At 39.5% G+C, this 115,343-nt stretch carries 101 protein-coding genes and 3 tRNA genes (2 of these 104 only partly in view); 48 read left to right on the plus strand and 56 right to left on the minus strand.

All coding sequences use genetic code 11. The annotated features are described in order from the left end of the window. The 3 genes in view from CH361_RS07185 to CH361_RS07195 are tightly spaced (at most 4 nt apart) and all read left to right on the plus strand, a layout consistent with a single transcriptional unit that may run on beyond the window. Positions 1 to 220, plus strand: the 3' portion of a protein-coding gene (locus tag CH361_RS07185; protein WP_100790160.1) for a chemotaxis protein CheW. The gene continues 257 nt to the left of window position 1, outside the view; the window shows 220 of its 477 coding nt (coding positions 258–477); its start codon lies beyond the left edge, outside the window; it ends in the stop codon at positions 218 to 220. Continuing rightward, complete coding sequence (locus CH361_RS07190) at positions 220 to 708, plus strand: chemotaxis protein CheD (protein WP_100790161.1); 489 nt, start codon at positions 220 to 222, stop codon at positions 706 to 708. Before CH361_RS07185 ends, CH361_RS07190 begins: the two co-directional genes overlap by 1 nt. A 4-nt stretch (positions 709 to 712) precedes the next feature. Then, the gene (locus CH361_RS07195) at positions 713 to 1,765 is read left to right on the plus strand and encodes a protein-glutamate methylesterase/protein-glutamine glutaminase (RefSeq protein WP_100790162.1); all 1,053 of its coding nucleotides are present in this window, start codon (positions 713 to 715) and stop codon (positions 1,763 to 1,765) included. Here CH361_RS07195 and CH361_RS07200 read toward each other — a convergent pair whose 3' ends face one another. The 5 genes from CH361_RS07200 to CH361_RS07220 are packed head-to-tail and all read right to left on the minus strand — an operon-like array spanning position 1,766 to position 9,620. Next, complete coding sequence (locus CH361_RS07200) at positions 1,766 to 4,519, minus strand: ATP-binding protein (protein ID WP_100790163.1); 2,754 nt, start codon at positions 4,517 to 4,519, stop codon at positions 1,766 to 1,768. A gap of 5 nt (positions 4,520 to 4,524) precedes the next feature. After that, positions 4,525 to 6,171: an acyl-CoA carboxylase subunit beta gene (locus CH361_RS07205; RefSeq protein WP_100790164.1), complete on the minus strand. Its 1,647-nt coding sequence runs from the start codon at positions 6,169 to 6,171 to the stop codon at positions 4,525 to 4,527. Between the two features lie 47 nt (positions 6,172 to 6,218). Beyond that, the gene (locus CH361_RS07210) at positions 6,219 to 6,560 is read right to left on the minus strand and encodes an STAS domain-containing protein (RefSeq protein ID WP_100790165.1); all 342 of its coding nucleotides are present in this window, start codon (positions 6,558 to 6,560) and stop codon (positions 6,219 to 6,221) included. Continuing rightward, positions 6,557 to 9,304: a SpoIIE family protein phosphatase gene (locus CH361_RS07215; protein WP_100790166.1), complete on the minus strand. Its 2,748-nt coding sequence runs from the start codon at positions 9,302 to 9,304 to the stop codon at positions 6,557 to 6,559. Before CH361_RS07215 ends, CH361_RS07210 begins: the two co-directional genes overlap by 4 nt. A gap of 4 nt (positions 9,305 to 9,308) precedes the next feature. Further along, positions 9,309 to 9,620: a hypothetical protein gene (locus tag CH361_RS07220; RefSeq protein ID WP_004788640.1), complete on the minus strand. Its 312-nt coding sequence runs from the start codon at positions 9,618 to 9,620 to the stop codon at positions 9,309 to 9,311. Positions 9,621 to 9,695: 75 nt separating this feature from the next. On the opposite strand from CH361_RS07220, the gene CH361_RS07225 reads away from it, so the two are divergent. The 3 genes from CH361_RS07225 (at position 9,696) to CH361_RS07235 (ending at position 13,706) form a co-directional block, all read left to right on the plus strand. Further along, positions 9,696 to 9,768, plus strand: a tRNA-Ala gene (locus CH361_RS07225). Positions 9,769 to 9,882: 114 nt separating this feature from the next. After that, positions 9,883 to 10,422, plus strand: a complete 540-nt coding sequence (gene def / locus CH361_RS07230) for a peptide deformylase (RefSeq protein WP_100790167.1) — start codon at positions 9,883 to 9,885, stop codon at positions 10,420 to 10,422. A 29-nt stretch (positions 10,423 to 10,451) separates the two neighbouring features. Further along, positions 10,452 to 13,706 (plus strand): efflux RND transporter permease subunit, encoded by a 3,255-nt coding sequence (locus tag CH361_RS07235; protein ID WP_100790168.1) that lies wholly within the window; start codon positions 10,452 to 10,454, stop codon positions 13,704 to 13,706. A gap of 3 nt (positions 13,707 to 13,709) precedes the next feature. Here CH361_RS07235 and CH361_RS07240 read toward each other — a convergent pair whose 3' ends face one another. After that, positions 13,710 to 14,900, minus strand: coding sequence for a polysaccharide deacetylase family protein (locus CH361_RS07240; RefSeq protein WP_100790169.1), 1,191 nt, complete (start codon positions 14,898 to 14,900; stop codon positions 13,710 to 13,712). 70 nt (positions 14,901 to 14,970) lie between these two features. Next, entirely contained in the window at positions 14,971 to 16,197 is a 1,227-nt protein-coding gene (tyrS, locus tag CH361_RS07245) for a tyrosine--tRNA ligase (RefSeq protein WP_100790170.1), read from the minus strand. A 97-nt stretch (positions 16,198 to 16,294) separates the two neighbouring features. Between tyrS and CH361_RS07250 the strand changes: the two genes are divergently transcribed. Then, positions 16,295 to 17,902, plus strand: coding sequence for a glycerol-3-phosphate dehydrogenase/oxidase (locus CH361_RS07250; protein ID WP_100790171.1), 1,608 nt, complete (start codon positions 16,295 to 16,297; stop codon positions 17,900 to 17,902). A gap of 318 nt (positions 17,903 to 18,220) precedes the next feature. Here the strand turns inward: CH361_RS07250 and CH361_RS07255 are convergent, their stop codons facing one another. From CH361_RS07255 to CH361_RS07285, 7 genes are all read right to left on the minus strand, one after another. After that, a complete protein-coding gene (locus tag CH361_RS07255; RefSeq protein ID WP_100790172.1) occupies positions 18,221 to 18,892 on the minus strand; it encodes a hypothetical protein in 672 nt (223 codons plus the stop codon). A 71-nt stretch (positions 18,893 to 18,963) separates the two neighbouring features. Continuing rightward, complete coding sequence (locus tag CH361_RS07260) at positions 18,964 to 19,866, minus strand: hypothetical protein (RefSeq protein WP_244279679.1); 903 nt, start codon at positions 19,864 to 19,866, stop codon at positions 18,964 to 18,966. 252 nt (positions 19,867 to 20,118) lie between these two features. Continuing rightward, a complete protein-coding gene (rpoD, locus tag CH361_RS07265) occupies positions 20,119 to 21,891 on the minus strand; it encodes an RNA polymerase sigma factor RpoD (RefSeq protein WP_012388553.1) in 1,773 nt (590 codons plus the stop codon). 16 nt (positions 21,892 to 21,907) lie between these two features. Beyond that, complete coding sequence (dnaG, locus tag CH361_RS07270; protein WP_100790173.1) at positions 21,908 to 23,719, minus strand: DNA primase; 1,812 nt, start codon at positions 23,717 to 23,719, stop codon at positions 21,908 to 21,910. A gap of 12 nt (positions 23,720 to 23,731) precedes the next feature. After that, a complete protein-coding gene (locus CH361_RS07275; RefSeq protein WP_100790174.1) occupies positions 23,732 to 24,187 on the minus strand; it encodes a GatB/YqeY domain-containing protein in 456 nt (151 codons plus the stop codon). Positions 24,188 to 24,206: 19 nt separating this feature from the next. Next, positions 24,207 to 24,425 (minus strand): 30S ribosomal protein S21, encoded by a 219-nt coding sequence (gene rpsU, locus CH361_RS07280; RefSeq protein WP_002973784.1) that lies wholly within the window; start codon positions 24,423 to 24,425, stop codon positions 24,207 to 24,209. Between the two features lie 87 nt (positions 24,426 to 24,512). Further along, on the minus strand, positions 24,513 to 25,337 hold the full coding sequence (locus CH361_RS07285; protein ID WP_100790175.1) for a hypothetical protein: 825 nt from the start codon (positions 25,335 to 25,337) through the stop codon (positions 24,513 to 24,515). A 105-nt stretch (positions 25,338 to 25,442) separates the two neighbouring features. On the opposite strand from CH361_RS07285, the gene fbp reads away from it, so the two are divergent. Both fbp and CH361_RS07295 read left to right on the plus strand, forming a co-directional pair. Continuing rightward, positions 25,443 to 26,477 (plus strand): class 1 fructose-bisphosphatase, encoded by a 1,035-nt coding sequence (gene fbp, locus CH361_RS07290; protein WP_100790176.1) that lies wholly within the window; start codon positions 25,443 to 25,445, stop codon positions 26,475 to 26,477. 53 nt (positions 26,478 to 26,530) lie between these two features. Then, positions 26,531 to 26,815, plus strand: a complete 285-nt coding sequence (locus CH361_RS07295; RefSeq protein WP_244279681.1) for a hypothetical protein — start codon at positions 26,531 to 26,533, stop codon at positions 26,813 to 26,815. Positions 26,816 to 26,968: 153 nt separating this feature from the next. Here the strand turns inward: CH361_RS07295 and CH361_RS07300 are convergent, their stop codons facing one another. Next, the gene (locus CH361_RS07300; RefSeq protein ID WP_100790177.1) at positions 26,969 to 28,252 is read right to left on the minus strand and encodes a hypothetical protein; all 1,284 of its coding nucleotides are present in this window, start codon (positions 28,250 to 28,252) and stop codon (positions 26,969 to 26,971) included. Between the two features lie 106 nt (positions 28,253 to 28,358). Here CH361_RS07300 and pdhA point away from each other — a divergent pair, with 106 nt between their 5' ends. Genes pdhA through CH361_RS07315 form a run of 3 tightly spaced genes read left to right on the plus strand, consistent with a single transcriptional unit; the run spans position 28,359 to position 31,668 of the window. After that, entirely contained in the window at positions 28,359 to 29,345 is a 987-nt protein-coding gene (pdhA, locus tag CH361_RS07305) for a pyruvate dehydrogenase (acetyl-transferring) E1 component subunit alpha (protein ID WP_100790178.1), read from the plus strand. Then, positions 29,346 to 30,320, plus strand: coding sequence for a pyruvate dehydrogenase complex E1 component subunit beta (locus CH361_RS07310; RefSeq protein WP_100790179.1), 975 nt, complete (start codon positions 29,346 to 29,348; stop codon positions 30,318 to 30,320). Positions 30,321 to 30,330: 10 nt separating this feature from the next. Further along, positions 30,331 to 31,668, plus strand: coding sequence for a pyruvate dehydrogenase complex dihydrolipoamide acetyltransferase (locus CH361_RS07315; protein WP_100790180.1), 1,338 nt, complete (start codon positions 30,331 to 30,333; stop codon positions 31,666 to 31,668). Between the two features lie 23 nt (positions 31,669 to 31,691). Here the strand turns inward: CH361_RS07315 and CH361_RS07320 are convergent, their stop codons facing one another. Further along, positions 31,692 to 31,901: a hypothetical protein gene (locus CH361_RS07320; RefSeq protein ID WP_002973897.1), complete on the minus strand. Its 210-nt coding sequence runs from the start codon at positions 31,899 to 31,901 to the stop codon at positions 31,692 to 31,694. 130 nt (positions 31,902 to 32,031) lie between these two features. Here CH361_RS07320 and fliG point away from each other — a divergent pair, with 130 nt between their 5' ends. Then, entirely contained in the window at positions 32,032 to 33,051 is a 1,020-nt protein-coding gene (fliG, locus tag CH361_RS07325; RefSeq protein WP_100790181.1) for a flagellar motor switch protein FliG, read from the plus strand. 14 nt (positions 33,052 to 33,065) lie between these two features. Here the strand turns inward: fliG and CH361_RS07330 are convergent. Further along, positions 33,066 to 33,142: transfer RNA gene (locus CH361_RS07330), tRNA-Asp, on the minus strand. 103 nt (positions 33,143 to 33,245) lie between these two features. Between CH361_RS07330 and CH361_RS07335 the strand changes: the two genes are divergently transcribed. Beyond that, positions 33,246 to 33,920: a CDP-alcohol phosphatidyltransferase family protein gene (locus tag CH361_RS07335; protein WP_100790504.1), complete on the plus strand. Its 675-nt coding sequence runs from the start codon at positions 33,246 to 33,248 to the stop codon at positions 33,918 to 33,920. Positions 33,921 to 33,955: 35 nt separating this feature from the next. Here the strand turns inward: CH361_RS07335 and CH361_RS07340 are convergent, their stop codons facing one another. After that, the gene (locus CH361_RS07340) at positions 33,956 to 34,609 is read right to left on the minus strand and encodes a TetR/AcrR family transcriptional regulator (protein WP_100790182.1); all 654 of its coding nucleotides are present in this window, start codon (positions 34,607 to 34,609) and stop codon (positions 33,956 to 33,958) included. A 135-nt stretch (positions 34,610 to 34,744) separates the two neighbouring features. Between CH361_RS07340 and CH361_RS07345 the strand changes: the two genes are divergently transcribed. After that, positions 34,745 to 36,175: a flavin-containing monooxygenase gene (locus tag CH361_RS07345; RefSeq protein WP_100790183.1), complete on the plus strand. Its 1,431-nt coding sequence runs from the start codon at positions 34,745 to 34,747 to the stop codon at positions 36,173 to 36,175. After that, positions 36,172 to 36,990, plus strand: coding sequence for an SDR family NAD(P)-dependent oxidoreductase (locus tag CH361_RS07350; protein ID WP_244279691.1), 819 nt, complete (start codon positions 36,172 to 36,174; stop codon positions 36,988 to 36,990). Before CH361_RS07345 ends, CH361_RS07350 begins: the two co-directional genes overlap by 4 nt. A 99-nt stretch (positions 36,991 to 37,089) precedes the next feature. On the opposite strand, the gene CH361_RS07355 is transcribed toward CH361_RS07350, so the two are convergent. From CH361_RS07355 to CH361_RS07365, 3 genes are all read right to left on the minus strand, one after another. Further along, positions 37,090 to 37,380: a hypothetical protein gene (locus tag CH361_RS07355; RefSeq protein WP_100790184.1), complete on the minus strand. Its 291-nt coding sequence runs from the start codon at positions 37,378 to 37,380 to the stop codon at positions 37,090 to 37,092. A gap of 212 nt (positions 37,381 to 37,592) precedes the next feature. Next, the gene (locus CH361_RS07360) at positions 37,593 to 39,467 is read right to left on the minus strand and encodes a SpoIIE family protein phosphatase (protein ID WP_100790185.1); all 1,875 of its coding nucleotides are present in this window, start codon (positions 39,465 to 39,467) and stop codon (positions 37,593 to 37,595) included. Between the two features lie 202 nt (positions 39,468 to 39,669). Continuing rightward, the gene (locus CH361_RS07365) at positions 39,670 to 40,362 is read right to left on the minus strand and encodes a TetR/AcrR family transcriptional regulator (RefSeq protein WP_425268673.1); all 693 of its coding nucleotides are present in this window, start codon (positions 40,360 to 40,362) and stop codon (positions 39,670 to 39,672) included. Positions 40,363 to 40,485: 123 nt separating this feature from the next. On the opposite strand from CH361_RS07365, the gene CH361_RS07370 reads away from it, so the two are divergent. Both CH361_RS07370 and CH361_RS07375 read left to right on the plus strand, forming a co-directional pair. Continuing rightward, the gene (locus tag CH361_RS07370; RefSeq protein ID WP_208861406.1) at positions 40,486 to 41,130 is read left to right on the plus strand and encodes a class II aldolase/adducin family protein; all 645 of its coding nucleotides are present in this window, start codon (positions 40,486 to 40,488) and stop codon (positions 41,128 to 41,130) included. A 66-nt stretch (positions 41,131 to 41,196) separates the two neighbouring features. Beyond that, positions 41,197 to 41,928 carry an aldose epimerase gene (locus CH361_RS07375; RefSeq protein WP_100790187.1) on the plus strand — a complete coding sequence of 244 codons (732 nt, stop codon included), beginning with the start codon at positions 41,197 to 41,199 and terminating at the stop codon, positions 41,926 to 41,928. Between the two features lie 23 nt (positions 41,929 to 41,951). On the opposite strand, the gene CH361_RS07380 is transcribed toward CH361_RS07375, so the two are convergent. The 4 genes from CH361_RS07380 to CH361_RS07395 form a co-directional block, all read right to left on the minus strand. Continuing rightward, positions 41,952 to 42,440 carry a GyrI-like domain-containing protein gene (locus tag CH361_RS07380; RefSeq protein ID WP_100790188.1) on the minus strand — a complete coding sequence of 163 codons (489 nt, stop codon included), beginning with the start codon at positions 42,438 to 42,440 and terminating at the stop codon, positions 41,952 to 41,954. Between the two features lie 122 nt (positions 42,441 to 42,562). Next, positions 42,563 to 43,423 (minus strand): AraC family transcriptional regulator, encoded by an 861-nt coding sequence (locus tag CH361_RS07385; RefSeq protein ID WP_100790189.1) that lies wholly within the window; start codon positions 43,421 to 43,423, stop codon positions 42,563 to 42,565. A gap of 40 nt (positions 43,424 to 43,463) precedes the next feature. Further along, positions 43,464 to 44,456, minus strand: coding sequence for an HD domain-containing phosphohydrolase (locus tag CH361_RS07390; protein WP_100790190.1), 993 nt, complete (start codon positions 44,454 to 44,456; stop codon positions 43,464 to 43,466). Beyond that, positions 44,446 to 47,799 carry a PAS domain S-box protein gene (locus CH361_RS07395; protein WP_100790191.1) on the minus strand — a complete coding sequence of 1,118 codons (3,354 nt, stop codon included), beginning with the start codon at positions 47,797 to 47,799 and terminating at the stop codon, positions 44,446 to 44,448. The genes CH361_RS07390 and CH361_RS07395 overlap by 11 nt, the downstream gene beginning before the upstream one ends. A 396-nt stretch (positions 47,800 to 48,195) precedes the next feature. Here CH361_RS07395 and CH361_RS07400 point away from each other — a divergent pair, with 396 nt between their 5' ends. From CH361_RS07400 to CH361_RS07410, 3 genes are all read left to right on the plus strand, one after another. Next, the gene (locus tag CH361_RS07400; protein ID WP_100790192.1) at positions 48,196 to 49,035 is read left to right on the plus strand and encodes an SDR family NAD(P)-dependent oxidoreductase; all 840 of its coding nucleotides are present in this window, start codon (positions 48,196 to 48,198) and stop codon (positions 49,033 to 49,035) included. A 169-nt stretch (positions 49,036 to 49,204) separates the two neighbouring features. After that, a complete protein-coding gene (locus CH361_RS07405) occupies positions 49,205 to 49,957 on the plus strand; it encodes an SDR family NAD(P)-dependent oxidoreductase (RefSeq protein WP_100790193.1) in 753 nt (250 codons plus the stop codon). A gap of 201 nt (positions 49,958 to 50,158) precedes the next feature. After that, complete coding sequence (locus CH361_RS07410; protein WP_100790194.1) at positions 50,159 to 51,094, plus strand: NAD-dependent epimerase/dehydratase family protein; 936 nt, start codon at positions 50,159 to 50,161, stop codon at positions 51,092 to 51,094. Positions 51,095 to 51,150: 56 nt separating this feature from the next. Here the strand turns inward: CH361_RS07410 and CH361_RS07415 are convergent, their stop codons facing one another. Next, positions 51,151 to 52,131: an aldo/keto reductase gene (locus CH361_RS07415; protein ID WP_100790195.1), complete on the minus strand. Its 981-nt coding sequence runs from the start codon at positions 52,129 to 52,131 to the stop codon at positions 51,151 to 51,153. Positions 52,132 to 52,539: 408 nt separating this feature from the next. Beyond that, a complete protein-coding gene (locus tag CH361_RS07420) occupies positions 52,540 to 53,400 on the minus strand; it encodes a flagellar hook-basal body protein (protein ID WP_100790507.1) in 861 nt (286 codons plus the stop codon). Positions 53,401 to 53,513: 113 nt separating this feature from the next. Here CH361_RS07420 and CH361_RS07425 point away from each other — a divergent pair, with 113 nt between their 5' ends. Genes CH361_RS07425 through CH361_RS07445 form a run of 5 tightly spaced genes read left to right on the plus strand, consistent with a single transcriptional unit; the run spans position 53,514 to position 58,932 of the window. After that, positions 53,514 to 53,882 (plus strand): RNA recognition motif domain-containing protein, encoded by a 369-nt coding sequence (locus CH361_RS07425; RefSeq protein ID WP_100790196.1) that lies wholly within the window; start codon positions 53,514 to 53,516, stop codon positions 53,880 to 53,882. After that, entirely contained in the window at positions 53,883 to 55,085 is a 1,203-nt protein-coding gene (locus CH361_RS07430) for an ATP-grasp domain-containing protein (protein ID WP_100790197.1), read from the plus strand. Further along, complete coding sequence (locus tag CH361_RS07435; protein ID WP_100790198.1) at positions 55,082 to 55,690, plus strand: class I SAM-dependent methyltransferase; 609 nt, start codon at positions 55,082 to 55,084, stop codon at positions 55,688 to 55,690. Before CH361_RS07430 ends, CH361_RS07435 begins: the two co-directional genes overlap by 4 nt. After that, positions 55,690 to 56,580 carry a class I SAM-dependent methyltransferase gene (locus tag CH361_RS07440; RefSeq protein WP_100790199.1) on the plus strand — a complete coding sequence of 297 codons (891 nt, stop codon included), beginning with the start codon at positions 55,690 to 55,692 and terminating at the stop codon, positions 56,578 to 56,580. Before CH361_RS07435 ends, CH361_RS07440 begins: the two co-directional genes overlap by 1 nt. Then, positions 56,581 to 58,932 (plus strand): YhjD/YihY/BrkB family envelope integrity protein, encoded by a 2,352-nt coding sequence (locus CH361_RS07445; protein ID WP_100790200.1) that lies wholly within the window; start codon positions 56,581 to 56,583, stop codon positions 58,930 to 58,932. Here CH361_RS07445 and CH361_RS07450 read toward each other — a convergent pair. The 14 genes from CH361_RS07450 to rimP all read right to left on the minus strand — a co-directional run bounded on the left by CH361_RS07450 (position 58,929) and on the right by rimP (position 73,539). Next, a complete protein-coding gene (locus CH361_RS07450; RefSeq protein WP_100790201.1) occupies positions 58,929 to 59,411 on the minus strand; it encodes a rod-binding protein in 483 nt (160 codons plus the stop codon). The genes CH361_RS07445 and CH361_RS07450 overlap by 4 nt on opposite strands. 35 nt (positions 59,412 to 59,446) lie before the next feature. Next, a complete protein-coding gene (locus CH361_RS07455; RefSeq protein ID WP_100790202.1) occupies positions 59,447 to 60,592 on the minus strand; it encodes a flagellar basal body P-ring protein FlgI in 1,146 nt (381 codons plus the stop codon). Between the two features lie 6 nt (positions 60,593 to 60,598). Then, a complete protein-coding gene (locus tag CH361_RS07460; protein ID WP_100790203.1) occupies positions 60,599 to 61,375 on the minus strand; it encodes a flagellar basal body L-ring protein FlgH in 777 nt (258 codons plus the stop codon). 6 nt (positions 61,376 to 61,381) lie between these two features. Beyond that, a complete protein-coding gene (gene flgA, locus CH361_RS07465; RefSeq protein ID WP_100790204.1) occupies positions 61,382 to 62,323 on the minus strand; it encodes a flagellar basal body P-ring formation chaperone FlgA in 942 nt (313 codons plus the stop codon). After that, entirely contained in the window at positions 62,323 to 63,120 is a 798-nt protein-coding gene (gene flgG, locus CH361_RS07470) for a flagellar basal-body rod protein FlgG (RefSeq protein ID WP_100790205.1), read from the minus strand. The genes flgA and flgG overlap by 1 nt, the downstream gene beginning before the upstream one ends. A gap of 72 nt (positions 63,121 to 63,192) precedes the next feature. Next, the gene (gene dut / locus CH361_RS07475; protein WP_100790206.1) at positions 63,193 to 63,636 is read right to left on the minus strand and encodes a dUTP diphosphatase; all 444 of its coding nucleotides are present in this window, start codon (positions 63,634 to 63,636) and stop codon (positions 63,193 to 63,195) included. A 4-nt stretch (positions 63,637 to 63,640) separates the two neighbouring features. After that, entirely contained in the window at positions 63,641 to 64,921 is a 1,281-nt protein-coding gene (locus CH361_RS07480) for a M16 family metallopeptidase (protein WP_100790207.1), read from the minus strand. A gap of 36 nt (positions 64,922 to 64,957) precedes the next feature. Further along, entirely contained in the window at positions 64,958 to 67,048 is a 2,091-nt protein-coding gene (gene pnp, locus CH361_RS07485; RefSeq protein WP_100790208.1) for a polyribonucleotide nucleotidyltransferase, read from the minus strand. Between the two features lie 5 nt (positions 67,049 to 67,053). Continuing rightward, positions 67,054 to 67,320, minus strand: coding sequence for a 30S ribosomal protein S15 (rpsO, locus tag CH361_RS07490; protein ID WP_004788297.1), 267 nt, complete (start codon positions 67,318 to 67,320; stop codon positions 67,054 to 67,056). A 26-nt stretch (positions 67,321 to 67,346) separates the two neighbouring features. Further along, on the minus strand, positions 67,347 to 68,276 hold the full coding sequence (gene truB, locus CH361_RS07495) for a tRNA pseudouridine(55) synthase TruB (RefSeq protein ID WP_100790209.1): 930 nt from the start codon (positions 68,274 to 68,276) through the stop codon (positions 67,347 to 67,349). A 161-nt stretch (positions 68,277 to 68,437) separates the two neighbouring features. Then, entirely contained in the window at positions 68,438 to 68,884 is a 447-nt protein-coding gene (gene rbfA, locus CH361_RS07500) for a 30S ribosome-binding factor RbfA (RefSeq protein WP_100790210.1), read from the minus strand. A gap of 10 nt (positions 68,885 to 68,894) precedes the next feature. Continuing rightward, the gene (infB, locus tag CH361_RS07505; RefSeq protein ID WP_100790211.1) at positions 68,895 to 71,630 is read right to left on the minus strand and encodes a translation initiation factor IF-2; all 2,736 of its coding nucleotides are present in this window, start codon (positions 71,628 to 71,630) and stop codon (positions 68,895 to 68,897) included. Positions 71,631 to 71,645: 15 nt separating this feature from the next. After that, complete coding sequence (gene nusA / locus CH361_RS07510) at positions 71,646 to 73,046, minus strand: transcription termination factor NusA (RefSeq protein WP_100790212.1); 1,401 nt, start codon at positions 73,044 to 73,046, stop codon at positions 71,646 to 71,648. Positions 73,047 to 73,050: 4 nt separating this feature from the next. Next, complete coding sequence (rimP, locus tag CH361_RS07515; RefSeq protein WP_100790213.1) at positions 73,051 to 73,539, minus strand: ribosome maturation factor RimP; 489 nt, start codon at positions 73,537 to 73,539, stop codon at positions 73,051 to 73,053. A 132-nt stretch (positions 73,540 to 73,671) separates the two neighbouring features. On the opposite strand from rimP, the gene CH361_RS07520 reads away from it, so the two are divergent. Genes CH361_RS07520 through CH361_RS07530 form a run of 3 tightly spaced genes read left to right on the plus strand, consistent with a single transcriptional unit; the run spans position 73,672 to position 76,884 of the window. Beyond that, positions 73,672 to 74,778: an LIC_12708 family protein gene (locus CH361_RS07520; protein ID WP_100790214.1), complete on the plus strand. Its 1,107-nt coding sequence runs from the start codon at positions 73,672 to 73,674 to the stop codon at positions 74,776 to 74,778. Then, complete coding sequence (locus CH361_RS07525; protein WP_100790215.1) at positions 74,779 to 76,272, plus strand: NAD(P)H-hydrate epimerase; 1,494 nt, start codon at positions 74,779 to 74,781, stop codon at positions 76,270 to 76,272. Next, positions 76,273 to 76,884: a hypothetical protein gene (locus CH361_RS07530; RefSeq protein WP_100790216.1), complete on the plus strand. Its 612-nt coding sequence runs from the start codon at positions 76,273 to 76,275 to the stop codon at positions 76,882 to 76,884. A 67-nt stretch (positions 76,885 to 76,951) separates the two neighbouring features. On the opposite strand, the gene CH361_RS07535 is transcribed toward CH361_RS07530, so the two are convergent. From CH361_RS07535 to CH361_RS07545, 3 genes are read right to left on the minus strand one after another with little or no spacing between them, the layout of a single operon-like run. Next, positions 76,952 to 77,386, minus strand: a complete 435-nt coding sequence (locus CH361_RS07535; RefSeq protein WP_100790217.1) for a hypothetical protein — start codon at positions 77,384 to 77,386, stop codon at positions 76,952 to 76,954. Positions 77,387 to 77,405: 19 nt separating this feature from the next. Then, the gene (locus tag CH361_RS07540) at positions 77,406 to 77,825 is read right to left on the minus strand and encodes a DUF1398 domain-containing protein (RefSeq protein ID WP_100790218.1); all 420 of its coding nucleotides are present in this window, start codon (positions 77,823 to 77,825) and stop codon (positions 77,406 to 77,408) included. 11 nt (positions 77,826 to 77,836) lie between these two features. After that, a complete protein-coding gene (locus CH361_RS07545; RefSeq protein ID WP_100790219.1) occupies positions 77,837 to 78,307 on the minus strand; it encodes a MarR family winged helix-turn-helix transcriptional regulator in 471 nt (156 codons plus the stop codon). A 139-nt stretch (positions 78,308 to 78,446) separates the two neighbouring features. On the opposite strand from CH361_RS07545, the gene CH361_RS07550 reads away from it, so the two are divergent. Beyond that, entirely contained in the window at positions 78,447 to 78,881 is a 435-nt protein-coding gene (locus CH361_RS07550; protein WP_100790220.1) for a hypothetical protein, read from the plus strand. Between the two features lie 615 nt (positions 78,882 to 79,496). Here the strand turns inward: CH361_RS07550 and CH361_RS07560 are convergent. Next, positions 79,497 to 79,571, minus strand: a tRNA-Arg gene (locus tag CH361_RS07560). Between the two features lie 18 nt (positions 79,572 to 79,589). Then, positions 79,590 to 80,432 carry a hypothetical protein gene (locus tag CH361_RS07565; protein WP_100790222.1) on the minus strand — a complete coding sequence of 281 codons (843 nt, stop codon included), beginning with the start codon at positions 80,430 to 80,432 and terminating at the stop codon, positions 79,590 to 79,592. Between the two features lie 32 nt (positions 80,433 to 80,464). On the opposite strand from CH361_RS07565, the gene CH361_RS07570 reads away from it, so the two are divergent. The 3 genes from CH361_RS07570 to CH361_RS07580 all read left to right on the plus strand — a co-directional run bounded on the left by CH361_RS07570 (position 80,465) and on the right by CH361_RS07580 (position 82,377). Next, positions 80,465 to 80,821: an HIT family protein gene (locus tag CH361_RS07570; protein ID WP_100790223.1), complete on the plus strand. Its 357-nt coding sequence runs from the start codon at positions 80,465 to 80,467 to the stop codon at positions 80,819 to 80,821. Between the two features lie 63 nt (positions 80,822 to 80,884). After that, positions 80,885 to 81,640 carry a polyphosphate kinase gene (locus CH361_RS07575; protein WP_100790224.1) on the plus strand — a complete coding sequence of 252 codons (756 nt, stop codon included), beginning with the start codon at positions 80,885 to 80,887 and terminating at the stop codon, positions 81,638 to 81,640. Next, positions 81,637 to 82,377 (plus strand): UDP-galactose-lipid carrier transferase, encoded by a 741-nt coding sequence (locus CH361_RS07580; RefSeq protein WP_100790225.1) that lies wholly within the window; start codon positions 81,637 to 81,639, stop codon positions 82,375 to 82,377. Before CH361_RS07575 ends, CH361_RS07580 begins: the two co-directional genes overlap by 4 nt. A gap of 249 nt (positions 82,378 to 82,626) precedes the next feature. Here CH361_RS07580 and CH361_RS07585 read toward each other — a convergent pair whose 3' ends face one another. Beyond that, positions 82,627 to 82,881 (minus strand): hypothetical protein, encoded by a 255-nt coding sequence (locus CH361_RS07585; protein WP_100790226.1) that lies wholly within the window; start codon positions 82,879 to 82,881, stop codon positions 82,627 to 82,629. 188 nt (positions 82,882 to 83,069) lie between these two features. Continuing rightward, positions 83,070 to 90,350, minus strand: coding sequence for an RHS repeat-associated core domain-containing protein (locus tag CH361_RS07590; RefSeq protein ID WP_165782232.1), 7,281 nt, complete (start codon positions 90,348 to 90,350; stop codon positions 83,070 to 83,072). An 85-nt stretch (positions 90,351 to 90,435) separates the two neighbouring features. On the opposite strand from CH361_RS07590, the gene CH361_RS07595 reads away from it, so the two are divergent. The 5 genes from CH361_RS07595 (at position 90,436) to CH361_RS07615 (ending at position 95,632) form a co-directional block, all read left to right on the plus strand. After that, the gene (locus CH361_RS07595; protein ID WP_100790228.1) at positions 90,436 to 91,338 is read left to right on the plus strand and encodes an LA_3334 family protein; all 903 of its coding nucleotides are present in this window, start codon (positions 90,436 to 90,438) and stop codon (positions 91,336 to 91,338) included. After that, positions 91,338 to 92,711, plus strand: a complete 1,374-nt coding sequence (locus CH361_RS07600; RefSeq protein ID WP_100790229.1) for a Kelch repeat-containing protein — start codon at positions 91,338 to 91,340, stop codon at positions 92,709 to 92,711. Before CH361_RS07595 ends, CH361_RS07600 begins: the two co-directional genes overlap by 1 nt. A gap of 2 nt (positions 92,712 to 92,713) precedes the next feature. Beyond that, the gene (locus CH361_RS07605; protein WP_100790230.1) at positions 92,714 to 93,283 is read left to right on the plus strand and encodes a hypothetical protein; all 570 of its coding nucleotides are present in this window, start codon (positions 92,714 to 92,716) and stop codon (positions 93,281 to 93,283) included. A gap of 409 nt (positions 93,284 to 93,692) precedes the next feature. Next, complete coding sequence (locus CH361_RS07610; RefSeq protein ID WP_100790231.1) at positions 93,693 to 94,682, plus strand: PAS domain S-box protein; 990 nt, start codon at positions 93,693 to 93,695, stop codon at positions 94,680 to 94,682. A gap of 134 nt (positions 94,683 to 94,816) precedes the next feature. Then, positions 94,817 to 95,632 carry a PhzF family phenazine biosynthesis protein gene (locus CH361_RS07615; protein ID WP_100790232.1) on the plus strand — a complete coding sequence of 272 codons (816 nt, stop codon included), beginning with the start codon at positions 94,817 to 94,819 and terminating at the stop codon, positions 95,630 to 95,632. Between the two features lie 151 nt (positions 95,633 to 95,783). Here CH361_RS07615 and CH361_RS07620 read toward each other — a convergent pair whose 3' ends face one another. Together CH361_RS07620 and CH361_RS07625 are read right to left on the minus strand one after the other, a co-directional pair. After that, positions 95,784 to 97,955, minus strand: a complete 2,172-nt coding sequence (locus tag CH361_RS07620) for a CHASE2 domain-containing protein (RefSeq protein ID WP_100790233.1) — start codon at positions 97,953 to 97,955, stop codon at positions 95,784 to 95,786. Then, positions 97,952 to 99,178 carry a M48 family metalloprotease gene (locus tag CH361_RS07625; protein ID WP_100790234.1) on the minus strand — a complete coding sequence of 409 codons (1,227 nt, stop codon included), beginning with the start codon at positions 99,176 to 99,178 and terminating at the stop codon, positions 97,952 to 97,954. The genes CH361_RS07620 and CH361_RS07625 overlap by 4 nt, the downstream gene beginning before the upstream one ends. A gap of 99 nt (positions 99,179 to 99,277) precedes the next feature. Between CH361_RS07625 and CH361_RS07630 the strand changes: the two genes are divergently transcribed. Together CH361_RS07630 and CH361_RS07635 are read left to right on the plus strand one after the other, a co-directional pair. After that, entirely contained in the window at positions 99,278 to 100,828 is a 1,551-nt protein-coding gene (locus tag CH361_RS07630) for a hypothetical protein (protein WP_100790235.1), read from the plus strand. A gap of 15 nt (positions 100,829 to 100,843) precedes the next feature. Beyond that, on the plus strand, positions 100,844 to 102,292 hold the full coding sequence (locus CH361_RS07635; protein ID WP_100790236.1) for an OmpP1/FadL family transporter: 1,449 nt from the start codon (positions 100,844 to 100,846) through the stop codon (positions 102,290 to 102,292). 68 nt (positions 102,293 to 102,360) lie between these two features. On the opposite strand, the gene CH361_RS07640 is transcribed toward CH361_RS07635, so the two are convergent. Genes CH361_RS07640 through CH361_RS07650 form a run of 3 tightly spaced genes read right to left on the minus strand, consistent with a single transcriptional unit; the run spans position 102,361 to position 106,407 of the window. Beyond that, positions 102,361 to 103,260, minus strand: coding sequence for a patatin-like phospholipase family protein (locus CH361_RS07640; RefSeq protein WP_100790237.1), 900 nt, complete (start codon positions 103,258 to 103,260; stop codon positions 102,361 to 102,363). Next, positions 103,261 to 104,520, minus strand: a complete 1,260-nt coding sequence (locus CH361_RS07645) for a C40 family peptidase (protein ID WP_244279696.1) — start codon at positions 104,518 to 104,520, stop codon at positions 103,261 to 103,263. Positions 104,521 to 104,532: 12 nt separating this feature from the next. Next, positions 104,533 to 106,407, minus strand: coding sequence for a patatin-like phospholipase family protein (locus CH361_RS07650; RefSeq protein WP_244279698.1), 1,875 nt, complete (start codon positions 106,405 to 106,407; stop codon positions 104,533 to 104,535). Positions 106,408 to 106,574: 167 nt separating this feature from the next. Between CH361_RS07650 and ruvA the strand changes: the two genes are divergently transcribed. After that, a complete protein-coding gene (gene ruvA, locus CH361_RS07655) occupies positions 106,575 to 107,174 on the plus strand; it encodes a Holliday junction branch migration protein RuvA (protein WP_100790239.1) in 600 nt (199 codons plus the stop codon). A gap of 1 nt (position 107,175) precedes the next feature. Here the strand turns inward: ruvA and CH361_RS07660 are convergent, their stop codons facing one another. Together CH361_RS07660 and CH361_RS07665 are read right to left on the minus strand one after the other, a co-directional pair. Beyond that, complete coding sequence (locus CH361_RS07660; protein WP_100790240.1) at positions 107,176 to 107,778, minus strand: hypothetical protein; 603 nt, start codon at positions 107,776 to 107,778, stop codon at positions 107,176 to 107,178. After that, complete coding sequence (locus CH361_RS07665; RefSeq protein WP_100790241.1) at positions 107,778 to 109,322, minus strand: tetratricopeptide repeat protein; 1,545 nt, start codon at positions 109,320 to 109,322, stop codon at positions 107,778 to 107,780. Before CH361_RS07665 ends, CH361_RS07660 begins: the two co-directional genes overlap by 1 nt. A 68-nt stretch (positions 109,323 to 109,390) precedes the next feature. Here CH361_RS07665 and CH361_RS07670 point away from each other — a divergent pair, with 68 nt between their 5' ends. The 6 genes from CH361_RS07670 (at position 109,391) to CH361_RS07695 (ending at position 113,362) form a co-directional block, all read left to right on the plus strand. Further along, entirely contained in the window at positions 109,391 to 109,924 is a 534-nt protein-coding gene (locus tag CH361_RS07670; protein WP_100790242.1) for an ABC transporter permease, read from the plus strand. Next, entirely contained in the window at positions 109,924 to 110,595 is a 672-nt protein-coding gene (locus CH361_RS07675) for an ABC transporter ATP-binding protein (RefSeq protein ID WP_100790243.1), read from the plus strand. The genes CH361_RS07670 and CH361_RS07675 overlap by 1 nt, the downstream gene beginning before the upstream one ends. Then, positions 110,592 to 111,494 carry an ROK family protein gene (locus CH361_RS07680; protein ID WP_425268675.1) on the plus strand — a complete coding sequence of 301 codons (903 nt, stop codon included), beginning with the start codon at positions 110,592 to 110,594 and terminating at the stop codon, positions 111,492 to 111,494. The genes CH361_RS07675 and CH361_RS07680 overlap by 4 nt, the downstream gene beginning before the upstream one ends. Position 111,495: 1 nt before the next feature. Further along, entirely contained in the window at positions 111,496 to 111,840 is a 345-nt protein-coding gene (locus CH361_RS07685) for a histidine triad nucleotide-binding protein (RefSeq protein ID WP_100790244.1), read from the plus strand. 10 nt (positions 111,841 to 111,850) lie between these two features. Next, positions 111,851 to 112,807 (plus strand): lysylphosphatidylglycerol synthase transmembrane domain-containing protein, encoded by a 957-nt coding sequence (locus tag CH361_RS07690; protein WP_100790245.1) that lies wholly within the window; start codon positions 111,851 to 111,853, stop codon positions 112,805 to 112,807. An 87-nt stretch (positions 112,808 to 112,894) separates the two neighbouring features. Further along, entirely contained in the window at positions 112,895 to 113,362 is a 468-nt protein-coding gene (locus CH361_RS07695; protein WP_100790246.1) for a VOC family protein, read from the plus strand. A 93-nt stretch (positions 113,363 to 113,455) separates the two neighbouring features. Here the strand turns inward: CH361_RS07695 and CH361_RS07700 are convergent, their stop codons facing one another. Then, a complete protein-coding gene (locus tag CH361_RS07700; RefSeq protein ID WP_100790247.1) occupies positions 113,456 to 113,941 on the minus strand; it encodes a type III secretion system chaperone family protein in 486 nt (161 codons plus the stop codon). Positions 113,942 to 114,309: 368 nt separating this feature from the next. Here CH361_RS07700 and CH361_RS07705 point away from each other — a divergent pair, with 368 nt between their 5' ends. Further along, a protein-coding gene (locus CH361_RS07705; RefSeq protein ID WP_165782233.1) for a S41 family peptidase crosses the window boundary here: on the plus strand, positions 114,310 to 115,343 show its 5' portion. The gene runs 274 nt beyond the window's last position; the window shows 1,034 of its 1,308 coding nt (coding positions 1–1,034); it begins with the start codon at positions 114,310 to 114,312; its stop codon lies beyond the right edge, outside the window.

Below are 115,343 nucleotides of genomic sequence, written 5' to 3' on the forward strand. Positions count from 1 at the left end.
CATTGATGTAGGTCTTTTAGTTGATGCGGTGAATGAAGTGGTGGATATCACTCCTGAATCCATTGAAGAGCCACCGAGTTTTGGATCCAAAATTCGCTTAGATTTCATCCAAGGGCTTGGGAAACTAGAAAATAAATTTGTCATCATCTTAAAAGTGAACCAAATTTTAGAACTTTCTGAGTTACAAGCCATCCAAGAAACTTCGTCCAATCTTATGTAATGGAATCACCCAGAGAAGTTATAGACCGGTATTTAAACCCAGGCGAAATTTTTTTCGGCGGTTCAACGTTTCGAGTTCGCACGCTCCTTGGATCTTGTGTTTCAATCATTCTTTGGCACCCAACGAGACAAATTGGTGGTATGTGTCATTATCTTTTACCAACACCGGCTGAGCTCCATTCTGCAAATACACATAAATATGGAGTCGACGCTTTTACATTTTTTTTATCTGAAATCAAAAAACACCGATCTAGTCCGAAAGAATTTTATGCAAAAATTTTCGGAGGTTCCAATATGTTCTTACACGAAGAAAGAGAAATATTAAAAGATAAATCGAGTTCGCAAGTTGGAACCAGAAATGCTGATTTTGCAAAAAAGATTCTAGAGGAAAACCAAATCAAAATTATCTCAGAGGATGTTGGTGGTTCCTTATCTAGAAAGGTTTACTTTTCTGTCTGGGACGGGGAAGTTTGGGTAGAAAAAAAATAATATTATGAAAAAAATAAAAGTTTTTGTCATCGATGATTCTGCTGTCGTAAGACAGGTATTAGCCGAAATCTTCAAAGAAGATCAGAGTTTTGAATTTTTAGGAAGTGCCTCCGACCCAATCTTTGCATTAGATAAAATGAATAATGATTGGCCCGATGTGATTGTTCTAGATATCGAGATGCCAAGAATGGATGGATTGTCTTTTTTAAAAAAAATCATGTCAGAAAGACCTACCCCGGTTGTGATTTGTTCTACTTTGACAACAGAAGGTTCTGATACCGCCATGCTTGCCATGAGCCTCGGTGCCATTGATATCATCACAAAACCCAAACTAGGTTTAAAAGATTTTTTACACGAATCTACGATCGAACTTACCGATGCCGTTGTGGCAGCCGCCGCCGTATCCTTAAAAGCGTTGCCTACCCTTGCAGATAGAAAAGAATTTTCGATTAAAACAGAAAAGAAACAAGATATCTCTCAATTACAAGCAACAGAAAAAATTGTGGCAATTGGTACCTCTACCGGAGGAACCATTGCCTTAGAAGAAGTGCTTACAAAACTTCCCAAAGACAAAACTCCGGGGATCGTAATCGTCCAACATATGCCAGAAAAGTTTACCGAAACTTTTGCCAAACGGTTGGATTCCATTTGTGATATCAGCGTCAGAGAAGCTAAGGATGGGGACCGCGTGGTGCGAGGTCTTGCACTCATTGCCCCAGGAAACCGTCACATGACAGTTCGAAGGTCAGGAGCTCAGTATTTTGTTGAAGTGATGGATGGACCTCTTGTGAATCGCCACAAACCTTCTGTAGATGTCTTATTTCGATCCGTCGCAAGACAGGCTGGTAAAAATTCCAAAGGAATCATCATGACAGGGATGGGAGACGATGGAGCTGCAGGACTTCATGAAATGAAAGAAGCCGGAGCAGAAACCTACGCACAGAATGAAGAATCTTCTGTTGTGTTTGGGATGCCAAAAGAAGCAATCAAGAGAGGAGGTGTAGACCACATCCTCCCTTTAAGTGAAATCTATAAAACGATCGTGGGTTACGGTTAGTTAACCGAGACCCAATTCTTTCGTTACTTTTACTTTTCTAGATCGAATTTCTTCTGGAGATTCTTCCTTTAGAATTTCATCTGGTTTGATTTTGAAAATGGGTTGTGCTTTTGTCACAATCTTTCCATCCGAATCCACCATTAAATTTTTAACAATGGTTCCACTCACTGGAGCTAGAATTTTGTTAAACATCTTCATAACTTCAATGATGAATAGTGGTTGTCCAGCGTGGAAATGATCTCCTTCATTGATGAGTAAAGGAAGGTTTGGAGCTTCTTTTGAGTAGAACATTCCACCCATAGGAGCCACAATCTCATCCCCAGACATTTTTGGTGGAGGGTTCAAAGTTTTGATAAACGCATCTCTTGTGTCTTTGTTTTTGAACTCATCAGGAACAATCCCATCCAAGTCAGCATTCACATCCAAACCAAAGAAGTTGGATTTGATTCCGATTTTAGGAAGTAATAGTAATGTTTCAAGACCAGCTTGGAATCCATTATGACTTGCCACAGACGCATTCCAAAGTTCATCAGAAAGTGACTTCGAAGGATTTTTGCCCTTAGTTAGTGCTTCTGACAACTCTTTCCAAGAATTAAGACCTGTGCGTGCAGACAATTCTGCATAGAATGCTTTTGCTTCGGTAAGAAGGATGGAATCGTGATCCCAAATCTTTTCAGAGCTTGCTTTCCCATCTGTTGTCTCTAAGTTCAAATAGTAATACAATGAATCTAAAAATTGAATTGGGTTCTCTGCGAAAGTTACATTATTGCCAGAACGAGTCCAAAGTTTTCCTTCAAAGTATCCCAAAAATCCACCAAGAAGGTGCGGGTTTGCTAACAAACGTTCCAAAGGACGAATGACAAGAGTCATCTTTTTGTTTAAAACTTTTTTAAGATCTGCATCCGCAGCCTTTGTTTTCTCAGACCAAAGATACTCTAAATCCAAATCATTGATGATGGATTGTAAAGCGCCAATCCCAGCCAAATAGGAAATCATAAATGCTGTAGATGGTTTAAACATCGCATCCTTACCCAAAATCCACTGGATGAGTCCATAGTGAACGAGTAAGTTAGTTTCGAGATTTTGTCCTCTAAGTTCTGTTTTGCGAAGAACGTTTCCTAAAATCTCTAAGTTTTCCGTCCTGCTATTTCCATAAGAAACAATGAGGGCTACGTTAGAATCATAAGCTCCGGCCAAGTTGTAGTGAACGAAAGCCCCAGTATCAGGGTTACGTGTACAAATCCCTTGGTCATCCCGAATTTCTTCAGGTAAAGCATTCGACCAGTTTTGGATGATTCCACCAGCATGCGGTTGGAGCGCACGGTTCGTCGCATTGATTCGAACTTCCGCACCTGATACGTTTCGAACAATCCTCTCCGGTTTCGGAACTCTTGGCCCATGGATGGAAAGAACTGCCATTGCTTCCACAAGAGAATCAATGTAAAAGATATCATTTGGATCGTTCGGATTAGTGAACTTCATTTTGTAGACCATTTCGGTCACACGGTGTTCCACCTGAATCCTTGTGTTTACTTCCATAAAGAAGAAACTATTTCCTTCTACGATACATTCAAAAGTAGAAACGGAATTCAAACGAATGGCTTTTCCAAATACTTCTGCTTGGTTTTCCATATCCTTTAAAGTTTGTACATCTTTATCAAGGATAGCAGCTTTTTTAGAATTGGAAGAACGAACGAGATCAGCTTCTTTTTGGAGTAATTCCACAGTTTGCGAAATCTCTAAAAGTTTTTGTTCATGCATCTGCAAAGAACAATCACGACCTCCCAGTGACAAAGACCACTCCCCATTACCGATTAACTGAATTTCATTATGGCGAGTGTTTTCAATATTAAGTTCAATTAGAAAGTTCCGGTTGGAACCAACAGCTGTGACTTTGGACTCTGCAAGGATTTCCATAACGGCTGCGTCAATTTCAGACTTCTCACCGATAACACGTTGCCCTTTTCCACCACCACCACCGATGTATTTGAATCGGATTCGTTTGCCTGGATATTTTTTCCAAATATCTTCACAAAGAATTTCTGACTCTTTTTGTAAGTCCGGGATGGATGTGATATCGATTGTTTTTTCGTAAGAAAGTTGGAGTAAATCCTCTGCATTGTCTTCGAGAGACCGAGCATCGTTGTAAGAAAAAGTTAAACTATTTTCTTTTGCAACTTTAAGAAGTCCATCTTTGGAATTTCCTGTTTTCCGAAGTAAAGCAAGAGCTGTGATATTATCAACCCCTGGAGTAACGGATACATTTAGACTTCTTGCGAGTTTTTTTGCTTCGTCTTTGGCTCCGGCCCCTTTCGCAACATGAGAACTAGGTCCCATAAAAGTGATTCCAGCTTTTTCAATGGCTTCGATGAATTCTGCATCTTCTGCCATAAATCCGTAACCTGCAAAGATATGAGTGTATCCATTGTCTTTGGCAATTCCAATGATTTGGCGAATGCGTTGTTCTTTCTCTTCTTTACCAGCTCCCATATAATCAGGAACTCGGTGGATGTTTTCTGGGAATCGGAAGTTACGAAGCTCAGGTGCCAGGGCTTTCGGATAAACGATAGAATCTTTTTCCGAAAGTAAAATTCCGTATTCTTTCACGCCAATGGAATCAAAAACATCCATGGTTTCTTTACGAACTGGACCACGGCAAACGATTAAACATTTAATGGATTCCACACTGAAAGAACGAATCCATGCGGATTCGGACTCTTGGAACTGAATGCGTTTTAAATTCTTATCTAACATGGAAATTATTCAAACTCCCTTTGAGGACCGGACATTTCCGCCGGTTTGTATTTGGACATAAGGAAACTCAAGTTTTTAGATAATACATTTCTTGTGTATCCCGGTAAAATGATGGAGGAAACGGATCCAAGGGAAAGAGCCTCTTTTGGATTCATAAGTTCCTTTTCATAACGTTGGCCAATTTCGAAAAGTTTGGCATCACGAATGGAAGCGGCTTCCTTATCACTCATTCCTTTTTTCAGATTCGCCAAAAATTCTTTTTGGACTCCTGTGATTTCATCTTTGTAAACATACTCTTTTCCTGCAGGACCCATTACCGCAATCCTTGCAGTCGGAAGTGCAAACACCATGGATGCTCCCGTAAAATAAGAGTTAAAAGTTGCATAAGCACCACCAAACGCATTACGAATGATGAGTGTGAGTCTTGGAGTTCTAAGGTCAATGATGGAATCGAGAAGTTTTCTACCTTCGAGAACGATACCATTATGTTCTTGGTCACGTCCTGGTAAAAATCCTGTTGTATCTTCCACAAAAACCATAGGGATATTGTATAGGTTACAGAATCTAACAAAACGAGTTCCCTTACGAGAAGCTCCGATATCAATCTGGCCCGAAGAAACAGCAGAGTTATTGGCAAGAAAACCAACCACATGGCCCCCAATACGACCAAAAGCAGTTACAATGTTTCTTGCTCTTTGTGGTTGTAATTCAAAGAACTCACCATGGTCACAGATTTGTTGTAAATAAAGAGTGATATCAAATGGAGTGTTCATTCCTGTTGGGGAATTGAAGGTTTTTCTAAAAAGGATATCTTCTTCGTAAATAAATCTGTCCACAGGGTCTGAGGTAGGATAAAAGGGCGCAAAACTATGGTTATTGTCTGGAAGGTAAGATAATAAACGAATCGCAGTTCGAAGTGATCCTAACTCATCGCCTGTGACAAGATCCACTACACCGGATTGTCCGTGAACCTTTGGTCCACCCAAATCCTCTGCAGAGATGTCTTCACCAAGAACGGACTTTACAACACCAGGTCCTGTCAGACCAAAGAAGGTTCCATCACACTGGATCATAAAAGATCCTTGGCGCGGAAGGTAAGCTCCCCCACCCGCATTGAAACCAAACATGAGCATCACAGAAGGAACCACACCGCTGATCTTTCGAAGTGCGGTAAAGGCTTCCGAATATCCGTCTAGTCCACCCACTCCCGCAGGAACATAAGCACCCGCAGAGTCATTCATACCGATGAGTGGAATTCCATGAGTTCCCGCCATCTGGATGAGACGAGCGAGTTTACTTCCGTTTGTGGCATCCATGGAACCAGCACGAAGGGTAAAGTCATGTCCGTAGACCGCAACATCGCGACCTTTGATATTTAAAATTCCAGTAACAATCGAGGCACCGTCTAAATTGGGTCCCCAGTTTTGGTAAGTGATATTAGGTTCTTCATCAGTAAGGACTTTGATTCTCTCCCAAACCGTCATACGGTTTTTGGAATGTTGGACGCGGATTCGATCTTCTCCGCCTCCTAGGAATGGTTTCTCGATGAGTTCCTTTCCGAGTTTGAGAGCATCATCATAAATTCCGGCTTGAGTTTCCGGAGCCTTGGTTTCTTTGAACGGGTTGTTTAGGGAATACTGCTTGGTTTCCATAAGTTTTTTTCCAATGTTTTGTTTAGGATCACTTAGAAAAGTGATTTTTACTGTAGGGCAGAGTCTAAATCAGGATAAATTGTAAATAGCTGCTGCATTCCAATGATATCGAATACTTTCTCTACTGCAGGTTGTAATCCGCAGATAGAAATGCTTATTTTTTGCTCTTGGCAAAGGCGAAGTGTTGTGACGAGCAACCGAAGTCCTGCAGAAGAGATAAAGGGAACATCACTCAAATTGAAAATGACCGGTTTCCCAGCGGCACCAACAAGGGCCATCAAATCCTTTTCAATTTTATGTGTATTGTGAACATCCAAATTGCCTTGGACATATACAACCATCTTGTTTCCAACTGCTTCCGAATGGATTCCAATTTTGTCTTCGTTCATACGATTGTTTTCTCCAAATAGGTTATGTTCTGTTTCCCGTTGAAGTCATAGGACACTTTGTCCATGAGAGTCTCCATTAGATAAACGCCAAATCCACCCTTCCGTTCCCCTTTTACATTGGCTTCCACGGAAGGTTTAGGAACTTTTTTTCTGTCAAAGGGTTTCCCCTCGTCAATGAGAACAACCTTGAGATTGTCTCCTATGAGTTCTAACCGACATTCAAAACTTGGATGGTCTAGTTCTGTGTCTTTGTAACTATGCATGACGATATTGGTCGCTGCTTCATCCAAAGATATCAAAATATCATCAAAGGCAAAAGGTTTTGTGATTTTGCCTTCTAAATGTTCTGAAATAAAATCGCGGAGACGGGGAATCTCATCCGGTAAAGCCGGGAAAATCCGAGTAGCTTCAAAACTAGTCACTTCAGCAAATTTAAGAATCATTACAGTAAAGTCATCGTATTGTTCATCGGAACGAGAAAACTTACGGATATCATCATAAACATCTTCCACGATTTTTTGTGAGGATTCGTCTCTCCTTTGAATGATAAATTCAATGAACCGGTCGAGGCCATACTCTTCCTCTTCTGGATTTTTTTCCTCAATGGCTCCATCGGTATAAAAGACCAAAATGTCACCTGGTTCAATTTGGATCTCGCCCCCCTGGTAGTTAGTATGAGGAACCACTCCGAGAGGAGCCCCCTTTCCTTTGAGGAGTTCAAAACTTCCATCTTTACGAATCCAAATTTGATCATTATGACCTGCGGATGCAAATTTTAAAGTTCTGGTCCGCCTTTGGTAATTTAAAAGGAATAATGTCACAAACATCCCTGACTGCGAATCCTCATAAATCAATTGGTTGGCCCGAAAGAGAAGTTCTGATGGGGATAGGTCTGTGGTTCGAGAAAGGGTTCGAATGATCGAACTCGACATGGCCATAAATATGGCGGCGGGCAAACTTTTCCCCGAAACATCAGCCACTAAAAAGGAAAACTGGTCTTCCCCAAACGAATGGAAATCATAAAAGTCACCTGACACCTCTTTGGCGGCAACTGACATCACTCCTAAATCAAAAAGAGGAGATTGTAATAAGGAATTAGGAAGAATATTATTTTGGATTTTTCGAGTAATTTCAATTTCTTTTTCAATCGACTTCTTTGTGATGATCTCTTGGTTGAGTCGAAGGTTTTCATAAGCCTTTGCTAGTGGCGAAGACAGAGTTTTTAACATACGAAGGTCTGTTTCATTAAAGGAGTGGGCAGATTGTTTTCCACTCACATAAAGCGCAGCTCTTAAGTTTCCACCCCGAGGGGCGATGGGAAGGATAAGGAAATTTTTCTTTAATGTATAAAACTCTAATTCTAAAAACGATTCTTCTAATTGCGGCGATACTACGGCCATCCTCGGATTCCCCGACTCCATAAGACTTAGGAAAAGTCGACTCTCCGGCATAGGGAAAAAGGATTCACGAACAATACCTAGTTGCCTTGCATAAACCTGAATGCGGTTTTTATTTTTTTCCTCAATGATGACCATACCTGCGTCTTCGCATGACAATTCTTTGGTGAGAATACTCAAAGTTTTTGACATGAGACCCAATTCATCATGGGACTCGAGGACGGCTTGACCCAAATCAAAGATAGATTCCAAAGTACTTAGTTTTTGTTTTAATTCTAAGTTGGTTACATTTAGATTGTCGAGTAACCTAGTTTTCTGAATGGCAACTGCACAGGCACTAGCGAAGGACAAAAAAGTATCTATATCGTCTTGGCTAAAATTATTTCGATCGATGGTATTAATGGCTTCAATAACACCGATAACCTCATCTCCAACAATCAGTGGACTTGCGAGAATATTTCGAGTGATGAAATTGGAAGCCTTGTCTACGTCTCGAAAAACGCGGTTATCGTTTTGCGCGTCATTGATGATCATCGGTTGTTTGGTAACCGCCACCGTTCCCGCAATCCCTTGCCCCACGGGAACCTTGATTTTGGATACTTCTTCCCTTTTTTCCCCCGTTACCGTGTGAAAAACCAAGTATTCCTTTTTATCATCTAACAAAAGTAAGGAACTTGCCTCTGTTCGGAAAACAGATTTTGCCGATTCCATTACCATCACGAGAACTTGTTCCAAATCAACACTGGTATTGATAAGAACTGCAACTCGGATAATTTCTTCCAAAAAATACTGAAGTCTATTATTGTTATTATGGATATTGGCGTTGTCGATTAGTAGAAGAATCGAAGTGGTTAAAGAATTAAAAAATTCAGGCCCCGCTTCAGAAAGGACGGTGTCCTTAAAAAGAGCATTTAAATTAGCACTAAAGTAGTTGATTAAATCCAAATCTTGTTCAGAAAAATTCTGAAAGTGTTTGATCCCTTCTAAAACCAGAACCCCGAGGGCCATGTCCCCCATTTCATCTCCCACATAACAGGCAATATAAGACTCTCCAATGGGGCCGTCTGCGTCTTTTAGATGGGTTCCTTTTTTAACAAGAATACTTTTACGAGTTTTGAAAACATGTTTGGCGATGGAACCAGCACTGGATTTATCACCAATCAAACCGAAACGACTGAGGTTCCCCCTTTCGTTTCGAAAATAGAAAGAAGCTGATTTTGCAGAAACAAGTCGTTTTGCCTGGCCCAGGATAAAATGGTACAAGTCATCCAGTTCAGAAGACGAAGAAAGGTAAAATCCACCTTCTTCATTTTTTCGGATGATCGGCGGAAGCGGGCTCGGTTTCAATGGTTTAATCTTTGTTAAATTTTAGTGATTCTTCTCTTAATTTACGATTTGCATCTTCCAGTGATTTAATTTTGTCAAATGCGGACATTAGTTCATCGCGACTGAGGTTTGAGACCATTGAACTTGCTTGGACAGTTTCTTTAGCTTCTCTTAGTTCCATTCTAGAGTAATCAATGATTTGTTCATACATACGAATGATTTCGTCTGCATTTGCTAATTCTTGTTCGTTTAGTCTAAGAACCTTTTCATAGCCTTTGATGATATCTGATTGGATTTTCAGTTTTTTAGTCAGTTCTTCTACCGTATCTTGTCCCATAACGTCTCTGGTTCCTTAGCCATTTTGGGATTCTGTTGACAAGCAAACGCGGTCACCCACCTTGGATTAGCACAAGGGGACGTAGCTCAGTTGGGAGAGCGTTTGAATGGCATTCAAAAGGTCGGGGGTTCGATTCCCCTCGTCTCCAAAATCCCTCCCGAGATTTCAGCGTTCTAACCCTCCCCTGTCAAATTCTTTTTCGTTGGAACAGGAGATCACTTGATCAATCAGTGACCTTTTCCAATCTATTCCATATTAGATTATGGCTGTTAGAAAAATCCTGAAGATTGGCAATCCCTTACTCCGTCAAACGAGCGAAGACGTAACCGAATCCGAAATCCAAACCAAGGATTTCAAAAAACTGATTCGCGATATGTTTGAAACCATGCGTCATGCAGAAGGTGTGGGTCTTGCCGCACCCCAAATTGGTGTGATGAAAAAATTGGTCGTCGTGGGTCAAGACGATGACAACGGTAGGTATCCAGGAACTCCTGAAGTTCCGAACCAAATCATCCTAAACCCAGAAATCACTCCTCTTTCTCCTCCAGGAGAAGGGTTTTGGGAAGGTTGCCTTTCTGTTCCAGGGATGCGTGGTTTTGTAGAAAGACCCGATAAAATTCGAATGAAATGGAGAGATGAAAATTTCCAGGAACACGAAGAAATCATCGAAGGTTATCGTGCAATTGTTTTACAACATGAATGCGATCATTTATTCGGAGTACTCTACGTCGACCGACTCAAAAGTACAAAGTTATTCGGATATAATGAAGACATTGATACCGCAGGTAAGTTGTTAGATTAAATAGTTTTTTCTCTCCCTTTAGGAGTTATATGGGCACATCCATTGTTGAGTATTTTCTTTCGAAGAGTTTATTCGTAAACCTTCTTACATTCCTCATCCTCCTAGTGGGTGGGTTCACAGCGGCGACAATGAACCGAGAAGCTTTCCCCAATATCAATTTTGATATTGTCACGGTCACCTCAGTCTATCCAGGTGCGGCCCCTGCGGATGTAGAGAAGTTAGTTACCAAACCGTTAGAAGATGCAATCAAAGAAGTGGATGGAATTAAAGAATTTCGATCTGCTTCCCTGGAAAATCGTTCGGGAATTGTGATCACCATTGACCCTAATACCAAAAACACACAAAAAGTCGTCGATGATCTAAAGTCAGCCATTGACCGAATCCAAGACTTACCAGAAGATGTAGAAGACCCGATTGTGACAGAGATCACAACTGCAAGGCAACCGGTTATAGAAATCCACTTATCTTCTACGATTACAAACGACAAACCCCGACTTAGTGCAAAAGAGTTAAGAGACCAAGCAAAGATCTTAGAGGAAAAGTTAAAGGACTTACCGTCCGTCGCAAGAATCACCAAACGTGGTTGGCGAGAACGAGAAATGAAAGTGGATTTAGATCCTGATAAATTGAAGGCTCTTTCTTTATCTTCCACTCAAGTCATCAATGCACTTAGACTTCGAAATATCAATTTCCCCGGCGGTAATATCAATGAACGTACAAGAGAAATTATTGTACGTACCGTAGGAGAATTTGATAGTGCAGAAGAAATTGAAAATGTTTTTGTTCGTTCCAATGATGCCGGACGTTCCGTACGAATAAGAGATGTAGCTCGGGTTACGGAAGGATTTGAAGACTCCGATTATTTAGACAAATCCAATGGAGACATTGCCATAGCTCTCACCGTCATCAAAAGAGAAAAAGCAGATGCGATTGCTGTGGTGGATGAATCCAAATTGGTTGTGGAAGAATTTATCAAAACCACTGGTGGATCAGTCAAACATGCCTTTGTCAACGATCTCTCCAAATACATCCGTAGACGACTCGGGGTTTTGACTTCCAATGCAGTTTCGGGACTCATTCTAGTAACAGCTTCCTTATTTGTGTTTCTCGGTTGGAGAATGGCTCTGATGACAGCCCTAGGGATTCCCATCTCCATCGCAATGACCTTCGTTGCCATGAATTATATGGGTCTCACTTTGAATTTAATTTCAATGATGGGACTCATCATTGTTGTTGGAATTCTCGTGGATGATGCCATCATCATTTGTGAAAACGTCTATCGCCACTTGGAACTAGGAGAAGAACCCTTTGAAGCAGCCATGCGAGGAACAAGCGAAGTACTAGCGCCGGTCACAGCGACAGTCACCACAACCATTGCAGCTTTTGGACCCATGCTTTTTATGACGGGGATCTTTGGAAAGTTTATCCACTCCATCCCTCTCGTTGTCATTCTCTCTTTATGTAGCTCCTTATTTGAAGCCTTCTTTATGCTACCTTCTCACTTGTACGATGTGAGTAAAACCACCGATATGAAGGGCGAAGTCAAAGAAGAATCACATTGGTTTGTTAAGTTTAAAGAAAATACATACTTACCTCTTCTTGCTTTTGCTTTAAAAAATCGATGGAAGATGGTCGGTCTTCTGATGGGGCTTTTTGTCTTTTCGATTGCCATCCAAGTGAAATTTGGAAAATTCAAACTTTTTCCGGGTGCCATTGAAACCTTTCAAATTAGAGTCACTGCAGAAACAGGCCTAAAATTAGAAGAAACTGATCGGTTCATTCGTGCGATTGAAGATGCCGTGGGGAAACTCCCGGATGGAGAAGTAGAAAATTATATTTCACGAGTGGGAATCATCCAAAAAGATCCCAACGACCCATTCACAAAACGTGGAAAAAATTATGCACAAGTGATGGTGTATTTAACCCCTGATGACAACAGAGAAAGGTCCACTGAAAAGATCATCGAAGTAGTCCGCCAAAACACCAAATTCATGTTAAATGAAAGAGCCTTACTCCAACTAGAAGAAAAACTGGCAAAAGAAAATATAAACCAAGAGCAAGGAACGAGTCTTCCAAACTCTGATCTTCCTGCAGAATTCCTTCCCTTAAAAGGAAAACTTGTTAATTTGGAATTTGAGAAACTCGCAGGTGGTCCTCCTGTAGGAAAACCTGTTGCCATCGAAATCAAAGGGGATGATTTTGCCACCTTACTTAAGATTGGTGCTGAGTTCAAAACAGCTCTCGCTAAAATCAATGGAGTCACAGATATCGGGGACGATTTTAATGAAGGAAAAGATGAGATCAGAGTTTCTGTAGATGGATCCCTTGCCTCTTTTGCAGGAGTCAGTGTTCAATCTGTTTCTCTTGCGATTAACACTGCCTTACAAGGAACCGTATCTACTAAGATCAAACGTGCTGATGAAGAGGTTGATGTGCGGGTTCGTTTTCCCGAAGAATATAGAGCTTCCCTCGCCCACTTAAACAAAGTATATGTAAATAATCTTACGGGAAATTTAATTCCAGTTTCTCGACTTACCAGTTATGATCGAAATCCTGGACGTGCTTCAATCAATCACTTGGACGGGAAACGCCTCTTAACAGTGACATCAAATATTGATGAAACCGTTTCCACCTCCAGACAAGTAAATTTAGAAGCGAAAAAACTCACAGAAGGAATCATCAATAAATATCCAGGATATTCGGTTCGGTTTTCCGGCGAGAACAAAGACACGGAAGAATCGATGGCATCTTTAGGGAGAGCATTTCTTGTGGGACTACTCATCATCTACATGATCCTTGCTTCTCTATTTCGTTCTCTTGCACAACCACTCATCGTGATGAGTGCGATTCCTTTTGCTGTGATTGGAGTGATTTTTGCTTTTTTACTCCATGGCCAACCATTTTCCTTCTTAGCATTCCTCGGGATCATTGGACTTGCGGGAGTAGTTGTCAACGACTCCATTGTTCTTGTGGATTGTGCCAACCAACTTCGTCTGGAGGACCCAAGTAAGTCCACTTTTGATTTACTTGTCGAGGCAGGAAGTATTCGCCTAAGAGCCGTAATACTAACGACAGTCACAACGGTTCTCGGGCTTTTACCAACGGCTTATGGAATTGGCGGAAAGGATCCTTTCCTTGTACCAATGGCATTGGCATTTGGATGGGGGCTCGCTTTTGCGACATTTATCACCCTAATTATGGTACCAGTATTCTATTTAAATCTTTACACATTTAAAGATTGGATTATGGCAAAATTTCAGTCGAGAAAGAAACGATATGTTTAAGGACTAATCCTTTTTATCATTTAAAACTTCTGACAAGGTGACAAATTTATATCCTTTTTCTTTCATACGCTCAATGAAAGTGGGAAGGATATAAATTAATTTATCAAACTTTCTTGGTCCACCCAAATGCATTAGAATGATGGCACCGTTCATTCCGTTCGAATCAGCTTTTTCCCAGTTTTCCAAGAAAGTTAATGTTTCCTCTCCCGTTTTGTAGTGAGGATTTCGAACCACTTCCTTTTTCCCTTTGGACGTTTTTTTATAAAGGAATTGTTTACTGATATAGTCCGGCAAATCAAGAGAACCTTTTGAATTATTTGACCACATGATATGGTCCGTATAACCAAGACTTGCATGAGCATCTAAAATCAATTGGCTGAGAGCACCATAAGGCAAACGGTAGTATTTCTTTAACTCTTGCTTGGTGAGTGAATGATAAATATCCTCTACTCTTTTTAACTCTTCTGCCATTCGAGGTAAGTCAAGAACTGATTTAGAAAGGTATTCAAGAACCGTTCTTTTTTTTAAGGAGGTTTCTGTCACCGATCGTTGGTAATTAAAATGAGACCAGGTATGGTTTCCAAATTCCACTGATCCGGTTTTGGCCATTTTTTTAATATAATCTAAATTATTACGAATGAAAAAAGATCCATTGATATCAGAAGGTCTTTCATTCGAAAGAAAGAGTGTCACTTTGATTTTATGTTCTTTGATATAATTGTACAGAACAGGAAGTTCTTCTCCTGTTGCTAAATCAAAGGTAAGAGCAATTTCTTTTTGAGATTCGTTTCCCCTCAGGATATTACGACCTTTGGTATTCTGACTTACCTCTTTTAGAAATTGGATATTTTCTTCGACTTGTTTGGCAAGTTCTGTATCAGGTTCTGCATCACCGGCAAGAGCATTTTCTTCCCTTAACTGCTCTTGGTACATAAGCGAAAAAAGTGATTGTTCGAGTTCTCTTAAGTTCTTTTCTTTTTCTTTGACTTCGGTCTCAAGTTTGCTCACACTAAAACTTAGATAAAGTAAATACCCACAAAGAACAAGGACGGTGACCCCAACGAAAGTTAAGGCAGAAACAAACGCAAACTTTCTTAACTTTTTTGCAAATAATCTGTCTTTCTCGATGTCCTGGGAAAGTTCATGAACGATATCTTGAATTTCCTTTTCTTCGTTTGTCGGATCGAGGGACATGAGGGTATGGCTTTTCCTTACTACCTAATATCGGATATGGATCAGTCGTTCTAAAAGCCTAACCATCTCTTTAAGTCTTTATCTTTAAAAATTTTCCCTTCTTCCCTTGGCGGATCAGGTATTCCTTTCCCTTTTCCAAAGCAAGGGAAGGATCAGTGATTTTTTCCTCATCTAGATACAAACCACCGGCCTGAACAAGCCTACGCCCTTCGGAAACACTCGGGATGAATTTCAACTGGGAGAGAACATAAACAAGAAGCGGAGGTTTTTCTGCAAAATAAGAAGAGTCGAGAGTTTCTGTTGGAATCTCATCTGGAAGTGCTCTGTTTTTGGTATTGTGAATGGCAGTCCACTCTTCCACGGCTTTTCTATTTTCTTCTGACGGATGAAGCTGGTCCATGATTAGGAGAGCCAGTTCCGTTTTGACTTCCTTAGGATGGAGAGATTTGGAACGAATCCCCTCCTTCCTTTTTTCCATTTCCGAAAGCGGAAGGTCAGTCAAAAGTTCAAAATAATTCCACATGAGATCATCCGAAATCGACATGACTTTGCCGTACATATCAATTGGCTTTTCAGTCACTCCCACATAGTTTCCGAGGGACTTGGACATTTTTTTAACACCATCAAGACCAACAAGTAGTGGCAAAGTAATGACAGACTGAGGTTTTTGTCCGTATTCTCTTTGTAAGTCACGACCAACTAACATATTAAATTTTTGGTCGGTTCCTCCAAGTTCTACATCGGCTTTCATCGCAACAGAATCATACCCTTGGACAAGCGGGTATAAAAATTCAATCATGGAAATGGGAGTTCCAGCTTTATGACGTTTGGTGAAGTCATCTCTTTCTAACATTCTAGAAACGGTGTATTTGGATGTTAAAACTAAAACATCTTCAAACTTCATCTCCGAACACCAATGGGAGTTATACATAATTTTTGTTTTTTGAGAATCTAGAATTTTAAAAACTTGGTTTTGGTAGGTTTTGGAATTTTCTAAAACTTCTTCTTTGGAAAGACGTTTTCTCGTTTCTGACTTTCCTGTTGGATCTCCAATCATCGCAGTAAAATCGCCAAGCATAAAACAAACCTCGTGTCCAAGGTCTTGAAAGTGTTTTAGTTTTCGTAACAATACAAAATGACCCAAATGTAAATCAGGAGCTGTAGGATCAAAACCGGCTTTGATGGTAAGGGAAGGTTTTGATTTCAATTTTTCGAGTAGTTCTGCTTCGCTAATGATCTCGACAGTACCTCGGCGAATGGTATCTAATTCTTGGTTCAATTCTCTTTCAGTTTTCATAACAAATTCAAAAATTTTCGATGGTCGAAATGGTGACTTTTGACAATACTAACCGTAGAATCTCTATAGGCAACCACCAAAGTACGTAAAAACCCTTATGAATCATTTAGATGAAAGAAAACAAACGCTAAAACAATTAGAATCAACTGGCTACGATGTCTTAGTACTCGGCGGAGGGGCAACTGGATCCGGCACTGCTCTGGATGCTAGTTTGCGGGGATACAAAGTCGCCCTTTTAGAAAAACAAGATTTCTCTGCAGGAACTAGTTCTCGTTCTACAAAACTCATCCATGGTGGGGTTCGGTATTTGGCTCAGTTCCATTTTAAATTGATTTACGAAGCGTTGTCAGAAAGAAAACGCCTCCTTTTCAATGCACCGCATCTCGTAAAACCTTTGCAGTTTGTTTTACCAACATATGTTTGGTGGGAAAAACCTTTTTTCTCCATTGGACTCACAATGTATGATATCCTTGCCGGAAGGTCTGTAGTTCCAGGACACGAAAGGATCTCAAAAGCTACGGCGATCGATTATTTTGCCTCCATCAAAAAAGAAAAACTGAGAGGTGGAATTTCTTATTATGATGCGCAGTTCAACGACTCAAGACTCAATGTCACTACCATCCGCGCTGCCAAAGAAAATGGAGCGGATATACTTTCACGAATGGAAGTGGTATCTTTTTTGAAAGATTCTAATGGAAAAATCATTGGTGTTACTGCAAAAGATCTCATCACAAAAAAGAAAATTAACATCAAAGCAAAAGTAGTCGCAAACACCACCGGAGTTTGGATTGATTCCTTAAGAAAACTAGATGATCCCAAGGCAGAAAATGTCCTGGCACCAAGCCAAGGAATCCACCTTGTCTTTGATAAAACAAAGTTACCTTGTCGTACGGCAATGATCATTCCGAAAACTGCAGATGGACGAGTGGTATTTGTCATCCCTTGGGAAGGGAAGGTCCTTCTCGGAACCACCGACACAGCCATTCAAAAAATTGAAGAAGAACCACTACCTTTGCAGTCGGAAGTGGAATTTTTATTAAAAACAGGAAATGATTATTTAGATACCAAATTAACCAAAGATGATATTGAATCTGTGTTTTCTGGCCTTCGTCCTCTGATCTCCACTGGAGGTAAAAAAGATACAAAGTCGATTTCGAGAGAAGAAGCCATTCTTGTATCAAACTCTGGTCTTGTGACCATGTCTGGAGGTAAGTGGTCTACCTTTCGTAAAATGGCAGAAGACCTGACGGATAAGCTAATTTCCGTAGGAAACCTAGCCAAAAAAATGAAATGTGTTACCGCAAGTTTTGCTTTCCCAGGAGCGGATGGATATTCCAAACACTTAGTAGCAAAAATCCAAACCATGTATGATCTTTCTTATGAAACAGCAGTTCGTCTGGTGGATGCTTATGGTGGAGAAGTTTCCTTTATCCTCGGCAAAAATCCTAAGGAAATCAAAAAAGGATCTGGATACTTTCTAGAAGAAATCAAACATTTTGTGAAAAAGGAATTTGCTCTTTCTGTTACTGATGTCCTTTCTCGAAGATGGCGAGTTGTCTTTTTGGATTTAAAATTAGCGGAGTCTTTAGCAAGTCCTGTGGCTAATGCCCTTGCAAAAGAACTTGGTTGGAAGGATACGGAGAAAAAGGCATCCTTAAATGAACTCACGAGTCATATCAAGGATTTAAAGAAAACAATCGCATAACAGAAATATGCTACCAGAACGTTAAAAGCAGCATATTCAAACAGCTGACTCAATCTACGATAGGTAGGTTTGCTTAGAAATAGTAAACTTACCTCTATTTAATTAAACCCGACAAATCAATGCCGAATACATGAAAGAGATGCAATTAAAAATATCACTTCTTTGATGCTGGCTGTGGAGGTGGGGGTGTATTTGGCTTAGCACTGGAGGAGACAATATTTTTAATATTTCCTTTCATTATACCTTCTGTAATTGGCTTCAATTGACCATTATAAGCACTTGCAGTTTTCTTATTCTCAGACATATGGCTTCTCGACCTCAATAAAACGGTTGTTCTATAGAATACATACCATCGGTTAATGATAAGTATACTGAATTTAGAGTGTAAAGAACTTTTCTACCACTCAAAGAATAGACTGACACATCTGATAAAAATAGCTCTCTTTTCGATCCAGAGTCGGAAAAAGCCTCAATTTTTCCAAAATAAGTTAGGGATTGGTTATAATCCCTAATCCAAACCCATTCAACATTATCAGAATTCAAATAGTGAGACCAAATATCGTCGTCCCCAGATTTATTGGTAATGTGCAAAACCCTATTTGCAAAACGTAAAAGGATTTTCCGCTGGTAAACGTAAGTATAAAGGAAAGAAGATAAAATGGCAATTACTGAACTATAGAATATTTCCTCCGAATTCACAACAAAGGTACGATCAACTAAACTTTCCCAGAGACCAACAAATAGTCTTCCATCATGAATATAACCTTCAGGAACTCCGAAAAATATGTGCAATGAAATTTTTACCGCGTGAACCAGCTGGTAAAAAACTTCTAAGATCATGTAGTTTGATAATCCAAAAACTGCGGATAATACAAAAAAATAGAAATTTGTATATTCTTTATGTGTACTTAAATAGCGAAATAATAGCGTCGTTAAAAATCCTGGAGTTAAAACGATTATTATCCGTATCGCTAGATCCGAAATTTCCATTTCACGATCATTAGAAGTATAAATAATATTTCAAGTCATTTTCGCATAATGCGATTTATACGATATTGCCCCTATTTTGGTTTGGGAAGTTCGTAATGATAAAAAGTTCTTCCCGATTCTTTTTCTTTTAAGACAAGTAAGTAATGTGTTTTAGGGTTAAATACTTCAGAAAACTTGGTTCCCAGTTTGGTTTTGAAGTTTTCATAGTCTTCATCACCCACCTCGGCTCGTTTAAAAATCCAAGAGATATTTCTTTCAATCCCACCCCCATCATAATAACTTAAGTTTAACTCCAAACCTTCTTCTGAAGATTGAAGGATGGTATAAGTCCCCACAATGGATGGCAAAAATCCAAGAGGGTCTCCTTCCCCATACATTTCCGAAAAACTAAAGGTTTGATCAGATTTAAAGAATACAGGTAAGATCGTTCCTTGGTCATAGAAGGATATGGTGCCTTTTTCATTGGCTAAAACCAATTGTTTGAATCCAGAATAATGCCTTTCCGCTTTTCCAAATTGTTCGATGGTGCGTTTGATTTTATCAAAAGAAACCCAAGGATAAGAAACAAAACTTTCTTTTTGGATTTCTCCAAACTGAATCTCTGAAATACAAACCCGACCAGTAGAACCAAGTCCATAGGTTTCTAAAATTTCCAAACGAATGACATTCCCTTGGAACTTGGAATCCAAATCCAAAATCTGAAATCCCGATTTTCCAAATTTGGGTTTGTTTACTTCCAAATCCAAGGTCGAACCGATTTTCAATTTTGATTTGAAATCATCACTTTCCATCTCAAAAGAAGTGATTCGAAGTTTCTTTACCGCATCATTCAATTTCAAATCATTTGCAGATCTATGAAAACCATTAAACATTCGTAAGGCGTAGAATTGCGAATATGATTTTAAATATAAAGTAAAACCAGAACCCATTTCTTTTGCATTGGCACAAAATGCAGTCGTCAGTTTGTCATCCAAAGCAAATTCGGGACTAAACCTCCACGGTTCTTCTGGATTTACTTGTCCGAGACTTTGGGTTCTTAGATAGTCTAACTGTTTTTCTGAAGCCTTACATTGGAGGACAAATGAGAAAAAAAGAAGAGAGAACGATACAAGAAAATGATTTGCTACCGAATGAAAAAAGAGAAGGAGAATATGATTGGTTCAGACCCATGGACTGTCAAACCATGAATCTGAACGAAAAGTCGATCAAGCGAAAAACAATTTCTCTTAATCGATATAGTCTTTGAGTTTTTTGGAACGACTTGGGTGACGAAGCCTACGAAGAGCTTTGGCTTCAATCTGACGAATCCTTTCCCGAGTGACCTTAAACTGGTAACCAACCTCTTCCAAGGTCTGTGCATACCCATCATCCAGACCAAATCGCATTCGGATGACCTTCTGTTCCCTCGCAGGAAGTGTTTGTAAAACCTGACGGATTTGTTCAGAAAGAATGGAGGATGCCGCTGAGTTTAGAGGGGAAATCACTTCCTTGTCTTCGATAAAATCTCCGAGTTCCGAATCTTCTTCAGAACCCACAGGAATCTCGAGTGAAATTGGTTCCCGAGCTACGTTCTTCACCGCTTTTACTTTTTGAACCGGCCAACCGAGTCGTTCTGCGATTTCATCATTGGATGGATCGCGACCAAATTCTTGGACAAAAAGTCTTGTTTCCCGAATCACTTTATTGACCTGTTCGATCATGTGAACTGGAACACGGATGGTGCGTGCTTGGTCAGAGATAGCGCGAGTGATGGCCTGACGAATCCACCAAGTTGCATATGTAGAAAACTTATAACCTTTTTTGTATTCGAACTTATCTACAGCGCGGATCAGACCAATATTTCCTTCTTGGATTAGGTCAAAGAAATGCATCCCGCGATTCGCATAACGTTTTGCGATGGAGACCACCAAACGAAGGTTTGCTCGCACAAGTTCTCTTTTGGCTTGTGCAATTTCTCTCTCACCTTTGATGATTTTTTCACCCCAGTCTTTGATTTCGCCGACAGGAGAACCAGCTTCCTGTTCCATACGACGGAGTTTTCTTTCGTTGTTACGGATATCTTTGATGACTTCTCTGACTTCATCAATATCACAACCCATCATCTTTTCGATTTCATCTAGGTTTTCATTTTTTTCAATGAAACGGTTGAGGGCTTTGATTTCACGAACGTCATGTCCGTATTTGGCTTTGATTTTAAGGAAATGTTTTTCAATTTCCTTAACACGAAAAACCATTGATTTGATCTTTTGAGAGATCTTTTGGATTTCTTTTTGAGAAACTCCAATTTTCCGAATCGCTTCGTCAATTTTGCCAGTAGATAAATCGATTTTTTCTTTGAGTTCTTTGAACTTCTTAGAATTTTCAGAATACTTACGAATGCGGTTTGTGGATTCGTTGAGAACTTTTTCATCCTGTTGGATGAGTTCCATATTTTCAAAAAATACTTTTTCTAATTTGTCCGCCTGCTCTTGATTGAGGGCGTACATTTTGTCCACTTTGACCAAGTCATAAACTTTGATTTTTTTGGACTTTATCTTCGGAATGAGTTTTGCAAAGTTTTGACGTAAAATCGAAGAACTAAGAATGGTTTCTTCAATGATTTTTTCACCCTTCTCAATGCGTTTGGCAAGAAACACTTCTGTTTCTCCAGAGATAAGAGATACTTTACCAATTTCTTTTAAATAAAGGCGAATTGGGTCTTCTGAACTAGAAGAAACACTGGACTCTCTTTTTTTACGTGCAGGTTTCTCTTTCGTTTCTTTGGTTGTCTCTTCTTTAGTCGTTGTGAGGGAACTAGACTCTTCCAAAGATTTTTTGGAATACTCTTCAACAATTTCAATCCCCATCTCGTGTAAGAGAGTAAAGACATCATCGATCTTTTCGGAATTTAAGATTTTATCCGGAAGTATTTCATTGATTTCATCATAAGATACCTCTCGATTTGCTTTACCGATCGAGATGATCTTTTGTACTTCTGGTAGGCTTGCTAGATTTTCCATTCTACCTCTATCCTCTTTATACTTCTAACGTTTGGATCGTTCGGAGATACACGGATCTCTTATTTTTTTCACTTTTTAAAAGTGAAAGTTCTGACAAAAGATTGTTCTTTTCTTCAATCGTTAAGTCAGGTTTGGCCATCTCTTTGACAAGTTCTTCCATCCTTGCGTCATCCAACAAATCCGCATGGTAAAGAAACATCCCCTTAAATAACCCTGGTGTTGTCGATTCATCGGCCGTAAAATGTTCGGCAATCATTCCCAGGTACTCCGAAGGAATCTCTTCCCTCGAAAGAATTTCTGCAGCTGTTAGGTTCTCATTCTGCAAATACTTAGTATATAAATAGTCCCAAAGAAAAGCGGATACTTCATCTCGAAACTCCAGTGATAACAAATCATCCGCGAAACTAAAAAGTTCCAAATTCTGAATGAGCATTGCGATCATTTTCCGTTCACAAACCAAAACTGGTGAAAGTTTCCCAGGTTTGGCAGGAGTCCGTTCTTTTTTAGTATCGACCACAGAGGGGGTCGAAGTTACACCCGGCTTGCCACGAAAATCCTGAAAAAGCGAAGAAAAAGAGAGTCCGAGTTGGCGTGCCCCCTCTTCTAAATAGACTTGTTTGTCCGTTTCTTTTTCCATGGGTTTTAGGAATTCAAAAAGTTTTTTGACTCCGGCTTGTTTTTCTTCTGCCAAAGAGGAAGGACCGGCACCACCGAGAATCTCCCTGATCATAAATTGCGAAGCAGGAGCTGCCGATTCTAATAAATCACGAATTTCTTGTTTGTTATGATGGAGGGAATAATCGAAAGGATCTTTTCCTTCTGGGATATGGCAGACTTTTACCACTACACCTTCTTTTGAAAGTAGGTTTACAGCACGAAAAGCACCTTTGGTTCCCGCTTTATCCGAATCCATCATTAAGTACACTTTGTCCGCCATATTTTTGAGAATACGAACATGGCCTTCGGTAAAACCCGTTCCGAGCGGTGCGACCACAAACTCAATTCCTTTACGAAAGAGTCCAATGGCATCAAACACACCTTCGACGATGACAGCTTCTCTGGTTTTACGGATGCTATCTTGGGCTAGGTTCAAATTATAAAAAGTCCGGCTTTTATCGTAAATCAGAGAGTTGGGACTATTGATGTATTTGGCTTCTTCTGAATCGCCGAGAATCCTTCCCGAAAAAGCAATAACTCGTCCTCTTGTATCAATCACGGGAAACATAATCCGACTACGAAAAAAATCATAAGGATCTTTGTTTTGGTCTTGGCGTTTGAGTAGACCGAGCTGCTCCCCTAACTTCACTTCTGCTTCTGTTTTAAAAAGCTCTGATCGCAAATTACCAAATCCAGGAAGCCCAAATCCAATTTTAAAAACTTTTAAATCTTCCGAGTACATCCCGCGTGATTCTAAATATTTGAGAGCCACTTCACCAGCACTGGTATTTAAATTCCTCTGAAAGTATTCTAAGGCTTTTTGCGAAACTTGATAAAGGGCTTCTTTTTTACGTTCGGATTCTTCTTCCTCTTTGGTTCTTTCAACCAAAGGAATGCCAGAATAATCGGAAAGAATTTCTAAAGATTTGAGAAAGTCTACCTTTTGGTAGTCCATCACAAAACGAAACAAATCGCCAGAAGCCTTACATCCAAAGCAGTGATAAAATCCGCCTTCTGCGTTTACATTAAAGGAAGGAGTTTTTTCATTATGGAAAGGACAAATTCCAACAAGGTTTCTTCCCATACGACGTAAGGGAACGAATCTGTTGATGTATGAATCAATAGAGACTTCTCTGCGAACTCTTTCTTTAAAACTTTGGTAAGGATTCACAGTATAACAGTATTAACGGACGCTAAGTGCTTGTTTAACGAGGGAGGATACCTTGGAGCCGTCTATATTTTGTCCTTTAAATTTTGCCATTACTTTACCCATCACCTTTCCCATATCCTGGGCTCCGCTAACATTTAACTCTCCCATGGCTTCGGTAACAGCCTTAGAGATTTCTTCATCGGAGACTTCTTTTGGAATATAACGTGAGATGACTTCTGCTTCCTGAATTTCTTTTTTCGAAAGATCTGGACGATTGGCTTTGTCGTATTCGACAGCAGTGTCCTTTCTTCGTTTGAAATTGGATTTTAGGATCTGCATGACTGCAGTGTCAGAAAGTTCGGAAGCACCGGTTTTAGTTAATTCATATTGAATTTCTGCTTTTAAGAGACGCAAAGTGCCAAGGACGGCTTCATCCTTAGCCTTTAAGGCCGTCTTTAGATCGGTATTGATCGTCTCTTGCAGGGTCATAGGAAAACCGGCTTAAAGATTAAAGTTTATCTTTTTTAGCGAATAATCTTTTCTTTTTGTCTCGTTTGCGTTTTGCAGCCTCAACAGCTTTCTTTTTCACAACGCTAGGCTTTTCAAAGTATTCTCTACGTTTGATTTCGCTCATGATTCCAGCATTCGCACAATCTCTTTTGAACCGTCGAAGCGCCGCCTCGATAGATTCCCCTTCTTTTAAATAAATCCCTACTTGTGGGGTCATAGACAAACAACTGTCCTTTTGTAAAAATGGTCTAGTTTTGACGGTATCGGAAACCGCCCTGATTTGTCAATTCAGCAGGAAAAGGATTCAGAAATTTTCGATGAAAATCGAAGAAAACCGGGAATCATCCGTCAAAATGGCCTTGTCGATCGGAAAAATCTTCAATTTATAATCCAAAATTAAATGTTTAGAGGGAAAGTAAAGCGATCCAAACCTGTTGTTCGCCCCATCCAAGGTCTCTCCCGGACAAAATAGAAAATAGGATCTTGGGTTCAATTGGAAGTTGAACTCATTTTCTCTCGTTTCTTTGTGGAGAGTGGTTGTGACTTCCCTTAAGATTTCTTGGCTTTTGACCACCCCCATTGGTTTGAAAAAAGGAGAAAGGTCTTGCAGGTGAAAAAAAGCAATCACTCCCGACTGCACATCCCCAGAAAATGATTTCTCCATTTTCTTTCGGATAGGATCTGTAATCGTTTGAAAATCCAGAAAGTTCTTTTCTCGTAAAGAAATCCCCGTCGCGCAAAAGGTCAAAACCTGGTTGGATAGATCTTCCCAGTTTCGTTTGGAAAGTTCTGGTTCCATATCCTGAACCACGAGAATAAAAACGGGTACTTCCCCTTCCGGAAGGCGCATGATACTTATTTTTAACTCTCTTCCGAGTTCCGAAAAACTCCCCAGTGGTCTTGGATCTAAAAACTCCAAATGACGAACCAGGTCTGGCATCTTTTCGGAAACAAGTCCTCGGAGCCAATCCTCTTTTTCCGTCCTACCAAATTCATAAACAATTTCGCCCGCAAGATAGACCCAGCCCAAATGGACTCCGACACTGGCAAAACTGATTCCCAGCCTTCTTGCATGGTATTCTGTCATTTGCATACAGGGTGATGTGCTTACATGTGTTGGATTTATCATGAGAATCTAGTTTTAGTATCGGATGCACCAAGGGCAATCAAAAGGAGAAAGGATTGCTCCTAACGTGATCTCCCCAAAATGGAGTAAAAACTACTCGGGGAACCTGTGAACGCAACACCGAAACAAAAAAAACTCATCTCTCTATCGCAATTCATTCTAGAAGAGCAACTCAAAATCCCTCATGCCTCCGGAGAATTTACCGCCCTACTCAGCCACCTCGTTTACGCAGCCAAAATTGTAGGTCGAGAAGTCAGAAAGGCCGGACTCCTAGACGATATCCTTGGTGCTACCGAAGATACCAATGTCCAAGGCGAAACCCAAATGAAATTGGACCAATACGCAGACAATGCCTTCAACCAATCTCTTAAAATTTGTGGTCACCTTTGTGTCCTAGCCAGCGAAGAACATGAAAATATCATCCCAATCCCTGGTGGATACAATATGGGTAAGTACACGATGGCGATCGACCCTCTTGATGGATCCTCGAATATTGACACGAATGTATCCATCGGAACGATATTTTCTATCCACCAAAGATTAGAACCCAATTCGAAAGAACCTGGGGAAGAACGAGACCTCCTCCAAAAAGGCCATTTACAACGTTGTGCTGGTTATATCATTTATGGATCGTCTACCATGCTTGTCCTCTCCACTGGAAAGGGAGTTTCCGGTTTTACCTTAGATCCAAGTGTGGGGGAATTTTTACTCTCTCATCCCCATATGCAAATGCCAGAGTCTGGGGACATTTATTCTGCTAATGAGGGAAATGCCTCGTATTGGTCTCCAGAAGTCCAGGCCTACCTTCAAAAAATCAAGTCCATCGAAGGAGGAAAAAAACCGAAAACTGCTCGTTACATCGGTTCCCTCGTAGCGGATTTCCATAGAAACTTACTCAAAGGTGGGATTTTCCTATATCCTAACGATACAAAATCCTCTAAATACCCGAATGGAAAATTACGTTTATTGTATGAAGCCGCACCAATGGCCTATATAGCCGAACAGGCAGGTGGAATGGCAGTGACGGTAAAAGGTGAAAGGATTCTGGACCTCAGTCCGAAAGAGCTACATGAAAGAACAACGCTCATTATTGGAAGCAAGAAGGAAGTAGAAGAATTCCTTACATTTGTTCCTAAGGGATAATTTTCTAAAGAAATAAAGAAATTTCTTTCATTGGAAATCGTAATCGAGTAGCTTTGGCAGAATTAAAAGATTTTAGGAGAAAACTTTCAATGAATAAAAAACTACTCGTTTTAATTCTTGGTGTAACTATGGCTTCTGGACTTGCTTTCTGCAAAAAAGAAGAACCAGTTGTTGAAGAAAAAATCGAAACTGTTGAAGATGCAGCGAAAAAAGTAACTACAGAAGTAGAGAAAAAAGTAGATGCAGCAGTAAAAACTGCAGAAGCAGAAGCTAAAAAAGCTGCGAACAACGCGATTAAAGACGCAACAAAAGACATTAAAAAACCAGCAGGTTTCTAATCATCTTTTTCTGTAAAAAGAGAACCAACCGTTTTTACGGTTGGTTTTTTATTTTCTACAGGATTCCATTTCTAAAAACAAATTTTTGATTTACTTTCCCACCGGCTAATAAGTAAAAAAATAAATCAAAAATTCAAACCTTACAAAACGCTTTTAACTTTCCGAATACTTAATCTTTGCATGGAGTTCTTCTTCCAAAGCACATTTAGGATAGGTTCCCACATCAAGTGAGGTTCCGATATGACCGAAAGGATCTTGGGGAGAAATGATCCGTAAATCCCAACCATTCACAATCCACGGACATTGGTAATTTTTGTCCCGGCAAAGAATCTGTGCTGCTTTTGGTTTGGGATAGGCCCAAGCAGAAGTTTGGAACTTACATTTGTTTTCTATCTCTGCAATCGTGCGAATTCTTTTGATGGCTTGGTCAAATTCTTTAAACCGGTGGATCATAGGATCGGCAAGGTCTTTACGAAAAACTCCCTTCTCCGCATTGTAAGTAAACATTACAAGAAGTTTCTCAGAAACATGTTCTTTATCATTCGTCGCTTTTAAATTCTCAATGATATAACGTGCAATTTTTAAAGCATCCAGTGTCACTTCTGCTGTGTCATCTGCATACTCACCAGCTTCTTCTTCATCATCACTGGCATCATCTTCCATCCCACTACCTGTCAATAAGTCTTGGTTGAGTTGGTGTTTGCGAAGTTCTTCAACGTTGACTGTGGCAGGAACCACCCCAGGAATTTCAAAATTACTGGAGCCATGATTATTAATAGCACTGATGACTTCTTCCGGAAGGTTAAGTTTTCTTGCAATTTCTAAAGAAAGATTTACCGCAGGAGTTAAAGAAGATCCAAAAAAACTTTGTTTGTATAAACCTTCTTTAGAAACAGAAATATCAGCACAAAGACCAGCTAAAAAACTAAAACGGTTCACCATTTTAAAACCGTATTGTTTTTGAATGACCGAGCCTAAACTCAAAAGTCCAAAGTCAGCAAGATGGTTGAAAAACTCTTTATGAGTGAGTAGGATTCGGAAAAAAGATAAGGCCAGGGATTTTGAATAAAAAGAATTTTGAATGATACCTTTCAAACTTGCCATTCGTTCCGCATTTTGTTCATACAAATGGAAAATAAATTCATTGGATCTGTCTTCGATTCGACTTAAAATAGCCTTGGAGAGAACCATCCGAAGCATTCTCATCAAATCCTTGGACATTGCTAATTTAAATGAAGGAATGTAGTTTCCTTCCATACCTTCCAGTTTATTTAAAATGTTTTCTTTAATTGCAACTTTTTCTTTGATTAGGATATTTCCATTTTTACCAACAACAGGTTCACTAAGAGATACAGAACCTAACAAATCATAATCAACAGCAAAATTTTTAAATTCATTGAATTCTAAGAATTCGATACCGGCATTCGTAATTTTCATAACTATCCTATAGAAAGTGTCTCATAGGATACCCTCTGAGAGCAAGATTTTTGCTTTCCTTCTGCGTCTAAATAGTGTAGTTTTTTAGAGGTTTTGGAGGTTCTATTTGGTTTCTTCTATCCCCAAAGACTCACAATCCGTGAGCGAATTAAAAGAGTTCTACAGACAAATGGTACTTATACGAAAGTTTGAGGAAGCCGCAGCCAAGGCCTATAGCGTGGGAAAGATTGGCGGTTTTTTACATTTGTACATTGGCCAAGAAGCAGTTGGAGTTGGTTCCATTGCGGCCCTAACTCCGAAAGACTATATTGTTTCTACTTATCGTGACCATGGCCATGCTTTGGCCAGAGGTTTGAATCCAAAACCTCTCATGGCAGAGTTATTTGGAAAAGGAACTGGAATTTCAAAAGGTAACGGCGGTTCGATGCATTTCTTTGACCGTAACGCTCACTTTATGGGTGGGCACGGGATTGTTGGTGGTCATATCTCTCTTGCTGCCGGCATTGCTTTTGCCTCCAAATTCAAAAAAGAAGATTCAGTTACCATTTGTTTTTTTGGAGAAGGTGCAGCCAATATTGGATCCTTCCATGAGGGCTTAAACCTTGCGGCCATTTGGAAACTCCCTGTTGTTTTTATTTGCGAGAATAACCATTATGCAATGGGAACACCAGAATACCGAGCTCTTGCAGTCAAAGATGTTTCGGTTCGGGCTTATGCATACGACATGGCTCGTGACCATATCGAAGGCGATGAAGTGAGAAAAGTAAGAGACCACGTGCAAGTAGCGGTGGAACGAGCGAGGCGCGGTGAAGGACCCACTCTCATTGAAGTTTCCACTTACCGTTTCCGCGGACACTCCATGTCCGATCCTGCAAAATATAGAACGAAGGAAGAATTGGAAGCTTATAAAAAGAAAGATCCTCTCATGCGAGCAAGACACGAACTAGAATTAGGTGGTATTAAAACAGAGGAATTGGACAAAATGGATTTAGAAATCCAAACTCAAATTGAAGAAGCCTACGAGTATGCTGAGACCTCACCGGAACCTCCCCTTTCTCAACTACACAAGCATGTGTATGCGGAGGATAAATAAATGGCCATCCTTACTTATAGAGAGGCGCTAAACAGAGCCATGGTGGAAGAGATGGAAAAAGATCCTTCCATCTATCTGATGGGAGAAGAAGTCGGTCATTACCAAGGAGCTTATAAAGTTTCGCAAGGAATGCTGGATAAGTTTGGTGAAGAACGAGTGATTGACACACCTATTTCCGAAAATGGATTTGCGGGGATTGGAGTGGGTTCTGCCATGGTGGGTCTACGTCCCATCATAGAATTTATGACTTGGAATTTTTCTCTTGTTGCCATTGACCAAATCATCAACTCCGCAGCGAAAATGAATTATATGAGTGGCGGGCAGTTCCCGATGCCGATTGTCTTTCGTGGTGCCGGTGGTGCGGGAGGGAGACTGGGCGCTCAACATTCCCAAGCTTTTGAATCCTGGTATGCCCATTGCCCTGGACTCAAAGTGGTTTGTCCTGCCACACCGAAAGATGCTTACGGGTTACTCAAATCATCCATCAGGGACAATAACCCCACAATCTTTATCGAATCAGAAGTGTTATACGGTTCCAAGGGAGAAGTTCCGGAACAGGAATACACAATCCCATTAGGTCTGGGAGAAATTAAACGGAAAGGTACTGACATTACCCTCATCACTTGGTCGAGGGCCCTCGGATTTGCGGAAGAAGCAGCTTCTATCTTAGAAAAAGAAGGAATCTCTGTGGAGATTGTGGACTTACGCAGTTTACGTCCGTTAGATGAAAATCTGATCTACGAATCGGTAAAAAAAACAAACCGTGCCGTGGTTGTAGAAGAAGGATGGCCAGTCGCTGGATTTGGAGCACAGATTGCTTACCTTATCCAAAAGAATGCTTTTGCTTATTTGGACCATCCAGTAGAACGAGTCACACAAATGGACGTACCGATGTCTTACGCTGCCAACTTAGAAAGAATGAGTTTGCCCAATGCAACAAGAGTTGCCGATACCATCCGCGAGATGTTACAGTAGGAGAACCATAATGGCAAAAATCCAAGAAATGACCCAACTTTCGCCCACGATGGAGGAAGGAACCATTGTGAAATGGTTAAAAAAAGAAGGAGATTCTGTGTCTCCCGGTGACATCATCGCAGAAGTAGAAACAGACAAAGCAGTGATGGAAATGGAAGCCTTTGAATCCGGTGTGATTTTAAAAATCTTACATACGGAAGGTGCCAAGTTAAAAGTCGGAGTAGCACTGGCTGTGATTGGAAAACCAGGAGAAGACATCGCATCCCTGTTAGCTGGAATTCCACCAAAAGCAGCACCAACACAAAGTCTGACTACCGAAGTAACCTCTCCTAAGGAAATCGTAAATCAAGAGCCAAAGCAAGACCCGACCATAACGAAACCAGTGAACGAAACCTCCACTGCATCCATACAACCTCAAACGCAAATCACGAGAGAAAATGGAGCTGGTGCAGGAATTTCTTCCAACCGAGGAAGTTTACGTGTTCTTGCTTCTCCACTGGCGAAGTCCATCGCCATCGAACACGGAATCGATTTACATACCGTCATTGGCACGGGCCCCGAAGGGAGAATCACCAAAAACGATGTACTGGATACATTAAACAAAGGAACAAACCCTCGAGTGTCCGGAACATCAGCCCCCCTTCCCGATGAAGTAGTTCCCTTAAATGGAATGCGTAAAACCATTGCCAAACGACTCACGGAATCAAAACAAAATCTCCCCCACTTTTATTTGAATGTGGATGTGAACGCGAAAGGTTTGGAAACCTTTCGTTCAGGACTTTTGGAATTCCAAAAACATTTAGGCCCAGAAGACCAAGTAAAGGTCAGCTTAAATGATATCATCGTGAAAGCAACAGCAACAGCCCTTAAATTCCATCCCAAGGTAAACGCTAGTTTTCAAGGAGATTCCATTTTACAATTCGGTCGAGTGGACATCGGAATTGCGGTCTCTTTGGATGGAGGTCTCTTAACGCCTGTCATACGAAATGCAGATAAAAAATCAGTTTTGGAAATCTCCAAAGAAGTAAAGGAACTCGCCAAACGAGCTCGCGAACGGAAACTAAAACCCGAAGAGTTTTCCGATGGAACCTTTACCATTTCCAATTTGGGGATGTATGGAATCAGTCGGTTTACGGCCATCATCAACGAACCAGAAAGTGGAATCCTGGCAGTGGGTTCTGTGGAAGAAAAACCTGTTGTGGAAAATGGTTCTGTGGTAGCAGGAAGAGTTCTGTCTCTGACCCTTTCCTGCGACCATCGAGTGATCGATGGTGCTGTCGGGGCCGAATTCCTAAGAACCTTAAAAAGCCTTTTAGAAGAGCCTAGCCTGATGGCAGGTCTTGCTTGAACCTTTTTGATTTTTAGTTAGGATTAAGCGGCAAAAAAGTCTGCGCTTTGGATGTCGGCGATGGGGATACGGACCACTCCATTTGCCAAGTTCCCGATCACAACGTCGTCCATCATTTGGCGATTTTTATCGAGTTCAATGCTTTGTCCGTCTTTTAGGTGGAGAACGATGTCGATTCCACGGTAGTGGATGTATCTTTCGAGTGTGTTTTTGAATTTATGTGCTTTGTCCATCTGGTTTTGTTTCCCTTATCTTTGTAACTTACAAAGGGTATCGTACGAAGTTAATGAGACCTTTAGAAAATTTTGTCTCATTACGTAAGTTTTTTTTGACAGTATCAGGAAACCGGGAGAATTATGTCACATGAAGCCTGAGAACACAACCGCTGCCACGCCTGGCGTACGGAAAGCCGCCCTCCTCCTTTTATCCCTTGGCAAAGAAAGAGCTGCCGATGTTCTAAAACACCTAGATGACTCCATGCTTGAGGCTGTGATTCTGGAAATGTCCAAAATCAGATCCATATCCAAAGAAGAAAGAGAAGTCATTCTCAAAGAATTTCATAATACCATTGAAGACTTAAACGATACCACTTCCGGTGGACTTTCTACCGCAAAATCCCTTCTAGAACAAACTGTGGGAACAGAAAAAGCCAATGTGATCTTAAAGAAGATCCATAAAGAAGAAACAAAGAACGATTTTGAATTTTTAAACCAAGTAGAGCCCTCTGTTTTACAAGGAATGCTTGGGACAGAATCTCCTCAGATCATTGCCGTAACCCTTTCTCATTTAGATCCGAAAAAAGCAGCCGATGTTTTGAAACTCTTTCCCAAACCAGAACAGGCGAAGATCGCAGTACGACTCGCCACCACATCCAAAACCCATCCCGATGTGATCCAAAACATAGCCCGTATCTTAAAGAAACGATACGAAGAAAGGGACAAACAGGAATACTCCGAGGCCGGTGGTGCTCATGTCCTTGCGAACATTTTGAACTTTATGGAAAAAGGGGCAGAAGAAACCATCCTTTCGGAATTAGAAGAATCCTCTCCCGATGTGGCCGACCAAGTGCGTGAAAAACTCTATACTTTCGAAGATATCTTGTCACTTGATAATAAAGAAATGCGAATCCTCATCAACAGGCTCGCCGATGATACGGCAATCTCTCTTGCCATCCGTGGAGCTGGTGATGAAATTCGAAAAAAATTCTTAAACAATATGAGCCAAAATAGATCAGAAGATATTTTAGATGCTCTGGATATGAAACCCCGAGTCACCTTACGAGAGATTAACGAAGCAAGAAGTAAAATTGTACAAGTGGCAAGGGTTTTAGAAGAAGAAAATCAGATTTTGTTTAAGAAGGAAAAAGAAGAGTATATAGAATAAAGGGGAAAAACCGATGGCGGAGTTGACGGGGCTCGAACCCGCGACATCCTGCGTGACAGGCAGGCACTCTAACCAACTGAGCTACAACTCCATCGGAATAAAAACCAAACTATAGAATCGACCCCGAGAGTCAACACTGTTTTCATTTGTTTTCTTGCCTTTCGTTAGAATTTTTAGAATCTGGTATTGGTTCTATGCAAATTGAAGAAAAAAAAGCCAAAGATCTTTTCAAGGATCGTATCTTTACCCTTTCCAACTTTCTCTCTATTTCTCGAGTGTTGTTATTACCTTTTTTTTTCCAGAGCACTTATACCTATGCACATGATCCGGCAAACTTAAAAGAGTTATTTGCTTCCATATTTTACGCACTCGCTGCCGTTTTTAGTGATTATTTAGATGGGCTCTTTGCTCGACTCCTCCACCAAGAAACAACTCTCGGTAGATACTTAGATCCAGTTTGCGATAAATTCGTAACCTTAGGAGGACTTTTTGTTGTTACCATTCATTTTGATTTTCCCAGTTGGATCCTCATTGTTTACTTCATCCGAGAAGTTCTTGGTGTTTGGCTTGGCGGGTATTTGTATTTAAAAAGAGGTTTGCAAGGTAGACCGAACTGGTGGGGAAAATTTGGAGTGGGGATCGTGGCCGTTTCTGTCATTTGGTATATGTCTTTACCTTACTTCTTACAGTTCGGAGCACCCTATCCTTTTTTACTCCATCCTGAAATCTCAGCTTATGTGCTGATCTTTGTTTTATCAGCAGGTGTCCTTGCTTATATCCTTCGGTATTGGAATATTGTTTTCCATCCAGAAGCAATTGAACTTGATCCAGAAAACAAAAAACAAGCAAAGAAATACCAAAAGATATAAATTACCTTTTCCAAAATCTTCAAAATGTTTTTTTCTTAGTTTTTGTGAATCACCTTTTTGGGTTTTGATTTTTGTTTGGCCAATTTTTCATATACTCTTAGTTTTAGTTTGAGAATTTCTAATGTTTCCTTCATAACCGCTTTGCCATGTTCCCCATCAATTTCCCGAACAAACCGAATGACCATTCCAAGGGTGTGACTAAAATACAATGCGAAAGGTCGGATTTCCGATTCCTTTAAGTTCGGAAGACAACGCAAAGTAGTTTTTACGATTAAGTCAGCATTTCGATAGGTATCGCGATTGTCCTCGGAAACTAATTCAGGTATGGCCCTGGCACCCGCCCAGAGATTGGCCAGTGCTGGATCTTTTTGAAATATAGAAACAAACTGTTTAAAAGCTTTTTCAGAAGCTATTTCCAATTCATAAATTGTCTGCACAGGCTCTAAGATTTTTTTTGTTTCTTCATACAAGGAATCATAGTATTGATTCATGATTGTTAATAATAAAACGCTCTTTCCCGGGAAGTATTGGTACAAAGATCCAATTTGAATTCCAGCGGTTTGGGCGATTTCCCGCATACTTACGGCATCGATTCCTTTTTCACCAATTAAGTCCCTTGCTGTTTTTAAAATGAGTTCCACTCGATCTCGGCTTCTGCTTTGAACGGGGACTTTGAACTCGAGACTCATAGGAAAAGGAGATTTTTTTTGCGTTTATTTGCACTTCTTTTTTTCTTAATTTCAATTTAGATCTTGACTCATTCCAAAATATGATCAATGATCCAATAAACGTGATCATTGATCATATTAAAAAACGAGGGGAAAATGGATCCTGTAAAAAACAATCAATCTGACTCTAATAGAATTATAGATAAATCAGATACAATTTGTATCGTTGGTGCGGGGCCAGCTGGCCTTGTTATGGCAAGATCCCTACTTTCAAAAGGGATACCATTTCAGGTTTTTGAAAAACATAACGATGTGGGTGGAATTTGGGACATTCATAATCCAGGATCTCCCATGTATGAAAGCGCTCACTTTATCTCTTCAAAATATTTATCCAGTTATTTTGATTTCCCAATGCCTGATGACTATCCAGATTATCCATCCAATAGGCAAATTTTAAAATACCACAGAGAATTTGCCAAAACATTTGGCCTCTACCCTTCCATTCAGTTTAATACATCAATTAGCGAAATAAAAGAACAGGATGGCCTTTGGTTTGTAGAAACAAGTTCCAAGGAAAAGTATATATTCGGAGGAATCGTTTGCGCCAGTGGAATTACTTGGTCACCGAACCAACCTAATTTAGAAGGAGAAAATAGTTTTACCGGACAAATATTACATAGTGTAAACTATAAATCGCCAGACATATTTCGTGGGAAACGCACATTGATTGTTGGTGCTGGAAACTCTGGTTGTGATATTGCTTGCGATGCAGGAGCCAATGCTAACCAAGCATTTATTAGTGTTAGAAGAGGTTATCATTTTATACCAAAACATATTTTCGGACAACCTGCAGATGTATTTGGAGACGGAGCTCATTGGATTCCAAACTGGATATCTCAATTGGTATTTGGGAAATTGTTGAAGTTGATCGTCGGTGATTTAACAAAACTTGGTTTGCCTGCACCTGATCATAAGATATTTGAAACTCATCCAATCATCAACGATCAGTTAATACATAATTTAAGACATGGGGATGTCATTGCAAAACCGGACATTCAAAAACTAGAAGGTGATTCAGTGGTGTTCAAAGATGGGTCTAAAGAAAAAATAGACATCATTATCCTTGCCACTGGATATAACTGGTCTATCCCATACATGGATCAAAAATATTTCGAATGGAAACATGGTAGGCCAGATCTCTACTTAACCTTATTCAATCGAAACTTTGAAAACTTATATGCTCTAGGTTATATGGAAACTGACGGCGGTGCTTACAAAATGTTTGATGAAATGGCGAATTTAATCGCATCTTACATTGAATCAAAACGGAAATCTGATCCATCGGCAATTCGATTTTCAAAATACATAAAATCGGACACACCGCCTTTAAACGGAAATATTCACTATTTAAATACTGGCAGACATTCCGTTTATGTGAACCAAGTCGCCTATAAAAATTACAGAGCCAAAATTCAAAAGAAAATGGGATGGAAAGAACTGAGTCCAGGCCAGTTTCATTTCTTAAAAAAATCAAACCAATCAAGTTTAAAATCAGAGACACTCCCATCTACGGGAGAATCAAAATGAATCAGAATCATAAATTTGCTCTGATTACCGGAGGGGGCGGAGCCATTGCGGAAGCAATTGCCATCAGATTAGAAGATGAAGGTTATCAATTGTTACTTTCTGATATTAGCTTAGAGAAAATGACAAGAATCAAAGGGCTTTTGAAAGGAAATCCAAAGTTTTATGTCTGTGACCAAACGAATCCTGATGATATCCAAAAGTTAGTTCAAAACATCCAAAGAGACTGTCCGTCTATTGATGTTTTAATCAATAATGCAGGGTATACAAAAGAAGGACCTTTTACGAGCCAATCATTGAAAGATATAAATAGGCAAATTTGGATCAATTTACTAAGTCCGATTCAAATCATTCATGGAATTTTACCACTAATGCTGAAACAAGGCCAAGGATCCATTGTCTCGGTGGTGTCGATCGGTGGCATTGTTGCCTTGGCTGATTCTTCCATTTATTCAGCAGGTAAATTTGGTCTTAGAGGTTTTTTAACCGCACTCTATGAAGAACTAAAAAATACCAATATTAAGGTTTCTGGAATTTATCCTGCAGCTGTGGACACACCTATGCTTTTACATGAGGCACTAAATGGCGGAACTGTTCTCAATTGGATCAATCCAGTACAACCACCAGATGCAGTGGCGAAAGCAGTTCTCCAAGGGATAAAAAAAGGGACGTTGGAAATTTATGTACCGTATTCTGATGGGCTAGTCTCAAGACTTGTAGCCATTTTCCCTTGGCTTATGGGGAAATTATCACCACTTCTCAAATGGTATGGGGAAAGTCAGAAACAAAAGTGGCTAAAGTCAAAAGGAATCAAATAAACTAATTTACTTGAGATCAGTGGAAGGCAAATGAATGGGATAATAGCTCCAAAGCTAAATACATTGCTTTGGAGGTTCTATTATCCCAATCTTACGTAATTAACGTCTTTTTTTCTTTCTTGCGACTTTCTTCTTCGCTGCTTTTTTCTTAGCAGTTTTCTTTTTCGCAGGTCTCTTTTTAGCGACTACTTTCTTAGCTTTTTTCTTTGCCGCTTTCTTCTTCTTAGCTGCCTTTTTCTTTTTAGGAGCCGCTTTTTTAGCTTTTTTCTTAGCTGCTTTCTTTTTTGCGGCTTTTTTCTTCTTAGGAGCTGCTTTTTTAACCACTACTGCCACTTCCGGAGCAGGTTCTTCTTGAATCTGTGGTATTTCTATTGTTTCGTTTTCTTCCATACGTGTAACCTTATGAAGATAATATCAAATCTTCCTTCTGGGTACGATATCAAAGCTAGGATTATTAAAAGTAAATTCATTTTTTTTTGTATGATAAAACATGACTCATTTATTTGAAAATGATTCTAGTTTAATGAATTTATCTACAGAAGATCAAAATCATAACCCTTAAAAATTGGTAAGATCAATTCACCTAACCCCTAAATACGGATTCATCCTGTTTCTTCTGATTTTAGGCGGTCATTTTGTAAACGATGGATTTCTTTTTGGTATTCTTCTGCTTTATCAGGACGTTTTGACTTTTGATAGAGTCTGCTTAGGATCCTGATCACGGGAATTACCTCAGGTTTACGACTGTAAATCCGTTCTGCCATGTCGATTGCCTCTCCAATTAAGTTTGCTTTTGCATATTGAATGGCTCCATCGAGGATCATTTGGAGTCCAGAGGGATGGAGATTCGAAAAATTCTCAGCTGCAAGACCCGCTTCTGCCGGTTTCTCCAGTTTACGATACACTCGGTACAATAATTTCCATACTGCCGGGTCAGAGCCGTGAATCTCCGCATACTCTTTAAGCAAATTAAGGGCTTCCTTATAATTGTTTTTCTGGATCAAACGAATTGATTCTTGTAGTTCGTTTTCATGAAGTTTCATATCCTCGGCAGATTGAAAGCGGAACCGAATGCTGAGTAAGGAAAGGTCATCTGTCAATTCACCCACTTTTTGAAGGCGTTTTCCAAGAGATTCAATGTCTCCACTACTTTCCTCCACTTGGCGTAAAATAGAGGTATGATCTACATTGATCACACGATTGGCCTTAGCATCAAAGCCAATACTGAGATCATCTCTCCCATCAGAACCAAGAATAATGGTGTCTCCTGGACGAATCCAACAGGTTTCGATCCTTGCTTTGTCTTTATGCATCCCCAATTTGAAATTGGTAGCCTCTTCAGAAAGAAAACTTGCCTTTCCATCTCGATAACGAATGGGAAAGGGATGTTCTGCATTGATGTAGTATAAAAATCCATTTTCCTCATCAACCAAACCAAGTAGGAGAGACATGGACATAGAACCGTCAAATCCTTCAAAAACATCATTGAGATCACTGAGAGCTGTATGCAACCAACGTTCAGGGTAGTATCCAGATAAAATTCCTTCTCTATGAGTTCTTTCCACAAGGGCTCGAAAGGCTGTTCCAAAAACAAGAACCCCACCGGCTCCTTGCATGGATTTTCCCATGGCATCCCCATTGGCAAATACAGAATAACTGCGACCGCGAAGGACAATTTGGTCGGCAACACAGATATCACCACCGAGTTCATACTCCCGACTCTTAAACTGGAATGATTTCTTTTGTTTGATATAGGTTTGGAATTCCACTGTTTGAGAATGAATTCGAATTCCTGATAGCGGGCGAATGAGAAGTGAAGTGAGATAATAATCTCCATCTTGTTGGTATTTCAAACGACTCACCTCACCGATGGCATCTTCATAAGAGCGGTTGAGGGTGCGTAACATAAGTCCCAGTAAAAATAAAATCGAAATGCCTGTGATGAGAAAGTCTTCACGCCTCGCTTTGTCAGTGGAATAATCAAAAAACCATTCAGGGTGATAGGTTTGTATGGAATTCAAAACAAAAACGGCGGAGACAAAAAATACAATTGCCAACCAATCAAATTTTTTTCCGAGAATGAGCATATTCAAAACCAAGATAGGAGCAAGTAACATCAGGTTGGCACTGACAATCCCACCACTGTATTGAATCTGCAAAAATGAAGTAAGCGAACTGATGATAAAAGTAGGAAGGATGAGGCTTTGAAATTTGTTTTGGAACCTTGCTAGATAATAAAAAATACAAGCAAAACCAAATGCTACCCACAAAGCGATGAGGCCACCCATTTCAAATCCTTCTCGAAAGAATTCAGAACTAAGGCCCACTCCCATGGCAATGATTCCCGCGAGGAGAGTTCCGTTTAGGATCCTGTGGCGCATAACAAATTTTTCTTGAGATCCGAGAACAAAGGAAACAAGGTCTGCAAACAACTTTGAAAACTTTCTTTGCATCACAAATACATTGATTTCACGCATCGGATCTCTCCCTTAGAAAAAAAATCCGAAGGTGAGTTGCAGATTCTTACCCAAATCAAACGGGTCGGTCAAAGCTGCTTACCTTGGAATGTAAGGGGTAATATGACAAAAAACCGACAATTGTCGATTATTTTTTAAAAGTAGGGTATCAAAAAGAATCCAAAACAAAATACTTTAGTCCTCCGAACGATCGGAAGAAATTTTATTTCCTAGGTGGTAAGTATTCAGGGAGGTAAGATCGTAAATAAGCGACAGCTGCCCTTCCCGCTTCACTCACCATCTCATCAGAGATATCTCCTCCTTCTCGAAAGGAAAAACGAAAAACAGAATCAATCAGTGAAACTGCAATCCCAATCTTTTTTGCTATATCAGGTACTTCTGGCAATCGAAACCTTTCCTCCACCTGCGATAGAGCAATCTTGACTATGGTGGAATCTAAAGTTTTGCCTATATGCATCGTCTCTTCATTTCGAACTCCATAAACCACTCTGATCAGTGACCTATCTTCTCTTACAACAGAGGCGGCCTCCCTAGCAAGGAAATACACATAACTTTGCCAAGTTTCAAATTCAGATGTATCCACTCCTTCCAACCTGGCAGAAACAAGATCCGCATGAACCAATCGTAGCCCCAGGTACATGGCTCCAATATTCGGAAAAAAATGATACGCGGAAGCTCTCGGAATTTTGGCACGAACACAAACCTTTGCATAAGTCACTGCTTCTGGTTCTTCAATTCGCAAAAGTTCCCGGAGAGCCTGGAGAAGGATCTTTCTACGGCCACCGATTCGACCTTCATCTGAGTTTTCATCCACGGGTATGGGATGAGATTTCTTCTGGTGGGTTTCTTTTCTTCTTTGTTTTCGCATTGCCATCGACAAATGCCGAGTTTTCATTGAATTTCAAGCAAAAATTATCTATTAAGGTGAAAAATACTCGACAAATGCCCAATTTGTTATATTTTATAATCGACAGATGTCGGGTTTTGATTTTGATCCATTCTGGAGAAGGAAATATCGATGAAAGATTCAAAAATAGAAACAGTTCGGAAGTCCATGCTTTCCGCCTGTATCAAGTTAGCTGATTTAGGATTTTTAGCAGGTGTTGGTGGAAATTTAGCAGTCAGAATTGATTCTAAACTTATGGCGGTTACTCCCTCTGCCACTGATTATTATACAATGAAACCAGAAGACCTTTGTATCTTAGAAATCAAAAGTCTCAAAATGGTAGAAGGAACCAAACAACCAACTACCGAAAGTGGGATCCATGCCTCGTTTTTCACATTAAGACCAGAACTCGAAGTGAGTTTACACACTCATCAACCACTGGCAAGTGCCGTCACTCTTCTTGGTTTAGATATGGAGATTACTTCTACAGAAGGAAAAAAGAATATTGGTTCTTACTTAAGGTCTGTATCTTACGCACCCTCAGGTACCTCCTTTCTCGTAAGTGCTTTTCGAAAAAGAATCAATACCGAAACAAATGGTTATCTACTGAGAAACCACGGAATTGTTTGTGGAGCGTTTACACTAGAGCAAGCAATCGAGAATGTAAAGTTAATCGAGAAAGAAGCAGCACGTTTTCTTCGAACCAGAATTGAAACAAATACGAATTTATCTCATATGACAATTCCGATGAAACAACAGTTACTATCGGCACTGTAACAATAAAAAAGAAAAACCTTATGCAGATTCTGTGAATGGTAACAACCAAATAAAAAAGGTATAAACATGAAATCGAATATTCTTACAAAAAAAAATCCGAAACAAATTACATCTTCAGACGAACAGGAACTAAAAAGTTTATGGCATCGATTGGAAACGAAAGGTCTATTACAAGATCATAAAGCAGACCTTTCTTTCCGACTCCCAGGTAAAGGAAGTTTCCTTCTCATGCATCGCGAAGAAGGAAAAAAATCAAAAGTAGAAATAACAGAATATAAAATTGAGAATCCTACCGAATCTTTAAGGATTCATTTGATCAGTGATGAAACATTAAATCTAATTCGGTTTCATGCAAGTATCTATTCTTTAAGACCAGATATAGGTGCCGTTGCTTCATTTCAACCAGTTTGGAGTTCTTTACTGAAAACACTGGACCATCCCCTTCCCCTCGTTTTTGACGAACAATGTCGCCAGTTAGGTGCACCTGTTGTCGCGATCCCAAAACATATAGACGGTTCTGCAGAAAAAAGCCCGATTCTCCTCAATGGAGCCAATGCATTTCTGGATGAAGACAATGTTGTGATTACAAGCGTAACTCGAGACAAAGCCATTTATAATTGTGAGTTAATTGAAAAATGTTCCAAAGCCTATCTTCTCGCCCATTCGACAGGAAGCCCGATTCGAAGCATTCCATGGTGGGTTCGATTCATTGCCAAAAGCCGACTCATAAAGGATGAAAAAAAAGCAAGTCGGGCCTATGCTCTTGGCCAAGCACCGACAGGGTTTAAAGCTTACTAAAGTTTTTAAACTTTAGAATTCCTTTATTTGATACCTAAATAAATATCAAACCTAGAATGATTGGGGTCTATTGCATCGACCCCATAAATTTCTAAGTCAGCAATATACGATCTATTTTTTCTATACTCTTCTTCAGACCAAATTTTTTTCCAGGCCTCAAGTCCGATGTTAGTAATCGGACCCCAATCAGTTGAAACTTTGGTATACTCTGATCTCGGAATTTGAAGAGAAAAAAGATTGGGTGGTAAAGATTCAATCCTTTCAACGGCGGCTCCAATAAACATCGTATATTCACCGTTTTCATCCGATTCAAATTCTGTATACACTGCCATCCATTCCGATGGATTCATTCTATTGGGAATCTGAGATAATATCCCTTCTCCCAAGAACTGTCCCCAAAGGGCGGCAATCTTTCCGTTCCCTGAGATTTCCGCTGCATTTGATGTGCGAGTTTTGATTCCCACTAATGTGATAGGATTTAATTCAATTTTCTGAACGACTTTGTTTTTCATGGTCCCATCTTATCTGAAAGGAAAACCAGGATCTTGACTATTTGTGCTTTTTTATCAAAATCAAAAAAGAAATTCGAGAGGAAGATGAAGCTCTAAAATTTGCGGTGTTTGAAACAAAAATCCTATTTGATAGGGATATAGATTTCTGATTCGGGTTTTGTTTCCGATTGGAAGCGGTCATCAAACAAATCAAAATCATCACTAAACTCGCGCTCAAATCCCGTGTTTGGCATCCAAGTTCCGTAGATGTATTTCCATCCATTCAGAATATCATGATTTTGATTTCCAGGAACGGTAAAAACCATATATTTTGCAGGTTTCATTCGATGCAAAACAAACCCAGGAGGAACCTCGGATTCTTTTCTGACAACTGAACCAATGAGAACATCAAAATTTTCCGCATAATCCCAGTTTGTATAGATCCCCAGAAGAGAATCTCCCATTCGATTGGGAATTCCATTCATCAAACCATTTCCAATAAATTCTCCCCAAAATTTAGGAATATCAATTTCATTTTGGCATTTCTGCATCGTGGTTCTATGGACCTTCCCCATAAGAAAAAATTCATTTTTGGTAACGATATGAGTTTTGATTTGGGAACCATCGATTCTAATTCCATCTCTCAAAGGTTCAATTTCCAATTTACCGAAATTTCTGTGCTCCAATTCTTTTCTGTAATCAGAAGGATTCATTCCATACTCTGTCCGGAAAGCTCGTAAAAAAGATTCGGGAGTTGCGTAATGGTATTTAAAAGCGATATCAATGATTTTATCTTTTCCTAAAATCAAATCATTACCCGCTTCCGTAAGTCTTCGTTTTTTTAAATAGGTGTAAACAGAGTATCCGGTTACATACCGGAAGATACGTTGGAAATGCCATCTGGATTGGAAGGCATTTTTAGAAACATCTTCCACCGTTATATTTTCCGTTAAATGCTTTTCAATGAAATTGATCGCAAGTTGGATGTGGTCATAATAATCCATAGGTTTTAACCAAAAACAGGAGAGATTTTATTTTGTATTCTTAAGTTTCTTCAGGCCACTGTTTTTTAATTTCAAGGACTTTGGGTAATACAGAAATAAACTGGTTCACAAGAACTGGATCAAAATGGGTTCCCGATTCTTTCTTTAAAAATTCGATAGCGGTATCGACTTCCCAAGCCTTTTTATAAGGTCTTTCCGTTGTTAAAGCATCAAACACATCGGCAATGGCAATGATTCTGCCTTCTAAAGGAATACTCTCACCTTTCAACCCATAAGGATACCCGGTTCCATCATATTTTTCATGATGGGTGATGGCTATCGACTTCGCTAGTTTTAGAAGGCTCGAGTTATGATCTCCTATGATTTCAGCTCCAATTTCCGGGTGGCGTTTCATAATTTCCCATTCCTCTGGACTGAGTTTCCCAGGTTTTTGAATGATAAAATCAGGGATTCCAATCTTACCAACATCATGCATAGGAGCCGCATTCAAAATTTCTTCAGCCGCCTCAGAAGAATACCCGTAAGCGAGTGCCAAGGTTTGAGAATAGTGGCTCATCCGAATCACATGCATTCCCGTTTCGTTGTCTTTATATTCGGACGCCATCCCCAAACGTTGGACAATTTGTAACCGAGTGGCCTTTACTTCATTCACATCAACCAGTGATAGATGGTTTTTAATTCTGGCTTTTACAATCGGTGGACTAACAGGTTTCATAATATAGTCAACAGCACCTAATTGAAATCCTTTTTCTTCATCACCAACATCCGTTAATGCGGTCACAAAAATTACGGGAATGAACTTTGTTTTTTCTTTTGATTTAAGAACAGTACAAACTTCGTGGCCAGTCATTTCGGGCATCATCACATCAAGTAAAATCAAATCTGGTTCTTGTGACTCCGCAAGCTCAATGGCTTTTAATCCATCTTTTGCAAATAAAAGTGTATAATCATTTTGCAAAATTTCATTTAATATTTGTAAGTTAGTTGGTTCATCGTCGACGATGAGTATTTTTGGTTTATCGCTAATTTCCACCAGAATCTCCAGAAATTTGAACAGTTAGGTTTTTTAATTTTTGTATTGTTTTTTCAAATTCGAATTGAAAGATAAAAGTTTCAATTTCAGTAAGATTTTTAGAATAATTAGTTCCAGCCAAAATTTCGTTTAACTTTTTCCAATCAGTTTGGTCGACGGAACCGCGTGAAAATGAATGAGTTAATGAGTCTACTAAAGTAAAGATAATATTTTTGTCTTCCGTTGAAAGTATTTTGGAAGGCACTGGTTCTAACGATTTAGAAACCAATTCAGTTTTAAACTCTTCCTTAAATTTTAAATGGGAATTTTCAAAGGTTTCCTTTAATAGTTGCCAATCATTTTTGTCTAATCGAACACTTTGTGATTTTTCTTCTAATTGTTGGCAAATTATTGAAATGTCTTGAATGCCTAAATTAGAAGATACACCTTTTAATTTATGAATAAACTCATTGTCTTGGGAAGTATTTCCAAATTCATTGAAACGATTTTCAACTTCATCTGCAAAATCCGTATAAAACCCGTTAAGCATACTTGAATATTTTTCTTTTGAACCAAAAACAGAAATCCCACGTTTGATTTGAAAATTTTCCTCTTTGGAAGAATTTCCGATTTGTTTCCTGAGTTTTTCGGTATTACCATAAATTAACTTTTTAATTTCAAAAAATAAATCCTGGATATCTATTGGTTTTGAAACAAATCCATCCATACCTGCTTCCTTCGCAGATTGTTTGTCTTCTTCAAATACACTGGCTGACAAAGCAATGATCGGTGTATGTTTCGAATTTGTTTCCTCTAGTTTCCTAATTTGACGGGTTGCTTCCAATCCGTCCATCTCAGGCATCTGAATGTCCATTAATACCAAATCAAATTGTTTTAATTTGAATAAGGATAATGCTTCTAATCCGTTTCTGGCGATTTCAACTTGATGACCATTGGAAGCCATTAGTAACTGAATGAGTTCAACGTTTTGTTTGACATCGTCAACGATCAGTACGTTTAAATTTGGTAAATCAATTTGAATTTTTTCGTTTATTTCTAATATTGGTTTTCCTTTTGGAAGAGGTAAAGAGACAAAAAATTCAGTTCCAAATCCTAGTTCACTTTCTACCCAGATTTTACCTTTCATGAGTTCAACCAATTGTTTTGAAATGGTGGTCCCTAGTCCTGTTCCACCAAATCTTCTACTCATGGACACATCAGCTTGCGTAAATGGATCGAAAATTTTATCCATCCGGTCTTTTGCAATTCCGATTCCCGTATCTTTGATATGGAACAATATATTTCCATCTTTTGAAGTAATCGATAAACGGATGAATCCATCCTTTGTGAACTTAATTGCATTACCGATTAAATTAGTTAGTATTTGTCGAATGCGAAGGCTATCACCCCGATAGTACTCATCCAAACTTTTATCGATTTCATATTGGAATTCTAAACCCTTTCGTTTTGCTTCAATTCCCATAGTGGAACATACTTGGTCTACAAGGGAAATTAGTGAGAAGTCAATGATTTCAAGTTCCACTGCCCCACGATCGAGTTTTGCTGAATTTAAAACATCATTCAGTAGTCGTAACAATGATTTTGCTGATTGTTTCACTGTCTCTAAATGATTTTTTTGATTCCCAATCAAATCACCCGACAACAACACTTCAGTAAAACCAATGATTGCATTCATTGGAGTTCTGATTTCATGACTCATATTGGCTAAAAAAGTTGTTTTGGTTATGGCAGCCATTTCCGCTTTTTCTTTAGATTCGATGAGAGCCTCTTCAATCATCTTTCTATCTGTGTTGTCCAGAATCACTCCATCTAAAAATTTAACATTTTTGTTTTCATCTAAAACTAAACCACCGTATTCTAAAACCCAACGAATATCTCCAGATTTTTGAATGATGCGATAATTTAAGACAAATGTATCTGATGTTGCAATTGCGTTTTGTATGATATTTGAAACATGCGCCCTATCATCCGGATGGATGAGTTCCGAGTATGTTAACTTTCGATTTGGTTCTAAAAAGTCGCTCGCGGAATATCCTGCTAAACTCAATATTGAATCACTCATAAAAACGGTTGTCCAATATTCATCTACCAAACATCGATAAACCACACCTGGAATATTTTGGATAAATGATCGCATCTGCTCTTCATTATCTTTAAGAGCTTTTTCAATTTTAATTCGTTCCGAAATATCACTAATGAATCCAACAAAAATATCATCTTGGGGAAGTTTCGTATGCCCAATGGCCAATCGAATTGGAAAAGTGACTCCATCTTTGCGAATCGCAATAGCCTCTCTCCCAACCCCAATAATTTTTGCTTCGCCGGTTTTTAGATAATTGGATAGATAATCGTTATGTTCATCCTGATATGGATTTGGCATCAAAATACTAACATTTTTTCCAATGATCTCACCCGCCTTCCATCCAAACATCTTTTCTGCTGTGATGTTAAATTCTTGAATGATTCCTTTTGTATTGATCATGACAATTGCATCGGCAGCTGTTTCGATAATGGCTCGTAATCTGGATTCACTCCTTAAAAGATTTTGAAAAAGATCTTTATAACTGATAAAAGCAATTGTAACAACTGCAGAACCGATCACAAAAAAACTTCCAAACCCAATGAGTGCGACCATAAACAATTGATCAGAATAGGAAGTGTCTAAAATTTCACCAGGGTCTAACACAAACCTAGCTGCAGCCATTCCAGTGTAGTGCATTCCTGAAATCGCGCTTCCCATGACAACTCCACTAATTAATGTTAAATAAAAGGTCGAAATTTTTAGATTTGAATTCTTTAAACGAAATTGAATCAATATGGATAGGATCGCTAAGGATATCGCAACAAATAGTGATACTAAAAACAAATATGGGTCATACATTAGCCTTGGTCGCATTTCCATCGCGGCCATTCCCATATAATGCATAAATCCAATTCCTGCACCAACGAGAGTACCAACGGAGATCAGTTCCCTCCGGCTAATTCTCTTTTTATTTAAAGTTTGTAAGGCAAAGTAAGAAGCAAAAAAACTGGGAAGTATCGATAAAATTGTTACCGATTTATGGTAAGTGACTTTTGTACATAGATCAAAAGACATCATTCCAATGAAGTGCATGGACCAAACAGCTCCACCCATCGACAAACTGGAAGTAAAAAGAATGGCCAACCTAGAATATTGATTCTCAACGTTTGAAAAACGACTGAGCATATACAAAGATATCCAAGAGGCAAAAATAGAAATAAATATGGAAAGAGTTACCAACCAATAATTATAACTGCCTTCGACAAAAATCAAATGATCAGATTCAAAAATGAAAAAATGGTTTAGAAAATCGATACCCATAGATAGTTTCCAGTCACTACTTTCTCCTATCATTTACTTAGAGACAATCTGGATAGTCACATTTTAGATTAGTTCTAATTTATAATTCGCTATTTTCGTACATACACTAATTGGTCACACATTTGTAGCAAATATTATGGACCAAAAGCTCATAAAATACAAATGAAGATTCCCGTGCTTTATTTTAGAGAAAAACAAACGAACTCATTAACATATAAATCCAAAAAATGCATAAATCCATTCGGTCGATACATCAACACAAGAAAGGATACGAATGAAATCCGAATCAAAAATCGAATCTCTTAAAAATTAGAATCAATACCGGAATCATTCAATCCAAACTCCCTTGTATTGCATTAAATTAGTTGGTAACGATTAAAACAAAAAGGATTCGTAATGCTAAACTCATCTGAATATATACTAGTCACTGGATCAGGCTCTGGAATCGGTTACGCTCTCTCAGAACATTTAATTAAAGAAAATTACAAAGTCATTGGAACAGTGATTCATAAAGAAGAGGCAACTCAAACCAAAGAGAAACTAGGTATTTCCTTCCATCCAATCATACTGGATATAAGAGATGAAAATAGCGTATTAAAATCCGTAAAATCAGTGAAAGAAATTCTAAATGATGAACCATTGAAAGCAGTGATAAACGTTGCTGGAATCGTTTCGAATGGCCCATTATGCGATTTAGAATCTAATGAGTTTAGTAATTTGTTACAAGTAAATGTTGTCGGATTACACAATGTTTCTCGAGCCTTTCTTCCGTATCTAATCAAAGCAAAAAAACCTCGGATCATCAACATTAGTTCTACTGCCGGTCAACGTACGCTTCCTTTTAACGGTGCTTATTCCTCTAGTAAATTTGCAGTGGAGGCTTTATCTTCAGTGATGAGAATGGAATACCACTGTTTGGGAATCAAAGTGGTTGTAGTCGCTCCATCGATGATACGGACTCCTATGTCAGCCAAAATTCAAAACGATTTAAAAAAATCATCTTCTATGAGTGTCTATCAAAAACCATTACAGATTTTTTTACAAAAAGCTGAGTTGTCCTTTCAAAATGGTCCGCCAATGGACTCAGTAATTCAGAAAATCATTTTAGCTTTAACAAAGAAAAATCCAAAACCAAGGTATGTAATCTATCAAAGTTGGTTTAGAGATTATCTTTTAACTAAAATACTTCCAGTCAAAACCAGAGAATCTTTAGTGAGAAAGGCCTTAGGATTATAAAATAGAACACTTCAATCCTACACAAACTTACCGAAAACTTTGCACCAAGAAGAAGTAGACTAATTAGTCTCCAATTATGGAAAACCGATCAGTCTACTCAATTGCCATATAATTATATTCCTTAAGGTTTTTTGTTGCAATTTTTTCTTTCAATCCAAATGTTTTTGAAATGGAAAAACAACTCCTAAATAAAAGCGCAATTGTCACTGGTGGAGCACTTGGAATCGGAAAAGAAACATCCCTTTTACTCGCAAAAAAAGGTGCTCATGTCATTGTATCAGACATCAATGTAACAGAAGGTCATGCCACTGTAAAAGAAATAGAATCTTTAGGAGGATCTTCTGAATTTATCAAATGTGATGTTACCATAGAAGAAGAAATCATTACTCTAGTCGAGACCTTCAAATCAAGGAACTCACGTTTGGATATTATGGTAAACAATGCCGGTATTGCGAACAAACCGACATTTATGCATAAGGTGACAACTGAAGTTTGGAACCGTCTGATTCTAATGGACTTAACAAGCGTATTCTGGTGCCAAAAATATGCCACCAAAGCCATGCTTGCTGATCGTTTAGGCGGATCTATCATCAATGTTGCATCCATTGCTGGACTTGGTGCCTCACCTTCTCTTGGGCCCTACTGCGTAGCAAAAGCGGGAGTTGTCGAACTCACAACAACAGGTGCCTTAGAAGTAGCACGGTTTGGAGTCAGGATCAATGCGGTTTGCCCCGGTTGGACAGAAACTGCTATTTTAGATGTGGCAGGAGAACGAGGAAAAGAAGCCATGGAAAAAAACATTCCTATGGGAAGGCTTGGCAAACCATCGGAAGTCGCAAACCTCATTGCCTTTTTAGCCTCAGAGGAATCTAGTTTTATCACGGGTTCGGTCTACCGGGTGGATGGGGGAACCAGAAGTTAGAGGAGTATTGGGTTTGTTTTTTGTGATCTAGCAACTGGTAGGAAAGTCTGACTCTTTTTTCAAATTGATGGTTGGCTAGGTCTAATCTCCAGACGATGCACCAAATGAAATCCTAGATCGAAAGTAAATTTGGTTTAGGCGAGATCAATATACCAACAGAAAACATCATTTCGAGAAAGAACTTTAAAAAGAGCTAACACTATGCAAACAATACTGGGTTCCAACGGACAAATTGCAGAAGAACTAACAAAAGAACTAAAAAGAAATTATACCTCAGAGATTCGTCTTGTGAGCAGAAATCCCAAGAAGGTTCATGATACAGATTTCCTTTTTCCTGCTGATTTACTGGGCAAAGAACAAACGGATTCTGCAGTGAAAGGAAGCACAATCGCTTATCTGACGGTTGGTTTGCCAATGGATACAACATTATGGATCAAACAATTTCCGATCATGATGCGAAATGTCATCGAAGCTTGCAAAAAACACAAAACCAAACTGGTATTCTTTGATAATACTTATATGTACCCGCAAAATGACGAGCCACTCACGGAGGAAACGGCCTTTGCCCCAGTTGGCCCCAAAGGAAAAGTAAGAGCCGAAATTACCTCCATGCTTTTGGAAGAAATGAAAACAAAAAAAATAGAAGCCGTGATTTGTAGAGCCCCAGAATTTTACGGACCAGGAAAAACACAAAGTATCACCAATTCCATGATCTTTGGAAATATAGAAAAAGATAAAAACTTGAAGGTGTTCCTAAAGGATGATACTTTACGAACCTTAATCTGGACACCTGATGCCAGTAAGGCTATGGCGCTTATAGGAAACAGTCCAGACACATACAACGAGACCTGGCATCTACCTTGCGATGACAATAGACTCACTTACAAAGAATTCATTAGTCTGGCATCCGAAGTTTACGAAAAAGAACTTCCCTATTCTGTTCTTCCCAAATTTATTTTGAAACTAGGATCTCTCTTTAACAAACAACTAAAAGAAGTGCAAGAATTACTTCCTAGGTATGAACATCATAACCTATTTATTTCTACTAAATTCAAAACTAGATTTCCGAATTTCCCTGTAACATCGTATCGCCAAGGAATGGAAGAAATTAGAAAGGAAAATAGGACGGTAATTTAAACGCCGCAAGATTCTTTCTATCCAGAAGGAAAGGATACTGGGACAATACCACCTAACTATCGATCAATCCTTTTTTGTAAATGTTCAGGATACCTTTCTCCCTTTACTTCTAATTGATCAGCAGCCTCCTTTATTTTTTTTAAATCCTCTTCGGTTAGAGAAACATGAACCGCCCCATTGTTTTCCTTTAGTCTTGCAAGTTTGGTGGTTCCAGGGATGGGAACAATCCATGGTTTTTGAGCAAGGATCCAAGAAAGAGCAATCTGCGCTGGACTTACTCCCTTGTCTTTGGCCAGATTGGTGATCAACTCTACAAAACGGTAATTGGCTTCGAGATTTTCTTTTTGAAAACGAGGAACGATGCTTCGAAAATCTCCCGTTTCAAAACTTGTGTCTCGGTTCATCGCACCAGTTAAAAATCCTTTTCCTAAGGGACTGAAGGGAACAAAACCTATTCCCAATTCTTCTAATACAGGAAGGATTTTTTCTTCTGGTTCTCGCCACCAAAGAGAATATTCACTTTGTAAGGCGGTGACTGGTAACACTGAATGCGCCTTTCTAATATTACTGACTCCAGCTTCGGAAAGCCCAAAATGTTTTACCTTCCCCTCTTGTATCAAATCGCGGACTGTTCCGGCCACATCTTCAATGGGGACATCCTTATCTACGCGGTGTTGGTAAAAAAGATCGATACTTTCTACACCAAGTCTTTTTAAGGAAGCATCGCATACTTCACGAATATGTTCGGGACGACTATCTGTTTCCGACCAAGCATCTTGTTTGAATCCGAACTTTGTGGCAATGACCACATTTTCTCTGTAAGGTGCAAGAGCTTCCCCTACAATTTCTTCATTGATATAAGGACCATAAACTTCTGCTGTATCAAAAAAAGTCACTCCTTCTTCGACCGCATCTCGAATGATACGAATTCCTTCATTACGATCTAATTTTTGGGAATAGCCGAAACTAATCCCCATACAACCAAAACCGATCTCGGATACTTCCAATCCGCTTTTCCCTAGAATTCTTTTTTTCATTTTTTTTTGATCCTACCGACTTCATCCAATGGAACCAGAAGACCCCAGTTTACCATAAGGATCCTCCGAAAAACAATTTGGAAAATTTATACAATCAGAATAACCCACAAAAGTAAGATTCACAATATCTGATCCTATTTTTTCTTGCCTAATCCAACAAAAGGAGGGCGAATTAAATCAATTATATGATTATAACCATACTTAGTAACGATTGAAATTACCGATCATAGATAGGTTCCGTGAAAGGGATATGGAGGGCCCCGTCTGATGAATGTCAGACGGGAGCGTAAGCGGACCCCGGAAAAGCCCGGGCCCGAAAAATGAGAATAGAAGTTTAAAGAAATCAGAAAAGATTCGGAACAAAATCCAAAGTCTTTCGGGGCTTCACCCAAAACCGAGATATAAATACTATCGCATAATTTCGAATAAACGACCGAGTAAACTGTCTTGTGTTTGCATGGTTTTGGAATTGGCTTCGTAAGCACGGTTGACTTCAATCATATCTACCATCTCCGTCACAACAGATACGTTTGAGGCTTCCAAATAACCTTGTAACACTTGGGGAGCAAGAAGTTCAGGAAATGCAGTTGGTTCACCGGATTCAGGAGTGTCGGAATAAAACGAGTCTCCTTCTTTGTCGAGGTGGCGAGGATTTTCCACGGTTCTGATTTTTAATTTGTCGAGTAAAACCGGATCTTCGAATCGATTTTCGCTGAAGTTTGTTCCATCTTTGGGGGCGGTTCCGAGTTTTGCATTGATATAAATTTCACCGTTTTCTTTTACAAGAAAGTTTCCTTGGTTCACTTGGATGGGGCCCTTCTCTCCGAGAAGAGGAAATCCTTGTGGGGTCACAACAAATCCATTTTTATCCAAAACAAAACTTCCACTTCGTGTGAGGCGCTCCCCCCGGTTCGTTAGGACAGAAAAGAAGGCAGGTTTTTCCATTCCCGGTTGGTCTTGGACCATAAGATCAAATATATTATCCGTTTTTTTCACAGCACCTTGTTCAAAGCGAGTGTACACTTCGTTCACTTCGGCACCAAACCCTAGTTTCCCGACAACAGGGGAAGTATCAAAGGAACCCATTGGGGTTTTACCGATCCCATCTTCCGAATAACGATGGAGTAACATTTCAGGAAAGGTTTTGAAAACGGTAGTATCTTTTTTGAATGCGGTTTTATCCACATTGGCCAAATTGTTGGCAATCACATCCATTCTCACTTGTTGGGAAATCATCCCATTCGCGCCTGTATAGAGTCCTCGTAACATAGCTTTCCTACCTATCATATCCTTTCGACCAGATCTCCAGATTCCCTAAGAGAAAATGCGACATAGTCAAAAAAGAGTTGAAGTTTTCACGAAAATGACTAGAAAAGAAGGACATGAAGTTATCCATCGGAAACCTACCCCAGTCATTTACTGACGAAGCTCTAGAAAAACTTCTTTCCGCTCATGGCAAAGTGGAACACCTCCAAATCAAACGTGACAAAATCACCAAGGTATCCTTGGGATATGGAACGGCAGAAATGGCAGATGCAGATGCAAACAAAGCCATTGCGGCCTTAAATGGAAAAGAAATAGAAGGAAAAAAGTTAGTTCTTGTGAACCAAGAAGAACTAACCAAAGCCCAAAATGATGCTGCCAAGAAAAAAGGAAGCCCTGCGGTTGCTAAACCTACCTTTGGAAGAAACCAAACTTCTGGTGGTGGCAATACAGGTGTGCAAAGGAGAGGCGGTTCTCGCGGGTCTTAGATGAAACAACTGACCGGCAGTTACCTCTCCATCGGTGCCGGAGAGAACCAAATCCCCCTCATCCGAGCGGCCAAAGCCAGAGGACTCAAAGTCATTTCTGTGGATACAAATCCAGAAGCACCTGGACTTGTGGAATCTGACATTCGTATCTTAGAATCCACTCACGAATACCGAAAAATCTTACATGCGATGAGTCGTGTTCCCCTTCCCTTCAAACTGATGGGAGTGGGATCTCGTTCTTATGGAAAAGCAGTTTATACCGTTTCCTATTTGGCGGAAAAATTAAAACTTCGAGGAAACCCTCGAGATACAGTGAATCTTTTTTTGGACAAAGAAAAGTTCAAAAACTCAGTGGGGAAATTTGGAATTCCTCTTCCCTCTTCTCTGCAAGTAGGCTCTTCACCAAAGGCAAAAGAAAAAAAACAAGAATTAACATTTCCTGTAATCGCCAAACCAAAAGAAGGTTCTGGAAAAAAAGGGATTACGGTTCTAGAAACCGAAGCTGATTATAAAAAGTTTAGCCGCCTGAAAACGAGCGAAAGTTTCCTCTTGGAACCATTTATCCCTGGAGACGAAGTTACAGTTCTTGGTTTTGTGATAGCCAGACGTTTCTATTTGATTTCTCTCACAGACAAAATTACCACAGGGAAACCAAACTTTATCGAAGTGGCTCATGTGGCTCCTTCCAAACACATTGACCTCGCCGGGGAATTAAAGATGATCTGCCAAGCGGTAGTCACTGCTACAAAACTAAAAACAGGTCCTTTTGTTGCGGAATTCAAAATTACAAAAAATAAAGAATGCCTGCTTATTGAATCTGCGCCCGAAGTGGGTGGGGAATTTTTGGCAGATGTCCTCATCCCAGAACATTACGGTTATCAATATTTTAACGACCTACTCTCTGTTACCATTGGAGAAAAAACAAGACCGGAATTTTTAAAAAAACCAAAAGATGGGATCACAAAATCTGCGTTAGTGTTTACTTTACCTTCAGACCGACAGAAAAAAATGGGAGAACCTGCCGTTTTTGAACCAAACACAGGAGAAACATTATTTTTTCAAAAACAGCTGGTTCCCACCGGGGCATCCTTAGAAAAATTAGAAGGAAATCACAAAAGAACCCAAGTGTTTGGAATCACAACCAAACTTTCCACCAACACGAAAGATTGGTTAGATTCACTTTTCACAAGAATCAATTCATGAAAAATGTCTGGGACGAACACTATGAAAGGCCAAAATCAAAACTGGCCTTTCCAGATGAAAATTTAATTCGCCTCCTTTCTCGGGTACAACCAAACAATCGCAAGGCGCTCGACTTTGGTTGCGGTTCTGGAAGGCACTCCTACCTTTTACAAAACGAAGGTTATGAGGTCACAGCTTGTGATACCGCCAAAACTACAATTGATCACCTAAAAGAAGAACCTTCCTCCATTCACTTCCTACACACACCAGATACAAATCTTCCCTTTGCACCCAATGAATTTGGCCTTGTTGTGAGTTGGGGAGTGTTTCATTATAACAAAAGAGAAATTGCTAAAGAACTCCTTTCTTCTTTATATACATCTTTAAATGAAGGAGGTTTTCTTTTAGGTTCTATCCGAGCCGATGGAGACACACACCTAGGTCTTTCGCAAGGAAAAATGCAACTAAAAGACTTAAGCGGTGGTTATGCGGAGACCTATTCACTTGAAGACTTAAAAGATTTCCTTTCTATCTTTCGGGAAGTCTCGATTGGGTATTCCGAGAGAACCCCTCTTGGAAAATTAGATGAACGAATTTGCCACTGGTTTTTTCTCGCTGAAAAATAATGAACTCATCCCTTTCTTTGCAAGAAGAATGCCCTCTTGACCAAACCTGTGATTGGTTACCATTATATAAAACCACCGGAAAGTATTCTGGGTTATCCATAGTCGAATGTAAACATTGCAAACTCCAAGCTCTCTTTCCAAGACCAGACCAAAAGGAATTGTACTCCCAAGATTACTACGAAGGAAAGGCAGAATATACTTATATTGACGAAAGACAAAATAAAAAATTCGCATCGTATGTTTGGAAAGCAAGAATCCGCAATATAAAGAAGTTTGTTAGACAAGGGAATTTTTTAGACATCGGTTCCTCTTTTGGAGGTTTCCTAGAATCCGCAAGAGAAGAAGGATTCCAGGTTCAAGGGGTTGAGATTTCCGAATATGCCTCCCGTTATGCGAATGAATCAGGTATTCCCACATTTAATGGAAGTTTGATGGATGCAAAATTTCCAAACGACCACTTTACCGTGATCACAATGGTGGAAGTGATTGAACATATTGAAAATCCAAAACTTTTTTTTGCGGAACTCACACGCATCTTAAAACCAGGAGGCCTTCTCCTTCTGCAGACAGCAAATTTTGATGGATGGCAAGCGAAAGAAGAAGGACCAAATTATCATTATTACATGCCGGGTCATGTCTTCTACTACACAGATAAAATCTTAAAAAATATATTGACGAACATTGGATTTAGTCGTTTCGTATCGTACTTCGGAGTGGATTTTCCATTACTGGCGAAACTACAAAAATCAAGAGGTTCTTTCCAAAATTGGAAAGATTACCTCAAATGGTTTCGCATCTCGTATTACCATTGGAAATCAAAATGGAAACGAAATGGATTCCCCATCACGTCAAGTTATGTTTTATACGCTTTTAAAAAACAGGAACCCTAAATGAACGATACAATCAAACCACCTTTACTTGTTCGACTCACATCCATCCCAGAAAAGAGCGGTTTCAAAAGGAAACTCATTTTAGGAATTCGCGTTTTACTTGTATCGATCCATCGTTTTATGAAAGACGATTGCCTGATCATCGGCTCAAGTCTTGCTTATACAACCATAGTCACCTTAATCCCGACTCTCACGGTAGCTCTTGCCTTAATCACAGTAGCTTCTGGAATTCAAACAAGACAAGGAGAGATGGTAGATGAAATCAATGCTTATCTTCTCAGTCATAATATCCAATTCGACATCAATCCATATTTAGATACTTTAACTGACATTATATCCACAGCGTCCCAAATTGGAGCAGTAGGTTTTGTTGTTTTTATTTTTTCTGCGACAGCAGTTTTACGTTCTTTGGAGAAAGCTTTCCATATCATTTGGAAAATTGACTTACATAGAAATTTTATTAATAAATTTGTTTTCTATTTCTTTTTAATTTCCTTTGGTCCCCTTCTTTTTCTCGTTGGGAAAAACATTACGGATAAAATTTCTGATTTAGTTCGCCCTCCTCACTTAAAATCGATCGTTTCCACGAAACATGGAGAGTTATGGGTGGCCGGAGAAAAAGGAAACATTGGAACTATCAAAGAACTTGGTAAATCTGTTTCTTTCATTCCAAGTTCCAGCATCGATTTTGAAAACATGCTTTGTATCGATTTTGAGACCGTAGAAACAGGGACTTGCAAAAAACCTGATATCTCAAAAGAAAATTTTTTTCGCATTCGTAGTGTGGGAAACGATCTTTTTACCATTTCAGAAGAAGGAAGTTTTCTTTATTCCAATGATTTAGGGAATACTTGGAAACTTCATTCACTCAAAGGAATTATAGTTACTGACTTTGGTGCCATCGATTACGATACTTTATTCATTCTCACCAAAGACACAAAAACCCTTCGTTATGAAATTGGAAAAACCTTAAAGGAAATCAAAAGATTTACGGATCCTGCCATCACACCAATTCGTGTTCGTTTTTTTACCGACAAAGATGGATTTATTTTAGATAGAGAAGGACGACTTTGGAAAACAAGCGATGGTGGAACTACCTTCTTTCCTCAAGAGATTTCCACAAAACCACTCAATGATATAGCCTTTCTCAATCGGAATGTAGGTTTTCTTGTGGGAGACAATGGAGCCATCTTCAAAACCATCGATGGTGGTTATACCTGGACCGATTTAGGTCATAGAAAGTATTCCTATGAACGCGTTTGGCTTTTTGCCTCTCCGAAAAAACAAGATTATGATGTGTTTATCCTGACTTCACTTGGAGATATCCTTCTATCAGAAGACGAAGGAGAAAACTGGTCAACAGCTTACAAAGGGAAGGCGGGAATGATTCTCGATATGATTCTGATTTCCAAAAAAACTGCGGAAACAGAAACCCTAACTGACGGAACCACTTTACAGTTACAAGAAACAATCGAAGTGGAAACAGAAAACGAGGCTGAATCCCTAAATGAAAGTATGCTCGGTATTGTGGGTGTGGGTGAATTCAATAAAATCATCCGTGTCGAAGATGATGCCAAAGGTCAAACCATTTGGAAAAAATACCAAGGAGGGAAAAGATTTTTTTCTCTTTATTCCATTTTTCAAATCCTCCTTCCTTTGGTTGCACTCTGGCTCTTCTTTTTATTAATCTTTAACATCATTCCTAACACAAAAGTTCCGATCAAAGCATCTTCCATCGGTGCAGCTGTCACTGGTATCATTCTCATTATTTTCTTTTGGGGATTTATCAATATTTATATTACATCCTTTACTGAAAAAACAATGTTAGTGTATAAGGCTTTAGCTGCCATTCCGATTGCCTTACTTGCAATCTACTCGATCTCTCTCATTATTTTATATGGAGCTGAGGTCACGGCTACTTTACAATTCCCTGACAGATACATCCTTCCCAAACATCCCTTTGAAGATATTGATAGTAATTTATCTTATGAATTCTACAAAACGATCCAGGTTTTGGCTCTGACTTATGACCACCAGGCTAAAAATGGGGAACTTGTTAAACTTTCGGTTTTGCGAAAAACTCTTCTCATTCCGGAAAAAGATTTAACCACAATTTTAGAAAAATTAAACGAAGCTAAATTAGTAGAAATCACCGAGGACAAAAAAGTAGCCCCAGTCAAACTCAAAGAACAAATTGATTTGGTAAGTTTGTATGAAAACACTTCGAGTTTTAAACTTGGAGCCCCGAAAGAAATTGCAGGAATTTCTCCTAAGCTAAATGAAAGCCTTGGGCAATTGGAAAGTAAGTTAAAAGAAGAATTAAAGAAAATCTCTTTTAAAGATTTAGTTTAAAGATAAGGATTTTTTTTCACAGGAGGAAGGGATGCAGACATTTGTTTGTAGATCTCTTCCGCAAGTCCCATGGATTCATTATGAGAAATGTTTTTAGCATATTCATCATAAAGCATATCTTCAAATATTTCTTCTGCATACCCGCCATCGATGAGTTTTTCTTTATGGATGGTGTTTTTCATTTCTTTTAACATCATCTTCACAAAAACAGATTCAAATTCGACAGAGGCATCATAGAGTTTTTTTCTATAAAGATCTTCTTTGATTTCTTCTCTGATGTTTTGTGGGACTCTTAGTGCAGAAGAACTCACTTTACCCATAATCTCTTCATGAGTTTCGAGTAAGTTTTGGAAATCGGACACACCCTGCTTTTTTGGTTTTCCAACCTCATCGGAATAGGACTTCATCCGGTTTAGAATGGATTCGTCTTGAGAGCGGCTGAGCCTACCGGAATAGTCTTGGATTTTATGAATGTCCATATTATGTCTAGTTACTCTATCGGCAGATTTTCCAATTACTGAATCACAAGTTCTGCTTTTAGGGCTCCTTGTTTTTTCAAAGCTTCCAAAATAGAGATAATATCCCGAGTGGATGCTCCCACTTTGTTCAGAGCTCCGACCACATCGGAGACTTGTGTGGTTTCTTTCAAAACGAAAACAGATTCACCCTTTCCCTCATCTTGGATGGGAAAAAAATACCGAGCCTTGTCCCTACTCGCAATTTGGATGCTGAGACCTTGTTGGGAAATGGCAACCTCGTCGATGGCAATATTGGCTCCCATCACGATGGTTCCTGTTCTTTCGTTGATCACCACACGAGCCACGGGAGAGGAATTGACGCTTAAGTTTTCTAATCGAGAAAGAAAATTTAAATCTAATTTAGGTTCCCCTGTGACAAGTTCTCCAGCAGCATTCTGACCATTCGGTTTTAATGGCAAAGGGACAAGCACTTCCGTTGGAGAAACCACTTCCGGAACCACCGCCAGTTCCGAAGTGATGGCGTCCACAATGGCACCCATAGTAGTATAATCTTTTTCTAATAAGGTGAGTTTCACCGATTTTGTGACTGGGGCATTGGGAACCGATTTTTCTAAAATCGCACCCATGGGGACAAGAGCCGTGTTCGAGCCCGATTTTTTATCAGCTCCACCTCGTTTTTTCTCTTTTCCACCAAACACGAGTACGCCGGAAGCCACAGCAATGATTTCTCCGTTTCCAGCCTTCAATGGAGACTGTAATAAAACACCACCCTCTAAAGAACGAGCATCTCCCAATGAGGAAACAAGAATGTCTATCTTATCTCCTTCCCTTAAATTCACTGGAACATTGGCTGTGATGAGAACAGAAGCTGTATTTTTAGCATCTCTCAAGTTCTTTTTGGTATTCACACCAAGACCAGATAAATAATTTTGTAAGGCTTCTTCCGTGAGCGGATTTTTTGTGTCTCCTGTTCCGTTTAGTCCCACCACAAGTCCAAACCCAGTGAGTTGGTTTTCACGTACAGCATCAATCCTGACTAAATCCTTGAGCCTTGTTTCCACAGCAAAACTAGGGAGTGTGGCAAAGAAAAAAACAACTAGTGCCACAAGAGGTTTTCTAAAATAAAGGGAAACTTCCATTTTAAACTCTAGGTAGGATAAATTTCTATTCATAAAACCCATTTTTAATTACTCACTTTCACCTAAGAGTCGTTTGATATTCTTTAAAATGATTTCTTGTTTTTCTGATTCTGACAGTTCTGCTTTTTCGGTTACGCTTCCGTCGGGATTTGTGATTCGTTTCATTTGGACATTCGGATTTGTCAGTTCTTTCGGATTCAAAGTTCCTTGGTATTCCACACGCAAGTTGACAATTAAATCACTGGAAATAAAACGGTTTTTATCAAGATCTTCCGGAGAAATCGTTCCCGATAAACGAAGGTTAATTCTTTCTTCAGATAAGTTAAAAACCTTACTGCCTTCTAGTTCCAAATTTCCCGTTCCAGGATCAATCCCTGTCACAAGAACCGCCATCACCCCGACAACTTTCCCTTGAGATTTTGACTTTCCCACTTTGGATCTCATATATGTGGAATTGGAGTTATAAGCCGGTAGGTCAGGAACTAACTTTTTATCCGGAACAGTCTTGATATCATTATCAAAGGTAGCTTTGTATTCCGATTCATATTCCACGCGAAGCCCGTTTTTTAAAACCACCTTTACCACGGTTCCCGGTTGGATGGTTTTAGGATAAGAATACGGATCTTTGTCTTTCCATAAGGAATCTGCAGAAAGAAAGGTGAGACCCGTCAGAGCAAAAATACCAATGACCACTAACTCAAAAAAGGTGATGAGAAATTTTTTGCCAAATGACACGTTCATGTTGGATTTTCTTTTTCCCTCTACTTCATTACTTAAATTTGAATGAGAATTTAATTTTGAATCTATATGAATCTTTGGTTTCATAAATATTTAAATCTCTTCCAGAAGGCAAATCCCTTCATTTTGTACACGAGCTCTGATGATTTTTTGCGATGCTAAGTTGAGAACAGGGATTTCATCCCCTCTATTTCCTGAAGCGAGAGCCCTTGTTTTGATCTTTAATAAAAGGTTACCAGCAGTATACACAAGTTGCACTTCTTGTCCTCTTTCAATGGTATGAAGAGTCCTTACTTGTTTTTTTTCAATGGCCATGTCTGCACCCAAAACACCGAGAGCCGTTTTACCAACAGGGTTTTCTTCTATATATTCTCTGTTATGGTCAGCAGTAAAAAAAGATCGAATTTCTATATCATCCTCAGTTAACACGGATTTGGATGGAATTTCTTTTGTGGTAAAATAGGCTTTTTTCTTTTCTTCAATGAGAAAAGGAACGGATTCCGAATGCACCATCCTCCCTTCAAAATAATAATCCAATGGAAAAAGACGTTTTCCTGCATGGAGGGTGCGACCCGTATTTCTCCACACAAGTTTTGTGCCCGTAATGCTTTGAATGGATTCTTTTTCTGAACTCAATCGAAAGGATTCCCCCTCATCTCCGAGAGTGGATCCAACAGATTCTTTCAAATCTTTCCAAAGAGATCGTTCCAATTCTTTTTTAGAAACAATGTCAGTTTTGGGGAGTAGAATCCCCTCTTTTCCCATCACTTCGAAGGCAACTTCTTCTCCCGTTTCTTTTCGATAACGAGAATTCAGTGATTCTTTTAATGTTTCCGGTTCTAATAGAAGAGGTGAATTCAGATTTTGAAACAAAACAGGGTTCCAGTTTCCTTTCCAGTTCGTAAAATCGGACAAACGGATCTCACTACCACCCACAATGGTTTTGGGTTTTAGATAGAGACGATTCTCCTTTTCCTTTGCCATAAGAGACAAAGAAAAAACCAAACTAAAAAGGATTAGAAACCTAAGTTTCATTAACGTTTGAGTCCAATGGCCGTAGAAAGCATGTTATCCGAGGTTTGGATGGTTTTTGAATTGGATTCGTAGGCCCTTTGAGCCACAATCATATTCACCATCTCTTCTACGATTTTTACGTTACTCATTTCAAGAAAACCTTGGAGGACACTTCCATATCCTTCTTGGGAAGGCATTCCAGGAATTTCAGGACCAGAAGCCACAGTTTCTCTAAATAAGTTTTTCCCTACGGCTTGGAGGCCGGCTGGGTTTACAAATCGGTATAGTTCCAACTGTCCAATGGTCGTCGGACGAATGTCATTTCCGATTTTTACTGTGACTTCCCCTTCTTCGGAAACCATTAACGTATTGAGGATGGCATTTTCAGGAAGGATGATCGGCGGTTCCAACAAATATCCGTTAGAGGTAACGACTTGTTGGTTCGAGTCGATTTTAAAAGATCCGTCTCGTGAATACGAGAAGGTTCCATCGGGCATTTGGATTTTAAAAAATGCCATCTCACCGGTAAGGGCAAGATCCAGTTTATTTCCTGTGGCTTGGAAAGATCCGATTTCAAATAACTTCTGTGTGGCGGCGACCTTTACTCCATGACCCACATTCACACCAGTAGGAATTTCGGAAACAGAGGTGGCTGGTGTTCCCGCAAGTACTTGGTGTTGGTAAACTAAATCTTCAAAATCCACACGGTTCTTTTTAAAACCAGTTGTGTTTACGTTGGCAAGGTTATTGGCAACGGTATCAATGTGGAATTGTTGGGCAATCATCCCGGTCGCACCGGTCCAAAGGGATCGCATCATAAAAAGGCACCTCTACAGCTTTCTATCGGTAGAGTTCGAAAAAAGCTAAGTGTCTTTTTTTCTGTTTATGTCTTATTTTCCTGTGCTTCCGAACCCACCCGTTCCCCTTTCCGTGACCGACAGTTCTGTCACCACCTGGAGGGAAAGCTGGCCCACCGCTTGGAACACAATCTGAGCCACCCGAGTTCCCGGTTCCAAAACAAAGTCTGCCCCGCTCAAATTCAAAAGAGGGATGAGGATCTCCCCCCGGTAATCAGAATCGATGGTTCCAGGACTATTGGGCATAAGGATGCGATTCTTGGTAGAAAATCCACTTCTTGGTCGGATTTGCCCTTCATACCCATCGGGGATACTCATCGCAAGGCCAGTCGGAACAAAAACCACTTCGCCTTTCGGCAAAACTAGATCTTTGTCAAGGCAGGCCGCAAGGTCCATTCCGGCAGAACCGGATGTTTTGTATTCAGGGATCACTGCCCCTGGTTTTAAAATTTGGAGAGATACAATTGGAGGTTTCATAAAATTATAACTGAACGGGAATTTTCGAGAATTGGCTTTCCGACATATCACCCACACAGGACAAATGCACTTTTTTTAGATCAAAGAGTTGTTTGGCGGTTTCATTGATTTCCTCTAAGGTGACCGACTTGATTGACTTCATCCTGTCTTCCAAAGAGAAATACTTTCCGTAATAGATTTCCTGAAGACCAATATTATTCATTCGGTTTTCTGGGAGTTCATAACCAATCGCAATCGAACCCATTTGGTTGGATTTTGCATCCGCTAACTCTGATTTGGAGAATCCATTTTTAGAAATGGATTCTAGTTCTTTTAGAATGAGCTCCACACAACGAGCCGCTTTTTCTTTGGAAGTGGCGGATGAAATCGAAAAAAGCCCTGTGGTTTTGTAATAAGAAGGAAAACTATAAATGCTATAACAAAGGCCTTCTTTTTCACGGATGTTTTGGAAAAGCCGAGATGCCATACCCCCACCAAGGATGGTAGAAATGAGTTGAGTCACAGTGACAGTTCGGTAATCCCTCTGGTTTCCATTCACCCCAAGCATAATATGAAACTGTTCGATTTTACGACGTTCCAAATGTTTCGAATAACTTTTTTTAGGTGATGGAATGATAAGCTCTGTAGGATTTTTGCCCGCAGGATTTTCAAAAGAGAAGTATTTATTTGTAAGATCTAAAATCTTTTCCCAAGTGAAATTTCCAGAAACGGAAATCACCATATTTTTTGGAAAATAATGTTTTTCAAAAAAAGTGCGAATGGATTTTTCACTCACTCCGGTGACTGATCTTTTTGTTCCAATGATATCACGGCCGTAAGGTGACTTTCCAAAAATATTACGAAAGTAATAATCATAAACAAAATCATCAGGAGCATCTTCATAGGAACGCATTTCTTCCATGATGACACCTTTTTCGACATGGATGTCTTCCTTACGAAACAGTGGTCGAAATAACATATCGGAAAGGATATCGAAGGCAAGTTCGGCTTGGTCTTTGATCGCAACTACATAATACTGTGTGTATTCACGTCCAGTAGAACCATTTAAGATACCACCCACACGTTCAATCGATTCAGCAATTTCTTTACTCGTTCGATTCACAGTGTCTTTAAAGAGCATATGCTCTAAAAAATGGAAGTATCCATGTTCAGAATTGGTTTCGGCAAGACTGCCCTGTTTCAAAAAAACACCCACCCCCATAGAAGATGCGTGTTTCATAGATTGGAAGAGAACCGTAAGGCCATTTGGCAGTACGGTTCGTTTGCATTCAATGACGGATGCCATTTGGTCACTCCCCCCAAACAGTCGTTTGGGGACTGTTTAGTTGTCTAAAAGAACATCCTTACGGGAAAGGTCAATTTTTCCCATTTTATCAACGGAAATTACCTTCACCTGGATTTTGTCCCCTTCGGAAACAATATCACGAACAGATTGCACTCGTTTCACATCTAGTTTAGAGATATGGCAGAGTCCTTCTTTACCTGGCAAAATTTCCACAAAAGCACCAAAGTCAGCAATTCGTTTGATGACACCTTCGTAGATTTTTCCTACTTCGATCTCTTCAAAGATTCCATCAATCATGGCAATGGCTTTTTCTTTTGACGTTTCACTTGGAGAGGCAATGGTTACCTTTCCTGTATCATCCACAGAAATTTCCGATCCTGATTGTTCGATGATCGCTCGGATCATTTTACCACCAGGACCAATGAGTTCACCAATTCGATCTTTAGGAATTTGTTTGAGAGTGATGCGTGGGGCATTAAGACTCAAATTACCTTTCACAGAGGAAATGGATTTGTTCATTTCTCCGAGGATATGGTCACGACCTACTTCGGCTTGTTCGATGGCTTTTTGTAAAACTTCCAAACCAAGTCCATTGACTTTGAGGTCCATTTGGAAAGCTGTGATTCCTTTTTTGGTTCCTGCTAGTTTGAAGTCCATATCACCAAAGTGGTCTTCAATTCCAGCAATGTCAGAAAGAACGGCAAACCGGCCTTTTTCATCACTGAAAAGTCCCATTGCAATTCCAGACACTGGGTTTGAAATCGGAACTCCACCAGCCATAAGGGCTAAGGTTCCCGAACAAACGGAAGCCATAGACGAAGATCCATTGGATTCTAAAATTTCAGAAACAATTCGAATCACATAAGGAAAGTCAGCTTGTGTTGGGAGGACTTTTTTAATCGCGCGTTCTGCTAGATTTCCGTGACCAATTTCACGACGACCTGGACCAGAGTTACGTCTTACTTCCCCGACAGAGAATGCAGGGAAATTATAGTGCAACATAAAGTTCTTTTCTTTCGAACCTTCCAAAGTTTCGTATCTTTGGTTGTCGGAAGTAGTTCCAAGAGTCATCACACCCAAAGATTGAGTTTGTCCTCTCGTAAACACAGCCGAACCATGCGGTCCAGGAAGGACATCAATCTCACAAGAAATTTGACGAATTTCATTGGTTTTACGACCGTCAAAACGAATTCCTTCGCCAAGCACGAGTTCGCGGACCACTTCGTATTCTAATTCATGTAGGAAATGTTTGATGTCTTTTGATTTGTCTTCTGGAGCAAGTAGAGTTTTAAAATGTTCTACAGTTTCTTTATTAATGGCTTTGATATCGTCATTACGTTTTGCTTTGTCTGCATTTTTGTTTGCAGCAGCCAAACGGTCATAAGCAAAGTCACGAATTTTTTGATGGAGGTCTTTGTCTGGAGCTTTTAAAACAACTTCCTTTTTTACCGTTCCATTTTTCTTTGCTAATTCTTCTTGCATTGCCACAGCAACTTTCAGTTGTTCTTGGGCAAAACGAAGTGCAGCCATCATATCTTCTTTGGAAATTTCGTTTGCTTCCCCTTCGATCATCACAATGGCGTCTTTGGTTCCCGCAACTACCAAATCCAAATCAGATTTTGTAATTTCTTCATTGGTTGGGTTGAGAACAAATTCTCCATTAATACGACCAATACGAGCACCGGCAATTGGGCCTGCAAATGGAATAGGAGAAACAGAAAGAGCCGCCGAAGCTGCGTTAATCGCATGGCCTTGGACAGATACTTGTTTGTCTGCAGATAATACTTGTACAAGAAGTTGGACTTCCGAGAAGTATCCTTCTGGGAACATAGGGCGAATGGGTCTGTCGATAATTCGAGAAAGTAATACTTCGTGTTCTGCGGGTTTTGCTTCGCGTTTGAAGTATCCACCAGGAAAACGTCCTACTGAGTAGGCTTTTTCAGAATATTCGCAAGTGAGTGGGAAAAAATCTTGTCCATCTTTTGGTTCGTCTGCAGCACAAACAGTGGCAAGGAGAACCAAATTTCCGGTTTTGTATACAACCGACCCGTGCGCTTGTTTCGCCCACTTGCCGGTCTCAATGGTGATAGAGTCTCTACCCCAAGAACCAGTAAACTCTGTAGCCATAGGAATTACTTCCTAAGGCCGAGTTTTTCAATCAGCTTTTTATAACTTTCTACGTTGGATCTTTTAAGGTATTCCAACAAACTCTTTCTCTGGTTCACCAATGCGATTAGACCGCGGCGAGAGTGAAAGTCCTTCTTATTCGCTTTGAAATGCTCAGTAAGGTCTTTGATTCGAGAGTCGAGAAGAGCGATTTGTACTTCTGCAGAACCTGTGTCGTTTGGTTTGCTACCGAATGTAGCAATGATCTGCTGTTTTTGTTCTTTTGTGATCATACTGGTGTCCAGATTTTAAGAAGGACTCATTTAGAAAACATAATTTTTGATCCGGGGTCAAAAAATACTTTTCTGTACCGGTAAGGAATATGCTCCGGTTTTCCTTCGTAAGAACACCAAGCAAGGATTGTCGTTTCGTCGGAGTCTAGGATATAAAACCCGTTTTCTTCTGCCTTAGGGAGTTTGTCCCAGATGTACCCGCCGTGGATGACCGCCTTTTTTTCAGCTTCGTCTACAGTCCGAATGGGAAGAGGAAATACCTCTTTCCAATTTCGTAAATCAAAGTGGGAAATTTCGCCCAAGGGTTTTACCCCTTTCAAATCGTATTCCCCAATGGACTCGCGAACTAGTCGTCCGAGAGAAAGAGGGATCCCCCATTTCTCAGATAGATCCAAAACAATTTTTCGGATGTACGTTCCCGAACTGACATGGATCCGGAACGAAAAACCTTGGTTTGTCTTTTGGATGTCCTCTACTTTGTAAATGGATATGGGTCTTTCCTTTTCTTCCACGGGCGAGCCTTCCCGGACTAAATCCGACTGGCGTTTTCCGCCGACTTTTAAAGCAGAAATTTTGGGGGCTTTTTGGGAAGTGAGACGAGTGAGGTTTCCCAGTTCCTCTTCCAATCGTTCCATCGGAAACTCGGATTCCCAACGAGAAGAGATGGTTTCTCGGGTATCAACTTCGACCACTCCGTCCGGATCCCCAGAATCGGTCTTTAGTCCTACCACTACTTCTGCGAAGTAAGATTTATCTTTTCCAAGAAACACTTGAGAGAAAGCAGTATAGTCACCGCAAGGGAGAATGAGTAATCCTTCGGCAAATCGGTCGAGAGTTCCTGTATGACCCACAGATTTTTGACCTAAGATCCGTTTGGTTTTGAGAACTAAATCGGAACTCGTGATCCCTGGAGGTTTGTAGACAAATAAAAATCCAGAGTGATAGGGTTTAGACATAGGACCAGTTACCTAAGAAATATTCAGTGCAAGCGAGGTTCATAGTTGGATCACCCATATCTATAAGATCGAATCTTTTGTTACCTTTGACGGCCCTGTCTACCCACAAAACGAACTTTGCGGAAGGTGAACTTATGGTATGATGATTCCTTTTAATCAGGCTATTTATGCGAATCGGATTCCGAATTTGAATCTTCATCTGTATCGCTATCGGATTCTGATTCCTCATCGGATTCACTGGGATGTAGTTCTTCAAATAAAGTTTTAGGGGCCGATTCATCAATCAGACGAATCACATCCAAACTTTTGATATAGTTATTATCCCAGACAAAACTGAATTTGGGATTTGTGTGCAGGTGGAGGTTTTTACCCACAAGAGAAGAAAGAAATCCCGCACAAGAAACAAGGCCTTGTGTGAGTTTTTTTCGTTCGTTGTTATTACAAAGAGCAGTGAAATATACTTTCGCATACTTGAGATCTTCGCTGATCTCAATCCGATGGAAACTCGGTAAAAAGACCCGAGGGTCTTTTACCTTGCCTTCCAAAATTGCCGAGGAGATAAGGCGAATGATCTCCGATTCGAGTTTTTTCATTCGAATGGGATTCATTTAGGCCGCCTTAGAGTTTACGAGCAATCTCTCGAATCTCGTATGCTTCGATTTCATCACCCACAGAGAAGTCGTTGAAACCATCGAGTAAGATACCGCACTCAAATCCAGTGAGAACATCTGCCACATCGTCTTTCATACGTTTGAGGTTTTTGATCTTACCTTCCCAAGTGATTTCACCAGACTCGCTCGAGATGACCCGAACGTGAGCTTGTTTAGTGACCTTACCGGATTTCACCATACAACCTGCAATGTTACCCACTTTAGAAATTTTGAATACGTCTCGGATTTCTACCTTACCGATTACGTTTTCTACTTTTTCCGGTTCGAGCATTCCTTCCATGGAAGCTTTCACCTCGTTGACCACATCGTAGATGATACTATAGTATTTAATTTCTACTTTTTCTTTCTCCGCAAGAGAAACTGTTTTCGGATTCGCACGAGTGTGGAAACCAATCACAATTGCATTGGATGCTGATGCCAAAATGATATCAGAGTCAACAATCGCACCCGTTCCCGCATGGATTACATTGAGGCGAACATCAGCAGTGGAAAGTTTTTCCAATGCTTCTTTTACCGCTTCTGTAGATCCGCGAACGTCCGCTTTGATGATGACTTTGAGTTCTTTGAGAGCACCTTGTTTGATGATCTCACTCATATTGTCGAGAGTCACACGAGTGGCAGCATTTTTCGACTGACCCAGTCTCTCATACTCTTGACGGCTATGAGAAATAGAACGTGCTTCTTTATCATCGATCACCACATCAAATGGAGCCCCTGCATCAGGTACCCCATCAAGTCCAGTCACAAGCGCAGGAAAGGATGGGCCAGCTTCTCGGATGGAATGACCAAGGTCATCATACATCGCTCGCACACGACCCGCGTGAACTCCCGCAACAAAAGCATCACCAACACGAAGTGTTCCGTTTTGGATGAGAACCGTTGCCACAGCTCCACGACCTGGATCGAGTTTTGCTTCCACAATCGTTCCTTTGGCTTTTCGTTTTGGATTGGCTTTGTGATCGAGAAGTTCTGCTTGGATGAGAAGCATCTCGAGAAGTTTATCAATTCCAATATTATTTTTTGCAGAGATCTCACAGAAGATGGTTGTTCCACCCCATTCTTCTGGTTGTAATCCGTAGTTAGAAAGTTCTTGTCTCACCTTCTCCGGGTTAGCGGCCGGTAAATCAATTTTGTTTACCGCAACAATGATTGGTACTTCTGCTTCTTTGGCGTGGTTGATCGCTTCAATCGTTTGAGGCATCACCCCATCGTCAGCAGCAACAACAAGCACAACAATGTCTGTAACGGAAGCACCACGTGCTCTCATGGAAGTAAAGGCCTCGTGACCCGGTGTATCGAGGAAGGCAATCTTTCCACGTTCCGTTTCTACTTGGTAAGCACCAATATGTTGAGTGATTCCACCAGACTCACCTTCTGCCACTCGTGAAGAACGAATGGTATCCAAAAGTTTGGTTTTACCATGATCCACGTGACCCATAATCGTAACGACTGGAGGACGAGTGATGTAATCCTCTGGTGCATCCTTTTCTTCTTCAATGACAGTTTCATCGTAAAGGGAAACAATCTTCACCTTACAGCCGTAATCATCTGCTAAGATCGATGCTGTTTCTGCATCGATCACATTATTGATGGTGACCATCATCCCCATTTTCATGAGTTTGCTGATGACTTCACCAGGTTTTAAATTCAGTTTTTTAGCGATCTCTCCCACTTGGATGTTTTCCAAAATGGAGATTTCTTTAGGAACAGCCGCAAGTGCTGCCGCCTGTGCCTTTTGTTTACGGAAAGATTGTTTGAAAAACTTTGTGTTTTCGTTTTCTTCTCTTCCGCCTTTTTCTTTATCAAAGACTTTCTTTTTAGCGCCACTGGCACCGCCTGCTCCAGGGAGTCCACCGGGTGCACCAAACGGAGCATCTCCAGGAGGTCTTCCTGCACCACCTGGTCCACCTTGACCGATGGGACGAGCACCACGATTCCCTTGGTATCCACCGCCACCTTGGCCTGGTCCACGATTTCCTTGGTATCCGCCACCACCTTGGCCGGGTCCACGATTTCCTTGGTATCCGCCACCACCTTGGCCGGGTCCGCGATTTCCTTGGTAACCACCACCGCCTTGGCCGGGTCCACGATTTCCTTGGTATCCACCGCCACCTTGACCAGGCCCACGATTCCCTTGGTATCCACCGCCACCTTGGCCGGGCCCACGATTCCCTTGGTATCCACCGCCACCTTGGCCATCTTGCCTTTGTGGGCGTGGGCTTGTGGGCCTAGATACAATCGGATTACGATCTTCTTTTCTAAAATAACCTTGGTTTCCTCCTCCTTGGCCTTGGCCACCACCAGAACGGTAGTTAGGAGAAGAAGTATCACCAGAGAGGATGGATTCGGGCTTGCGATCCATAGGAGGTCTCTCTCTTTCTGGTTGTGGTTCCGGTTTCCTTTCGGGTCTGGACACAATCGGTGATGCTTGGGAAGGAGCTTGTGGACCGGAACCAAGTCCCTGTCTTTTGGCTTCCTCACGAATGAGTTCATTCAAATCCTTTTTTTTGTCCGACGAAGGAGCAGAAGTAGCTTTCACTGGTTCTGCGCTTTGGGCACTTGGACTGGATTCTTTTTTCTCATCTGCAGGTGCCGCTTTCTTTTTGATGACAAGCTTTTTCTTCGTTTTGTCACCGCTGGCTCCCTGCTGGAGGGTTTCTTTAATCGATTTTTGCTCTTCCATAGTATGCCTTAAAACTTAACCCTCTTCTACCCACTCGATGGATTCACGAAGCAGACGTAAAATCTGTTCTGCTGTCGTTTTCCCGACTCCGGAAATTTTCGAGAGTTCCTCTTGGCTGAACTCAAGAAGGGTTTCCACGTTTTTGATCCCGCCGGCTTCGAGAAGACCAACGATCCTAGGAGTGAGTCCGGGAACTTCGGAAAGTGGAGTGTATCCAGAATCCTCTTCTTCCTCGTCAGCACCTTCTGCATCATAATTGTCTTCTGATTCTTCCATTGCCTCTTGTTGGGCATTGAAGAGTCGATCCAGTTTTTCGCGAGCTTCCGGCGAAGCAAGTTCCTGGTTGTATTGGGATACAGTTTTAATATCGATTTTAAAACCGGAAAGTTGGGAAACAAGTTTTACGTTGGATCCGTTGATTCCGATGGCAAGGGAAAGAGATTCATCGGGAACGATGACAAGAGCATCTCCCCTCTTTCTATCCACATGCACTTCTACTGGTTTGGCTGGAGAGATTGCGTTAGCAATGAACACACTTGGTTCATCAGAATGTAAAACGATATCGATCCTTTCGTTTCCAAGTTCGCGAACGATGGCTTGGATTCGAACTCCCTTCATACCCACACAAGCACCAACGGGGTCTACGTCGGATTTACTAGTAGTGACAACCACCTTAGTTCTGTAAGATGGGATACGAGCGACATCTCGAATTTCCACAATCCCATCATAAACTTCAGGGATTTCCATCTCGAAAAGTTTTTTCACAAAGTCACCCGAAGCACGAGAGAGTGTGATGACAGGCATTGGTTCGCGGGGTCTGAGTTCTACACGAGAGATAATGGCTTTCAGACGATCCCCTTGGCGGTATTTTTCCCCAGGGTTTTGGTCTTTCTTCAACATGATCCCTTCTACCTTACCCAGGTCGATGGACATGATGTCTTTTTTCCAACGTTGGAAATACCCGTGAGTGAGTTCTCCCTCTTTGGATTTATACTCTTGGTAGAGTAAATCCTTTTCCATATCGCGGAGGCGTTGGAAAACCATTTGTTTGGCTTGGCTGGAAAGAACTCGGGAGAGGTCTTGTGGTTTTTCAAACACTCGGATTTGAGTTCCCACTTTTGCAGAAGGATCCAATTTCGTTGCTTCTTCCAAAGAAATCTCGAGAGGGTTTGTCGTTTTGTCTTCCACTACATCGCGGAGGACAGAGATGATGATTTCGTTTTTGTTGTCGGATCCAAAGTCCACTTGGCAGCGGTCATCTGTCTCAGCTTCCAATCCGACTTTTTTGCGATAGGCCGCAAGGAGTGAGTCTCGGATGACACCGAGTACGAGTTCTCTATCAAGAGATTTGTCCTGACAGAATTGTTGGATGGCTTCGAATAGCCCAGTTTCTTTCGTTGCTTGTTTTGTCGCCATAGTCTTAAATTTCTAAATACAAATTTCCCTTTCGTATTTCTGCGATGGGCATAGATACCGATTTTTGGTTCTTTTTGTGTCGAGTTTTACGATCGTAAAGCGTAAGCTCAACTGAATCCCCCGAAACCGGTCCCAAACGATACAATCGTTTGTCCCATTTCCCTGCTTCCAGCGGCACTTCTAGTTTGGCTAGAAGTCCTTGGAAACGACTTAAATCCTCCGGCAGACGCAAAACACGTTCTGCTCCCGCGGAGGAGACTTGGAGAGTGAAATCAAATTCCTCTCCCCAAAGATCCAGCTCCTCTTTGAGTCTCCTAGACACAGTCTCACAGTCTTCTAAACTAGCAGAGCCAGTTTTGTCTGTAAGATGATCCAGTTCAATCTCAATGAGGGCGTGGTTTTTCCGATTCTGTACTTGGAGCGAAAAAAGCGCTAGAGGTGGAGCGAGAACACGTAAAATAAGTTCTCTGATGTTTTCCTCGGTATATACCAAACCATTTCCAAAAGATTCCCAAAGGAATCCGTATAAGAGACCCAGCTCATGCTAAAATTTAACATGTCTACTGTCAAGCTAGGAAAAGCGAGTTGTCCTGTAAATAAAAAATTAGGGAATGGATGTTGCACCATGCGAACACTTTATCTCATCCTCACCCTCGCTTTTTCAGTTTCCTGCCTTCGTTTCCGAGTTGAGAATCTAAAAGAAGAAATCCTTTTCCGTATCCCACTAGGGCAAACCAACGAGAGTTTCGAAGGTGTGGTGGTCAACCAAGTACTGACCAACGTTCCACTCACCATTCCCAACTCTTCCAATATTAGCGCAATGGCGGATAATAAACAAGCCGTAATCAAACTTTTTGATAGAAATGGAAGGTTGGATGCCACTCTCGGAAATCCTGATTTCAAATCCATTTCCGGAATTCCTCATTATCCGTTTCGTTTTGGCGGGATTGGGATTGTAGCCATGAATGAAGATGGTGACCTCATTGTACAAAATCGAATTTCTACCAAAGGGATGGAACTTCCCCAAGGGCAAGAAAATTTATACAAAACTTATAGCGGTGCCTTTTCGACACAAGGGACAACCGTCCTTCCGTCTTTTCTTGTACAAATTTCTCAAAAAGGTGTCGTGAAATTTATGTTAGGGGCTTCCGGAAAGAACTCCGAACCTTTTCGTTATATTGAATTCATCCTTCCGGGTGAAGGAGAAAAGTTATTTGTTTACCACCGCATTGCAGAGGAAATGCGACTTTCTTATTTTGAAGAAGGAGAACTCAAAGGGAATCTAAAAGAATCGGGACTCGATGTTTTTGCGAGTAATGATGCAAAAGAATATGATATCACCTTAGATAAACTCCTCCCGCATCCGGAAGGGGAATATGTTCTTGGATCTTTTAGTTATTATTCCAAAAAAGACAAACGGTTTAAGTTCCGAAGGATCTTTCGTTTTGTTTTTGATTCTAAAAGTTCTCAAATGTTGAAAGAAATCCAAGACCCATCCGAGATTTTATTTTCCATTCGCAACAATGGAGAATTTTATATTTGGGAAACAGAAGACGGTGGAAACTCAGCAAGACTCCAAGTTCATGACAAAGAAGGAAACCATATCAATAACAAAAGGATTCCTTTTTCCAATCCTCGTGGCCAGTGGCGTGAAACTTATACAGATGCATTTGATAATATTTATTCCATTCGAATTCGAGCAGGGGCCCTCGAAGTCTATCGTTGGATTTAAATGAAAAGTTACCCCCTATTCACCAACCAAGAATCAAAGGCAATTGATTCTCTTGCCATAAAAGAATTAGGGTTTCATGAAGAAACCCTAATGGGAATGGCTGCCCTTTCTGTTTTCCATGCCAATGAAGATTTGTGGAAAACTGCAGAATCCATTTGGATTCTTTGTGGAAGCGGGGGGAATGGTGGGGATGGATATGCACTGGCTCACACTCTCTTTCAAGAAGGGTATGGCGTTCGTTGTTTTGCAACCTCACCAAACAAAACCGATGCGGGGAAGTTTTACGAATCTTTAGTTGCGAAAACACTCGGGGTCATCGGAACCATTGATGACTTTTATAATGAATGGGAAGAGGCAGAAGAAGATTCAGTCCTTCTCGTAGACGCTCTACTAGGAACAGGATTTCAAAACAAACTTTCCCCGGAATTAAAGGAACTGATCGATACCGTCAATGATTCCGATGTATTTTTTTACCGGTTATCACTGGATACAGCAAGTGGTTGGAACCCTTACGCCCTTGGCAAGGGTGAAAACGAAGAAAATAGTTTTGTTTATGCCGATTCCATCGAAGAACTGGGAACTAGGAAATGGGAAAACGTGGGTTTTATTTATGAAAAAGATTCCATCATTCCCAGATACTATGAATCGATTGGATTCCCCGTTCGAACTCATTTAAATGATGTTACATTTTCTAAACGATATTATTTAGAGGCCGATCCGGAAACGGCAATCTCTGTCATCAAACGGAAGAATCAAGATCATAAATACAGTGCAGGATCTGCCCTATTTTATGGAGGGTCAGATGGAATGGAAGGTGCCATTCTTCTTTCCGAACAGTCCTTCTCTAAGCTCGGTGGTGGGATTAGCAAAATCTCCTCCCCTTCTTTAAAAATCAGCTCGTTTGTTCTGGGAGAAGATCTTTCCAAAATGGCAAAAACAAGTTCTCTCGCCGAAACTCTAGAGGACCCGTTTTTAAAGAAAACAAAGACTTTGGTCGTGGGTCCAGGGCTGACTCAATACCCAAATGATTTGAGTGGATGGGAAGTCCCAGAGGGGCTTCGTTTGGTCTTGGATGCTGGTGCCATCCCGACAAAAGGAAATCCACTTCCCCAAGGGAACCAAATCCTTCTCACTCCTCATGTGGGAGAACTAAATCGAATGACTGGGAAAACTCATAACTCGGTTCAAGAAGCCTTTGATACTTTAATCGAATATTGTCCCAAAAACAATGTATATGTACTACTCAAATCTTTTGTGAGTCTTCTTGTTTGTCCCGATGGTTCTTCTTATGTATGGGAATCTCCCAATCCGAAACTAGCAGTGATGGGAACGGGAGATCTGCTTTCAGGGATCCTTGCCAGATATTTGAGTTTGGATTTGTCCATTCCAGAGTCCGTCCTTTTGGCACTGTCCTTACTCGACCATTCCAAACAATCGGAAGAGCCCTACCCTTCGGCCCATCAAATTCTAAAATCTTTAGTGGAGCTAATTTAGATGGGAAAAGGTTACCACTCACGTTCGCCGGAAGAATTTCGTGATTATCTAAAACAAATCGGTGATAAAAATAAAAAAATCAGGTGGAGGCAAATTGTCATCCTCATTGATTTAGTTCTTGTAATCCTTATTTTTTATATAGGGTTTCGCGCACTAAACCCTGGTAGTTTCCAAAACAGAACTCAGTCCGACAAACAGATTGTAGATGGTTACCCCGTATACTTAAGTTTGTCCAGGGAAGAAGATGAAAAGTTCCAAGGTTATTTTTTGTTCATTGAGAATAATACAAAAACCGAAGCGAAGTTTCCAAATCCAAACTGGACTTCTGAATTTCGCATCCAAACCAAACAAGGGCTCCTCTGTTTTCAAGAAAAGATCGAATGGGAAACGAGAACCATTCCCGGAAGGGCCAACGGGTTTCTATATCATTCTGTTTCTAAACAAAAATGGAAAGAACTCGTTCCGGATTGCCGTAAAGAAATCTTTGATGAGGAGGCTTCGTTCTTTCGCTCCAAATTTCGAGCACTTGATTTAGGATTTTATGCTCAGGTGTTGGTTCATTCTGATGACAGAACCTATACATTTCAGATCAAACAAAGGCCATATAAGTAAAGTAAGTTGGGCAAACTTGTACCGACTTTCATAATATTGTCGCAAAGGATTAAAGACTATTTGATTGTTATGAACGAGAAACAACGACTCCACCGGTAACAATTAGAAAAGTGCCAATCAAAACTTTTACAAAATTTAGATCCTTCCATTCTGAAAAAACGATCGCTCCTAGGATAACAGCGATTATTGCATTGGAATTTGTGAGAGGTGCTATGACAGATACGGGTAATTTCAAAACAGAAATACCATAACTCATACAATAGATCGCCGTTGACCAAGTAATCCCCATAAGAAAAGCAAAGAACCCACCGCTTAGAGTGACCTCTTTCATTCCACTTTGGAAAGCAAAAAAGGCTCCGTAACAGAAAATGGAGAATCCAACGCATACCAAATAGATTGGCAAACTAATTCCAGCACGTAGACTTAATTTCATGATAACGGTTCCCATTCCGAGAAGAAGAGCGGGGAAAACCCCACCGATCAGTAATGTTCTAAATTCCATATCTTTTTTTGAATCGTTGTTACCTGTTCACCACAACCGCAGGATATTCTTCTAAATAACTTTCTCCGTTCACACCATAATAAACAACCTTGCGACCGGTGAAATCGGCGTCATATCCTACGACTCCTGCCTCCCAAGCTGCCTTTAAGAATTCGGGAAATGTGCTGAATCCCTCTTGGTCCGTACGCAGTGCTTTGATGAGAGCCTCGCGGTCAAATTTTGGTATTTCCAAAACACCATTCACAAGTGGAGTTCCTTGTTGGACAACAGACCCATCTTTCATATAATACACAGATTGGCAGGATGGCAAAGTCCAACGGTTCAAATGAACCCCAGCTTGCCTTAAAACTTCGGCAAGGATTGGAAAACCTCCTACTTTCGGACGAATCGACATCGCAAATTTTTGTGCTTCGGTTAGTTTTGTTGTGAGCTCGCTCATTGTTTTTTTCCTTATTCAATTGGGTTTGTATTTAATTTATGTAGTTCTGCGAGTTTGATGAGTGTTTTCATAAGAAACTCCCTTTCGGTTTTCGAAAGCCGGGAAAAAAAAGATTCGTCGTTTTCATCAGCCACTTTGGATAGTTTTGGAATGAGTTTTGTAGCTTGGGATGTTAGCTGAATGTCCTGGTAACGACGATCGCCTACAGATTCCGCTCGAGTCACAAGGCCTTTATGCAAAAGACGATCAATCAGTTTAGAAACAGCACCGCGCGTGAGTCCAGTCATCTCTGCAATTGTACTCGGAGCTGTATTTTCCTCTTTGGCATACATCTCTCGAAGAATGACCCACTCCGCGACAGTAACATCGAAAGAACTAAGTTTTTTTGCAAAGGAATGGGAGACCGCATTGGAAACGATGCGCAAACGATATCCGATATGGGATTTTAAATGGCTAGGGTCTAAACTTTCCTTTTTGGACATACAAAGAATATAGTTTCCTAGGAAACTATTGTCAAGGAAATTAAATATTAAAATGATACCTTACAGAAGATTTTTAGATTTTAGAATTGAATAGGCTACAGAATCCTGTGATTAGAATATCTGTTTTGAGAGAGAAGAAATGAACCATCCATTTACCAAAAAACAAACAGTGATTTTTTCCATTTCCCTTGTGATATCGATGATCGGCTTCAAACTATTATTTGCGAATTTTTGGAACAAAAATTCCTCCTTTGAAGATTTACTTCAATCGACGGCTAATGATATCAATCGAAATTGCCCACAAACAATAGACAAGGATACTAGACTGGACAACGTCGCGGTTTTTCCCAACAAACGTTTCCAATATAACTATAGTGTCATTGCCTATTCTGCTTCCGAAATTGACATTCAGGTCTTAGAAAAAAATCTATACCCAGTCATTTTGAATTCAATCAAATCAAACCCCGACATGAAACTCTTTCGTGATCATGACGTTACACTTGTATATTCCTATCGAGATCGAATGGGAAATTATATTTTTTCTATGGAATTCAAACCAAGCGACTATAAGTGATGATAATCTATTTTTCTTTGGATTTGCCCGGAACATACTAATGTAAGATACTAGAAATTAAAGTTTGATAGGAAACAATGATTCCAATGGCTTTTGTTTTTAAAAGGATCTCTCGCCTACGATGCGAAAGGGATATGGAGGGCTTGGTCTGGCGGAGCCAGACGGGAGCGAAACGCGCACCCCGAAGTAGCCCGACCCGGAAAACAGGAATGATGAATCGCCTAGCGGTAGAAAGATTTCTATAAAAATAAGGTCCGGGATTCGCCCACAAAGGCATTGGATCAGATTCATTTTTGATGGAAAGATGCCTTCTTAACGGTGAAATAGAATTCAAGTTCAGATGACAAAGATTAGTTGGTATATTTGATACAAGCTTCGCAGAAAGGAATTTGAAAAGTTTTTTCCTGGTGCCTAAAGGCAGGGAATCGACCTCGCCGCTGCCAACACTTCCTGTGTTGCCTACGCTTTGAGGCACGGCTTTGTTCGTCGCCTCCCATCCGGGTCGGCTTGTCCAAACCATTGCTCCCTATGGGTCGCAACGATTTGGCTCACAAAACTGTTCGATCCCCGACTTTGGTTTGTTAGTTGGATTTTGTTTTTTGGATTAGAAAAATTTGGTGCCCCAGGAGGGAATCGAACCCCCACTGTCGGTTCCGAAGACCGATGTTCTATCCGTTGAACTACCAGGGCATGGTGATAGATGTATTGTCAGGATAGAGGGGCGCTGTCATCGGGCAAATGATTTTTTGGTAAAGAAAGGCTCATACGAATGATATAACCCGAAAGAAGGATGGTCCACCCTATCAGAAAGAATCGAAGGAATAAGAAAATATAATAAATAGGTTTTGGTTTTCCGGGAATCATAAAGATGGTCAGGTCATTTGCTGTGACAATCTGAGAGCCGGGAATTTTTTTACGGATTGAATCAAAGGCTTTTCGAAAGTCACCCAACCTTTCGGAAGGATCCAAACGAAAGTCATTGGTGTAACGAAGTGAACCTTCATCCCCAAAGGCATAAAAATGCGATTCCCAACCAAGAAAACTAAACTCCGCAGGGAGAGAACCAGGAGGGTTTTTTAGGAAATAATAGAGAGTTCCCCCTTCGTAAGAAAAGGAAGGAATTTGGCCTTCCAACCTGAGTTTTTCTTTGCTAAACCCATCTTCGTAAAAATCGGACCAGTCCCCCCATTGGTAAACAGTTCCTGATTCTTCTTTCCAAAGAAAACCACCGAGGCTCGGAAGTGATTCCAAAGCAGTTTCCAAAGATCGAAACTTGGCATTTTTTGACTGAACGTCCGATTTAGAAAGACTTAAGGAACGAAGGGAATTTTTCAATTGGATGCGTAAGTCTCGGAGTTCTGCAGCATTGGATTCAAGGACACGTTTACGAATTTCAGTTTCTTCTTTGCGGAAGGGATTTGCAAACACAACGTCAGAAATAGAATACATCATTTCCGTAAGTGGATCTGTGGAATCAAGTTTCGTTTGGGCAAACAGATTTTGACTGCTTACCAAAGATAGGAATAAAACAAACAAAAAATAGATTCTCATCCCTTTACCTATCGGCCAAACTGGGAAGAATGATGAACTGTCCTATCTGCGAAGCGCATAAAAATAAATCAGAAATTATCTTCCAAAATGAGGATTGGGTTCTTAGGAAAGCTGACCAAAACCTAGAAGGATATTTGTATTTAGAACATAAGGAGCATGTCGACTCCTGGTTTAACCTGACAGCGACGGCTTTTGAAAATTATGGTCGTGCCCTCCACAAAGGTACTGAAATTTTAAAAACATTCCAACCAGAAAAAATGTATTTTGTGGCCATAGCAGAAAAAGTTCCTCATTTACATGTACATCTCATTCCTCGTTATGAAAACCAAGAGAAAGGGATAGATCATATCGCAAAAGCAACGGGGCCGGGTTTTCCAAAACCCATGTAGGGTCTTTAAGAGAATTAAAAAAAAGACTAGGTTTTTTTAAATTCGTTTCTAGGATTTTTATTTGTGATTTTAGAGAGACATCCCACAAACCAAGTTCCTAAATATGCAGCAAGTGATCTCACTGACCTCCAAGAACGTTTTTTCCTTTTACAAAGAGAAAGTTCCAAACAGAAAATTGCTCATATCTTTCTCATCGAAGGGTTTGCCTCCACAGGGAAAGGATCCATATTACAATCGTTAACTATAAGACTTGATCCAAGAAAATTCAAAGTTCATTCTCCTTATGTAGACCAATCGGAAGATAGAGGATATCCTTTTCTTTGGAATTTTTGGAAAGTGGTTCCACGTTACGGTGAATTATTATTTTATCTAAATACTTACTACAGTCGTTTGGCCTATCTTCGATCTGAAAAAAAAATCAAACTTGCAGAATATGACCAGAGGTTACTTTCCATTTTAAATACAGAAAGAATTCTCTCAAAAGATAAAGTCATTGTTCACAAATTCTTCTTACATATTTCCAAAAAGGACCAAAAAAAACGTTTAGAAGATTCCAAAAAGAAAAAAAAGGAATGGGAACTTTCTCCCTTTGACAAAGACCAAGGTGAACATTACAACCGTTACTTTGAAATTTTTGATTCGATCCTGAGTGCTTCTCGAACGATCGACTCCCCTTGGCAAATCATCTATAACGAAAAAAAAGAAGAAACCAAACTCCTTGTTTTCGAAGCAATCATAGAACGACTGGAAAGAGTTTTACAATTTGATTCACGGGAAGCCCTACATTCAATCAATCACGGAATGGAGCTTATCCCATGAAATCCAATGATTCACAAACTCGAATCCTCCATCTAAACCAATTAGATAAATCGCAAAAACTAACGGCCGATGAATACCAGACGAAAATGAAGGTATTAAAAAACAAAATCCGCGATCTGACATTTCTTGCCAAAGCAAAAGACAGGCCCGTTTTGTTTGTTTTTGAAGGTTGGGACGCTGCTGGGAAAGGTGGAGCCATTCGCCGCCTAACACAGGAAATCGATCCAAGACTATTTGAAGTGCATAATATTGCAGCCCCAAGTTCCGAAGAAATCCAACACCATTATCTTTGGCGATTTTGGAACCGAATTCCCCCAAAAGGTCATATTGGAATTTTTGACCGTTCTCATTATGGTCGTGTCCTTGTGGAAAGAATCGAAGGTTTTGCCTCCGAATCCGAGTGGTCCCGCGCTTACGAAGAAATTTTACTTTTTGAAGAACAGTTGGTGAGTTTTGGAACCATTATCCTTAAGTTTTGGCTTCATATTGATTCCGACGAACAATTGTTACGATTTGAATCCAGAAAAAATGATCCCCTCAAACGATGGAAACTCACGGACGAAGATTGGCGTAACCGAGACAAATGGACTCTCTACGAAGAAGCAGCCAACCAAATGTTTCAAAAAACCGATGCACCGAGAGCCCCCTGGATTCTAGTCCCTGCCAATGACAAATACTTTGCAAGGGTTATGGTTTTAGAAACGGTTGTGAAAAGATTAGCGGAAGAATTGGAGTGATTTTCTTTGGGGCGAGTCCCGAACTTTAAACATCAAAAACAATCATTGCTGTTTGGCGGTAACATTCTTTTTATCTCTCGGGAACGGGCCACTCTGGGGTCCGCGTTCGCTCCCGTCTGACCAAGCCTGACATGTCCCTCTCGCAGGGGATTAGCTTGGGAACGAAAAGCGGTCGAATTGATAAAAGAATCTAATAACGTTCACAAATGAAATTCTTGATACAAAAACCTACTGCATTTAAACCAAGATTTAGAAATTAGTGTTTCGTTCCACCGGAACTAAAGACAACAGACAAAAGGAGATTTTCAAATTTTCGTTGTCATTAATTCTAGAAGTATATTCTTCTTGAGTAATGCGCCCTGCTTCGAATGCATTACGATGCCTAAGATTGAAATTCTCTATTACTGCTGCCATTTCAATGCATGCTTTTGGATTTTTTTCTTTTTCAGGTGCACACACGCAAGTAAATAAGATAAATACCATACAGATAATCTTTTTTATCATTCTTTTATATACCTTTGATTTCCTACAGAAAAGTTATTTGCAATTCGCTTTATAATAAAATCCTCAAATTCTTAAAAAGTTAAGAACCTTTATTAATGATGTTAATTTAAAAAATAGTTCAAGAGATATTATTTAATTTCTCTTCTCACGTTCATTACTGAAAATCAAGAGTTATAAAATGACTCCTTTTAAAAATAAGTATGTTTTATTTTTAACCAATTCGCTTTATACCTACCACTTCTTACAAAAAAGGCTGTTTTGAAATTCTTATCAGCCACAAATGCGCAACCAACTCCCATCGGACCAAAACATCCCGTTTTCCCTACAAATGCAGCAGCATCACCGATTTTCCATTTATTGGCTCGGCTTAAGTCATACCCCATACCTCTTAGATTACCATAGAAAGAGTATAATGGAACACCGATTGCAAACGTCAAAACATCACTCGCATTTAATTTACTCGGCCGACTAAAAGCCTTAAAACTATCTTTTACAAATTCATTAGCACCTCGAGAATGACGACGGTCATCACCTGGCCCTTGAAACTCTAATAAAGATGTCGATGCTGAATCATCATGTGTTTGCGAGACTTTATCCATTGGACTTTTAGGAATAGTGCGCACCAAAGGGGCAACTATAAATGCAAAAAATAATGTTCTACTCCATAATTCTTCCTGGCTTAATCCACTCTTTGTAGCTTCAGAGTATGCAAGAAATCCAATAAAAAAAGATACTAATGCTGAGACAACTTTACTCTTATCTTTATTGAAAAAATCTGAAAAAGCATCTTTGTTTCCATTCCCACTATAATTATGACCTGGTGTAGCAAAAGAACCCATTTTATTCTTAAAATACCTCTCAAAAACATACCAGACGAATACTTGAGACTCAAGGAAAGTTCCGTCATCCACCTCATTCCCCGTATAATCCGTCTTAGACAGTGGATTCCCATCCACATACATCTGCCGGTTCATTCCGTTTGGTTTGTTTGGAAATGTCATTCCGTCATTACTCAGAAACCTTCCTACCATCGGATCATAGTATCTGGCTTTGTAATAGGAAAGCCCACTTTCTTTGTCCTCTTCTTGGCCTGTGTATTTGAACTTCACGATATCGGGACCATACGAATCGGTTCGGAGTATTTCTCCATAAGGTTTATAACTAATATGAGACTTGCCTCCTCTTTCCCCGCCAGCAAGGGCGTTTCCATGACCATCGGTGATCATGGTGATACTTCCTAAATGGTCTGGATGGAAAAAAAACATTCCTGACACTCGGGAAGATTCAGGAGAACTGGAGCCGCCATTGTTTCCGCCTAGATTGATAGGCCCTCCGACAGAAGGAGTGTCCACAGGTACAGAAGCCGCTCCTAAGATCCAAATGGGTACACCCGATTCTGACTCGGCTCCTTCAAAAAGCAAAGGGAAACAACCAGCAGTCGTTGTAAATGAGAAGATCAGTAACATCCCTCCACTCACATAACGAAGAAATAACGATCTCGTATTCCCAAAAATACTAACAAAAAAAGGAGAGTATCCAAAACCAGGAACCACTTGCGTTGTATTTGGTTCTAAACCCTTTTCTCTTCCTTTATGTACCAAGTAAACTAGCAGGAAGAACACAATCACCCAAGGAAGCATTCTGTGACCAGATAACAGATATCCCTCGGAATATACATTGGTTCTTTCTCCCATTTCTTTGAGTACATAGGTAGCTAGGGAACCAAGGCTTTGTCCACAACCCACATCTGTCAAAGTACAAAGGGTTTGGTTCCAAAGAGAATTTACAGAAGAGACAGATTGGCTAAGAATCGCATCCGTTCTTGTGTATTGAGACACGAGATCGTTGTCATGGCTGTAAATATAAAGAGTATGTTTGTCACCTTGGCCGGGTGTGCGAACAATTTCATATAAATTATTAAAGTTGTATGTAGTTGTCCCAGCATTCTTTAATGATTTTTTGATACGGTTTCCAGAATACTCATAATCATAATCAAACCTATCCCCATTTTCCGTATCAATGGATGCAATTTTTCCAAGTGCATTGTAGAGAATTTGATCTCCATTTCTGGATGTCATATTACCCACAGAATCGTATACATAATTCATGGTTCCCGTATTCGGACTATTCACACTGGTTGTTGCATGGATATGGTTAGGGTTAGAATAACTATATTGGAATGCCCCTTTCTTTAAAAGATTTCCATTTTTTGCATACGTATACACTTCCTCGCCATACTTTCCATTGGCTTTGATGATTCGATTTAAGTGATCATATTCAAAAACTTGATTCCTTGATTCATTGAGAAGGTCTGTAATAGATTGAATATTCCCTCGCACATCATAGGCCAATTTAACAGACTGCTCTACCGTTTGGTCTTTCAAACGAGTGACATAGGATTGAATCCGATTTCGATTCTGATCATAATGGATTTGAGTCGTTACCCCATTCCCGGTTTTTCTCTCCATTTGGATTAGGTTGTCTTGGATTTTGGGGCCTTCATAACTCACAACCGTATGATTCAAACTAGACCCATCATGAGAATCAATGGTGACTAATGATTTTTGGCCTATTAGATTATAATAATTTTTAATGACTGTTCCATCAGGATACTTTACTGATTTAATTCGATCAAAGTCATCATAAGTTCTCTCAAAAATTATAGAAATATCGTCGATACTTCTTCTTTCCGCAATGACATTTCCCTTATGGTCATATTTATATTCTGTAATACCTGACTGATCACTGACTCTTGACAAATTTCCGATTACATTGGAACCAGAAATCGAGTTTGCAATATCAAATTCAAACGCGATCGTTTTTTCATTGGCAGGTAATTGTTTTGTCATACGACCGAGGCCGTCGTATTCGTATTTGATGGAAACTCCTCTTTGGTCAATTTGTTCAGTGAGTTCTCCGGCAATGTTATAGAAATATCTCGTTTCCCCAGAATTGGAGTCGGAATAACTCTTTTTCTTGCCAGCTATATCATACGATATATTCGTAATCCCGTTTCCAGGATCGGTAATTTTAGTTAGTCTGTCCGCATAATCAAATTCATACTTTAAGGTTTCGCCTTGAGTCACTCTACGAATCACTCGGTCCCAAGCATCATTTACAATTTCCTCTGTTTTAATGACCTCAGAACCATTTTTAGTCACCATACTAGTAGAATGGAGTTCATAGTTTATTTCTGTTACCTCTCCTGTAGCAGAAATAACTTTCTTCGGCCTTTCTTCGGAGTCTTCCGTGGTATCATAATAAAAAATGTAGCTTTTACCCGAATCAAACCCCTGGAAATAAGGTTTTGATCGCTCTATCTCCCTACCCTTTTCATCAAAAACCAACTCTTCAACTAACAACTGATTGTTATCTGCAGAGGATTCTTTTTTTGTTTGTTTCCCTTTTAGATTTGTAGTTGTTTTTACCCAAATATCTCCTTCCGGAGCATGTGATATATTTTTGACAATGGCATTGGAACCTTCCAAGGAATATTCAATGGATTCTAAATGTTCTCCATTAATTACCGATTTTTTCTTTCTACCATATTCATCATAAGAATATTCAATAAGGTTTCCATTGTGGTCTTTTTTCGACAAAACCTGGTCGGTTCTTGGGTCATACTCTACTTCTGACTTCTGACCAAGCGCATTGGTAGTAGATGTTGCCTTGGAACGAGTGATGTCATTGTATGTATAATGAATGGTACGACCAAGGGAATCAGTTGCAGACAATACATTCCCCAAGGAATCATAAACAAAGTATTTGCTATACCATTGGGAATTACCGGTGAGCTTACTTTCACTAATAACATCCTTCCCGCTATAAGTCCATTTGGAGTGCTCCGCTAATTGTCCAGAAATGGTAATCACCTTTTCTACCATTTGAGCCTTAATATTCATAGCTGCGTTGGACTGGTACGTAATATTAGTTTGTTTTGTCCTTCCGTTCCAATTTTCTGTGATGGAAACTGGTTCATAACTATATTCACTAGAATATCCATAACTAGCGGTCACTTCATCCTTCAACATGGAATTCCAATAGGTTTTATTAATTTTGGAATTCAAAAGTACTAAACGCGTTTTGGAATGGGGTTGAATTATTGTATAATTATTTTCTTCTTCAGAAAGCAAATTTCCATTACGATCCGCAGTTGCTTGATAAACCACCATTCCTGTCAAATCAGGGTTATGAGAATACTTTGTTGTTTCTACAGTATCTAAAACACCGTTGATGTAACTCGATTCGTGGATCATCTCAAAGGATAAATCTGTATTTGTTTCCAGATCTCCCGGTTTGAATCGAGTGTTAAAATAAGAATATTCTTGTTTTTCTAATGGATAACCTAATGCCAGTTGACTAGTAACTGAGCGAACCAGTAGATCGGGCGAAAAATTTGGTAAGGAAGTAGAATAATTTGCCCCAGTCTTCGCCACTGCTCCGGAAAAATTTTTCTTCCAGTCGTATTGAATTTTTGATTCTGCCCCATCTATATTATTAGTCAGCCTTACAAGAATTCCTCCAGTAGCTGCCGGTGAATTAGATACGATTTGTTGCGTAGTTAATTCTAATCCGTATTGGAAGTACATATCGGCGATCCCATCATAGTTCCTATCTTCAAAGGAAGAAGAGTGAATTTGACTGGATGGTAAGGAAAAAGCTGACTGGTAAGTAAAATTACCGTTTCCATTTCCCTGATAGATATGAAAATTCTGAGTATCAAATTCTTTTATGACGATATCCAAATTTGAATCTTCATTAACATCAACCATATCAAAACTAAAATATTTTGAACTATTCGGATCTTGGTGCTCTAAAAATTTATCCGGTTTAATGACCGTATTTATATAAGTTGATTTTGGGTCGGAAACATCAAATCCATCACCATAGTTAAATAAAACATTTACATAAGAACTTAACTCATATACATTTTGAGTTCCATAATCAAATGGGTTGGTATGGCTATTTTGATTTGTTAAAGTAAGTAAATCAGGAAGTCCATCCCGATTTACATCGACAATCCAGTTTTTACCAATGGCACCAATAATATTTTTGGGTAGTGGGTAAGATTTTTGACTTAACGTGTTGGATTTTAAATCAAACTTAGTTACAAAAAATGAGTAAGATGCGCCGCTTAAGTCAATATTTCTTAAATAAGAAATCAGATGGTCCACTTCATTATTTTGCCTTCCCATTAAATCACTAAGCACAACTTCAAAATATTGTTGGTCGATGAATTCTTTTAATGTATTTAATTCTGAAGTAGTCGCAGTACCCGGACGGCTTAATAAGTCATAATACAATGCCCGACCATTTGGATGAATTACATTAGCAAATGCTCCTTCAATATCAAAAATAATGCCAAAATGGATGATAATTATGCTTGCCGCAGCATCCTGATATTCCGGATAAAAACGTACCACATCGGCACCTTGATTCACCATGTTTACGATCAATTGTTTATAATGATTATTTCTCGCTTCTGCCTGGTTTACTTCATCTTTATGGCGCATCCTCATTGCAATCAAGCTTCCTTGCTCTGGAGGAGGATTGACATTCACAATCTGAACATGTTCCGGCATTCCATCCCCATCAATATCAGAAAACTGATTCAATCTATGGGCAATGAATGGATTTGTTTCTATTGTTTCGTGAAGAATACTCGTAACCCCACCAAGTGAGAATTGTTTTACCGGGGCAAAGCTTCTACCTTGAGAAAGGTAGACGTAGACGGTATTAGTATCAAGATGAATAAAATCAGCCCTTCCATCACGATTGATATCCACGGCATAATCTCGAGGTTTTAGATTATTAGTTTGTGTCATATTCTGCGAATATGGCTCAAGATAGACATTCGAATACCTAGTTGGGTTTCCAAGACTTACTCCGTCTGAATAAGAAACATACAATACTCCGTCTTCCTCGAAAAGAAAATCGGTTCTGCCATCTCCATCGATATCGGCTAAGTCAAAATAAGTATTGTACTTCATTGGAAAAATTGGAGAAGCAGAGGTAGAATTATTTTTAAAATCGTTTGTTTTTAGATAGGCCTGATTTAAGTCCGCTCTTCCCAAAATTCTAGTATATTCTGAAATTCCATCACCATCAATATCTGTAGGAAGAGTGACCTTGTTTGGCATCGGCGATCCATGCAAACAATACTCGTGCGAAAAGAAAGCATAATCCAAACAAAACGCATCCACCCAAGGATTTGTTTTTGGATATAAAGTTGACCAAATACAAGAAATGAATCCGAGATCACAAGCAGGTCTGTTTTTATTCCCTAACGGGACTCGAGCAATGAATTCCGTTTCAGGATAATACTCGTTCACATCTACTTTCAAAGCATCAAAATTAAAACTATCTCCTGTCCCACCAGGCATTTTGTTAAGAAACGGAGGACGTATCTTGTTGAACAATTTTGTGATCTTAACCTGAGATTTAGGGGGTTGGCTTGCCTTCATGCTCAGATAAGCATAGATCACTTGTTTTGCGAATTGTAGAGTCCTGTTTTCAACATCCGCCTTTGCCGAAAACCCCAAATTTAGAGTCTGACTACTTCCAGAAATTAGTTTTTTATCAATACCATCATGACTTGGAGCATATTCGAATTCCAATGGCCTATGAGTTGCTAAGGACAAAAGGTTATCTTTTTCAAATTCAATTTTAACTAATAGACTTTCTTTCGTTTTAGCATCAACATCATAAGTAAACTCGTAGCTGTGAACATGCGAGTTATCAGAATAGAATTTAATTCTTTTTAATCTCCAATCTTCTTCCGTTAAATCCTTTTCGGTGTATTCTTTTGTATAATCTGATCTTGTTTCATAAGCAAATTTGATGTAGCGGACACCACCAGCATAAGTGATTTTATCAGGATATAATTGTCCTTTTCTCGAAATCCATTCGAACCGAACGGTTTCACCGTTCAAATCACGAATTTCGGAGATCCCCCACGTTCTCACCCCGCCATTCAATGCAAAGAGTTGAGCCCCTGAACCGCCATAGGTATACTGAACCCCCTCTTTATCAAAGGCCTTAAATTCTAATGGCCCTTTGCCGGATTCTCCTTGAGGGTAAAAGCTAAAAAAAGATTCATTTTTTGAATAAAATGTGCTTCGATCTGCACTCCCTGAAACCAACTGGCCTAATTCAGAAGAATAGAATTCGTCTTTGGAAGAATAATTCAGACCGTAGGACGGATCGCGTTTGATAAAAGGAATGCCAGCTAAACTCCAACCTTTCCCTAAAAGTCCATTTGGAGAACCAGAATTATAGTTTAACTTTAGTTCAGGTGTTAAATCAAGAGTTCCTTCTGGAATTTCCAGCGGTATTTCAAAGGCAGCATTACCACCATGATCAACATCGACAACTGGCATTGGTAATGGAAGTTGATTTGAAAACTGGAAATTGAATAAAAATAAAAAAACAGAAAGAAGAATAACAACTGATAGAGCAATTTTTCGCATAACAACAACATTTACCATTTTTTATAATATTTCTTGCCAGTTTAGACCATTTCAATAAATTCTGTCAACAAATACTCGTTAACTAATGAAATTAAATTTTAAACTCCATAAATACGTTACAATATTCTTATTTTTGCTATCATTAGATCTGAACTCAGTTCAAATTCAATTTTCCAATGGGAATGTTTATCATGCAACGTTCATCTCTGATGACTCTCATCATTTGTTTGTTAAATATAGGGGAAAAGATTACAAAATTCCAAAGAAAGAAATAGAAAACTTTGATATTTCAAATAATTCTAATATAGATTCTTCTTATTCGCTTTCTACGTTTAGATTAAGAAATGGTAGCAGAATTCGTGGATTAATTGCCGAAGAAAAAAAAGATGAATTCATTGTAAAGACAGAGTTAGGGTTTTTAACAATTCTTAAATCAGAAATACTACCCCCTACTCCATCTAAATCAGAGAATCCTGATTTTCCAGAAGAGTATCTTTCCTTTGATAAAGAAAACAACCAAACAACTGTCGGCTTATCACTGTTTTTACTACCAACCTACTCTCCGTTATCCAAATACCACCCGCTACTAGAAGGTACTTCGATTTTTGTAGAACCGGCATTTTTAAAATGGAATTCAAATTGGCAAGTAGGCTTTAAGATGGAACATTTTCGTTCAAATGGTAACGGAGAAAGTTTTTCGATTCAGACTGGTAATATTTATGGCCTCTATTCTAGAAAGTTCAATAATAATGAACTACTGAATTTTTATAGTTCCTTGAGTTTGGGTATTGGCCAGGTAAATTATAGAACAAATGATGGTGATGTTTTTGGGGGAAGAAATAGTTCATTTGGTTTCGATATTGGATGGCAAGGACTTAAATTCTCCAATTCTCTAATCAGAATTGGATTAAAAAACCAATGTTTTATTGAAACCAAAGATCTCTTCTGTGGGTCAGGGTTAGAGATTCAAGGTGGTTGGGTTTTCTAATGAAAAAAAGTTTATCAATAATAGCAATTCTGAATCTAATATTTTCCATAAGTTGTTCACAAAATCCAATAACAGGTGGGATCTCTAAAGATGAAATCAAAGTTGAATGGGTAGGTGTTGGCGGGATAAACGAAACTTCCGCAATTGTAACATGGAAGTGTTCATTCGAAGCTGTTGGATTTTTAAATACCTCAGGACCAAATTTTTCTCGCTTAGATACAACAATTCTGAAATCAGAAATTCATGCCTTACCTATTTCTGGTTTAACAAATAACCAAAATTATCAAGTCATTCCTTCTTGCGGTGCATCGGAACAAGGATTAGGTTATCCTATCGGATTTAGAACCACGTCAAGCCTAAAAACAATCTACGAAAGGAGCATTTGGCTTGTTGGTGGAATCGGAGTTGACAATAACCCCATTGGTCCAATCGATTATTATGATCCAATTGCAAATACTTGGTCGCAAACTGTTACTAGCATTCCGACTCCACGTGTTAATGCCCAAATCGTCAGCCACAATGGGAAAATATTTATTATTGGGGGAATGACTAAATCTGCTGGAGTTTATTCAGTGAGCCGACTTGTAGAAGCATACGATCCCATTGCCGGCACTTGGCAACAATATGATGACATTCCTAACACCGTACAAGGAGGTATCGTTGGCTCCATTGGTGAAGAAATTTTTGTAATAGGTGGTACAACTAGTTTAGATATGACGACAGGAACCGTTTTAAATACAGTATACCAACTTCGCCCCGATGTCACTAGTGGTGGCAGCTGGTCAAATTATACGTCTAGTACATCTATTTTTGGAAGAATTGATATGAGTGCTTGTACATATTCAGGAAGCATTATATATTCTGGAGGGCGATTTTATCAGGATGGATTAGCTTATGCAACAACTGATGCTTACACTCCTTCGTTAAATTCGACAACAGGGAAAATTGAAGCTTCAATTTCTCTGGCCAGACATGGTGCAGCAGCTAGTTGCTATAGACCAAAACCAACTGATCAATATAATACTGACCCACCAATCTATTTTATCGCGGGAGGCTCCACTGGAACCAATATTTCTCAACCTGTAACATCGATTACACCTTCAAACAGATTTGAATTTATGGGTTTAACCGGTTCTTCAAACTCATTTACAACTGGATCAAATTTACCAGAAAACTTATATGCACCAGCTATGGAAATTGATTATGCAAATAGAGTTCTCTATTTATTCGGTGGGGCAACCTCAATCAATTTACCAACCAACAAAGTTAGAACTTTAAATCTAGACAATCCGGGTAGTAACTCATGGGTTGAATCAACTTCACTTATGCCAAGAGCCAGGTTTGGCCACCAAGCCATCATTTTAAATAGGTAATTATGCGATTTTTATTGATCTTGTTATTATTGAATTTACCAATCTTTTCAGAAGAAAAATTAGATGAAGACGTCCTTCTATACAGAAAAGCCATTCGAGAACATCAATTTGATAAGGCAGAAAGCATTTTTCGAAAACTTGGGAATGACGGACTTTCAATTCCAAATCTCGAACTTTTAGAAACGGAACTTTGGATTGAAAAGGGAGAATATTTATATCAACAAAAACAATTCAAGTCAGCCTTCCCTTTTTTTAAAGATGCTTACTTTCGATGGCGCACAAACCAACTCGTTAATGAGCGATACAGAGAGCTTAATTCAACAATTTTGACTGATGTAGTTTCCGAGAACAAACCGGTAAACAACAAAAACCAACAACAACCAATTGTGGATTTATCGCTAATATCAGAGTCCACCCAACAATTAAATCAAAGTTTATATTTGATTAAGGAAGAAATAAAAGAAACGAAACACGAAATCAAATTAATAACAAAACAGATTACAATATTCACGTATTTGATAATCTTCAATATTTTTATCTTAACCGGATTATTCTTTTTGAGAATGAAATAAATATTTTAAACATGTTAAAATGTAGCTAATAGCTTTATAAGTACACCTTCACAATACCAGATATTTAAAATCTGGATCAGAATATATAAGTATCAACGTTTGGCCAAAAAACGCAAAATCCTCAAAGAAATGAAGAAAAAAATATGAATGTTACAATTACAATCTTTATACAGATTTATTTTTAAGAAATTCACTTCTTGAATCATCGATTTTTTGGCAAAATCCATTAACATGCACAATCCTTAGGACACAAATTAATTAAAAATAGATCAAAAAGAACTTAAAATGGACATCATTATTCTTATTCACATTTAATGCATGAATTTAAGTGAAATAATCGTTTGAACAACTTACCAATCTCTATTATTTTCTAGTTTACGAAGGCCTTGCACTGCTAAGGATATTCCCAATGAATGCAGATGCATCGATCAATTATGCTCAAATCATTATGGACAATTCAACGGATGCCATTCTGCTGATTGGTCTCGATCACTCTGTACTTGCTTACAATCAAAATCTCCAAGATACAATTCTAGCATATTCTGGAAAAATTCTAAAAGCTGGAGATAACTATTTAGAATTTCTAAATAAAGAGGATACAATCGTTTTTTTAGATATGTTCCAAAGGTGTATCAATGGTGAAACCGTAACCATAGAAAGGATCGAGGAACTAAACCAAATTCCTGTTTGGTTTGAATTCAAATTAAATCCAACTTATGATAAGGACAAAAATCTTTTAGGAATTTGTCTTCGAGGTAAAGACATTGATACTAGAAAAAAAATGCAAATGGCACACTCCGAAAGCGAGGAGAAGTTCAGAAACTTAATCGAATCAGCACCTAACTCCATTTTAATAGTGGATACATCTGGAAAAATTGTCCATTGCAATATAGAAACAGAAAATACCTTCGGCTATCATAAAGAAGAGCTGATCAACCAATCAGTGGAACTTCTTGTACCACTCCGCTATAGATCTGGCCATGACCATTTAGTGTCTGGATACGTCCAAGCACCGAGACCGATGCGAATCGGAAAAAACCAAGTTACATCAGCAATCAGAAAAGATGGGAAAGAAATTTTTGTCGAAATCAGTTTAAATAGTTTCGAAGTCAATAAAACCAATTACGTTTCGGCAATCATCGTTGACATCACAGAAAAAATTCAAATTGAAACAAAAATCAAAGAACAAATTCAAGAATTAAAAGAAATTGCCAGGATCCAATCTCACGAAATCAGAAGGCCTCTTGCCAATATTTTAGGGCTTTTAGAACTTCTGGAGTCCAAAATGACAGAAGAAAAAAGAAACGAAATCCATTCCTATTTACGGAAATCAGCAAATGATTTAGATGAATTGGTTTATGATATTGTCAAAAGAAGTAGTCGATTTAGCATACTTTAACGAATCAAAAAACAGCCTCTTTCTATAGCGTATTAAGATTGATTTACAGAATATATAAAAATCCCAAAACTGTATACTTACAATTTTTTTAACTGTATACTTACAGTTTTAACTTCTTCCTGTAAAATAATTTTATGTACGAAACGATCTATATCATTGATGCTTTTACCAATCAATTATTTTCAGGAAATCCAGCGGCTGTTTTGGTTCTAGACTTTTGGCCAAACGAGGATTGGATGCAAAAAATTGCTTTGGAAAATAATCTTTCTGAAACTGCCTTCGTTGTTAAAGAAGGTAAGGACTACAGAATCCGTTGGTTCACCCCTACCGTGGAGGTGGATCTTTGTGGTCATGCCACACTTGCTTCCGCATTTGTTTTAAAGAATTACCGCGGAGAAACCAGGGATCATTTTCAATTCCTATCTAAATCTGGCATTTTACCCGTATCCATAGAAAACGAAATTATCTATTTAAACTTTCCCACTTATCTAGATTTGCAAAAGAACCAAAAGATAAACCCAAATCAATTGGTTCCCATTCTCGGGAAAGCTCCCATCGAAATTTGGGAAGGAAAAGATACAATTTTTCTCTATTCCACATCCACTGACATCGGCGCATTGGCACCCGACTTTTCTAAACTAACGGAGATACCAACAAACCGAGGTTATATTGCCTTATGGATCAATGAATTGAATGATGATAAAAAATCAGATTATGAATTTCGATTTTTTGGTCCGGGAATGGGGATACCAGAAGATCCCGCCACCGGTTCTGCCCACTGTAACCTTGCACCCTTTGTTTCGAAAAAATTGCAGAAACAAATTTTCAAAAGCCACCAAAAATCAAAAAGAGGTGCCGAGTTTTATATCGAAGACCAAGGTGATAGAGTATCCATTGGGGGAACTGCTGTTTTGTATCTAAGAGGAGAAGTGGCAAAGGCCCCAAATTAGTATTAGGCCTTGCCAGCGATTGCAGCGGATATCCTTTCCCCAAGGGAAAGATAGGAGCGAAAAGCGCGGTCGCAAGACCAGGATGAAACAATCTTTCACATAACAATTGCGAGGCGCCAAACGAAAAGAAAAACTTTTGATCAAAGGAATCTTATTTAGAAGTTCTTGTGAATACCCCATCCCAACCATCAGCGGGAGGATTCTTAAATAATGCCTGACACCTTTTGATCAAGAGTTGGCTTGGAACGTCTTTATATCCAAAAACACTTGAGACCTTTTCAAAACTTCCAATGGCTTTTTCCCATTCTCGATTCAAATAAAACTGAAACCCTTGTTTATAGATTTCTTCTGCTTCGATGATTTGAGGAGTCAGATCAGAAACATAGGAAACCAAACTATAAATTTTAACCGGAGCCTCTTTTCCTTTCACACGAATCCAATCTAAAAACCGAAAATGAAACTCATCTTTACAAACGGATTCGATACTTTCAGAAACTAGAATCGAAGTTCCATAATCTTTAGCCGCTGCTTCTAAACGCGCTGCTAAATTGACCGTATCTCCCATCATTGTGTAGGAAGCGAGACTATCAGTCCCCATGAATCCAACCTTAGCTGGTCCACAATTGAGTCCAATTCGAAACTTCATTCCCCTCGCAGTCTCAGTGTAATCTTTTTTTTCATTCCAAATAGATCGTAAAACCTCAAGTTCAGTGACCATCGCAAGGGCGGCTGTGCAAGCAAGTCTCGGATGATCATTATTTTGAATGGGTGCACCAAAAATTCCAACGATGGCATCCCCAATGTATTTATCCAAGGTTCCTGAATTGGCTTTTAGAATTTTTGTCATCGCAGAAAGATATTCATTTAACAACCTTGCTAAATCACTGGCACTGAGTTCTTCACTGATACTGGAAAATCCTGCCACATCAGAAAAAAAAGCCGTGATTTCCCACTCCCCTCCTTTTTTTAAGGAATCCATATTCTCGAGGGCTTCGCTCACAACACCCGGATCGACTAAGTTCCGTAAGATGTTATTAAATTTTCTTTTTTCCTTTCCTTCCGTATAAGTAAGGTAAGCAAAACCGATCAAATAGGATAAAGGGAAACCAATCACAAACGAAGAACTAGGAAGAACCAAATCCAGTCGGTATAAAAAATAAAAAGAGCCAACAAAAATACCAATGGCAAGAACAGGATAAACGTTTCTCAAAAAATGCCACTGGTTGACAAAAAGAATGATCACTCCAAACATCAAAATAAAAAGAGTAAAACTGATTCCCCAAATTTCAGGAAGTTCCGTCAGTAGATGTCCCTCGGTCAAGTTCGAAGCAAACACTGCTTGGGCAATCACTCCCGGGAAAAGTCCATGAGGAGTGACCACATCATCATGAGTGGCTGCCGCTGAAGTTCCAATTAACACAATTTTGTTTTCAAAAAAAGTAGGAGGAACCAGAAGTTTTTCAGGATCCTCTACCTCGTTTGCGTTCAATTGGTTCAAGGATTCAATGATCCCGGCAGCAGAGTAACGAGGGATGTTTCGTAGTTCCTCTTCGGTATAAAAATAAGCACGGACAAGACCATCCTTGCCCAAAGGAACTTCCCTCGTGACCCCATCCTCTCTTCGAATCCGAAATCGTCCTTCCTTCCATTCTGTTGAATAAGACTTCCCAGAAACAAATGCCTGTAATGCGAGTGTTGGATAGTGTTTGTTTTTCCAACGAGTGAAAGGAGTAAACCTCCGAAGGATTCCATCGGTATCGGAAATGACATTCACCACATGAATCATGGGAGCTGTTTCACCCACAGCCCCGATCGGAAAAGATGCGTTTTCATAACGTGGGAATGGGGTATCCGATGGTAACGATACATTAAATTTTTCAGCAATATCTTCTTCGTCTTTCCTGGTAAATACATATCCACCGTTACGAAAATTGGCTGCATGGGAAATTTCACCTAAACTCTGATTGGCGGCCACGAGTGCCTCATCATAATCAGACCTTTCCGTAAACATAATATCAATGATTGTAATTTTGGGTGGAGTGAGAAGTTTCGTATAACCAATGAGTGTGGGATAAATATTTCTCTTCCAGGGCCATTGCCCAAGTTCGGGATGATCAGCATATTTTGCGATACTTTGTTCATCAATATCAATGATCACAATGTCTTTAGAAAAACGATGGTGGGTCGGAAGGATATGGAATAAACTATCCGATAACTTTCGATTCAAAGTATTAGAAAAACCAAAAAGAGAAATTACTGCCAAAATGGCCCCAGGAACGATGACCATTAAAAAAAATGGAAAAAGATATTTTGTTTGTTTCATGGTTTGAGTTTAGATTTAAATTCACTCCAACGATCTTTGAGAAAGGGAACATTTTCGGGAGTGGCGGATGATTCAAAAAATACAAGTTTGGCGATTCGAATTGTGGTATCAGGATGAGTTTTCTTAAAAGAATCTGTCCCTTCTGACTTTGAAATTGTATTTAGAAAATTAGAAAGACCAACGGGAGAAAATCCAGCTTGGCTAGTGAGACCAACGGCCGCTTCATCTGCCTCTAATTCCAACTTCATATCTCTTCCTGTTTCAAAGAGTTGTTTTTCCATTTCATCCAGAAGGGTTGAAGTAGCAGCATTCACAACTTCGCCACCAGGAGGAGCCAAAAACCCGGAGAGAATGTCTAAAAATACATTTGATTGTTTGAATTCTCCATTATGAAAGAGAACAATGTGTCCCATTTCATGGCCAATGATACCAGCAAGTTCTGCTTCAGTTTGGACTTTTTTAAGACTCCCAGTAGTTAAAAAAATAAACCCACCAGGACAAGCAAAGGCATTTACCTCTGGTGTATCGATCACACCCACACGAAAACTTAAATCCTTTCTAGAGGATACAGAAGCCAAACGAGAGGCAACCGAATTAAGATAACTAGTAAGTTCTGTATCTTTTACTAGCGGGTATTTTTTAAGTAACCTAGCCGCTAGAGAACGTCCGACTTTCACTTCGGCCTTAGTTTCCGAAAGAACCTCTAGTTCAGAATTAGAATATACTGAATTTTTAATACTGCTATTTTCTTCTTTTAAATTTGTTTTATCAGAAGGATATCCTAAATGAGTGAAAGGGACCGACTCAAGCCAACGTAAAGACTCAAAATCATAAAGTTCTCCCTCCCCGCGAACACGCATCTTCTGTGTTTCCGAAAGCCCACGGGCCGCTGCTGTTTTTGTAAAATCGGAAGCTCTTTGTCTTGCCACAACTGCTTCAGAGGAATTGGATGTGATGCCTAGTTTAATTTGGTTTCCCGGAGGGAGAGGTGATACAAAGAGTTTGGATACCCATCCGGAACGGTTCTCCGCCCTCACCTGAACAAAAAGTCCTTGTTCACTTACAGGAAACAAAGCATCCCCCATTTGCAATGGAAACCCATCGGCACTGAGTTTGGGTTGGGAAAGGAGTTTGGCCTTTGTGCTTTGTACGTATACATTGCCCTTAGCCATCAGTGTTTGTGCTAAAAAAAGAAACAAAAAGGTGTGAGAAAGAACTCTCATGCAATAAATTATGTTTTTCACTCATAAGTTGAAAACTCTTTTTTTATAGAAAGACTTTAGAATTGACATTTCCTTTCGCATTCTTGAAATGAACGCGTGATGCATCATCTTTTCCTAATATTTCTTCTGTTTTTCTTCGCCTTTACTAGCTGTAAAAAGGAAAAAGATGAAAGTAATTCACTTTCTGCATTGGTCTCTCGTTTTCTTATCAGAAGTTTACTAAACTCTAACATCAATTCAGAACTTCCATCAAATCTAAGTGTTGCGGTGCCACGTTCCATTCGTAAACCATCCTCTGGTCTGGGTGCCTCCCTTGGTAAAACTAAAGTTGCTAAACTTAAAAGGACTGCCTTCTCTTCAAAAGGAATTGCTCAGGATACTTTTGATTATGGTTTTACGGGACAAGCTTTTCTTACAGAAGGAACTTCTATTGTCTCCGAAATCCTTCGTGATTCCAAACGAGACTTAGTGCTCATCAGTGGCGCTTATAATGTTGCAAAAGCAAGTCCAGGGGTTTGTGTTCCCGGAGGAACTTCTAGTGTAAGTATTACGCAGTCTATGGAAAATGAATTCCTTGAAGGGATTGAACGACTTGGCCTTAGTCCAGAGGAAGCAAGAGGAGAACTAGCCAGTTTACAAAATGAAGGAATCCTCCCATATATCGGACAATCCGTACCCACACCTGCGATGGTATTCAAAACACTATCCAATAACGAATATGATACGGAAATTTCTTATTCTTTTGCAGAATCAATTGGTACACCACAACCTTGTCCCGCAAACAATAAATTTCAAAAAAGTCTAAAATTCAAATCAGACAAAACCAAAATTTTCAGCTCGATCACTCGTTCTCTTAAGGTATTTGGAATTTCTCTCACTGTGGAAGGATCCATCACTTACATAACCCAAGCAGGAAAAAAAGACAAAGCCATCTTAAATATCAAACAAGTCACAACCACTTCAGGAAGCACTGATAAATCAACAACAAGGTTTACTTTTGAGGAATGTGATAATGATACAAATGCCAATGCCAACAACTGTGTCACGTTGAGTTATAGTAATGTCTATGATAGTTCAGGCGACAAGGTAACCACTACTGTTAAGGGAAAATCCAATGATTTTGGTGGTTATGTGACCACCGAATACATAGACAATAACATTGGTTATGAATATTATTTAGAAGAAACCTATGATGAAAATGGGGATACTGGTTATTTTGCTGTAGATTATTATGATACAACCGATTCTTCAAACGATGAGTATGAGGAACTCGGTTATTTTGATTACGATCTCTATGGCGAATTTTACGAAACGGGTGCTTATGCCTATCAATTCGAATGGGATGTATTTGTAGATTTTAATTCAGCTCTTCCAGGCGGAGGAATTGGCGTTGGTGCCGGCTTTACAGAATACGATGCCTATGTGATTATGCCGGCAGGAGTGGATCCGAATGTTTATCCCGATGAATATATCGGTTGGGGAGAATTCTTTAATAATGTCAATAGTGGCGGCCCAGTCTACTATGTTGATTTTTACGGCACGGCAGATCAGGTGGCCTCTTCCGTTGTGTGGCGCTACACCATCGATGCAAATGGAAACGAAGTTTATGTAGGCTCTCCTACCATAATCAATACAATTTACCAACTTTAATCATAAAAATACAATATGAAAATATACAAATTACTATTCACGTCATTACTATTAATACCAAGCATTCTCTTGGCTTCTGAACCTTTCCATAATATCCAAGGATTTTATGGAGAACGGGCAGCAGGTCTAGGAGGGGCTTTTACTGCCATCGCGGATGATCCTTCCGGTGCTTATTACAATCCAGCGGGACTCGGATTTACTTACAACGATGGGATTTCCATTTCTGCCAGTAATTTCAAAGATGTAAAACGAAGTTATATCAATATCGATACACCAGGTCAAGTCTACAACCAAACACACCAAGGATTTGATCCCAACTTTATTGGGTTACTAAAGAATTTTGATCGGTGGAAGTTTGCATTTTCGATTGTAAACACTTATAATTATTCTTACAATCGGGCGGACCAAGTGAATTACCCACTCGTCTCCCCTTCCATCAACTCCACAAGAAATTATACAAAAGAAAGATACAACCAACTGTTAGTGGGCCCGAGTGCTGCATACCTACTCTCCGACAAACTTTCCATAGGTGCCACTCTCTACTATATGAATGACACAAAGGAGGTATCCAGAACCCAGTTCCAACAGTTTTCGGATCTTAGTTATGTGATGCGTTCCTATGTGGACAATCGTAGAACCTCTGGGATTATGCCGGTCATTGGAATCCAATACCAACCCATTCAAAAAGTTTCCCTTGGGATGAGTTACCGTAGAATCTTTGTGATGGGTGGGAACAGATTGTATAATGAAGTTTATGCGGATTCCACACGTAGACCCGGATCTGCTGCGGTCGATTTTATTGAAGGAACGGGTGACGGTGCCTCTTCCATTGAAGCAGGAGTCCTCACTCAAAAACCGAAACTCACAACTTCGATCCCACAGACTTCCGAAATGCGTTTTGGAATCGCGTTTTTCCCGACTTCACGATTTCTCGCTTCCTTTGATATGATCTATACCACAGGATATAAATCGAGACAAAACCAAGACGAAATTAGTGCTTTTGGCAGAAGAATCACTTATACAATCAACGATACCGAAATTCGAGAACTGACCCGTGCATCGACTACGAACTTTGCAGCAGGAATGGAATACTACCTTGCAGACACATTTTCCGTGTTAGCTGGTATTTACACAAACGAACCAAACACAAAACCAATTTCTTGGACTGAATCAGCAGTAGATTTATACTTACAAAATGCATATGGGAACCAAGTCCAGGTCAATTCTGGAGACAATAGTTTAGTTTATAAAGTGGCTCGGTCGGGAACCAATCCAAGAAACGAATACTCAAGAAACAAAGGACTTAGTTTGGGATTTTCTTGGGTGACATCTAAATCCTCTGTTTCCGTAACCTATATTAGAGAAGTGGGAAATGGAAATTCTAGGATAGATCCAAACTCTCTTTCTCAATCCTTCGAATACAGCGCACATTCGATTTACATTATGGTTAGTTCCCGAAACTAATCATAATGTATCGGACAAAAATTTTAAATTAAATCAAACAAGGATCATCGATCATCAATCGCAGCATTTTATTTTGCATTTGGGTTTAATGTAAAAAACTCTTTTGCATCTTCATACCCATGCCGGAGAAGAAGTTCAGCTTGTTCCTTTTTAAAATTTAAGATACTCACTAAACCCAACATTCGTTTGGGAGCAATCACAGAAATTTTTGCATTTTTAAATTGAGTCCTTAATCCCAGTAAAAAGTTTTCCACTGGTGTTAAACCTTTCATTACTGCTTTTCTATATTCTAATCCTTGTTCTATGCTTCTGTAAGAACCTAGGAGATAGAGTTCAAATAATCTTTCCAATGCTTCATCTTTAGTTTCTGGAGTTTCCATCATCTGAACTCCTCCTACTGGAGAAAGAAGGACAACTACAATCTCGGAAGCTTCATGGGTGAGAGCAGGTAGGATGGGTGTATTGGCCATCACTCCCCCGTCCCAATACGGCTCTCCATCAATGATCTGCCACGGAAAGATCATGGGGATGGCAGAAGAAGCCAAGATATGTTCGATTCTTAAACCTGGATTTTCAAAAAACTTAAGTTCAGAGGTGAGAATGTTCACTGCAGAGATGATGACTTTTGTTTTGGATTCATTCAGTGTAGAAAAATCCAAATTCTCATGAATGAATTTTTTTAATGGATCAGTTTCAACAAGGGGATAATACCTTCTTCGAAAAAGTCCCTTTAACATATTCCAGATCGAATAACGCATGATATTTTTTTGATTTAGTCTTAACCATAACTCAGAGAGCCTCCCAGAATTCATTCCCGAACCAATGGCACAGGCATTGATGGCACCGACAGAAGTTCCGCAAATGATATCCGGTTTCCAGTGGATTTCTTCCAAATACCTGAGAACACCCGCCTGGTAGGCACCTCTCGCACCCCCACCCGATAAAACCAAAGCTCTCTTTTTACCCATCTATTTTCCTCCTGTAAAAATATCCCGGCCCGTTACATACCTTTCCTTCCACCATTTTTCATCTAGGGATTGAATGACCACACCACGGCTAGTAGAAGCATGGATGAAATTTCCATTTTCTAAAACCATACCCACATGAGTGATTTTACTTGTACTCGGTGACGCGGAAAAAAATACTAAATTCCCAATTTCACGTTTGTCGCGAGAAACTGATTTTCCGATTTGTGCTTGGTCCCGAGCCGAACGCGGGATCATCCTTTCATTCATTCCAATCTTTGGATCTGTAAGAATGGACTTTGTCAGTCCCGAACAGTCCACACCTCGTCTTGAATACCCTCCATAAAGATAAGGAGTTCCAATCCATTGCCGACCCACACCATCCACTAACTTACGTTTATTTTTATCTGATCCAGTAGTAATGACAGGAGATTGATTCTGTTCTTCCAAAAAAATAAGAGCAGGATCCAGTTTTGGACGTTCTTTCGTTACCCATTCCCCTTGTTCATTCCAAATGATCTGAGTACGTCTTTCTGACTTTTGGAAATTTCCTACGGAAGCATTCTGACTTAAGACTTGCATGGAATCTGATTTTACAATTTCCCAATCCTTGGTTTCAACCTTATGACCTTCCTTCTTATACCAATCATTGAAAAATTTATTTTTTTTCTCTTCGCTGAGAGATTGGATTTGTTTGGGAAGGAGTGATTCCAAACTTTTGATGGTGAGAGGAATGTTTTCTTCTTTTTTCCGAGACAATACCACGAGACGTCCCGCCACAAGCACAGAAGCCCCACTCCATTGTTTGGATTTGGCGACGCTTAAAATTTCGAGAACAGTATCATCGGAAAGTTTGGAAAGAGACATTTCTTTTAAAAATTTTCCTAAATAGGGTATGTCTTTTTTGTTAGGTTTTGCTGTGATAAAGTAAGGGATCAGTTCCTCTGTTTCTTCCCAGGAGTATCCGTAGTCTTTTAAGATAACAAACCTTTCCACTCCTTCTGCAAATTCAGGAGCAGGCATGGATTCAAAAGCTGCCCATACTCGTAACGACTGTACAATTTCTTTTACAGATGGATCATTGGCACGATCACCCAAACGTTTTCGGATCTCACTGCGGATGAGGAGAGTTTCCTGTTTGTTATAAACGGAAGCAACTAACGAATCTAAGTTTTGGGAAAAAAGGGAATTTGTCGTAAGAAGAAAAAATAGACAGGTAAAAAATATATAAAATCTACAAAGTACAAACATACTTTGTATCATAACGTCTAGAATTTATTGTAAAGAAGGATTTATAAATTTCTCTTTGCTTCTTTTGATTTTATCGATGGAAGAAATATATCCCAATTCAATTAAACGTTCATAAGCAAACCAATCCAAAAGCCCAAAATTGTTTGTTGGAATTTGTAGAAACAAATCAGAAATCTTTTCTGTTTGTCGGATACGATCTCGACTGGATGCAAGGATGGAACGTATGATGATATCACCAATCGGTGGAAACTTGGGTCTTAAAATCTCATTAAAATTGATTAAGTTTGTAATTTGGACTAGTGGGTTCGTCATTACCCCAGGATTGTCCTTATCAAAATAGGCACAAAGTTCTTTGTCTTGGTCTGGGTAAATATCACCAAACACATCCACAGAAATAATTTTTCCCGCACCCCGTTCTTGCAATGTAATTCCGGGAACATTGTCGAGAACCCCTCCATCCACATAAACAACTCCCTCGTCAACAAAAGGAGGAACAACCCCAGGAATGGAGGTACTGGCCCGGATCGCTTTCCATAAATCACCTCTATCATGAACATGAATTTCAGAATGCGAAAGATCAGTGGAGATAGCAAAATAAGGAATCCATAAGTCTTCGATTTGAATGGATCCAAAAAAATGCCGAATGGCTTCTGTATATTTTTTACCTGTAGTGAGAGATAAAACGGGAACGGTATATTCATTTAACAAGTCTTTGGAGATCCAAAACTCTTTGGCTTTTTCTTTGCTACCATTACTGGATTCACCCATAGCGATGAGAGCAGCAAAAATTGCACCGGCACTTGTTCCAGAAACCATATCGATGGGAGTTTTATTTTCTTCTAAAGCCTGTAAAACTCCTAAATGAGCAAATCCTTTGGCTCCCCCTCCACCAAGAGAAAGTCCAATGGACTTACCAAGCAGTCCTCTCCCTAGTCTTTCCCAACTGTCAACCCGATCTAGATGAACATGGAAATGATGATTGAACTTTCTTTTTTGAAGATGTCTGATGGTTCCAGGAACCACAACCACTGGGTCTGGTTGGAGAAGGACTAAAACCTGTTTAATTTCCCTCAATTGTTTGAGTTTGAGTAATGATTCCAAATGTATACAATTGGGATCGTCCTTAGCATCTTTGATAAATAAAATTGTATCGGATTGGCGAAGGGCTCTTTCGATCCAAGGAGAAGTTTCCTTTTTATCTTCTAATCGATAAAAAACATAATCAAATTCCGATTCTAGCTGAGAAAAAAAACGGATGATCCAGGTTTCTCTTTCCTTTTCATCTAACGAAAGTAATTCGTTTGTTCGTTCCAAATAAAACTTTTCATCAACAACACAAAAAGATCCATACCTTAAAAAAACAAGTCCCGTTTTATGAATGATTTCATCCAAAGTATCTTTTGGTAGAGAGGATAAAATAGAAAAGGTTCTGGAAACAGGAACAAATGTTTTATTCTCCGTTTTGGCATGGGCGAGCCGTTCTGCGATGATCTTTGTGATTTGTAAGAGACTCTCAGGGTATTTGAGTAGGATGGAAAGAGCCACATCCCGAGGAACACGAATTAGCTCGGAATCTCGAATGGCTTTGACAGTCGCCGAACGTTTTTCCCCCGTGATCAGACTCAGTTCTCCAATGATATCGAGTCTTTTGAATTCTCCCGCGTCACGAACAGAACCATCAACTCCCCGTTTTTCATAACGCAATTTTCCGGCGGTCAAAATGTACAAATCATTCCCATCGGAATTTTCCTCAAACAATACCTCACCACCCACTAAAAATTCCCGAACCGTATTTTCCTTCATTTCGCGAAGGACAGTATGCGGTAAATTTTTAAAGAGATCTGCCAAAGTCAGATACTGTGCCAGAGCAGGACGTTTAGAAATCCGAATTCGTTTCACCACAAAGGTTTTACTAAATTTTTCTCAAAAACTCAACTTCCTTTTCCATTTTACGACGAGTCTCAAGGCAAGATTTCAGTTTTCTGAATTCATCCATCATAAATGGGAAAGAAAAGAGTGGTGGTCAAACCGGTGGGATCCTAAAATTTGGAGGTGGGAATCAAAGGATGATTGCAAGTTTACGCGGAAAATTAATTCAACTGGAAATGGACCATCTTGTCCTGGATGTGGCCGGTGTTGGCTACGAAGTTCACATTCCCTTTCCTTTACATTTGGAATGTAAAGATAAAATGAAAGAAGAGATTTTTTTACATATCTTCCATTCGATCACCGATAGAGGCCAACGTCTTTTTGGATTCTCTAGTAGAAAAGACCGAGAACTTTTCCAACTCATCAAATCTCTCCATGGGATTGGAGAGTTGACTGCCCTAAAAATATTATCCTTTTTCCATGCCGATGATTTGTATAAAATTGCAAAAGAAGATGACAGAAAAACTTTGGAAAAAATTCCCAAAGTGAAAGGAAAAACCTCCGAAAAGATTCTTTTTGAAATCAAACAAAACTTAAAAAAATTAGAAATATTTTTAAATGATGAATCTACAAAACTAGATTCAGAGGATCGCGAAAACGATCTAGCAATCCTTGCTCTCATTCAACTTGGATTTGACGAAAAAACAGCCACCAAACAAGTAGCAGATGCAAAAAAACTAAATCCAACAGCAACAGCTTCTGAAATTGTAAAACAGGTAATTACAGGCACTCGGTAAATTAAAACATCCTTTGGAGATACCAGTTTTTTTCCCATTTGATAAAACTAGGATTGATCAAATACCTTTCTAGTTTGGGATTTTCTGGAAACCGAAATTTCACCTCTACTTCTTCACTGGAACCCACATAAAGATCCACTATCGTTTGTTTTGTGGATAGAAATACCGACCGGAGAGTGAGATTACCCACAGTTCCCTTTTTTTGATCCAACGTCTCCGAATCAAAATAATAGACCTGGAAATATCCATTGGGATCTTTTAGATCTTTTTCGACCTCTTCTAAAGTCCAAAATCCTTTTGCATCCACATACAAACCTTTTGTGGGATGAATGAGTGAAAGAAGATGAGAAAAGGAACGATCACAAAGATCACTAAGTAAGATTTTTATTTGAGATAAAATCACCGTTTGGTCAAATTTAGAAATGGAAGTTCCATAAACAGAACCTAGAGCCAAAGGAATGGGACAGGTTTCTTTGATTTCTGATTCGGCAAGATTGGAAGATTTACGTTCCTTAGTTTCGAGGCCGATGTTTTGGCTTTGGCAATCATACAAAAAACAAATCACTAATAGAAAAAAAGAGATTCGATTGGTATTAGAAATCATCACATTGTTTTATTGAGAAGGTCCTCAAACAAATCTCCGCTATACATTTCAAGGGCTCCGTTACTTGCTGCGATGATTTTTTTACCGGCTTCTGTTACATCAAAGTTCCCAATCACATAACCTTTGCCTGCACCCAACTCTTCCATCTGGTTTGTCATTTCTCGAAGGAAAACATCAGAAACTTTTGCATCCTTCCACTTACGTACACGGAAAAGTGCTCGTTTATTCACATCTTCTTTAGAGGAAGCAAGTAGGTTGACCCCATCGGATTCTGGATTAGACATTTCTTTAGTGACACGATAACCGAGACTCATCACCATTCGTGTCGCTTGGTTTTTAAAATTAGTACCAGGTAGGCCAATAAACTTTTCAAATTTATCGAGACCCAACATATCTAGTTTCGAAGTCAGTTTTTTTCCCGCATCATCCACCATACCTTTGATATTGAAAGGTTTGGACGAACGCATTCCACTCAGTTCAAAATACCGAGAGTTCGGAAATAGATTCACGGATAGTAAATTGAGTTCCCTTGAAAGATCATATTCATGTGTTAATGACTCAACAGTTCCCGTCCCACGCTCTAGTCTAAACTTTAAATTGGCGAGAGCCACAACATCAGGATCATCGAGTCTTTCTGCTTCTGCTTCGATCAAATATTCAGAAGCATCATCGAGCCTACCCATGTAAATAGTAATCATCGCAAAATGAATGCTTGTTTCTATGATTTCACTTGGCCAAGCATTTAGCCTTGCCATTTCCATACACAATCTCCCATACTTCAATGCCTCTGGAAAATTTTGCATGAGGATGGCTTCCGTCATCAAAAACTGAAATAAAGTAAACCGAACAAATTCGTCTTCGATCTGTTCGCTGATGGCAACAGCAGTTTTTACAGCGTCTTTGTGTTTATTCTCACGGGAAAGAGAAAGGGCATATAAAAATCCAGATACGGGGGACTTTTCTAATTTGTAAGCCTTTTCAAAGTATTCCCTCTCCTTCCCTCCTCCGGTCACACCAGAAATCACACCCTTGGCAATGAAGTAAGAAGATTGGTTGATTTTTTCCTCAGGGATCCTAGAGAAAAAATGTTCTGCAATTTTAAATTCTTTTTGTCCGAGAGCCATAAACCCGAGCCGAAGGCAGGCCACCGGGTTGGATCTATCGGATTGGAGGGTGTCCAAATAATGAAAGAAAGCTTCTTCAAAAAAATCTTTGTTATAATAAATATCTGCGATGCGGTTCGAAACTGTGACTGAGTCGATTTCTTTTGTGTACCGGTTGTTCTTTTTGATGATTTCGAGGTGTTTGGCCTCGTTTAGGGGGTCATTCTCCATCGCGTAGATCTTCGACATGACAAAGTGGCCATACGGATTTTGGTGGTCTTCTTCGAGTTTTTCACGAACGAGAGCCCTTGCGTCCAGAAAATTCCCAAGTGTGGCAAGACTCAAGGCTTTGGCATAACTATCCCTTCTTTGCCCTACAATGAAGGTCAAAAGAAATCCGAGCATAATCACTGCTGCTCCCACAAAGATAAAAAATGCCAAATTCGCTTACTTCCTATTTTCCTATTTTAGTTGGTAAAAAAGAGTCTTAGGTCAATTCTGTCCTGGAAGTGATACAACTCACCTACATTTCGTTTGCTCTGCGACTTCTCTTCCGGGATCGACTCTATTCGATGGCCTATGGCCTCGGTGGAGCCCTGGTTTTTACATTCTTTTTACTCGCCGTTAGGATCCACTTCCATTTGTATTCTGGGGTGTCCCTTACTAGTATCGTTTCCTTTGACCAATCTCCGCAGATTCTTTTTTATTCTACGAGTTTTGCCCTCATGACTCTCTTTTTCTTCCATTGCCTTCACGGACTCGGGGACATTGGAGTGATGATGGCCATCGGAGGGAACCGATTGGGATGTATTTGGCTACACTCTTTGTCCTTATTTTTCCTATTCCTACCCAGTTTCCTACTCGCAATCATCATCAACCTGGGAAGTTTGAACCCACCTTCGGACTTCGGACTTTTTAGTGAACTCAAATCCATTTTTTCCTGTTTGGTTCTCTTCATCGCCCTCGGATTAATTGTTTCCATTCCTACCATAGGTATCAGTACCTATATTGATCCTTATAAATCGATCCGGAGACAAAAATAATGTTACTCCGTGTCCACAGCCTAACCAAACGTTTTGGAAAAGACGAAGCAGTCAGTTCTGTCAGCTTCGATGTCAACCAAGGTGATTATGTTGCCATCATTGGTCCCTCTGGATCAGGAAAAACTACCTTACTTTCGATGTTAACTGGAATGCTTTCCCCAACAGAAGGAGACATTCTTTACGACCAAATCAAACTCTCTCAAATTTCCAAACAAGAACTGGCAGAAATACGAGCGCGCGACCTAGGTCTTGTATTTCAATTTTCCGAACTTGTGGGCAACCTAACCATCAAAGAAAATATCCTTCTCCCGGCCCTCTTTACCCGGAAATTTTCCAACGATGACTATATTCGTAAATGCGATTATTTGATCGAACATTTAAAGTTAGGTGACATTCAAAATTCACTTCCAAGGACCTTGTCTGGAGGACAAATCCAAAAAGCGGCCATTGCTCGTTCCCTCATTAACGATCCAGCCATTCTTTTTGCGGATGAACCATCAGGAGACTTAGATCCTGAAAATAGTTATTTGGTCCAACTCCTTCTAAATGAATATAACAAACGAAACCACTCAATCATTCTTGTCACCCATGATATGAAATTAGCGTTTGATGCCCAAACCGTTTACGAAATGAAAAACGGAAAATTCGACCAGGTCATCAAGGGAGAATGAGTTTGGGAAAGGCCATTGGGGTGGATATCGGAGGAGGCAGCATTCGGGCCAGTCTCTTCGATGAATCAGGAAAGGAACTAAACTCTAAACTTTCCCCCACTCCCGAAGATTTAAACAACGATAAGTTTTTAAAGATTTTAAAAGATACAATCCGTCCGCTTGCAAGCGAAGGACAAGGAATTGGTGTTGGATCTCCTGGCCCTTTGGATAACGAAAATGGGCTCCTCCTCTCTAGTGCCAATATGAAAGGGCTAAAGAATTTACCCTTAAAGGAAGAGTTAAAAAAAGAATTTTCTCTACCCGTTTGGTATGAAAATGATGCCAACTGTGCTGCCTTGGGAGAGGCCTACTTTGGACTTTATAAAGATACTGAGTCACAACTGATTTTAACTCTGGGAACCGGTGTGGGTGGTGGTTTTGTCCAACGTGGAGTTTTATTTTCAGGATACTTAGGGAATGGAATTGAAATCGGTCATACGACATCTGTGATTGGTGGGGCAATTTGCGGATGTGGAGTTCGGGGTTGTGTGGAAAGTTATTTTTCCACCAGAGGTTTTTTACGTCGTTATTCTGAAAAAACAAATACTCATTTAAATAACGCAGAGGAATTTTTTCAATTGGTACGAAATAAAGACCAAATTGCTGAAGAGATCCTTCATTTTGGAACTTTGGCTTTGGCACATGCAGTCCGAGGAGCCGTTCATTTACTCAATCCAGAAGCTGTGGTATTTGTGGGTGGAATCACCAAATCCTATGATTTATTTGGTAAAACCTTAGAATCTGAAATTAGGTCTACCATCTTTCCTGTGTTAAATGATAGACTAAAAATTGGAGCCGGGGGCAATTTATCAGGTGCTCTTGGTGCTGCCTCACTTGTGTTTTCTAAGGAGAAAGTTTAGTATGGAAAATTGTCTTTTCTGTAAAATTGCCAGTGGTGAAATTCCCAGTAAAAAAGAATATGAATCAGAAAATATCTTGGTGTTTCATGACATCACACCCCAAGCTCCCTATCATGTCCTCATCATTCCGAAGGTTCATATTTCCAGTATGAACGAAATTGGGGATTTAGATCCTGAGATCATTAAAGAAATATTCCAAACAATTCCTAAACTGACAAAACAAAACGGAATCGCAGAGAAAGGATATCGATTGGTAAACAATTGTGGAAATTTTGGCGGACAAACCGTAAACCACATCCACTTTCATCTATTAGGTGGTCGCCATATGCAGTGGCCACCAGGTTAACAAGGACAATATGAGAAAATTAATATTTGGAATTTTAGTTTCAGGGATTGCTGTTTATTTCCTTTCGAAAAACTTTGATATTGCGGAATTTGAACGTCTAGAAGGGAAAATCAATTGGTGGATTTTTCCCTTGCTTTTCCTTTCCAATTTATGGGCCTTTGTTCCCTTTTCCATTCGTTGGTATTATCTTTTAGAAAAAAAGATTAGTTTTGCACAGGCCTTCACAACATCAATCATTGGAGTTGGCCTCAATATGGTTCTCCCTGCAAGAGGGGGGGATCTTGTTCGCCTCATCATGAACAAACGAGATACGGAACTCCCACTCACTCATCTTTTTAGTCGGATCTTTTTAGAAAAGGTGATGGATCTAGGTTCTGTTGTCATCATTGGTGCCGCAGCCCTTTTTTATATGGGTCTTGGACAATCCAAAAACTTAAGTCTACTTTTAATATCCACACTTGTCATTTTAGGAATGATTGTGGGTTTAGTTCTGGTTCGTTACTTTTTGGAAACACTCCGAGGGATTGCAAAAAAAATATTTGAACTCATCGGCAAACATAAACTCTATGAAGAAAAGTTAGACCACCACTTAGTGGAATTTTCTTCCTTTTTAAAGGGTGATAAACTGCTAAGACCCGTTTTGTATTCCATCCCCACTTGGGTCTTTGGTTATGCGATTTCGTATTACCTAGCGGGTTTACTCATCGGAATGCCAATCTTATTTCCAGAAGCATTACTGTTTATGTTCCTGGGTGGTATGGGTGTTGCCATCCCTTCCGCACCTTCTGGAATTGGGGTGTTTCATGCAGCTATCATTTCAGGATTTATCATCGTTGGTCGTGATCCCGGTGAAGGACTTGTGTATGCCACAGTCGTTCACCTAACACAATTTATCATCACTACAAGTTTAGCTCTGATTGCTTATTTGTATTGGAGATTGACACACGAAAAAACAGAAAACAAATAAGGGATTGGCCTTTCCGAATCGAGAAAGGAAGAACCACGAAAAACTAAAAAAAATTATTTTATATTAGCGAATACAAGAGGAAATAAAATGTCGGGAACAAGACCTTTCAAAGTTTTAGGAATCCAACAAGTCGCCATCGGTGGCGAATCAAAAGAAAAACTATCCAAGTTTTGGGTAGATGTGATGGGACTCACAAAGGTATCAGATTATAAAAGTGAAAAAGAAAATGTGGATGAAGACATTTTATCCATGGGAAATGGTCCTTTCAAAGTTGAAATTGATCTTATGCAACCCATCGACCCAAACAAAAGTCCGAAAGTACATGACCCAAAACTCAATCATATTGGCCTTTGGATCGATAAACTAGAAGAATGTGTTGATTACCTTACGAAACAAGGAGTTCGATTCACTCCTGGTGGAATTAGAAAAGGTGCTGCAGGCTATAATGTTTGTTTTATCCATCCAAAAGGAAACGAAGAATTCCCTCTTTGCAGTGAAGGTGTACTTGTGGAACTTGTCCAAGCTCCAGAAGACGTCATCAAAGCACTTGGTTAAAATTTAAAAAGACAAATTGATACCAGAAGGTTTTTCTTTTCTGGTATCAAAAAATCAAGGGAAACTTTCGTTCTCTTCGTTCTAAAAACTCGTTTATTCTGCAAGTATCAATAATGTAGTGAACTGAGAATTTAAAATTTGAAATTTTTGTAAAAACTCTCGAATGGATTCTTCACTAACCCCACCGCTATAATCAAAATCACTTTCTAGGATGAGTCTACCATCAGTATCAAGATAACTACGAGAGTATCTCATCTTTTGATTCCATCGGTTTGCTAGATTGACTTTATTCGCTTTATCAGAGTTAAAGGATGAATAAAATTGAATGGAGGTCTCATTCGAAAACATAAGCCCCACTTTTGAATCTTGGTATCCCAAAATCATCAATCTTTCTTCATCGGAAATAATAGAATATCCTAAAGAAACTACAAGTTTTCGAATCATTGACTTATCTACCGTATGGTAAACATTTGCAGACTTGGCCAAAGGATCCGGTTGTTTTGTTTTTGGTGGCTCCGGAAAGATTTCGAAAAAACTAAAAAAGAAAAGTAAAACAATAATTTTTTTCATTTGGTTCATTGCCAAAAATCCTTTTAAAAGAAAACCCCACCCAGTTTCCCACCGGAAAGCTAAAGGGAATTTTGTTATTTTTTAATTTGACCAAAGGAAGAGACAATCTCTTTCTATAAACTTTATTGGAAATTACCCAAAAAATGATCTTTACCGTGAATTCTGGAACACTTAGAACTCAGATGACAAACCGAAGATACAGCCAAATTCTATTTCTTCGGAATCTTTGCTGCCTATCCTTTTTTCTGTGGATATCAGTTCTCATCTCATGCAGGCAACCTACCCCGAAATTAACCACAAAATCCTTCACTCAGAACAAACTATCATCCCTTCAGCAAGAATCTCTGTTTCCTTACCTCTACCAAGGCAAATTAAATATGTTCCATTTTCTTTTTCTGAAAGAGGAAGTCAATTTGTTACATTTAGAACGGAAACGAATCAACATTTCCTCTGGTTATGGATCGGCAGTGAAAGCTGCCTACTCCACAATTTCGATAGAATTTTATCCAAAAGATTACTATGAAAAATACAAAAATGATCCTAATACAATCATTAGCGGCCCAATTATAAATTCAAACTCCGATGATTTCATACTCATTCAAAGACCAAAAGAAATAGATGCCAAGATTGCCGAATCCCAAAGAAAAAAAAGGAAAGAACTTTCGATTCATTTTTCCTCCTTACATATTGACCAACAAAAATTTGAATCCATACTAAATCAAATTTACGAGACAACAAAACAAAATAACCCAAATACGGATCAGAACCTTCTTAAAGAAAATATTATCTTTTCTGCTATCAACGGTTATTTGGAAGAATTAGACCATTCAACAAAAATCTGGAAATCAAAAACATATTTAACTTCTAGCGAAGCGGAAAAATTCAATGTATTATTCAAAATTTCTCACCAAATTTTTAGAGATAAAAAAACGATCCTTTGTCTCAAAGTTAGCAATTTCAATATCTATGAAGACAATACAAACGCAGCAGAAGCAGTAAAAAAAATCATTCAACATGAATTACACAAAGAAAACAATCAGTTTGCTGGAATACTTTTAGACTTTAGAGAGAATGATGAAGGAATATTAAGTATCAGCAGAAATTTCATTAGCCTATTTTCTTCAAAACCTGTATTATATTCAAGAGTGGATTCAACAAAGTCAAATTCACAAAGCCCTGCCATAGGATTCGAAAGAATTACAAAACTTCCGATAGCAATACTTGTAAACGAAACTACTAAAGGTATAGCAGAACATGTTGCCGGGAGCCTTCGCGAAAATGAAAATGCGCTCATTCTCGGATCCAAGACCTATGGAGACGGAAGCATTCAATCACGTTTTTATTTTGAACCTAAAAATGGTTACGAATATAAAATTACCACCTCAAAGATTACCTTAGCATCTGGCTATGA

It is taken from the genome of Leptospira brenneri, from assembly GCF_002812125.1.
In the GTDB taxonomy this organism is placed as follows: domain Bacteria; phylum Spirochaetota; class Leptospiria; order Leptospirales; family Leptospiraceae; genus Leptospira_A; species Leptospira_A brenneri.

Bases quoted from the DNA above. Each gene is read 5' to 3' on its own strand.
- CH361_RS07385 (WP_100790189.1), bottom strand. From the start codon at position 43,423: ATGGATTATTATGACCACATCCAACTTGCGATCAATTTCATTGAAAAG.
- CH361_RS07525 (WP_100790215.1), top strand. From the start codon at position 74,779: ATGAAAAGTTACCCCCTATTCACCAACCAAGAATCAAAGGCAATTGAT.
- CH361_RS07685 (WP_100790244.1), top strand. From the start codon at position 111,496: ATGGAAAATTGTCTTTTCTGTAAAATTGCCAGTGGTGAAATTCCCAGT.
- CH361_RS07565 (WP_100790222.1), bottom strand. From the start codon at position 80,432: ATGAGAATCTATTTTTTGTTTGTTTTATTCCTATCTTTGGTAAGCAGT.
- CH361_RS07580 (WP_100790225.1), top strand. From the start codon at position 81,637: ATGAAATCCAATGATTCACAAACTCGAATCCTCCATCTAAACCAATTA.
- CH361_RS07315 (WP_100790180.1), top strand. From the start codon at position 30,331: ATGGCAAAAATCCAAGAAATGACCCAACTTTCGCCCACGATGGAGGAA.
- nusA (WP_100790212.1), bottom strand. From the start codon at position 73,046: ATGGCGACAAAACAAGCAACGAAAGAAACTGGGCTATTCGAAGCCATC.
- CH361_RS07190 (WP_100790161.1), top strand. From the start codon at position 220: ATGGAATCACCCAGAGAAGTTATAGACCGGTATTTAAACCCAGGCGAA.
- CH361_RS07340 (WP_100790182.1), bottom strand. From the start codon at position 34,609: ATGAGTCTCGAGTTCAAAGTCCCCGTTCAAAGCAGAAGCCGAGATCGA.
- ruvA (WP_100790239.1), top strand. From the start codon at position 106,575: ATGATTGCAAGTTTACGCGGAAAATTAATTCAACTGGAAATGGACCAT.
- flgG (WP_100790205.1), bottom strand. From the start codon at position 63,120: ATGATGCGATCCCTTTGGACCGGTGCGACCGGGATGATTGCCCAACAA.
- CH361_RS07365 (WP_425268673.1), bottom strand. From the start codon at position 40,362: ATGAAAACTCGGCATTTGTCGATGGCAATGCGAAAACAAAGAAGAAAA.
- CH361_RS07545 (WP_100790219.1), bottom strand. From the start codon at position 78,307: ATGTCCAAAAAGGAAAGTTTAGACCCTAGCCATTTAAAATCCCATATC.
- CH361_RS07240 (WP_100790169.1), bottom strand. From the start codon at position 14,900: ATGTCCCTCGATCCGACAAACGAAGAAAAGGAAATTCAAGATATCGTT.
- rpsO (WP_004788297.1), bottom strand. From the start codon at position 67,320: ATGATCACAAAAGAACAAAAACAGCAGATCATTGCTACATTCGGTAGC.
- CH361_RS07550 (WP_100790220.1), top strand. From the start codon at position 78,447: ATGAACCATCCATTTACCAAAAAACAAACAGTGATTTTTTCCATTTCC.
- CH361_RS07310 (WP_100790179.1), top strand. From the start codon at position 29,346: ATGGCCATCCTTACTTATAGAGAGGCGCTAAACAGAGCCATGGTGGAA.
- pnp (WP_100790208.1), bottom strand. From the start codon at position 67,048: ATGGCTACAGAGTTTACTGGTTCTTGGGGTAGAGACTCTATCACCATT.
- CH361_RS07640 (WP_100790237.1), bottom strand. From the start codon at position 103,260: ATGGGTAAAAAGAGAGCTTTGGTTTTATCGGGTGGGGGTGCGAGAGGT.
- CH361_RS07370 (WP_208861406.1), top strand. From the start codon at position 40,486: ATGAAAGATTCAAAAATAGAAACAGTTCGGAAGTCCATGCTTTCCGCC.
- CH361_RS07355 (WP_100790184.1), bottom strand. From the start codon at position 37,380: ATGGAAGAAAACGAAACAATAGAAATACCACAGATTCAAGAAGAACCT.
- CH361_RS07380 (WP_100790188.1), bottom strand. From the start codon at position 42,440: ATGAAAAACAAAGTCGTTCAGAAAATTGAATTAAATCCTATCACATTA.
- CH361_RS07570 (WP_100790223.1), top strand. From the start codon at position 80,465: ATGAACTGTCCTATCTGCGAAGCGCATAAAAATAAATCAGAAATTATC.
- CH361_RS07320 (WP_002973897.1), bottom strand. From the start codon at position 31,901: ATGGACAAAGCACATAAATTCAAAAACACACTCGAAAGATACATCCAC.
- CH361_RS07695 (WP_100790246.1), top strand. From the start codon at position 112,895: ATGTCGGGAACAAGACCTTTCAAAGTTTTAGGAATCCAACAAGTCGCC.
- CH361_RS07630 (WP_100790235.1), top strand. From the start codon at position 99,278: ATGCATCATCTTTTCCTAATATTTCTTCTGTTTTTCTTCGCCTTTACT.
- CH361_RS07430 (WP_100790197.1), top strand. From the start codon at position 53,883: ATGAAACAACTGACCGGCAGTTACCTCTCCATCGGTGCCGGAGAGAAC.
- CH361_RS07200 (WP_100790163.1), bottom strand. From the start codon at position 4,519: ATGTTAGATAAGAATTTAAAACGCATTCAGTTCCAAGAGTCCGAATCC.
- CH361_RS07435 (WP_100790198.1), top strand. From the start codon at position 55,082: ATGAAAAATGTCTGGGACGAACACTATGAAAGGCCAAAATCAAAACTG.
- CH361_RS07590 (WP_165782232.1), bottom strand. From the start codon at position 90,350: ATGCGAAAAATTGCTCTATCAGTTGTTATTCTTCTTTCTGTTTTTTTA.
- flgA (WP_100790204.1), bottom strand. From the start codon at position 62,323: ATGAAACTTAGGTTTCTAATCCTTTTTAGTTTGGTTTTTTCTTTGTCT.
- CH361_RS07440 (WP_100790199.1), top strand. From the start codon at position 55,690: ATGAACTCATCCCTTTCTTTGCAAGAAGAATGCCCTCTTGACCAAACC.
- CH361_RS07450 (WP_100790201.1), bottom strand. From the start codon at position 59,411: ATGGACATTCATAAAATCCAAGACTATTCCGGTAGGCTCAGCCGCTCT.
- CH361_RS07605 (WP_100790230.1), top strand. From the start codon at position 92,714: ATGCGATTTTTATTGATCTTGTTATTATTGAATTTACCAATCTTTTCA.
- infB (WP_100790211.1), bottom strand. From the start codon at position 71,630: ATGGAAGAGCAAAAATCGATTAAAGAAACCCTCCAGCAGGGAGCCAGC.
- CH361_RS07205 (WP_100790164.1), bottom strand. From the start codon at position 6,171: ATGGAAACCAAGCAGTATTCCCTAAACAACCCGTTCAAAGAAACCAAG.
- CH361_RS07250 (WP_100790171.1), top strand. From the start codon at position 16,295: ATGAATCATTTAGATGAAAGAAAACAAACGCTAAAACAATTAGAATCA.
- CH361_RS07700 (WP_100790247.1), bottom strand. From the start codon at position 113,941: ATGAACCAAATGAAAAAAATTATTGTTTTACTTTTCTTTTTTAGTTTT.
- CH361_RS07585 (WP_100790226.1), bottom strand. From the start codon at position 82,881: ATGATAAAAAAGATTATCTGTATGGTATTTATCTTATTTACTTGCGTG.
- CH361_RS07395 (WP_100790191.1), bottom strand. From the start codon at position 47,799: ATGGGTATCGATTTTCTAAACCATTTTTTCATTTTTGAATCTGATCAT.
- rbfA (WP_100790210.1), bottom strand. From the start codon at position 68,884: ATGAATCCCATTCGAATGAAAAAACTCGAATCGGAGATCATTCGCCTT.
- CH361_RS07405 (WP_100790193.1), top strand. From the start codon at position 49,205: ATGGAAAAACAACTCCTAAATAAAAGCGCAATTGTCACTGGTGGAGCA.
- fliG (WP_100790181.1), top strand. From the start codon at position 32,032: ATGAAGCCTGAGAACACAACCGCTGCCACGCCTGGCGTACGGAAAGCC.
- CH361_RS07210 (WP_100790165.1), bottom strand. From the start codon at position 6,560: ATGAACGAAGACAAAATTGGAATCCATTCGGAAGCAGTTGGAAACAAG.
- CH361_RS07410 (WP_100790194.1), top strand. From the start codon at position 50,159: ATGCAAACAATACTGGGTTCCAACGGACAAATTGCAGAAGAACTAACA.
- CH361_RS07445 (WP_100790200.1), top strand. From the start codon at position 56,581: ATGAACGATACAATCAAACCACCTTTACTTGTTCGACTCACATCCATC.
- CH361_RS07615 (WP_100790232.1), top strand. From the start codon at position 94,817: ATGTACGAAACGATCTATATCATTGATGCTTTTACCAATCAATTATTT.
- CH361_RS07195 (WP_100790162.1), top strand. From the start codon at position 713: ATGAAAAAAATAAAAGTTTTTGTCATCGATGATTCTGCTGTCGTAAGA.
- CH361_RS07540 (WP_100790218.1), bottom strand. From the start codon at position 77,825: ATGAGCGAGCTCACAACAAAACTAACCGAAGCACAAAAATTTGCGATG.
- CH361_RS07300 (WP_100790177.1), bottom strand. From the start codon at position 28,252: ATGAAAATTACGAATGCCGGTATCGAATTCTTAGAATTCAATGAATTT.
- CH361_RS07595 (WP_100790228.1), top strand. From the start codon at position 90,436: ATGAAATTAAATTTTAAACTCCATAAATACGTTACAATATTCTTATTT.
- CH361_RS07480 (WP_100790207.1), bottom strand. From the start codon at position 64,921: ATGGCATCCGTCATTGAATGCAAACGAACCGTACTGCCAAATGGCCTT.
- CH361_RS07345 (WP_100790183.1), top strand. From the start codon at position 34,745: ATGGATCCTGTAAAAAACAATCAATCTGACTCTAATAGAATTATAGAT.
- CH361_RS07690 (WP_100790245.1), top strand. From the start codon at position 111,851: ATGAGAAAATTAATATTTGGAATTTTAGTTTCAGGGATTGCTGTTTAT.
- rpsU (WP_002973784.1), bottom strand. From the start codon at position 24,425: ATGACCCCACAAGTAGGGATTTATTTAAAAGAAGGGGAATCTATCGAG.
- CH361_RS07455 (WP_100790202.1), bottom strand. From the start codon at position 60,592: ATGGGTTTTATGAATAGAAATTTATCCTACCTAGAGTTTAAAATGGAA.
- CH361_RS07235 (WP_100790168.1), top strand. From the start codon at position 10,452: ATGGGCACATCCATTGTTGAGTATTTTCTTTCGAAGAGTTTATTCGTA.
- CH361_RS07625 (WP_100790234.1), bottom strand. From the start codon at position 99,178: ATGAGAGTTCTTTCTCACACCTTTTTGTTTCTTTTTTTAGCACAAACA.
- CH361_RS07275 (WP_100790174.1), bottom strand. From the start codon at position 24,187: ATGACCCTGCAAGAGACGATCAATACCGATCTAAAGACGGCCTTAAAG.
- rpoD (WP_012388553.1), bottom strand. From the start codon at position 21,891: ATGGAAAATCTAGCAAGCCTACCAGAAGTACAAAAGATCATCTCGATC.
- CH361_RS07425 (WP_100790196.1), top strand. From the start codon at position 53,514: ATGAAGTTATCCATCGGAAACCTACCCCAGTCATTTACTGACGAAGCT.
- CH361_RS07285 (WP_100790175.1), bottom strand. From the start codon at position 25,337: ATGATAAATCCAACACATGTAAGCACATCACCCTGTATGCAAATGACA.
- CH361_RS07360 (WP_100790185.1), bottom strand. From the start codon at position 39,467: ATGCGTGAAATCAATGTATTTGTGATGCAAAGAAAGTTTTCAAAGTTG.
- CH361_RS07400 (WP_100790192.1), top strand. From the start codon at position 48,196: ATGCTAAACTCATCTGAATATATACTAGTCACTGGATCAGGCTCTGGA.
- dut (WP_100790206.1), bottom strand. From the start codon at position 63,636: ATGAAACCTCCAATTGTATCTCTCCAAATTTTAAAACCAGGGGCAGTG.
- CH361_RS07530 (WP_100790216.1), top strand. From the start codon at position 76,273: ATGGGAAAAGGTTACCACTCACGTTCGCCGGAAGAATTTCGTGATTAT.
- CH361_RS07255 (WP_100790172.1), bottom strand. From the start codon at position 18,892: ATGGAAATTTCGGATCTAGCGATACGGATAATAATCGTTTTAACTCCA.
- truB (WP_100790209.1), bottom strand. From the start codon at position 68,276: ATGTCTAAACCCTATCACTCTGGATTTTTATTTGTCTACAAACCTCCA.
- CH361_RS07680 (WP_425268675.1), top strand. From the start codon at position 110,592: ATGAGTTTGGGAAAGGCCATTGGGGTGGATATCGGAGGAGGCAGCATT.
- CH361_RS07535 (WP_100790217.1), bottom strand. From the start codon at position 77,386: ATGGAATTTAGAACATTACTGATCGGTGGGGTTTTCCCCGCTCTTCTT.
- CH361_RS07220 (WP_004788640.1), bottom strand. From the start codon at position 9,620: ATGGGACAAGATACGGTAGAAGAACTGACTAAAAAACTGAAAATCCAA.
- CH361_RS07375 (WP_100790187.1), top strand. From the start codon at position 41,197: ATGAAATCGAATATTCTTACAAAAAAAAATCCGAAACAAATTACATCT.
- def (WP_100790167.1), top strand. From the start codon at position 9,883: ATGGCTGTTAGAAAAATCCTGAAGATTGGCAATCCCTTACTCCGTCAA.
- CH361_RS07660 (WP_100790240.1), bottom strand. From the start codon at position 107,778: ATGATTTCTAATACCAATCGAATCTCTTTTTTTCTATTAGTGATTTGT.
- CH361_RS07415 (WP_100790195.1), bottom strand. From the start codon at position 52,131: ATGAAAAAAAGAATTCTAGGGAAAAGCGGATTGGAAGTATCCGAGATC.
- CH361_RS07620 (WP_100790233.1), bottom strand. From the start codon at position 97,955: ATGAAACAAACAAAATATCTTTTTCCATTTTTTTTAATGGTCATCGTT.
- CH361_RS07420 (WP_100790507.1), bottom strand. From the start codon at position 53,400: ATGTTACGAGGACTCTATACAGGCGCGAATGGGATGATTTCCCAACAA.
- tyrS (WP_100790170.1), bottom strand. From the start codon at position 16,197: ATGAAAACTGAAAGAGAATTGAACCAAGAATTAGATACCATTCGCCGA.
- CH361_RS07645 (WP_244279696.1), bottom strand. From the start codon at position 104,520: ATGATACAAAGTATGTTTGTACTTTGTAGATTTTATATATTTTTTACC.
- CH361_RS07675 (WP_100790243.1), top strand. From the start codon at position 109,924: ATGTTACTCCGTGTCCACAGCCTAACCAAACGTTTTGGAAAAGACGAA.
- CH361_RS07610 (WP_100790231.1), top strand. From the start codon at position 93,693: ATGAATGCAGATGCATCGATCAATTATGCTCAAATCATTATGGACAAT.
- CH361_RS07350 (WP_244279691.1), top strand. From the start codon at position 36,172: ATGAATCAGAATCATAAATTTGCTCTGATTACCGGAGGGGGCGGAGCC.
- CH361_RS07460 (WP_100790203.1), bottom strand. From the start codon at position 61,375: ATGAAACCAAAGATTCATATAGATTCAAAATTAAATTCTCATTCAAAT.
- CH361_RS07335 (WP_100790504.1), top strand. From the start codon at position 33,246: ATGCAAATTGAAGAAAAAAAAGCCAAAGATCTTTTCAAGGATCGTATC.
- CH361_RS07600 (WP_100790229.1), top strand. From the start codon at position 91,338: ATGAAAAAAAGTTTATCAATAATAGCAATTCTGAATCTAATATTTTCC.
- CH361_RS07520 (WP_100790214.1), top strand. From the start codon at position 73,672: ATGCGAACACTTTATCTCATCCTCACCCTCGCTTTTTCAGTTTCCTGC.
- CH361_RS07635 (WP_100790236.1), top strand. From the start codon at position 100,844: ATGAAAATATACAAATTACTATTCACGTCATTACTATTAATACCAAGC.